The following is a 115,343-nucleotide window of genomic DNA, read 5'->3' on the forward strand; positions in this document are numbered from 1 at the left end:
TGAGATAGCTAAGTGGATCGAGATCAGGGGAAACCGGCAGAACTGGCCTTTTACCCTGTCCCGGCCGGAGAAAACCGGCAGCCGCCGTATTTCTTCCCCGGAGCAGGCGGTCCTGATTACCATGGATCAGGCTCCGCCGGTGGACACGGATATGGAAGTTACCGTCCGCAAGGGCGCGCGGTCCCGGGAAGGCTGGCTCGGTTCCCATGAACCGGCACGGTACAGTTTCCATACCCTCCGGCCTTTTGCCTATGAACGGATTTCCGCGCGTACCAGCGCTTCTCCCCGGACACTCCAGGGATCATCGATTCCTGTTCTGGTGGACTTCAACTACGCGGTGGATGAAAAAGATATCGAACGGTACTTTTCTATTGAAGGAATTCCCCCCATAAAACGGGAAAACGTAAAAGTATACGGAAGCCGGGTCGTGCTCAACGAACTCCCCCTGAATTATGAACGAAGTTACTGGGTAAATATTTCCGGGAACGTTACGGATATAATGGGCCGTTCACTGGGCCAGGACCGGCGCGTTCAAATCAATGTTGGAACCGCGAACAGCTATGTGCATATCCAGGACCGGGGATCCCGGATGCTGGAGGCAGCTTTTCCGCCGCGGTACGCGTGGGAAACCCAAAATCCTCTCTCGGTCAGCAGGACCATTCAGTCCGTATCCAGTCCCTATGTCCGCGCCCCCGCGTCCTCCCTCAGCGCGGTGGATCTTTCGGTAATTCCAAAAAACCAGAAGTATTATTTTGTGGATGACCTGGCTCCGTATCTCGGGCCGGGCGGACGGGGAACCGTGGCCATGCGCTGGATGTACCGGTATCCGTCAGCCTGGCAGCCGGGGAGGATCGAAAACGGCGATGTCTGGCTGACCCTGCAGGTTACCGATCTCGGAATTACCCTGCGGTACGCCTACAATAAAGTCCTGGTCTGGGTAACCCGTATTTCCACGGGGGAACCCGTCCCCGGCGCCGGGATCGAACTGCTTGAGGGTGATACCTCCCTGCGCAGGACAGCCGCCGATGCATCGGGCCTTGGGGTCTTTGAAATGGCGCCGGGTGAATTGGTATCGCTCTTTACCAATCCCAGCCCTTCGGCATCGGTTGGTGACCGGATGGGCATAGGGTTCCGGGTCAAGGTCACCGAAAACGGCGGAGCTATGGCCGGCGGTGATGAAGCGGAGTTTATTCCCAACAGCAGCCATAACCTGTGGCGGTTCAGGGTTGAGGGAACCGTAAGTCCCTTTGATGCCGAAAAAGGCCGGTCCCTGGTATTTCTTTTTACCGACCGCGGGCTGTACCGCCCCGGGGAAACCGTAACCTTCCGGGGTATTGACCGGGATATTGTCCTTGGTGAACACCAGGCTTATGTGGGGCCGTATTCTATAGAAGTGAGCACCGGAGCCTACCAGGCCCCGGTGATTGCCAGGGTTTCGGGGAGTACCACGAAAAACGGCGGGAGCTACGGTACTTTCGGTATTCCCAGGGATCTCGATCCCGGAACGTATACCATCCGCTATACCCGCGGATCGGTCAGCCGGAACGTGACCTTTGTGGTGGCCAATTTTGAACGGCTCCGTTTTGAATCATCCCTTTCTTTCCTGGGCCGGAGCTTTTCCGCCGGGGAACCCGTATCGGCACAGCTTAAAGCCTCCTATCTGGCGGGGGGCGCCATGTCCGGCGCTCCGTACACATACTTCTGGACCCGGGAACCCGTGGGGTTTAACCCCGGCGGCGTATGGACCTATTGGCGGTTCGGTCCGGAATTTTATGGATACCGTGAGACCCTGAGCCGCGGCGAAGGAACCCTGGGACCGGACGGCAGCGCTTCCATAATTCAGGCCAGTCCTTCGGGAGGTGTCGAGGGGGTTCCTCACCAGTTCCGGGTAGAAGCTTCGGTGCAGGACGCGGCAAGGCAGGAAATTTCCAGCCGCGCGTCGGTGCTGGTCCATCCGTCTTCCTTCTATATCGCTTCCCGGCTCGACTCGGGAAATACCGCGCCGGCTCCGGGCAGTATCAGCCGCCCGCCGGCGAGGATACTTAAGGCCGGCAGCAGCGCCACCCTTAGCTGGGCTCTGGTAACTCCTGAGGGAAATTACTTCAGCGCCCCCTCCGGATGGGACGGGGAAGTTTCTCTTCAGCTTATACGTTACGAATGGAAAACCACCCGCCAGGCAGGAGTCGGCGGCAGGGTCAACCTTGTCTGGGAACGGGTCGAGAAAGTGGTGGAAGAAAAAACCGCGGACCTTTCCAGTATTCGGGGCAATCTTTCCGGGACCCTGCGGTTTACCCCGGATCAAAGCGGCCAGTGGGAGATCCGTATCCGGAGCAAGGACCAGCAGGACCGGCCGGTATTTACCCGGTACGGATTTTACGTCAGCGGCGCCGGATGGGTGCGCTGGGGTTCGGATGATGCCGACAGCATCAGCCTCACAACGGATAAAACCGAATACGTTCCGGGAGAAACAGCCACGATTCTCATCAGATCGCCCCTGCCCAAGGGAAAGTATCTCCTGACCCTGGAACGGGAAGGTATCATTTCGGAAAAAATTATTGAACTGGATGGTTCCGCGGAAACCATAACGGTTCCTATTGAAGAATCCTTTGTTCCTATTGTATACGTGGCGCTGTCGTCCTACACCGTACGGTCGGGTCCGCCGGAGAATACCTATTACGAACCGGACCTGGATAAACCCAAAGGACTCTTCGGCCTGACCGCCCTGTATGTGGATCACACCAGCCGTCACTATACGGTGGATATTGAACCCCTCAAGGGCGCCTACGGACCCGGCGAGGAAGCGTCGGTCCGGCTTTCGGTAAACCTCAACGGCAGGCCTGTCCCCGGAGCTGAACTGAGTTTTATGGCCGTGGACCGGGGAGTGGTGGATCTGATCGATTACCATGTCCCGGATCCCCTGGCTTTCTTCTATAACCCCTCGAATTATCCTCTGGGTGTCCGGGGAGCCGACAGCCGTTCCCTTCTGATAGATCCCGTAACGTATAGTCTGTCGGATCTTCAGGGCGGCGATTCCGAGGATGAATCCAAACTGGAAGAACGGAAGGACTTCCGGCCCACCGCGGTTTTCGAGCCGTTCCTGGTGACCGGAGCGGACGGCACGGTTACGGTCCGATTCAGCCTGCCCGATTCCCTTACAACCTACCGGTGTACCGCCGTCGCGGTGGGTGCCGACCGGTACGGTATCCGGGAACAGGATCTCCGGGTAAGCGCGCCTCTGGTGGCTACCATGGCACTGCCCCGCAAACTCCGGTGGCGGGATACGGGAACCGTGTCCCTGATACTGACCAACCTTGATAAGGCGGCTGCGGAAGCAACGGTATCCCTCGATATCGGACCGGAGGAGAACTCCGCCGAGCTTACGGAGGCTTCCCTGGTTGTGGACGGCGAGGTATCAAAGACCGTTACCGTCGGTCCCGGTGAAAGCAGGGAAGTATCCTTCCGGGTCGCCGCGGTGGGATCCGGAACATCCCGGCTTACCTTTACCCTCCGTTCTCCCCTGGTGAATGAACGCATTACCAGGCCCCTTACGGTTGACCGGCCTGTGCTTTTCGAGACCGTTTCCACCATCGGCAGTCTCGGCATTGATGATACCGCTGCCGAGGAAGGGATCGTCCTGCCGTCGGCGATTCCCGAAGGCACGGGGAGTTTTTCCCTTGTCCTTGCCGCGTCCCGGCTCGCCCAGCTCCAGGAAGCGGTGCAGTACCTTCTCGAGTATCCCTATGGCTGCCTCGAACAGCGGACCGCCTGGCTTGTGCCTATCGTTGCGTTCGGGCCGCATCTTTCGGCCTTTGGTTTGGAAACTCCCATTACGGACGTCCGGAAGACCGTGGAGGACGAACTGGCGCTGATCGCGAAAAACCAGCTTCCCGACGGTTCCTATCCGTACTGGCCCGGCGGCCAGTACGGTTCATTCTACGTAACCCTCAGGGTCGCCCACATCGCCCATCTGGCAAAAGAAAAGGGCTACAGTGTACCCGCGGCGATGAACACCCGGCAGATGCTGAACTATCTGACCAATTCGGACTATGCCAAACGTTACGCCGGGAGAGATCCCTTCCTGGAAGGGTACCTGCTCTGGGTCCGGGCGATGTACCGGGAAAATGTGGGAAGCGAAATCGATAATTTCCTCAAAAGGGGAGATACCCTGGGAATATCCGGTTACGGATTCGCCGGCCTTGCGGCCCTGGAATTGAACATGAAGAGTACCGCGGTTTCCGCCCGGGATAAAATCAAACGTTTTATCCGGCCCGGAACGAGAACCCTGGATATTACCGATACCTATGAACGGGGCGAGAATTACTGGGGCTACGATACGGACCGCTACGCCCTGGCGCTTATGCTGTACCAAGCCCTCAGTCCCGAAGACGATATGACCAGCCGTCTCGCCACAGCCCTGATCGAGCGGCAGCGCCGCGGTACATGGGGCAACACCAGTTCCTGCTATTGGGCGATCCTTGCCTTCGGGCGGGTTGCCGATTCCGAAGCGCGGATTGGACAGGACTTTTCCGTCAAGAACACCCTGGGAGGGGTTCTCCTGATTGATGAGGGAACAGCCTCCTTCGGCTCTTATGCCGGTACGCCGGTTTCCCGCACCTTCGCGTTTACCGACAATCTCCTGGCATCCATGAAGCGGGATACCCTGCTGCCCCTGCGGCTGGAAAAGAACGGCTCCGGCCAGCTTTTCTATACGGCAAGCCTCCGGTACGGAATTCCCGCGGAACTGGCTAAAGCCCGGGACGAAGGAATCGGTGTCTTCGCCGAGACCATTGATGATGAGGGAAATCCGGTAACCGACGGAAAACTGACTGCGGGTAAGACTTATACCCGCCGGGTGGTGGTTTCCAGTTCCCGGACCAGGACCTTCCTGGCACTCAGGGTGCCGGTGCCGTCGGGAGCGGAAATCCTTGACGCCAATTTCGTGACCAGCGCGTCGGTTCCGCCGGACGCGGAAAACAATGAACGGGCCCGGGACCGCGGCGCTGAGTATAACCCATGGATGTGGGATGACTGGCGGCCGGTGCGGTTTATCATGGATGATGAAGCCCGGTTCCATTGGGATTACTTTGCCCAGGGCCGGCAGGTTGTTGAATTCCGGTTCCGCGCGGTAATGCCCGGGGTTTATCCTACTCCTCCGGCAAACGCCGAATGCATGTATGAAGGGGAAGTATTCGGAAGATCCGGCGGTGAATTAATCCGGATCATTTCCTCTGATGACGCGGAAGCCCGGCAGTAAGGCCCGGGATCGGCGGCGTGTTTCCGGCATGGCAGTGTTACTGAAACCTTGGCACCGGCGGCTGCTGCTGGCCGCCGCCGGTGCGGCGGGATTCCTGGTTCTGGTTCATCTCATTCTCTTTTTCATGCCATACCCGGAACTGGATCAGTACCGTTCCCGTTCCTACGGCCTGGCGGTCCGTGACCGGAACAGCCGGGTGCTCCGGGTTTTTCCCGCCGATGACGGAGTCAAGCGGGAATGGGCACCCCTGGATACCATTCCACCGGGGGCGGTCCGGGTATTTATCCGTTCCGAAGACCGGCGTTTTTATTTCCATCCCGGGGTCGATATTATTTCCATAGCGGGCAGCGCTTTGCGGAACCGGCGGGCCGGCAGGACCGTATCCGGAGCGTCGACCGTCACCATGCAGCTCGCCCGGCTCATACGGCCCCACGGCGGCGGGATGCGGGGCAAAGCCGGTGAGGCCTGGGACGCGCTCCGGCTGGAAGCAAAACTTTCAAAAAAAGAAATTCTGGAATTGTATCTCAACGGCATTCCCTTCGGAAGCAATATTGAAGGCCTTCCCGCCATGACCCGGGCCAGGTTCGGCCGGGATATAAACCGTCTGGATGACAGCCAGGCGCTGCTTCTGGCGGTGGTTCCCCGTCGTCCGGGGCTGTACGATCCCGCGAATAATCCGGAAACCGCCGTAACCGCCGCCGTGGCTCTGGCGGACCGCTGCGGTCTTTCCTTGTCCGAAGGTGATTTGCGCCGGGCCGCCCTGGAAGCTTCCAATTCCGGGGATCCTGAAAAAGCCCCATTCCGGGCTCCCCATTTTACCGAACGCCTGTTTCAAACTATACGCTCCAATACCGCTGTCTCCGCGGGAGAGAAGGGGACGCCGCCGGTTTCACTGGCCAGTACCCTGGATCTCGGTTTGCAGGGGTACGCCGAGGAACGGCTGGCCGCGGAACTGTCCGGACTCGAACAGAACCGGGTCGGCAGCGGAGCCATGCTGGCAATTGAAAACGATACCGGCGCGGTCCGGATATATGTTGGTTCAAAATCGTGGTTTGACGATGAATCATCCGGTAAAATTGACGGCGTCAGGGTTTTAAACCAACCCGGTTCGTGCCTCAAACCGTTTCTGTACGCCATGGCACTGGACAGGGGCTTTACTGCCGCCGAGATTCTTCCGGACCTGCCCACGATTTTCGGCGGCGGGGAAGCGTATATTCCGTCAAATTTCAACCGGCGGTTCAACGGGCCGGTGCGGCTCCGGCTTGCCTTGGCTTCGTCCCTCAATATTCCCGCAGTATACACCCTGGAACGTCTGGGAGTCGGGGCTTTTGAGGAATACCTTGTTTCCCTGGGATTTGATTCCATCCGCGGCCGGATGGGCAGCCACGGAACCGGGCTTGCCCTGGGAAACGCCGAAGTCAGTCTCGAAGAACTGGTCAGGGCTTTTTCCGCCTTTCCCCGGGGCGGTGAACCGGCGGAATTCCGGTGGACCGGGGATGACCGGTACAATTCCAATATTGAAGGCAATACCCGCAGCCTTATGTCGTCCCAAGCCGCCTGGCTCATTTCGGATATCCTTTCCGACCGGGCGAGCCGTTTTTCCGGCTTCGGTCCGGCACCGAGTCTCAATACGCCCTTTTCCGCCATGTTCAAAACCGGAACCGCAAACCAGTTCCAGCATATCTGGGCTTTGGGCGCTACCCGGCGTTTTACCGTGGGTGTGTGGATGGGCAATTTTTCCGGGGAAACCGTAGTGGGACGCACCGGCAGTTCCATCCCCGCCCGGATCGTGTCGGATATTTTATCCGCCATGGAAGGCTCCGGGGAAACCCGGTTCACTGCGGACCGGGACCATCCCGGCGGTCCGGTGCCGGCGGGGCTTTCGGAAGCCGCTGTCTGTTCGCTTTCGGGGATGGCCGCGGGCCCGTTCTGCGGCGGTGCCGTATCCGAATGGTTTGCCCCCGGCCAGGAACCCGGCCGGTGCTCCTGGCACCGGGCTGCAGGAACGCTGGTGTACCCGGCGGAATATCAGTCATGGCTCACGGAACGGTTCCGTATGGGCGGGACGGACCGCGAATCCGGCGGCGGAGCTATCCGCATGCCCCGTCCCGGTTCCCTGTTCTATCTTGATCCTTCCCTTCCTCCGGAAGCCCAGGGTGTGCGGATAGAAACCGCGGGATTCGCTTCCGGCGCAATGGTTTATCTGAATGGGGTTCTTCAGGGGGCGGTCAATCAGGCGGGGGTATTCATGCTGCCCCTGAGCCGCGGACAGCATGAGGTAATTGTTGAAGATCAATTCGGCAGCATGGCTTCGGTTTATTTTGATGTACGGTGAAGATCCTGACGAGGGAAGATTGAAACAGTGAAAAAAACTTGTTCCCGGTATCCGTTATTCCCGGCAATGCTTTCCATGTTGTTTGCCTGGGGATGCGGCAGCGGAATCTCAGCAGCTAATCCCGAACTGGCTGCCTGTTCCGGTGCTGTCGCGGAGAGGGCGCTGCAGTACGCCCATCAGTATGTTTCCGCTGAAACGGAGTATGAATACGGAGGCCAGGATCCGCTCCGGGCAATTAAAATTGATTGTTCCGGGCTTGTTGTAAACTGTTACGCCTATGCCGCGGCCGATGCCGGTTACCGTCTCCCTTTCGGAGACGCGGCGGTGATCGATTTTTTTACCCGGTGGTCGGTACCTGCGGATAAACCTAGGCCCGGGGATCTCATCTTTATGGGGGATGATCCGTCCCGCCCAAGTCATATAGCGCTGTTCGTTACGGAGGAATCCGGGGAAATATTTTTTATTGACGCAACGTATCAACCGGAAAACAGCATCAACGGGGTATCCCTGCGTTCCTATCCCGCCGGGGACAGCCGGGTTTTATCCTTTGGTATAATTCTGCTGCTTGGAGACTGACGTTATTTATGTAATCCCCGCATAATGTTTTTTTATTATCTTTTCATAGGCTTCCATAATTTCTGTAATCTCTATGGTTATTTTATTCTCGTACGGCCACGAGTCAGCCGCCCAGTAATTTATTTTTTTAATTGTATCTGAAATTTCCGCAGGATTATTTTCATTTATACCATTGTTATTCAGCAAATATTTTAAGAAGCCAATAACTTCATCCAGCTGTAAAGCCACAAATGGTGAATCCGGATTCTGCTTTTCTTTTTCCAGGTCTGTAATTACTTTTTCTGTTTTTTTATTCAGATTGTCCATAAAATATTTCTAACATTATTTCGGCTTTTTTTGAATATCATCTTTTCGCTGTTTCGTGTGGTCTTTGCTGGATTCAGTGAATCCGGTACGATATTTTATTATTCCAAAGTTAGTGTTTCAATCGTATTTTCACCCGGCATTTTTTAAACAGCATTGTATTGTTACCATTTCCAGTTTGTTTCATTTTTTACTGTCAAATTATTTTTATTTTTTATGGTATTCACTATTCTTGCGCTTTCATCATTTTTAGGCACGATTAATGAGGCGCTGTCATTGATGCTGATTATATAATTGTCTTTAAGCTCTACTAAATATTTTATTTGTGATATATCTACTTTTGATTCTGATAAAACATTCTTATTAATTAGTTTGTCATCAGCTATTTCTATCGTTTCATTCTTTCCAAAAAGTTCGCTTAGATTTTTATCAATAAAATTTTCATAATGCCTCTTATAGATATGTTTTAAATATCTAGGCAAAAATAAAAACCCTGCCAGTGCAATTACTGTATATATTAATAAAACAGTACTATTCCTGGTATTTATATAATTAAAAATTCCAATAAAAATAAAAACAATTGGAATTATATAATGATAAAGTATTTTTCTGATTTTAAACTGTTTTGATGCCGATGCTTTGTACAGATAATATTTCAAAACATCATTTCTATTGTGTAAAGTTTCCATTCCTTATTCCTTAATACAACGCAAGTCCGCCGTTCCTGAGGGTGTTCCACAGTTCCGGGAGAGCGGCGGCTCCTATGATTTCCCGGAGTTCCTGCATAAAACCCTGGGGGTCATCCGAAGGATTTCGGGAAACTTTTTCCAGGAGAAGCTTCAGCGCTGCGGCCCTGTCCGCAGTCACGGTGACTTCATGGTCGGCCAGGCGCCAGCGCCAGAAAAGGCGGGCACCGCCCCGGGACGGCCGCATCATCGGACTGGACCCGAGAAAAATCAGCCGCTGTCCGCCGTCCGCCGGGAATTCAGCGCGTTCCTGGTCGCGGTCCCGGGCGTATGCATCCAGCAGTTCCGTTACCGTATCTGCCGGCACAGAGGGGGCAGGGACCTTAAACGGAAAAGCCCTGTCCACAGGAGTCTCCGTGTCCCCGTTCATCCACGCTGAAAGGAGCGCGTCCAGGGGCGCGGTGAATTTATCGTATTGTTCCTCTCCTTCAAAACGGAGGTCGTTATTGGCGAACAGCTTCGGTTCTCCGGGGGCCGCGGAATCGCCGGTGACCGCAAGGTCTCCGTGGCGGCCCCGTTTCCATTCGGCGTAAATCCGGGAATGGCGGGTCAGGACAAATTTGTGCCAGAACGCCGAATCCAGGAGGCCCTGGCTAAAAAGCTGGCGCATGGTTTCCGCGGAGTCAATGATTTCCTCCTCCTGTTCATCCCAGTACCCGTAAATCAGGTACGCGTGGGTCAGGATTCCCGCTTCCTTGAAGGCCGCGCAGGCCCGGACCACCTCTCTGAGGGTTATGCCTTTGCCGATCCGTTTAAATCCCTGTTCCGACGCCACCTCAATTCCGGCGGAAACGCCGATGAGTCCGCCCGCGGCGAGCAGGGCCGCGGTGTCCGGAGTAAAAGCTTTTTCAAAACGGATATTGCCCCAGAACTCCAGGGGCAGCCCCGCCGCCCGGTTGAGTTCCGCCAGACGGACGAGGGACGCAGCGGGAGCGGCTTCATCAACGAGGTGTACCCCCCGGACTCCGGTTTTTTCAGCCTGGTCTTTCAGATGGGCGAACAGCGCCTCCGGGTCCGCGGGCGAATAGCCGCGGATATAATCCAGCTGCACATCGCAGAACGCGCAGGCGTGCCAGTAGCAGCCGTGGGCGAGGTAGGCCTTGAGCCAGTGACCATCCGACCAGAGCCGGTGCATGGGATTGGCGTCGTCCACCGGATAGATGTACCGGGAAAAATCAATTCCCGTATAATCGGGGAAAATGGTTTTCACCGAATCCCGGTCAGCCTCGGCATAGGATTCAGACGGTTCTTCCCGGGGTTTTTCGCAGGCGCTGTTTTCGATGGCCTGGTCCCGGACGATGCTCCGGTGCCCGTGGGGGCGGTACATGGTTTTGTACAGCGGCTTGTCCGTATCTCCGCCCGCCGCCCGCCGGTCCAGCACCGCCCTGAGAGAGCCGTATCCCCGGTCAAAGCACAGATAGTCGAAATAATCAAAGAACCGGTCCTCCTCCAGGGAACGCAGTTCCGTATTCACGTAGCCGCCTCCGGCGGCGGTGCATACCCGGTCTCCGAAATATTCCTTCGCCGATTCCGCGCAGACCAAAGCCCCGGCGAGGCAGCCGGGAAAGGGAATGGTCGCCCCCAGCAGAAACTGTCCCTCTCCGCCGGGGAGCTTTTTCTCCAGATTCCGCCATTCCTCCTGCAGAAAGGGCCGGTAAAAAGTATTCAGAATATAACTGTCCAGGCCGGCGGTGACCTGCGAAAAGTCCCGGACGCTGGCGCTCAGGTGCTCCGCGTAGCGGACCAGACTGAATGACGGATCCAGGGCGACGGTGATGAAATCCGCCAGATCAGCCAGGAGCCGGCTTGCCAAAACAGGCGCTGAATCCGGCCCGGGCTGGCCGTCCGCGGCTTCAAGGCAGCTGTCGTACCGGGGACCGCCGGGAATCACCCCGTTGGCCTGGGTCAGCAGGTGGGCAAATTCCCGGTCCTTCCCTCTGAGAAAATTTACCAGGCGGTCTATAACCGCGGTCCACTGTTCGGACTCCGACAGGAACCGTTCGATGTTGTATCGGGCATAGGGATTCTCCGCGGCGGCTCCGGGTGTTTTGCCGAACGCCCTCCGTGCGTCCGCGAACAGGGTTTCCGTTCCCTGCCGGCAGAAAATCCGCTCAAAAAGGGCGATGGAATGGTCGGAAACGATACAGGAATATCCGTTTTTTTCCAGGAATGACCTGAGGTAATAAATTGAAGGATAGGGCGCGTTAAGCTGGACCAGGGGCGGCTGGACGAGGTATATCATCGGAGCCCTTCCTTCTGCCGGAAGGACGGACAGTGGTGTCCCGTCGCCCGGAAAACCTCCACCGACGGCAGGTTCCGGCTCTTAATACCGAAAACCGTACACGATCTGGGGAAGGCCGGGTCCCATGAGACCTTGAAGTATACGCATTTCAGGCAGTCCGGGGCTCTCGGAGCTCCCTGGTCACCGCCGGATTGTGAAGTTTCCATGTAGGTTTGACAGTTTACCCGTCTTTGGAGTATCCTTCAATACAATGGAACGATTATCCGGTATTTCCGCATCTTCAGGGATCGTTATGGGAAAAGCCTTCCTGTATCTGGAGGGCGAATTTCCGGATATTCCCCGGTATTCAATTCAAAAAAGCGATACTGATCACGAATGGAAACGCCTTCTCTCGGCAATTGACGCCGCGAAAGCGGAAATTCAGGAACTGCTCGATACTTCTTCCCACGAAATGACGAAAGAACAGGCCCAGATATTCCAGGCCCAGCTCATGATGCTGGAAGATGAGGAATTCCATGGCCAGATGAAGGAACGCCTGGAAACGAGTCTCGAGAATATTGAATGGGTCGTCTGGGATATTTCCCATGAGCTTACCCAGAAACTTATCGCATCCGCGGATGCCTACCTCCGGGAGCGGGCGGTGGATATCTCCGATGTCGCGAGCCGGATTCTGTTTAAGCTTCTGTCCATAAAACGCTTTTCCCTGGCGGATCTCAAAGAGGATGTGATCCTCGTTGTCCATGATCTCCTGCCGTCGGACGCCCTGGCCATGAACAAGGAACGGGTAAAGGGTATTGTCATGGATATGGGAGGGCGGACGTCCCATACGGCTATCCTTGCCCGGGCCTTTGAAATTCCCGCGGTCCTGGGCCTTTCCCGGGTAACGAAACTTATCAATGACGGGGACACGGTCATTGTTGACGGCAATGCCGGCCGGGTGACGATCAAGCCCGATAAAAAAGCCCTGAGCCGGTTTAAGCGGGTAGCCGCCCAGATCAACCGGATCTCCGACGAACTCCACGCCATCCGGGATCTTCCCGCGGAAACCCTGGACGGCTACCGGGTCTGTCTTAAGGCGAATATTGAGCTTCCCGAAGAAGCCGACCATGTGCTTAAATACGGCGCCGAAGGGATCGGTCTGTACCGTTCGGAATTCCTTTTCCTTACCCCGGGATACCCGGCGGAGGAGGAAACCCAGTACCAGGCGTACCGCCGGGTTCTCGAGGCCATGGGCGACCGGCCGGTAACCATCAGGACCCTCGATCTCGGAGGTGATAAGCTCCTTCCCAATCTGCAGAGCTACGATGAAAAGAACCCCCTCCTTGGCTGGCGGGCTATACGGTTCTGCCTGTCCCTGCCGGAACTTTTCAAAACCCAGCTCAAAACTTTGCTGCGGTGCAGCACCGAGGGAAACCTTAAAATAATGTTTCCCATGATTTCAGGCATTGAGGAATTGGTAAACGCGATAACCGTGGTTGAGGAAGCAAAGGCCGAATGCCTGGAGAAGGGATTCCCTTTCAACGAAAATATTGAGATCGGCATCATGATCGAAATTCCTTCCGCCGCCATGACCGCGGACATACTGGCGAAAAAATCGGACTTCTTTTCAATCGGGACCAATGACCTGGTCCAGTATTCCATAGCCGTTGACCGGGGCAATGAAAAGGTCAATTACCTTGCCCAGCCCTTCCATCCCGGGGTGCTCCGGTTCATCAAAAGAACCATCGACGCGGCCCACGAAAACGGAATAAAAGCGGCTATGTGCGGAGAACTTGCGGGGGACCCCATGGCCACAGCGGTGCTCCTCGGCCTCGGTCTGGATGAATTCAGCATGACCGCGTCGTCAATTCCCCTGGTAAAAAAAATAATCCGGGGATCAACCATAGAAAGCTGCCGTATCCTGGCGGAAAAAATCATGGAGTGTTCGTCATACCAGCATGTTACTTTTCTTGTCGAAGCCTGGATGGCGGAGCATTTCCCCGATATCGGGGATTAGCACGGTGGCGGAACGATGAATTTTGAATACGGTATACAGTACCGCAACCTTCCGGTAGTTGCCCTGGTGGGGCGTCCCAATGTGGGAAAATCAACCCTCTTTAACCGCCTCCTCCACAAACGCAGGGTCATCACCGATCCGACTCCGGGGGTCACCCGGGATCCCGTGGGCGCCGATGCCTTTATCGCGAACCGCCCGGTCCGGCTTATCGATACCGGCGGATTCAAACTCGACCGCGAAGAACTCGATGGCCTGGTGGTAGAACGTACTCTGGAAACCCTGGAAACAGCGGACCTTATTGTCCTGATCCTTGAAGCCGGAGAGCTGACCCCGGAGGATGAGGAATTCATCAAATTTCTGAGACCCCATCAGGACCGCCTCATGGTGGCGGTGAACAAAACCGAAGGCGGCCGCCGGGAAGCGGACGCGTGGAATCTGCTGTCCTACGGCTTCGATTCGGTGTATATGATCTCCGCGGAGCACGGGGACAATATCGGTGATCTTGAAGACGCTATAGTAAAGCGCCTCGATTTTTCGAATGTTGAAGTTGACACCGCCGAAGAGCGGGGTATCCGGCTTGCCCTGGTGGGTAAACCGAATACGGGAAAGTCGACCCTCTCCAACCGGCTGACCGCGTCGGCGGCTTCTATCGTAAGCGATATCCCCGGTACGACCCGGGATGTGGTGGAAGGAAGTTTTTACTACAAGGACCGGCTGTTTACGGTTCTTGATACCGCGGGGATCCGGCGGAAAAGCCGGGTAAACGAAAATATCGAATACTATTCGGTCAACCGGGCAATCAAATCCCTGGATGACGCCGATGTGGTCCTGCTTATGATAGACGCCAATGAAGGCCTCAGCGACCAGGACAAGAAGATCACCGCCCTTGCCCATGAACGGGGCAGGGGAATTATCATGGTGCTCAACAAATGGGATACCATGCCCCAGATCAAAAATACCTTTACCGCGGCCTCAGACCGGATCCGGTTTCTCTTCGGCAAAATGGACTACGCGCCCATTGTCGCGGTCAGCGCCATAGATGGAACCGGTGTGGGTGAACTTCTGGATACGGCGCTTAAAATGTACCGCCAGCTTACCCGGAAGGTTGATACCGGACCTCTCAATCAGGCCCTTGAGCGCTGGCTGGAGGAATATCCCCCTCCCATTGGGCCCAAGACACGGTTCAAAATAAAATACGTTACCCAGGTTTCGGAAAATCCCGTTAAGTTTGTTTTTTTCGTTTCCCGGCCTCAGGCGGTAACCGAATCCTATGAATCGTACCTGAGAAATAAAATCCGGAAGGATCTTGGGTTTTCCATGATCCCGGTTCAGATTGAACTCCGGGCGTCCCGGACCGACCAGACCACCGCCCGGAAGGAACTCGAAACCCGGCGGGCGCTTAACAAAACACGTCCGGAAGGCAGTCCTGCCGCACCGAAGAAACGCGGCCCCGGGACTGAACCCGCCCGGCAGGGATCTTCCGGACCGAAGAGTCCCGGGCAGAGTGCTTCCGGCGGCGGAAAGGCAAAGGCGAAGCACAGCAGGGGAACATCCCGGAAACGGAGATAAGCCATGGCTTCCTACAGCATAGGAGACGTGGAACGCCTGGTGGGCGCCAAGGTCCACGTCATCCGGTATTGGGAAAAGGAAATTCCCCTGATTCAGCCGCGGAAGGATGGCTTCGGCCGGCGGACCTATTCGAGCCGGGATGTGCGTATCCTGCTCAGACTCAAGCACCTCCTCCACGTCCGCCGCTTTACCCTTGAGGGTGCCCGGGAACAGCTTCTGCGGGAAATGTCCGGTCAGGACCAGAATATACGGGCGGAGATTGAAGCCCTCCGGTCGAGCCTCATGGACCTCTTTTTCCTTATCCGTAAATCCGCCGAATCCCTGGAGGAACCGGCGGTGATGCAGAAAACCCGGACTTCCGATGACTGACCTTTTCCTTCCGCTGACAGGAGAAACCAGGAACAGCCTCAGCCGGCTGATGGTATGCATTGACGAAACGTTCCCCCTGCAGAAACGGTTCCGCGCGGATTTAGCGGGAAATATCGCGGAACTTTCCCGCCTTCTGACCAGTACCCGGGACCGCCGGGACGACGGGTATATGGGCCGGCCGGCACTGCTGTCGGCGTACCTCCGGTATTTTCTCCCCTGGAACGCCTACCGCCTGGCCCGGCTGCTGCCGGCTTTACCCATCAATCTCAAACCCGGGGATACCGTAACGGATCTCGGTTCCGGTCCCCTCACCGTTCCCATTGCCCTGTGGATCAGCCGCCCCGATCTCCGGAAAATTCCCCTGGAATTCCGCTGTCTCGACCGCACCGGCGGGGTCCTCGGCGCGGGGGTGAAACTTCTTCACGCCGTGGCCGGAGCTGATTCACCGTGGACCGTAAAAACTACCCGGGCATCCCTGGGCGCGCGGATCGATGGTCCTCCGGCGGCTCTGGTAACGGCGGCCAATGTATTCAACGAAGTATTCTGGGATGACCGGCGTATGCTTAAGGGCATCGCGGAAAAACAGGCCCGGTTCCTCTCGGCCATTGCCCGGGAAGACGGCGCCGTACTGGTGGTGGAACCGGGAATTCCCCGGTCCGGAGAATTTATTTCAGCCCTGAGAACAGCCCTGGCGGGCCACCGCAGGATGCCGGCGGCGCCCTGTCCCCACAGCGGGGTATGTCCGCTGCCGGGGGGCGGAAGGGGCGCAAAATGGTGCCATTTTGCCTTTGACACCGATGGCGCTCCCGGGGATCTGCTGCGGCTGTCCGCCGCCGCGGGGATTCCCAAGGAACGGGCGGTGCTCAGTTTTTTATATACCGGCTCTTCCGGCGGCGCCCTGTGTCCCGAAGATAAAGCCGGCGGCGCCCAGCGGCTTCCGGTACGCGTCATTACCGACCCGTTTCCGGTTGCGGGTTCCTCCGGTGTGAGCAATAACCCCGGGAAAAAATCCGCTCCCCATGGAAATCGTTTTGGAAGGTACGGCTGCTCCCGGAAAGGCCTGGTTCTCGTCACGGGGAGCCGGGGCAGAATCGAAGATCTCCCCTCGGGTTCCTGCGCCGATGTCGTGTGTACCGGCAGGGAACCGCGGGATTCAAAAAGCGGTGCTTTGGTTTTTCCGTTAGAGTAAATCCTCGATCCCGGTTATGGCGCTGCCGGATTTTTCCATCTGTTTGGCCAAGGCGGCCATATCCTTGGGAAGGGACGCGTGCAGGTTCAGCGGAGGGATTGTTTCTTCCGCCGCATCGGTTTTTATGGAAAGCGCAGGCAGGCCGATCCGCGCGGCGTGGAGACCCATCCGGGACAGCAGGGGCCGTTCATCGATAGGATCCCCCCGCCAGCCCCGTTTAAAGGATGAAAGATAAACCCCCTTGGAACTCGTTCCGTACAGGGGATCGCAGACAATGGGGTGCCCGAGGCTGGCCAGGTGAACCCTGATCTGATGGGTTCTGCCGGTTTCCGGCAGCGCCTCTATGATACTGTAATTTCCCGCGCCCCCCAGATACCTGAAATTTGTAATTGCTTTCTTTCCTTGGTATTTATCAATGATTGTCCGGTGTTTTTTGTCCCCATCCGCAACCAGGGGCAGGTCGCAGGCGGTTTCCTTCCATGAAGGCCTCCCATGGACAACGGCGATATAGCTTTTTTTAATCCGGTGCCCTTCAAATGCCTTGGACAGCTCCCGGTGGCTTTCCTGATCTTTCGTAAACAGAACAATCCCGGAGGTATCCCGGTCTATCCTGTGGACAATAAAGACCCGGTGGGGAAAGGGAAAGCGTTTTTGGCCGGCTTCCGGATCCTTCTCGATTTCCCGGGCTATAAAGCTGTTCAGCAGCTTGTCCAGCCGTTCCTTTGATTCATCCCACCGGTCCGCGGTGACCGCTATCCCGGAGCTCTTATCCACCGCCAGGAGAAATTTGTCTTCGTACAATAAAGTATAAGGGTCGCTGTGTTTCATCCGGTACCAGTGTAGCCCTTAAGCTTCATCAGCAGCAAGAGGCGGTGCCGGCTGCCGGAGTTGATGCTGTCCCGTGAACACGGTTCCTGCTGTTCAATATACGTTGGCTGTATGGGCGGAGTATGAAAAAAAACCTCGCAATTATTCGGAAAACAAACTATCATTAATACTGTTATGGTATCTATGACCGGCCGAGAATTGATTTTTGCCGCAGTAAACGGTGTGTCTGCAAATCGTCTTCCTTTCATGCCGCTTAATTCCGCCTATGCCCGCCGCTGTATAGGGGTTGATTTGGAAGAATACATTTCAGATTACAGGGTACTGGTTAAGGGGCAGCTCGCGTTCGCTGAGAAATTCCATTCCGATTACGTTTCGGTGGTTTCAAAACCTTCAATAGAAGCGGAGGATTACAGGGAGCTTTACCCATTGCTTCCCGAGGAATCTCTTAACGAAACCGGAGAGTTTGCGCTTTTCAACCGAAAGGAAGGCATATATACCGCCATGGAAGGCGATTATTATCAGGGTCGTCTCATGACCGAACGCCTTAAGGCAATCACGGAATTCCGCCGCACAGTCGGCGGATCACTGCTTGTGGAAGGATGGGTCGAAGGGGCTGCCCTGGGCGCTTCGATTACCTGGGGAACATCCCGGCTTCTGATGGATTTTTACGATGATCCCGCTTTTGTAAAACAGCTGCTTGAGTACGTCGCGGGCAATCAAATTGAATTTCTGCGGAGGCAGATCGAAGCCGGAGCCGAGAGTATCGGGGTGGGGGAGCCCGTTTCATCTCTTCTGGGGCCGGATCTTTTTACCGAATTCCTTGTGCCCCTTCACATGCGGTACGTGTCCGCAATCCATGACGCGGGAGCCCTGGCCAGGCTCCATATATGCGGGAATATCATGCCCCTTTTTCCGGTCCTTGAGGATATTCCCTATGATATTATTGACCTGGATTCCCCGTCGCAGATCGGCGCCGCCCGTTCGGTACTCGGTCCGGACCGGGTTCTCCTGGGCAACATTGATCCTGTTTCCATGGTTCGCGACGGCACCCCCGCTTCAATCAGCGCGGCTCTGGAAACCTGTTTTGAAGAAGCCGGCGGGCACCGCTATATTGTCGGCGCCGGCTGCGAAATACCTTATGATACTCCGGAAGAAAATATCCTCGCCATGTCGGAATTCGCCGGAAGCCACAAACCTTATTTCGCGGGACTTTTTGTGGCGGGAGAAATGTAACCGCCGTGGAGCGTTGAGACGTCATTGGTTATGATCATCGCCGTACCGTCGGTGCGGTGTATTTCTTTAATAATATCTTCTTTGCCTTTCCGCTTGGCGAAAATCATCAGTACGGTTTTGTCCGAATCCCGGCCTTTTGCCTCGACGGTGGTTACGGCGTACCCCTTGGCCCGCAGTTCCGACGCCATGATCCCGGAATTTTCCTTTGATACGATGGTCTGGATCAGGACATTCCCCAGGGCAATGTAATTTTCGATCCGGGAACCGAGGTTTACCCCCAGGGCAAACCCGATACTGTACACGATTCCCTTTATGGGAGCGTCGGCAATGCCGTTGATCACCCGGGACGCTACGAAAACCCAGAGGATGATCTCGAAAAAAGCGAGTATGGACCCCTGTCTTCGGTACCCCTTGTTGATCAGTATCCCCCGCAGGGTACCCATGGTTACTTCGATGACCTTTGAAACGAAAATCAGCAGGAGTTCCCCCACGGAAGCGGCGGTGAAAAAAGTAACAACCATTTCCAGCATACCATTGCCCTCTCTGATCTGAATATAATGATGATCCCGCAGGTAAACAAGTGAGGAAGGGTGAAAATTAAACAGTAATACAAAATTACATATAATGTCATTTTACTTGACGATACCGGTAAACATATTGGATACTATAGGTATCAAAACACAGGGCACCTCTAAAAACTCCGGTTGGTTTTTTAGAGGTGCCTCGGGGAAAATCGTTAACTTTTCTAAGCAAGAAATTATCCAATGACGATTTTCTCCAGGGGGTAAGAAAACATCTAAAAACTGATGTTTTTAGATGTTCCCTGCTATGATTTTCATTATTTTTCCGGAGGATTTCCATGAAAACCGTTATTGAATTGCTTCACGAAGGCGCCCGAAAATTCGAAAACCAGCCCTATCTGGGCGGGAAAGCAGGCGACGCGTGGAAGACCTTCAGTTATATCGAGTCCGACAGGATTTCTTCGGCCTTCGCCGCGTCCCTGGTAAAGCTCGGCTTCAATAAGGGTGACAATATTTCGATTCTTTCCGAAGGGCGCTGTTCCTGGGTGCTCGGGGAATTCGGGGTGCTCAAGGCGGGATGCACGTCGGTTCCGCTTTCCACGAAACTTATCGGGGAGGAAATAATTTTCCGTCTGGACCATTCCGAATCCCGGGCGATTCTGGTTTCGGAGAACAACTTTCAGAAGGTCGCGGAAATTCTGGACAAGGTGCAGCAGAAACCCGCGGTTATCTGCATCAGTGATAAAACGATCCATTTTGCGGAGCTCATCGCCAAAACTTCACTCACCGAAGGCAAGGATCTCTTTTTCTACGATGATCTCGTAGCGGAAGGGGAAAAACTTCTGGACCAGGCTGGCCCCGGCGGTTCTACCTACGCACAGAAACTGGAGGAACTCGAGAAGACCATCACCGAGGACGATACCGTAACCATCTGTTACACCTCCGGTACCACGGGCAATCCCAAGGGCATTATGCTGACCCATAAAAACTACCTCCACAATGCCATAAACGCCACCAATGTCGTCCATGTGGAACGGGGCTGGAAGAGCCTTATTATGCTGCCCCTGGACCATTCCTTCGCCCATACCGTGGGAATTTACATTTTCTGCTACAAGGGGCTGACCATGTACTTTGTTGACGCCCAGGGCGGACCCATGGCGGCCATGCGGAACCTGCCGAAAAACCTGGTGGAGATTAATTCTGACCTGCTCCTCACGGTGCCGGCCCTTTCCGGGAATTTCATGAAAAAAATGATCCAGGGAATCGGCGCGAAGGGACCCTTTATCCAGGGGATTTTTGAACGGGGACTCAAAGCCGGTATCGCCCGGGCGGGGAACGGTTACAACAAGGTCCCTCTGGGAACCAGGATTAAAAACTTCTTCCCCTGGGCTCTGGCCAACGCCCTCATTTTCCCCAAGCTCCGGAGTATCTTCGGGACGGATATCAAATTCTGTATCGGCGGCGGCGCGCTCCTGGAGATCAAACAGCAGGAATTTTTTAATGCCATCGGCGCTCCGGTGTACCAGGGCTACGGCCTCACGGAAAACGCGCCCATTATCTGTTCCAATTCCGCGGCCCGCCATAAATTCGGCACCTCCGGAAACATTATTACCGACCTGGATGTACGGATCATGAAGGACGAAACCACGGAATGCAGAACCGGCGAAATCGGCCAGATCGTGACCCGGGGCGGTTCGGTGATGAAGGGTTACTATAAAAATCCCGAAGCCACCGCCGAGACCCTCAGGGACGGATGGCTCTGGTCCGGCGACCTGGGCTTTAAGGATGCCGACAATTTCCTGGTTGTCACGGGCCGCGAAAAGGCCCTGCTCATTTCCGCGGACGGCGAGAAGTACAGCCCCGAGACAATCGAAGAGGCGGTGATCAACACATCAAGATTCGTGAACCAGATCATGGCGTTTAATGAACAGAATAAATTTACCACCGCGCTGATTACCCTCAACGCCGAGGAACTCAAAGCGGCTATGAAGGAAAAGGGCATCACCGCCGACGCCGACGCGGATAAGGTCATCGACCTGATCAGGGATGACCTTCTGGTGTTCAAGGATCATCCCGATTATTCGAGCATTCCCGTGCAGTGGCGGCCTTCTTCGTTCGCCATTATTCCGTCGGCTTTTGACGAGAGCAACGGGCTGATCAACTCCACCATGAAGCTGGTCCGGCACAAGGTCCGGGATTTCTACCGGCCCAGGATTGACGAACTCTACGCCGCCGGCGCCGCGGATCCGCACCTTCCGGGAAACCGGGAAGCCCTGCGGGAAGCGAAAATACTGGGGTAAACGGAACCTCGCATTATTCCGGGTATACGCAATGTTGGGTTCGGGCCGCAATGCTAGCGTTTTGCGGTCTGAACCCAATATGCCATAAAACTATCGGTATGCCTCTTTTTTATGAATATCGATATATTCTCTTCCGCCTTTTGTCCATGTCTGGATTTTATCAATTTTTACTTCGATTAAGACACTGCTTTTATATTTGACATACCGATTAACAGCGTTATCAGGTTTCTGCAGCAAAAAATCGAGAACAAGTTTATTCTCCTTCAAAGAAGGATGCCCTTGTATATGCGCGGTGCCTTGAATTTGTATGTTATTTATACACAGAGCCACATTTGGGTTTTTGGCAATCTGTTTGTATTTGGAATATGGTTTTGATGTTATAAAATAAATTGAGGAATTATACATGAAAAAAAATACGGTTCTCGCGGCAGCCTTATCTCCGTCCAAAGTAGCAAGCACAATAAATGGTTCTTTTTCAAGGTTTTCCATGACCTCTCTGTATTTTTCCTTAAAATCAAGCTGTTTCATAGGTTCGCTCCTCCAGAATATTCTATTAGTGTGAGGAATTTTACCGAACAGTTTTTTGCGCTGGGTCCGGGCCTGAACCGATTATTCCGTGTCCGGGCTTTTTAGTATATCCAGGATTTCCTCAATCCGTTCCACCGTATAATCCGCGTCTTTCTTTAGGGCGGGAATTCTTTCCGGCCAGGTATGCTGAATGTACTCGGTGGTCAGCACCGTGGTTATACCGGCTTTTTTCGCTCCCACTAGTTCCCGGTGGCCGCCGTCTCCCGCAAACAGCGCTTCGCCCGGAGCGGCGCCGAGCCGTTCCAGGGCAAGTTCGTATATCCGGGGATCCGGTTTCAGCAGGCCGGTGTCATACGAAAAAAGCGTTTCGTCGAAACATTCGCTCAGGGCGGAGCCTTTCCAATAGTATATATCCGCGATATCCGCGTTGCTGATCAGCGCTGTTTTATACCCGGTCTCTCTGAGGGTCCGCAGCAGGTCCAGGTTTTTTTTATCCACGTGGTAAATTGCCCTGCGGATTCTCGCCATCCTGGCTTCGGCCGCCTTTTGTATGGTTTCTTCGGGGTAATCATAATCCTTAAGGATATGGGCAATCATGGCAGCGGGTTCCCGGATCCTTCCGCAGGCCCGCTCCTCGTAGTTGACCGCGTTGAGACTTTCGAACTGTGAGAGTTCCATACCGAGGACAGTGTATTCATCCTCACCCTTTGGAGTATGGTGCCATGGAGAGATGAGGGTATAAAACAAATCAAAAAGAACCGCGGTCTTTTTCATCGGAACCTGCTATACCGCGGGCAGGGGATCCCTGGTTGTTTCCGCGTCCCCGAAAAAGAAGAACGCGTCCTGCAGTTCCGTTTCCATCATAGCGTCGCGCCGGCGGAAGTCCCTGGCAATCAAAAGTGCCGGTTTCCGGTTGTAGGCTGTTTTTCTGAGATGGATGGTTCCGTCCTGGATGACCGCGTAATGGGCGGTCTTGTCCGGGTCGTCCGGGCGGCGGTAGGAAGTGCTGCCGGGGTTGAGCCACAGCTTTTCGTCGGCCAGATAAAAAACACACCGCCGGTGGCTGTGGCCGAAGATCATCCTCTGCTGCGCGGCGCCGCCGGCTGCTATGGTACTGTGAGTATCCCAGAATCTATCGTACTGGTCCAGACTCTGGATGGTTCCGTAGCCTTCATCGTACTGGTGCTGCAGAAGATAGGGGATGCCGTCTATTTCCATTGAAATATGGAGGGGAAGGGAGTCGAGGTAGCCAATGGCCTCCGCGTCTAATTGGCCGCAGGCGTAGTGGACCCATTTATACTGGCCCGGCGGAACCGCACTGAAATTTCCTTCCCGGTACACAGCCACGGTATGGGCATCGTGGTTTCCTTTTACCTGAATGGCTTTCTTGTCCCTGAGCCACTGGACCGCTTCCTTCGGATGGGTTCCGTAATCTACCGCGTCCCCGGCACAGAGCAGGAGATCCCAGGAAGGTTCCTGTTTATGAATCGCTTCAAGGGATTGTATGTTCGCGTGGATATCCGATATGACGAGTACTTTCACTGGGGTGCGCTCCTTAGCTGTTTTCCGTATATTACACCCCGAACCGCGTATTATTGCAACCCACCGGGTTTTCCCGGCGGGGGCGTCAGACCATTATAAAGAGAATTGGTTTTCGGGCGGATTAAAACTTCCGGGAGCCGGGTTTAACCAGGGGAAGTTCCTGCCGGCACAGTTCGCAGTCGCCGGCGTCCCAGCTCCCCACCGTGACCTGACAGGCGGAGTACAGCGGCCAGGAAACCGGGGCACCCTCGGCCCGGCGGTCCACCACACAGGCCAGACCGATTACCTCGGCGCCCATCTCCTCCAGAACCCGGGCGCTTTCCATGGAGGATTTTCCCGTGGTCACCACATCTTCGGCGATAAGAATACGCTGGCCTTTTCCGACCCAGAATCCCCGGCGGAGGGTCATGGCGCCGGTATCATCCCGTTCGGTAAAAAACGCCGGCACTCCGAGCTGGCGGCCCAGTTCATAGGCGACAATGATGCCGCCCATGGCCGGCCCGACCACGGCGTCAACTACCAGTTCTCCCGAATCCATGCGGGCTTTGATTCGCTTCGCCACCGGGGCCAGGGCTTCCGCCGCCCGGCCGGGGTACTGCAGGAGCCGGGCACACTGGAAGTACCGGTCCGAATGGCGTCCCGATGAGAGCAGGAAATGGCCTTCCAGCATGGCTTCGGATTCTTTTAACAGTTCAATGGCGTCTTTCATGGCTGCTGTTCCCCTGTTTCCCGTTATGCCTCTGAAAGGCATACCGCCTTTTTCGGCTGATTCTGAACGGCCTGCTTCGCCGGACCGGCGCGGTGCGCCGCCGCGGTCCGGATGGCGTCCCGCATCTCCGCCGCCGCTTCCCTGGCGCAGCCCGCGGCTGTTTCATTGGTGGCGTCCTCCGGGGAAATTCCCGCGGCGTTCCAGGCCTTGAGGATTGACCGGGAGGCGTTTACCACGCCGCCGTTGCCGTTGCTCAATAGGAGCGCCGCGTCATCCGCCGCGCCGCCCTGGGCTCCGTATCCGGGAATGAGGAAAAACAGATTTTCCCGTTTTCTGCGGATTACCGAGGCTTCTTCCCGTTCGGTGCAGCCCACCACCGCGCCGAAAGCGCCGTAGCCGTATTTACCCGCTGATTCACGGGCCAGTTCCGCGAGTTTGTCTCCCACCGCGTCGTACAGCCGTCCGCCCGCCGCAAGCTCCCGGTATTCAAAATCCCGCATGCCGGGATTGGATGTCCGCATCAGAACAAAGGCGCCCTTGCCCCTGCGTTCCGCGTAGGCTAACCAGGGGGTGATGGAATCCATTCCCATATAGGGAGCGAGGGTAACGAAATCCGCTTCGAACTCTCCCTCAAAGTGGGCCCGGGCGTACCGGGACGCGGTGTCGGCGATATCCCCCCGCTTGATATCCGCGATGGCCAGGAGATCCCGCTCCCGGAGGTATGCCAGGGTTCTGGCGTATACTTCCAGGCCGGCAATGCCCAATTCCTCGTAATACGCGATCTGGAGTTTAAAGCACGCGGCAATATCGGACGTGGCGTCAATAATAGCCCGGTTGTATTTCAGCACCGCTTCAGCGGGAGATTCTGCCTTCCGCAGTTCCGAGGGCGGAATGTAATCCGGGGCCGTATCCAGCCCTACACAGACGTGGCCTTTGTCCGCCACCCGTTCATACAGCCTGTCCATATTGTACCGCATGAAAATTCCTCCTTAATATTCCTGATTATTCACACATGGTTTTAATACCCCATCTTTCAAGGCGGGGCCGCCGATTTTGATACGGCTCATCTGAAATCCCCGGCAAAGCGGATCTCGTCACAGTACTCACAGCGGTAGCTTCCCCGTTCAGCGTCTTCCAGCAGGAAGATATGGGGAATGTATTTTTCCGTATAGGTGACGCACCGCGGGTTTTTGCAGGTGAGTATGTTCTCTACCCGTTCGGGGAGCCGGAGCTGTATTTTTTCCGTAATTACTTCGTTCTCGATAATGTTTACCGTGATGCTGGGATCTATGAGTCCGAGGATGGGAAAGTCAATGGTAATGGTATCGTCTATTTTTATGATGTCCTTCCGCCCCATCCGGTCCGATGACGCGTTGACCACGAAGGCCACCGTATAGGGAGCCTTGTCGAGTTTGAGCCAGTTGAATATTTTGATCCCCTGGCCGGCTTTGATATGGTCAATGACAATACCGTTTTTTATTTTCGCAATATTCAGCATGGGACTGCTCCTAGTACGGACGCGATGAGGGCCATTCTGACGTACATGCCGTACTTGGCCTGTTTAAAATACGCCGCCCGGGGGTCGCTGTCCACTTCCACCGCGATTTCGTTTACCCGGGGCAGGGGATGCAGCACGATCATATCCTTCCGGGCGAGGGCCATTTTCCCTTCGTCCAGGATGTAGCTGTCCTTGAGGCGGATGTAATCCTCTTCGTTGAAAAACCGCTCCCGCTGGACCCGGGTCATGTACAGCACATCGAGGTCCCCGATGGTTTTTTCCAGGCTGTCCGGCTCGGTATACTCAACCCCGTCGGTGCGGTTGATTTCCCGGGTTATGTAATCGGGAATGGAAAGTTCCGGAGGTGAAATGAATACCAGCCGCACCCCGGGATACCGGACCAGTGCTTTCGCCAGGGAATGGACCGTCCTCCCGAACTTGAGATCCCCGCAGAAACCCACGGTGAGCCCTGAGAAATCCCCCCGGAGCCGCCGTATGGTAAGCAGGTCCGTAAGGGTCTGGGTGGGGTGGTGGTGGCCGCCGTCGCCGGCGTTGATAACCGGAATGTCGGCGTAGCGGGAAGCCAGAAGGGCGGCGCCTTCCTTGGGGTTCCGCATGACGATGGCGTCGGCGTAGCACGCGACGGTTCTGATGGTGTCGGCCAGGCTTTCGCCCTTTGAGGCCGAGGATGAACCGGGTTCCGCGAAACCGAGGCAGCTGCCCCCGAGGCGCAGCATGGCGGCCTCAAAGCTGAGCCGCGTTCTGGTGCTGGGCTCGAAGAAAAGGGTCGCCAGAATTTTCCCCCGGCAGGAGTCCCGCAGGTAGTCCGGTTCCTTTTCGATCCGTTCCGCCTGGGAAAACAGGCATTCCAGTTCTTCAATGGAGAAATTGCCCGGCTCAATAAGATGGCGTCCTTTGATCATATATTCCTGTCCTGTTGTTCTGGGGTTCCGGGGAGAAAAACTATTTCCGATAAAGCGGCGTTTTTTGCTGAATCAGATTGAAGCCCGCTGAAGTTCAGAAAGCGGTGATTTGGCCAAAAAAAAACCGCCGAAAAGGCGGTTATAAATTCAAAATAGAAAAATTTGAGGGACAGTCCGGCCGGAGCCGAACCGCTGTTCCCGGGTAATACAAAAAACTGTGGTTTAAACCGTTCAATTTTCATATTACAAAGTATACTAGCATAGGTTGCTGTTTTAACGCAAGGGGGGAACAGGGAAACCGCAGTTTATCTTTAGTAATATTTTGCGAAGAAATATGGGATAATTGGACCGGTATGAAGGAGGAAAATGATTATGAAAAGAGCGGTGTTGTTTTGTCTGGTTTTGACGGTTTTAATTCTGGCCGCTGCCTGTGACAGCGGCGGCAGCGGCGGCAGCGGCGGCAGCGGCGGCAGCGGCGGCCTTTCCGCGGCTCATTTGGGGGAAAGTTTTACCCTCAGCGGCAAAATCTATACGGATTATTCCGACAGCAGTCCCAATACGTCATTGAATGGTACCGTTACAGCATATTTAGATGAGGGTGTTATTCTTACCAGCGGAACTGTTGAGAATGGTTCGTTTGTTCTTACCATCGGAGCCCCGGCTGCGGCAATGCTGGAGCTTATGGACAGTATCATACATGAGGGATTATCGGTTAGTTCGGCGGATACAAGAGGGGCTATGATTAATGAAATCCTGGTAAGTCCTGGAGATGGAGATTTATTCAATTGTAAGGCCAATATAAGTAAGGGCGAAACTAAAGTGGTAAGATACATTTATGTCGACCGGGATACTACCATTACAGGTTCTTATGATGAGTTTGGTTTTACAATTAAATTTGCCTGCGATCTTAAGCAGGGATGGAATAGCATCATCCAGACTGGTATTGGCGACGTTGAACGTTTTGAATCCGGTTTCCCGGGATCTGATTTTAAATGGCTGCTTGATATTTAATTCTGAATGGTATTTCTGGGCTGTCAGCTTCTGTTATTGCTGAACAGCCCCGGTCAATCTCAATTATACAGCATCCAGCGTTTCCAGCGCGGCTTTTACCAGGCTGCGCTGGGCCGGTTCGTAATCCACCAGCCAATGGTCGGTGGCGCGGTTGCCGTGGACCGCCAGGATGTTCGCGGTTTTCACCTTGAGCAGATAGCCGATGGTAAAGAGGGTTTCGGTTTCCATGTCGATGCTTAGCACCCCGGATTCGGTGAGCCGGGCAATCTGCTCTTCCCCCCAGCGGGGCCGCCGGCCGGGAGCCGAAACCCGGCCCTGGCCTTCGTAGTAGCTGTTGATGGTAGCGCCGATACCCACGCTGTATTTCAGCCCCAGTTTCTCGCAGCTTTGGGCAAGGCTCACCGCCAGGAAGGGATCCGCCACGGCGGGGAATTCCGGGGGAACGTAAAAGTTCGAGCTGCCGCCCCAGCGGACCGCCCCTGAGTTGATAATAAAACTTCCGCTCTCAATTTCAGGCTGCAATGCGCCGCAGCCTCCGGTGCGGATCATGGTTGTCACCCCGAGGCGGGCAAGTTCCACGATACAGATTTCCGCGGAACCGCCCCCCATACCGGTAGAACAGACCCCGAAGGATTTCCCCCGGAAACTTCCTTTTGCCAGGGCGTACTCCCGGTTGTCCCCGATCCGTTCAAAGCTGTCCGCCTCTTCCTCAAAGAGCCGGAGCCGGGACGCGTCCCCGGGGAGAAAAAATACCTCCGGCAGTTTTTCGGTTAAGGGCAGCTTTAAATGCGGGACCTTGCCGCCTGCCACGGGATCGCTGGCCCGGACCGGCTGATTTTCCGCGCCGTCCCGGCCTTCGGGGAACTCTCGGTTCATTACAGGGCTCCTTCCTTTACGATATTCTGGGACTCGTGCCAGAACAGTACCTTTGCTTCAATAAAATCGATAACCATGTAAAATACAACCCCCAGGACTGTGGTCGCGAGGATTGACGCGATAAGCATCCGTGAGTTGTACAGGGTGCTTCCGTATACCAGGAGGTATCCCAGGCCGTCCTTACCGGAAACCCATTCCGCCACAATGGCGCCGATGACCGCCTGGACCATGGCGATCTTAAGCCCCGCCATGATAATCGGCAGGGACAGCGGTACTTTTACTTTGTAGAGGGTCTGCCGCGAAGAGGCTCCCAGGATGGTCATGAGATCGTAATAATCCCGGGGGGTTGAACGGAATCCCGTAATGGTATTCGCCATGACCGGGAAAAACACCGAGAGTACGATCAGGAGCAGCTTCGGTCCCATCCCCAGGCCGAACCAGATGACGAACAGCGGAATGAGGGAAACCTTGGGGGTCGCCTGGATGACCATGATATAGGGGTACAAAGCGTTTTCCATGGCCCGTGATTTGGACAGCAGGTATCCGCAGAAAAAACCCAGCACCGATCCGATGGCGAAACCCGCGGCGATCCCCGCGGAGGTTACCCCGGCGTGGTAGAGCAGGGTTCCGTCCTTTACCATGGCGACAAACTGTTCCGCCACGCCGATGGGACCCGGCAGAAGATATTCAGGAACATTCCATATAGTGACATAGAGATGCCAGATCAGGAGAATGCCCACCAGCACGAGAAAGGACATGGCATATATCGAAAGCTTTTTGCCGAGCCCCTTCATTTCAGAAGCTCCCGGAGTTCACCGACGTATTCGTAGAATTTCGGGGCAATCTTGGTGTCGTCGTTCCGCGGCCGGGGAAGTTCGATCCGCACGTCCTTAACGATGCGGCCCGGCCGGGCACCCATGACGATTATCCGGTCGGAAAGGTAAATCGCCTCGGAGATACTGTGGGTCACAAACAGGATAGTTTTTTTCGTTTCCTGCCAGATATCCAGGAGGATGTTGTTGAGACTGTCCCGGGTTATGGCGTCGATGGCCCCGAAGGGTTCGTCCATGAGCAGGATCGGGGGATTGTACGACAGGGACCTGAGTATGGAAACCCGCTGCCGCATGCCGCCGGAGAGCTGCTTGGGATAATGGTTTTCGAAACCCGAAAGTCCCGCCAGCTTAAAGAGCCGCTGGACTTCATCCAGCCTGTCCGTACCAGGCTTTTTCATGATCTCAAAAGGAAACATGACATTCTGCATGGCGGTTTTCCAGGGCAGCAGCACCGCGTCCTGGAACACAAACCCGATCTTGGGGGTTCCCAGGTTCCGGTGTTCTTCCGTATCCTCAATGAGGACTTCTCCGCCGGACGCGTCGATAAGTCCCGCCACAATTTTGAGAAGCGTCGACTTGCCGCAGCCCGACGGGCCTATTATCGAAATAAATTCCCCTTCGGAAACATCGAAGGATATATTTTCCAGGGCCGTGACGGTTTCCGGTTTCTTTTTCGTTCCGCTTTGGAAGCGTTTGCTTACCGATTTTACTTCCAGAATCATTATTCGCCTCCGTTAGGTTGAGGATTCGTGCCAGACCAGCAGTCTGTTCTGCAGCGCCTTCATGCCCGCGTCGAGGCCCCAGCTGAGGAGGCTGATAACCAGAATCGTGGCAAGAACCAGGGGAATATCGTACATCTCGTTCCCCGTCATAAGCAGGAACCCGAGGCCGCTTTTCGCGCCCATCATTTCGCCGATAATGGCGGCGGTCACCGAAAGGACCAGGGCGACCCTGAGGCCGGTCATGATGTAGGGCAGGGCGCTCATGAGTTCCACCTTGAAAATACGCTGCATTGGTTTCGCGTGGAGTATCCGCAGCAGGCTGATATAATCCGGCGGCACCGAACGGATCCCCACCATGATGTTGAGCATCAGGGGGAAAAACGTTACCAGGGCTATGAGCACCACCTTGGATGTCAGTCCCAGGCCGAACCACAGGACAAACAGAGGCGCCAGGGATATCTTCGGGGCGGTCTGGAAAACCAGAATAAACGGCGAAAGAACTTTTTCCACCGTGGGCGCCTTGGCAAGGGCGTATCCGGCGATAAGCCCCAGAATAACACCGGACCCGAATCCTATGAGGATTTCAGTCATGGTTGTCGCCAGGTGGCCCCAGATAATCGGGGAAAAGACAATCTGTCCCAGCCTGGCCGCGACAACCTCGGGGGCAGGAAGTACGTGGGGCGGCAGTTTGAAGAGAACCACCGCCCCTTTCCATACCAGAAGCACCGCTGCCAGCACGGCCAGTGCCGGCAGGTTTTTCTTGATATTCATATAAAAGTTAATATGCCTTACTTATTTGAGTACATCAGGAACTACCATGTCCTGAGCCGATACCGTGGACGTGATAATTTCGAACTGCTTCATGATATCCGCTGTTTCCTGCCACCGGGTGACATTGCCGTATCCGAATCCATTTTTCTTTGTGTCATCGCTGGTCCACAGGTACCCGGCGTACACTTCGGAGATGATGTCGGTCATGTAGTCTTCCCGGCCTGCGTAGGTGGGGGTGTGGTTCTTAATGGTGGCGGTAACCGCTTCCCGGGTGTTGTCCTTGCTGGCGGCGATGAATTCCATGCTCTTGTTCAGGGCCCGGACAAACTTCTGTACGGTTTCCCGGTTCTTCTCGAGGTAATCCTTTCCGGTGACCAGAACGTTGCCGAAGGAGGGAAGGAATTCGTCGGAGCGGAATTCCGCCACATCGATACCCTGGTACTGCAGCTCGAAGGTACGGAGCATGGAGAAGCAGATGGCGTCCACCCGTTTGTTTACCAGCGCGGGAACGATAGCTTCGGTTCCGACGATTTCAACGGTAACATCCTTGAGGCTCATGCCGTTCTTTTCCAGAAGAACCTGGAGCTGGACGTAGTTGGAGCTGCCGAAGCTGGTGACGGCGATTTTCTTGCCCTTAAGATCGGCGGGAGTCCTTATGCCGCTGTCCTTGAGGAAGATAGTTGAACCCAGGCCGTGCTGCAGGGTTGAATGGACTACCATCACGGGAATCCCCTGGCTCTTGGCGGTGATGATCGGTTCTCCATTGGGAAAGCCGAATTCAACGTTGCCCACGGAAACGTTCTTCGCGATGTCCGCGGCGTTCCCGAAGAGGTACTCCACTTCAAGGCCTTCTTCCGCAAAGTAGCCCCGGTCAATGGCAGTGAAAATCGGGGTATAATAGGGAACCGCCGAACCTTCAATCTGGATGGTAACCTTTTTCGTTCCCCCGGCACCGGAGTCGGAAGACCCCTTTGCAAAGAGCAGGGTTCCTGCGCACGCGAAAATGAGCAAAGCCGTTAACAGTCTTTTCATGTTCTCCTCCAATGGGACAGTAATATGCATTCCTTAGCGGGCTAGGGAATGTTTCGGAGTATTTGCCGTACTCCGTTTTATTTATACGGGGCGTGCCCCATACAATCACACAATACCCCGGACTTCGCCGATGCTGCCGAGCCCCTGGGATGCGGCCCAGGATTCAAGTCCGTCTGCGATGGCCGGTGCAGCCTTGGGATCCATAAAACTTCCGGTTCCGACCTGGATTACCGCGGCGCCTGCCATGATGAATTCCAGGGCATCCTGCCAGCTGGTTATTCCGCCCATTCCCATGACCGGAATGGTTACGGCCTTCGCGACCTGGTTGACCATGCGCAGGGCAATGGGTCTGATAGCCGGCCCCGAGAGGCCCGCGTAGGTGTTCTCGAAAACCGGCTTCCGTTTGTTAATATCGATGGCCATGGCCAGGAATGTATTGATCAGGGAAATACCGTCGGCCCCTTCTTCTTCGCAGGCCCGCGCTAAGGCTACAATATCCTCGGCGTTGGGGGACAGTTTTACCACCAGGGTATGCCGGCAGACTGAGCGGATTTTCCGAACCACCTCCCGGGCGAATTCGGTTTTGACACCGAAGTTCATGCCCCCTGCTTTTACGTTGGGGCAGGAAATATTTAATTCCAGAATGTCGAACCGTACTTCGTTGAGCAGTTCCGTTCCTTCAATATAATCCTCAATTGAATGGCCGCCGAGGTTGACGATGTTGACGAGGTCCAGGCTGTTAATCCAGTCCAGTTCGTTTTGAATGAAGCCCCTGACCCCGGGGTTTTCCAGCCCCACGCTGTTCATGATGCCGCTGGCGGTTTCCCAGATACGGATTCCCTCGTTGCCTGCCCGGGCGCGCAGGGTCAGGCCTTTTGAACTGATGCCGCCCAGTTTTTCCAGATTGAAAATCTCATTGTATTCCCGGCCGAAACCGCAGGTTCCCGAGGCAAGCACCACGGGATTTTTGAAGGGGATTCCGGCAAAATCCGTTTTCAGCAGATCGCTCATAGGCCGAATACCTCCGCCGCGCGGAACACGGGCCCGTCCTTGCAGGCCTTCCGGTTTCCGTGGACCGTTCTGCAGCTGCACACCAGGCAGGCACCGATGCCGCAGGCCATACGGTTTTCCATGGAAACGTAGAGTTTGTCCCCGCATCCGGAAGCACGGCATTTTTCGAAAAGAACCTTCATCATGATCTCCGGTCCGCAGGTGAATACGTAATCGTACCTCGAGGGATCGATCTCATCGGTGATGAAGCCGCCCACATTGACGGTCACCGTATCGGCGGCGGCGGAGAACTGGTCCACCAATACCGCCTCATCGCTGAACCCGAGGTACAGATCAATCCTTGATTCCGGGGAAGCGGCTTTTATCCGCCGGGCAGCCAGATTAAACGGCGCGATACCGACGCCGCCGCCGACCATGGCTATGCTGCCGGAAACTTCCGGAAACGTATTGCCCAGGGGACCCTGGAGGGTAATCTCATCCCCGGGCCTGAGCCGGGAGAAAATTTCCGTTCCCGTTCCCACTGTTTTGTACAGGAACGAAACCTTATCCGGCCCCGCGTCAAAGGCGCTTATGGGGCGGGACAGTATTGGATATTCTTTCCAGGCGCGGAGCATATAGAACTGCCCCATTCCGGTGGTATTGGGGAAGGCTGTTTCCATCAGATAGAAATCCCGGGACAGCCGCTGATTGGACAGTATTTCAGCCATGGGGCCGCTCCTCCGTATCTTTGTACACAATGTTTCCGCCGCAGATCGTGTATTTTACTTTTCCCGACAGGGACTGACCGATAAAGGGTGAATTGGCGGACCGGGAAGAAAAATCCGAGACCGTCCAGCATTCCTTGTCGTCGAAAATCGTAATATCCGCCGGGGCTCCCTCCGCGAGGTATCCCGCGTCAAAGCCGTACAGCCGTGCCGGTGCCAGGGTCATTTTTTCGATTAAATCCGGAAGGCTCAGGTGGCCTTTCCGTACAAGATTGGTGATACCCAGGGCCAATGCCGTTTCCAGACCGGTCATGCCGCTGGGAGCTTCCGCTATGGGTTTCGCTTTTTCTTCGCTGCTGTGGGGTGCGTGGTCCGTGGCAATCATGTCGATGGTTCCGTCCTTGAGCCCGGATATGAGGGCGTACCGGTCCCGTTCTGTCCGGAGCGGCGGGTTGAGCTTGGCCAGGCTCCCCTGGCTGATGACCGCTTCTTCGGTAAGGGAAAAATGCTGGGGAGTTACCTCCGCGGTGATCTGCGCTCCAAGCTGTTTCGCCAGCCTGACCGCGGCCACTGATTCGGCGCAGCTCAGGTGCTGGAAATGGGCCTTGGCCCCGGTATCCAGGGCCAGCATACAGTCCCGGGCGACCATGCTGCTTTCGGATACCGCCGGGGCTCCCGCAAATCCGAAGGAAGCCGAAACCTCCCCGTCGTTTATGCCGGCGGTGCCGATGAGCGCCGGATCTTCCTCATGGAGGCTGATGGGCACGTCCAGGGCCTTAACCGCGGCCATGGCCCGGCGTACAAAGGCGCTGTCCCGCAGGGGAATCCCGTCGTCGCTGAATCCCACGGCGCCCAGCTTTTTCAGTTCCGTCATGTCCGAGAGGGTCTCCCCTTTGAACCCGAGGCTTACCGCGGCCACCGTACGGACATGGATTTTTGCGGCCGCGGCTTTTTCCAGGATATACCGCAGAGTTTCGGCGTTGTCGGCAATGGGGTTTGTGTTTGCCATGCAGACCACCGTGGTGAATCCGCCCCGGGCCGCCGCCGCCGCCCCGCTTTCAATATCTTCTTTATAGGTAAATCCGGGATCCCGGAAATGGACGTGCACATCCACCAGTCCGGGAACGATAATTTTACCCCGGGCGTCGATAACGGTTTCGTATTCGTCGCTGACGCGGAATTTGCCAATGTATTTGATGCGGCCGTCCTCCAGAACCAGATCCCGGATTTCATCGGTGCCTGTTTTGGGGTCGATCATTCTGCCGCCTGCGATCAGAATCATGTATTCTTAAACTCCTCGGCAAGGTACGTGTACAGGACCATGGCACCTTCGCAGATGCTGTCCATGTTGGTGAATTCATTTTTATTATGGCTGACCCCGTCTCTGCAAGGGATAAACAGGAGCGCGGTGTCACAAATTTCGGCGAACTGCATGGCATCGTGCCCGGCGCCGCTCACCATCCGCCGGTGGCTTATCCCAAGGCCGTGGACTACCTTTGCCAGTTTATCCTGAATACCCTGGTCCATGGCAACCGGTTTGGTGTCGGAAATCCGTTCCTTGATAAAACTCGTACCCCGGCGGCGGCTGATGGATTTTCCCGCCTGTTTGATCCGGTTCTCGATCTCGTCGAGGCTGGCGGTCTCTATGCCCCGGGTATCTACCTGGAGCCGGACTTCTCCGGGAATAACATTAAGGACGTTGGGTATGTTGTTTACCACCGCCACGGTGGCAACGGAATTCCGGACCGATTCGGCGAGGCCGATTTTCTCGATCTCCAGGATCAGTTCCGCCGCCGCGCAGAGCGCGTCCCGCCGCATAACCATGGGGGTCGCTCCGGAATGTTCCGCCAGTCCCTGGATGTACAGGTTGAACCGCCGGGGGCCGGCTATGGTGGAGACGATGCCGATCCGCTGGCTGTATTCCTGCAGAACCCGTCCCTGTTCAATATGAAGCTCCAGGTATTGTTTTACCCCGGTGATTTTATCCGGCATGGGGCTGTAACCCCGTTCCGCAAAAATTTCCCCCAGGGTCCGGCCGTCCCTGCCGGTCAGGCTGAACAATTCCTTTCCCGCCCGCCCGCCGGTTACGAGGCTGCTTCCGATGGTGCTGACCCCGAAGTTGCTGGATTCTTCGCACCGGAACGCCGCGGTCCGGATAGGAATATTCATACCCTTCTGTTTCGCCCAGCGCATCACCAGGAGCCCCGCGAGAATCCCCGCTACACCGTCGTAACGCCCGCCTTCCACCACCGAATCGAGGTGGGAACCGATAAGGTAATATTCCTCGGACTCCCGGCAGTTTGAGAGAAAGGTGTTTCCTGCCTGGTCGGTAGAGACATCCAACCCCATTTCCTGTCCCAGGGCGGAAAAAACCCCGTGCATGGCGTCTTCCGCTTCGGTATACCCCAGCCTCGTTACGCCGCCCGCGTCGGCGGTGCCGATATCATAGAAACGGTTAAACGCCGATTCAATGTACCGGATATCTTCAACTGAATATACCATGCCGCCGCTCCAGAATAATTTATAGGAAGCGATCAGTATTGCATGGGTTTAGGTTTCAGTCTTCGTTAAAAAAAACAAAATTTAAGGGTGTTTTTTGTCTGAAATGACAAAAAAGCCTAATTTCTGCCTGATGATATACTGCTTCGGGTGTAGTATACTGTAGGTTCAATGATTACGGTAGACAGGATTCTGAAAATACCAAAACTCAGAAGTATTGAAGTGGTGGCGGGGAAAAGCGGCCTCAGCCGGGAGGTCGGCCACGTCACGGTGATGGAAGTGCCGGATATCGTCCGCTGGCTCAAGGGGCATGATTTTCTCATTACCAGCCTCTATGCGGTAAAGGATGATATCGGAGCCCAGTGCTCGCTGCTTAAGGATATGGCCTACGCGTCCTGCGCCTGCATGGCGGTCAAGACCGGACAGTACGTAAAGGAACTCTCCCCCGAATTGATGGCCGTCGCCGATGAGCACAGCATTCCGCTGCTCCATATCCCCTACGATCTGTCGTATATCGATATTATCGTAACCACCATGCATTATATCGTGGGAGAACAAAACCCCCGGCTCCTCCTGGAACGGTATATCAAGGATATTATTTTTGAAGCGTATACTGAACCGGAGCTCATGATAGAGCGGGGCAGCCTTCTCGGCCTGGGGGTCGGCAAAAACCAGTACCTGGCCATGACGCTCCAGTTTTCCGAGACCGACACGCCCAGTGAGCAGCATCTGCAGCTGCTGTGGCGCACCGGTACCGCGGTGGCCCAGTTCGCTTCCACCCAGCCGGGACTCAGCCAGTGCATCGCGGTAAATACCGGGAATTTCAGCTCGGTAATCCTGGAAGCCGCGGACAGTACGGCTATTATGGATTCCCTTCCGGCGGTGGAGAAGGAAGCGTCCGCCCTGCTGCGGTATTCCTTTCCCAAGCGTCCGGTCTATATCGGCTACGGAAACGCCGAAAGCGGTTTAGCCGGAATCAGGAATACCTATTATAACGCCCTGTACGCGTCCCGGGCGGGCCAGATATTTTTCCCCGAAAGAACCGTACACCATTTCCGGGATATTGAATTTCACTATGTGATGGCGGAGATTATCGCCGAGAGCAAAACCAGTCTTTTCGATAAAATACTGGACGGTATCGACAGCAGGGAAATCCTCGATACTTTAATTGTGTATTTTGAATGCAATAAAAATATTGATGAAACCGCCGCCCGACTTTACGCCCATAAAAACACGATTAAGTACCGCCTCCAGCGGGTTCATGAGCTGACGGGGCTGGATGTCAAGGACTTCAACGACAGCATAAAGCTGTACATGGCGGTTATCGCCTACAAGATCCGCCGGCACGCGAAAAAAAGCGGCACCCCGCCGCTTTAAGCACCCCTGTAATGACAGGATATCCGCAGTACACAAAACATCGGCGCGAAGCATGGGCCATATCGGTAACGCGGGGTGTCAGATGAAAGAAACACCACTGTGTGGTATTTCTTTCATCTGACAGGACCCCACGAAACGTATTTCCGTGCTTCTGTGCCGGATAATGCGAATGCTGCGGATATCCTGTATCCCTACACTGCCTTTACCAGGGTTTTTTCCTTTTTTGAGGGAATTTCAGGTTCATCCTTCACGAATTCACCGTTACCGTATTCTTCATAGGCCTTCCGCAGTTCCCACTGTTTGTTCATTACCACCGGCCCGTACCAGGCAACCGGTTCGCCGATGGGCTTGCCGCTGATAAGCAGGAACTGGACCCATTCATCATTGGAAGTAATGAGAATATCATTCCCGGAATTGTCGTACATGACCAGTTTTCCGTCATCGATGAGGCAGTCCTTGTCTTCAAAATCCATGTACCCCCTGCCGATTTCACTGAAGGCGAAAGGGTCCGTATGCTTATCGAAATAGGCACTCCCTTTTACCACAAAGGCAATTACCGTGTGGTCCGTGGCGGCGGGATAAATAAAAGGCGTGTGGGGCGGAATTATTATGTCAAGGAATTTCAGGTCAATATGGTCGTTCTGGACCGGTCCGAGAAGGCCATTGTAATTGCCGGAAATCATGCGGGCGGTGATCTTGCTATCGATCGCCACTTCCGGAATGGTGCTGGCCTTGAAATTCTGGTAAACAGGTTTTTCCCATTTACTGCCCGCGGGTGTATTGATCCAGAGCTGGAACCCGCTGACCTGCCCCTTGGAATCTCCCAGAGGGGTTTCCTGGTGGATGATTCCGCTTCCGGCATTGACCTGCTGGACGCCCCCGGCTTTTACCACCATCCGGTTTCCCAGGGAATCCTGGGATTCAAAGGCACCGGCGTGCATGTAGGTAATACATTCAAATCCGCGGTGGGGATGCCATGGGAATCCCTGTTCATACCAATCCGGATCATTTAAATGGAAATAGTCAAGCATGAGGAAGGGATCGGTATCCTTTGGGTTCTGAAAACCGAAGGCCCGTTTCAAGTATACCCGCCCTCCCTCAATCGTGGGTATACTAGACAGAACTTTTTTTACGCGACGATACTTCATATGATGCTCCTGTTTTTAAATACGCAGGGACAAATCATATATAGTAGAAAATTAATTATGCAGAATGTCCCTTCTTTATTGTACGGTCATAATACCATCTTGTTAATATTTTTTAATAATTGGAGTTATTCTCTATTACTTTTGTCAGAAAATACCCCTCAAAAATGGTGATAATTGTGATATTTGTGTTTTTTAAGGATGCTGAAGTTTGGTCCGGCCCGTGGTGGGATCTTACTCCCTTCCGATGTCTTTCCGGTAGGCCATACCGTCAAAACTGACCGCTTCCAGGGCCTCATAGGCTTTGCGCCGCGCGTCATCACCGCCGGTTCCTATAGCGGAAACCGCGAGTACCCTGCCGCCGGATGTGTACAGGCCTGTACCGCCTTTCGGATCATCAGCCAGGGACGCCCCGGCAATAAAAATCTTTGCACCGGTCCCGCGGACCTTTGCTTCATCAACGGAAATACGGTCGCCCCGCCGGTATGCACCGGGATACCCGCCGGCGACCGCCACGGGGGCGCATACGGCGCCGGGCTTCCAAACCAGGGGAAAATCCGAAAGAGAACCGTCGAGTATTGCCCGGCACAGCCCAAAAAAATCGGCATCCATCAGGGGCAGAACCGCCTGGGTTTCGGGATCCCCCAGACGCACATTGTATTCCAGCAGCGAACAGCGGTCTTCCTTCACCATGAGTCCGAAAAAAATGAATCCCCGGTAATCCATGCCTTCCGCTTCCATTCCCCGCAGGGTAGGCTCAAGGACAGCTGTCCGGAAATCCCGCAGTGCCGATTCGGTAAAGTCCGGTACCGGCGCGATGGATCCCATGCCTCCCGTATTGGGGCCCTGGGCTCCGTCGAAACGGCGTTTGTGGTCCCGGGCGGAAACAAAGGGCAGGATAACCCCGCTTTTTCCGGGGCTAACACTGACCGCCGCCAGGATAGAAACTTCCCTGCCTTCCAGGAATTCCTCCAGCACCACCGCTGCTCCGGCGTCGCCGAGGGTTTTTTCCCGCATAAACGCGGTCAGGGCTTCCTCTGTTTCCTCCAGCGTAACGGCTATGACCACGCCTTTTCCCGCGGCCAGGCCGTCGGCCTTTACCACCAGCGGCGCGGCGCCGCTTCGGGAAAAATGTTCCCGGGCCAGGCTGAGGGCTTTCCCCAAATCGCCGGTGGTTTCGCTTTTTGCGGCCCGTACACCGTGGGTTTCCATAAATGATTTTGAAAACGCCTTGCTCGCCTCAAGTTCCGCGGCTTTTTTATCCGGCCCCACTATGGAAAGACCCGCCGCCCTGAAGGCGTCAACGATTCCCTCCGCCAGGGGCGCTTCCGGTCCCACAACGGTAAAGGCGATCCCCCGGTCCCGGGCTAACTTGAGAAGAAAGGTCAAACCTTCTCCCGCGGCGGGGTCACCTCCGGGGATCGGGATATTTTCGCATTTTGCTTCCGCGGCGGTTCCGCCGTTGCCCGGGGCAGCATATACGGTGTCCACATCCGGCGACTGGGCCAGTTTCCAGCAGATTGCGTGTTCCCGTCCCCCGGAACCTATAACCAGGACCTTCATGGTAATCTCCTTTCAGCGTCTTACCGGATTAATGTTTAAAATGCCTGGTGCCGGTAAAGACCATGGCAATGCCCAGCCGGTCGCAGGCTTCGATGGAGAGCTTGTCATTCATTGAGCCGCCGGGCTGGATGATGGCTTTGATACCCGCGGCAGCGGCGGCTTCCACCACATCGGGGAACGGAAAGAAGGCGTCAGAGGCCAGTACCCGCGGGGGGCTTCCGTCGCCGCTGCCGTTTTCTTTTGCCGCCGCAATGACCCCGGCGCTCCGGCCAAGGGCCTGTTCGGCCGCCCAGATCCGGTTCGTCTGGCCGCCGCCGATGCCCACCGCGGCGCTTTCCTTAACCACCACAATGGCGTTTGATTTTACGAATCCCACGGTACGTATGCCGAAGACCATGTCCGGAATATCCCTTTCTTCCGGGGCCGTCCTGGTAACGACTTCCCATTTTTCCAGAAGTGTTCTGTCGGCGGACTGGACCAGCAGCCCTCCGTCCACGGCGATGCATTCAAAGGAATCCTTCGGCGCGGCGGCGGCTTTCATGAGCCGGATGTTTTTCTTTTTTTTGAGTATTTCCAGGGCTCCGGGGGTAAAATCCGGGGCGGCAATTATTTCCAGGAATATTTCCGCCATTTTTTCCGCTGCCGCCTCATCTACCGGGGTATTGCACGCTACGATACCGCCGTAGATGGAAACAGGGTCGCAGATATATGTTTTATCGTAGGCTTCGGAGAGGTTTTTGCCCAGGGCAATGCCGCAGGGAGTATTGTGTTTTACCGCAACGCAGCACACCGGTACGTCCCGCGGAGTTTCCATTCCCGGAACCAGCGCAAGCTCTCCGGTGCCCATGGGAAGGGTGCCGTCCGCGGGCAGCCCATTGGCGCAGACCGCCTTCCACGCGAGATCCAGATCCCTGATATTGTTGTAGCTCAATTCCTTGCCGTGGAGCTGTTCCATGGCAGGCAGCGCCCCGGGTTTATCGGTACTGAAGTACAGCGCCGCTTCCTGGTGGCTGTTTTCACCGTACCGCAGAGTCTGGGATTTTTTCAGGGACATGGGCCAGTACTCGGGGAAGGATTCGTCCAGAAGATACCGGGCAATGGCCGCGTCGTAGGCCGATGTGAGGTCAAAGACCTTTCCCGCCAGTCGTTTTTTGAATTCCGGAGGAACGGTCCCGGTTTTGACAGCAACCAGGGCATCGGCGTAATCCCCGGGGTCCGTGAGGACAATCACATCCCGATAGTTTTTAGCCGCGGACCGGAGCATGGTCGGTCCGCCGATGTCGATAAATTCCACGGTTTCTTCTATTGAAAGACCCGCCTGCACCTTTTCAAAAAATGGGTATAAATTCACGCATACCAGGTCGATGGCTGAAAGGTTCAGGCCTTCCAGGGTTTCCATGTGCTTCGCGTCGTCCCTCCGGGCGAGCAGGCCCGCGTGGATCGCCGGATGCAGGGTTTTTACCCGGCCGTCGAGGCATTCCGGAAAACCAGTGACCGAAGACACATCGGTTACGGCAATGCCGTTTTCCTGGAGGTACCGGGCTGTTCCGCCGGTGGAAAGAATTTCCCATCCCGATCCGGCAAGGCCGGATGCCAGATCAAGGATTCCGTCTTTGTAAAAAACACTGATAAGGGCCCTTCGTTTCATAACCGTTCCTGGTAATAATATTGTGTGCCGGTTCCCGCAGGTTCCGGTGTGGGGTTTCAATTTTCGAAAACTTTTTCCGTCCCGGAGGCCAGGCGTTCCGCCATAAGCGCCGCGGCTTCTACGATGGCGGTATGTTCTTCCCGGTGGATTCTCTCCGCCAGGCTGTCCGGGGTATCCCCGGGCAAAACCGGGACCCGCCGCCGGAGCAGCGCCGGGCCGGTGTCGGTTCCTTCATCAACAATATGCACGGTACAGCCCGATTCGGTTTCCCCGGAATCGAGTACCGCCCTGTGGACCCGGTCCCCGTACATTCCCGGTCCGCCGAATTTCGGGAGCAGGGAAGGGTGAATATTGATTATCCGGCCCGCGTAGGCATGGATCAGTTCCCCTTCAAGAATGGAAAGAAAGCCCGCGAGGATAATCAATACCGCGTCCGTTTCCCGGGCTCTTTTCAGAATACGGTCCGAGAGATCCCGCCGCCGCTGTTCCCGGGGTAATGACGTATCGGGAAGCTCGGTAAAACAGGGAATGTTTTCCGCGGCGGCCCTGGTCAGGGCAAAGGCTCCGGCCCGGTCCGATACGACCCCCCGGATAACCCCGCCGCCGAGGCGGTTTTCTTTTTCCGCGTCCAGCAGCGCCTGGAGATTGGTTCCGTTTCCGGAAACAAGTACCAGGATAGGGATCGCGGAACCGCCGCTCTTATTCAAAGCGTACGCCCCCTGTTTTTCCGGCGGCTTCCGCAACCCTGCCGATCTCCCAGGCGGGATATCCCTGGGAATCGAGGATCTCAATGGCCCCGGGAATATCCCCGGGAGCGATGGCGAGGACAAAACCAATTCCCATATTAAACGTATTGAACATACGCTGCCTGAGGCCGCCGTCGTTTTTCAGCATTTCCGCGCCTCTGCGCTGGGCTTCGTCTCCCCGCAGCCGCGCGGCGGCGCTGCCCTGTTCCGCGTCCCCGGCGCCATAGGCGATCCGCGCGAAAATAGGCGGGATGGTCCAGCTGCCGTTCCGGATCATCGCGTCCATGGGTGAGGCAAACATCCGGGGAATGTTCTCGTAAAATCCGCCGCCGGTAATATGGGCCATGCCGCGGATATTCACCGTTTCCATAAGCCTGAGCACCGGTTTTACGTACAGCCGGGTCGGTTCCAGGAGGGCCATCCCTATGGGCATCCCCCCGAAGTCTTCATCGAGGTCGGGCAGCACCTTCCGTATCAGGCTGAACCCGTTGGAGTGGGGGCCCGAGGACGCGATCCCCAGGAGGGCATCCCCCGGCCGGATGCCGCTGCCGTCGATTATATCCTTGCGGTCAACGATACCCACGGCAAAGCCGGCGATATCGTATTTACCTTCATCGTAAAACCCGGGCATCTCGGCGGTTTCACCGCCCAAAAGTGCCGTGCCTGTTTCCGCGCAGCCCCGGGCCACACCCTTCACGAGGTCCGCGGCAATTCCCGCGTCGAGTTTTCCGCAGGCCAGGTAGTCAAGGAAAAAAAGCGGCTTCGCCCCGTGACAGAGAATGTCGTTTACGCACATGGCGACACAGTCTATGCCGACGGTATCGTATTTTTTCATTCTGAACGCGACGTCCAGCTTGGTGCCGACGCCGTCGGTTCCCGATACGAGGACGGGATCCTCCATGGGGGCGCCGCCGGAACCAATTCCGGAATCGATCAGTTCCTTAAGGGAATACATCCCCGCGAAGCTGCCGAGCCCTCCCAGGACCGCCCGGTTCCGGGTGGCCGCGGCCAGATCCCGGTATTTTTCAACGGCCCGGTACCCTTCCTCTATATTGACTCCGGCGTCTTTATAATCCATCGCTCATTCCTTCCCGGTCCTCCCCGGGAACCGGCATGGGGTATTCCCCGGTGAAGCAGCCTAAGCAGTAACCGCCCATACCGTCCAGGGCTTCCAGGAGCCCCTCCACACTGATAAACGCCAGGCTGTCCGCTCCGATGGCTTCACACAGTTCACTGACGCTGTTGCCGTTGCTGATGAGATCCTTCCGGTGGGGAGTATCAATGCCGAAGTAGCAGGGGCAGCGGACCGGGGGGGAGCAGACCCGGATATGTACTTCCCGGGCGCCGGCTTTGCGGAGAATCGCCACCAGCCGGCGGCTGGTGGTTCCCCGGACGATGGAATCGTCGATGACCACAACCCGTTTGCCCTTGATCTCGCTGTGTATGACATTGTGTTTCACCGATACTGCCCGCTCCCGCAGGCTCTGGTCCGGGGCGATAAAGGTCCTTCCCACGTATTTGCTTTTCACAATACCGAGCCCGTAGGGTGTTCCCGTGGCCCTGCCGTAGCCGATGGCGGCGGGGACTCCGGAATCCGGAACCCCTATGACGAGATCGGCGGCAACCGCCGATTCCCGGCCAAGGATTTCTCCCGCCCGTATTCTCGATTCATACACATCGACCCCGTCGATAACACTGTCCGGACGGGCAAAATACACATACTCAAAGGAACATACCGCCCGCCGGGTTTTTTCGCTGAAGGAAAACGACAGGACCTGTTCCTTGGTGATGATCACCACTTCCCCGGGTTCCACATCCCGGACAAATTCCCCGCCCACCGCGTCGATGGCGCAGGATTCGGAAGCCAGGATCCAGCCGTCTTCGGTTTTGCCGAGGCACAGCGGCCTGATCCCGTTGGGATCCCGGGCGCCGACCAGGGCGTTGTCGGTAAGCACCACCAGGGCGTAGGAGCCTTTGATAAACTGAATGGTATCCGTCAGGGCCTTTTCCAGGCCCTTCCGGTAATTTTTCGCGATGAGATTGACGATGACTTCACTGTCGCTGGATGAGATAAACCCCACGCCGGCGTCTTCCAGGAGCTCCCGGACCACGTCGGCATTGGTGAGGGTTCCGTTGTGGGCCACCGCGATGGAACCCAGCTTGAACCGGCTCACAAAGGGCTGGGCGTTTTCTATAGAGCTCGATCCTGCGGTGGAATACCGGACGTGGCCCACCGCCCCGTAGCCCTTTAACTGGCCGAGAACATCGGGGGTAAAAAACTCACCCACCAGGCCCATGCCCTTGCGGGAATCCATGGCTTCACCGTTTATGGCCGCGATTCCGGCGCTTTCCTGGCCCCGGTGCTGGAGTGAAAAAAGTCCGTAGTATACCAGGGGAACCACATCCCGCTGTGTATTCTGGCTGAAAATACCGAACACCCCGCATTCTTCGTAGAGCTTGTCGTCTCCGTCACCGGGGATGGGGCCCATATTGTTTCCGTTTACCAACTTCACACACTCCATTCATGCCGGGAATCCCCGGCCGCTGGCTCAGCTGTCGATCCGGTTAAGGATTTCGACGTACGCTTCCCTGACATTTCCCAAGTCCCGGCGGAACCGGTCCTTGTCGAGTTTTTCATTTGTCTCCGCGTCCCAGAACCGGCAGGTATCCGGGGATATCTCATCCGCCAGCACCAGTTCCCCGGCGCCGGTTCTGCCGAATTCAAGTTTGAAATCGATAAGCCTGATTCCCCGCTTGAGGAAAAAGGCGCTCAGCACTTCGTTGACCTTTGCGGCGTACCCGAAGATCTGGTCCACTTCCTCAAAGGTCGACGCCCCGATGGCCACCGCGTGGTGGGTGTTGATCAGGGGATCTCCCAGGGAATCATCCTTGTAGGACAGCTCAAAAACCGTGGTCTTCAGTTCGCTGCCCTCCGCGAGGCCGAGGCGTTTTGCCATGGACCCGGCGGCGACATTGCGGACGATCACTTCCAGCGGGATGATCCGCACCTTCCGGCATACCATATCCCGGTCCGAAATCCGGCTGATAAAATGGGTGGGCACGCCGTTTTCTTCCAAGAGTTTGAATATTTCAGCGGCGATCTTGTTGTTCAGAATCCCCTTGTCCTCAATGGCGCCTTTTTTCTCACCGTTGAACGCCGTGGCGTCGTCCTTGTAGTGGATAATGACGAGATCATTGTCATTGGTGGAAAAAACCTTTTTGGCCTTGCCTTCGTACAGTTCATCCCCCCGGACGAGATCCGGAGAACCTTTCGCGTCGGTCATAACTCAACTCCTTGGCCTTGTTCCCGGGCAAAATCGGCTTTCATCCGGTCCCGGAAGGCAATTATCTTCTCCCGCAGGGGTTCATATTTGAGGGCAAGCATCTGGCAGGCTAAATACGCCGCGTTTGCCGCGTTATCCACCCCAACCGTGGCAACGGGGATGGGTTTGGGCATCTGCACTATGGAAAGCAGGGCATCCATACCGCCCAGTCCGCCGCTGCTCACGGGCACGCCGATTACCGGGAGGATGGTCATGCTGGCGATAACCCCCGGAAGGTGGGCCGCCAGGCCCGCGCCGGCGATTATCACTTCGGTTCCGTCCTTTTCGAGGGTTTCGATGGTTTCCCTGAGCAGTTCCGGCACCCGGTGGGCGGACAGAATATGGGCAGAATAGGATACGCCGAATTCCCTGAACACATCGGCGGCTTTTTTCATGACTGGTGAATCTGATTTTGAACCGAAGATAATTGCGGCTTTCACGGACTGGGGCCTCCAGAATATAGATAGCATGGCCGCTGCAGGCCATACCGAAGACATCTGCCCCGGCCCCTAAAGCAAAGTGCGAACGATTTCTGTTAGCCCATAGTCGGGATGTTTTGGAAGGTTTTCCATGATTCCTGGAACAATGCCTTCCCTGGCTACCCGGTAGAAACGCCCCGACCGTATTACGGGACATATATGGACCGATGGCGTAATTGTCACCCCTAAAATACCATGGAACCGGTATGAGTACAAGGGGGAGCACCGGACTGTTTATACAGCAAGCACACAGGTATAACCGTGTCTGCGGGTCCTGTCGTACAGCAAAGGGGCTGGCTCCTCGTCGGCCTTCGGCCTCGGAAGTCGCTCAGCCCCTTTGCTGTACGACACCCGGCGTCACCATTGCGGCCGTGTACTTGCTGCCTTTACCTGCGCGGAATAGCCGGTTCAGGAGGGCTGCTCCCCCTCACTCCAGCCTTGCCGCACTGTCTCTGGAGTTTTGCTCCGCAAAACTCCTAAAAGACTTGCCGCCGCTAGCGGCAAGTCTTACGCTGCCCCCACTTCTGGTTCCTGGGTGCGGAGACGCTTGTTCCGTATGGGTAATTTCAAGGCTGTCTTTTTATCTTGGCCGCGGATGATTCACCGTGTCTTTTGGCTGGATAATCAAACCCGCAACGGCTATATTTCTTCCATAAGAATATGCCGCATTTATTCGGCGCAAGTTGTCCGTGTAGTCGGCATATAGAGTATTATATCTTTTCGTGTATATAGTAGGTTATAAGACGATGAATGGAAAAAATATTAAAATAATAAGTAATTCTATTTATTGCAATGCGCCAAATTGGTTAAACATTTCTAATAACAAAGAATATATTATATTGAGCAAATCAACAACAAAACAGGAAATAGATTTATTTTTATTCAGTTTATTTGTTTATAATAACATTTCATTTACTGATAACCCAAAAAAAAGTTTTCAGAACCTAATAAATGGATTTGACAAAGAAGAAGTTGTTTTAGGCGGCGGTTTAATGTTTTGTAATAATGACGTGGAAATTTTACCAAGTTGCTGTTGCGGATTGGAGCAATGGCAAGAAGTAATAGCTGATATTTCTCATAGGAAAACGGTATGGTTGGGGCATGATCCTTTTCCAACCATTGAATATAAAGATAATTCTATTATTGTCTGGTCTGATGATTGCTTAGGGATATTTGGCTCAGCGAAATCAAAAAGTGATTTACAAAGTATTGAGTTTACAAATGGTGAAGTAATTAGTTCTCTTGCTCAGCTAGAAATCGATGTGAGTGAGTTTATTACAATACCGTTGTACGGCAGGGTAAAAGAAATAGGCAGTCATGTCTCTGAGGCATTGATGGCCGCTTTAATGAAATGGTTTGGTACCAGCGAATAAGTATGAAAGAATACCAACCCGCCGTTTATGCTGAGTGCTTCGCAGGGGGTTTTACTTCGCCTGACAAACGCTATGTGAAATGCTGTACTCGAATGTTAAGAGAAGAAACATGAAAAAATTAAAATGTATAATAGAAACTGTTCTTGATAAGATTTCCGATATTCTTTTGCCTCTGTTTGTTATTGGAATGTTTGTTCTTGTGTTTTATGAGATGCTGCCGAAAGAAGAAACACTTGGTCAAACAGTAATTTTGCTATTACATAATATTAAAAAGAATATCATACTATTAATCAGCAGTATTATTTTAGGAACTTTTTTTGCTTTATTACTCATAAAAATTAAAAGAAATAAAAATAATATATTTTTTCCCAAAATGGATGTGCTATATATTTTTCTTGCTTTCACTATATTAATGATACTGATACTTATTCGTTCAAACCATCCGGCTACCCTTTTGATTCCATTTGTTTTTCTGCTACTAATAATACAGGGGATGGCTGAATATTATAAAATTGATGGTGAAATGTTATATGTGAAAAGAGGAATAGGAAACAAGCCGGAAGTAATAAATATTAAAGATATTTCATCAATAGGACTTTTGACTGATAAGTCCGGTGAAGGAAGTGAAACGTTTATCGTCATTTATCTATATAATAATCAAAATAATAATCAAATGCTAAAACTTCGTGAAAATATTGAGAATCGAAATCTTTTTATTAGAAAATTATTAGAAATAAACAAAAATATTTCCATACCTGTTTATGATACAGTAAATTTTAAAAAAAATGGCGTTACTTTAGGAAAATATATTTATGATGATCTGCTTAATGGTAGAGGGAAGAAAATTCTTGAAAAAATATTACTTGCATCAGTTTTAATAGCGATTTTCTCAATTGATTTCTATATCTTACTAAGAATGATAACAAATAAGTAGCATTTCGCAAAACAACGTGTATCAGCTGCGGGCCTCCCGTTGGTCGGCTCCTCGGGGTTCGCTGCACCTAACAGATGTTATGTGAAATACTAGCAAAACCGGGTAAAAAATTATAAGAATAATATATAGACAACTTTCTGAAAAATAAGGAGTATGATTTATGAATGTATTTTTATATGTATTGGATACCCTGGCGGATTGGGAAATATCTTTTCTTATTGCAGAAATTAATAGCGGAAGATATTTAAAAAAGAATATTGAAAAACCTAAAATAATAAAAGTTGGAAATAATTTAAACCCAATAAAAACAATGGGCGGAATTGAAATTATTCCGGATATTGATGTGGATAATGCAGATATAAAAAAAGGTGATTTAGTTGTATTGCCTGGCGCGGAAACCTGGCAAAACGGGAATAATCAGAAAATTATCGATAAAATAAAAGGGAATACGGAAATTATTGTTGGGGCAATCTGCGGGGCAACAGCGGCATTGGCTGAAAATGGAGTATTGGATATTAAAAAACATACAAGTAATGATAAAGAATATTTAAAAATGGTTTGTAAGAATTATAGCGGAGAAAATTTGTATGAATATAAACCTGCTGTTGTTGATGGAAATTTAATAACCGCAACTGGAATAGCTCCTTTAGAATTTACATACGAAATTATAAAGAAAATAAATGTAATGGAAGATACTACGTTACACGCATGGTATTATTTATTCAAAACAAATGAAGCAAAATATTTTTTTGAATTAATGAAATCACTGGAATAAAAATAACGGTGTACGCCCGTACTTCACATAGCAACGTGAATCCACGGTTGCTCGCTGGCATGTGTTCAGCTGGGCTGCGTTTGTTCCGCGTCTTACTCCGGGTTTTCGTTTGCCTGTATATTCTTCGGTTTTAATAATGGTATACTTATAGTACAATTGTTTCCGAACACCAGTTTTACCGGAGGATTACGGCTATGGCATATTATATCGGCGTTGACTGCGGAACCCAGGGCACAAAGGCTGCAATTTATGATCCCGATTGTATGGAATTTCTCGGTGAAGGCTACGCGCCCCATGAGATAGCCGCCAACGAGCGCGGCGGCCGGGAGCAGGATCCCCAGTGGTGGATCGATGCCCTGAATACGGCCATGGAAACGGCCCTGGCGTCCCTGGACAGCGGGAAACGGAAAATGATCCGCGGGATCGGGGTTTCCGGGCAGCAGCATGGGCTCGTTATCCTGGACAGCGGGAAAAAAGTCCTCCGCCGGGCGAAACTCTGGAATGATACGGAAACCTCCGGCGCCAACCAGCGGCTCATTGATGCCGCCGGCGGTCCCCGGGGAGTCATCGAAAAAATCGGGACGGCCATTCCCGTGGGCTACACCGCTTCGAAGCTCGTCTGGCTTAAGGAACACGAACCGGAGGTTTTCGGCAGAATCGCCTATGTGTTCAACCCCAAGGATTACATAAACTTCTATTTAACCGGTATTATCGCCACCGACGCGGGAAGCGCTTCCGGTACCGGGTACTACGATACCATCAATAAGGAATGGAACGATACCATGGTATCCCTGATAGATCCCGCGTTAAAGAAGGCCCTTCCGCCGGTTCTCGGGGATACCGAAGCCGTGGGGCCTATTGCCGCGGCTGTCGCGGAACGGTTCGGGCTGGACCGGAACTGTATCGTCGCCCCCGGCAGCGGCGACAACATGATGGCCGCGGTGGGCACCGGCAACGTCGAGCCCGGTATCGCCACCATGAACCTGGGAACCTCCGGGGTGCTGAGTATTTTCACCGACCAGAAGCCGGTGGGGTACCCTGAAATAATCCAGATCCAGAATTCGATTCCCGGCGGATGGATCCCCACGATCTGCACCATGAACGCCACATCGGCCAGCACCGCGGTGCAGGAGCTGTTCACCCTGGATCTCGCGGCCTTTGACAACGACATGGCCGCCGCTCCCATCGGCTGCGGGGGAGTGACCATGCTCCCGTTTTTCAACGGGGAACGCACCCCCAGCCTTCCTTCCGCAAAGGGGAGCATTACCGGACTGACCATGACCAACTTTACCCGGCCCAACCTTATCCGCTCCGCCGCCGAGTCCGTGGTGTTCGGGCTCCGCTGGGGATGCGACCTGCTCCGGGAAAAGGGAATCGCCTTCCGCCAGCTCCGGCTCGTGGGGGGCGGCAGCAACAGCGCGCCCTGGCGGCAGATAACCGCGGATATCTTCGGAGCGGACATCATCGGGGTCCGCGGGAAGGAAGCGGGCGCCTTCGGCGGGATCATCCAGGCCATGGCCGTCTGCGGCGAAGGATCGGTCCCGGATCTCTGCGCCAGACACATTCAGCTTGATGAACGAAAACAGGCGCATCCGGACCGCGGCAATACCGAAAAATACGAAGCCGTATACCGCGGGTATCTGGACGCCCGCAAGCAGCTGTACGGTATTTAGTTATACCGAACTTTCCCGCAGTATCAGCTCCGGCTCCAGTACCGCGGATGTCACTTTCTCACCGTGAGCCATGCGGTACAGATATTCCGCGGCCAGTATCCCGACCTGTTCCTTGGGCTGGCTTACGGTGGTTAGGGTGCGGTACCCCTGGAGCTCGGTAAATTCCATGTTATCGTATCCGACAATCGAAATATCCTCGGGAATCCGCTTTCCCATCTCCACGCAGGCCCGCATGGCGCCCATGGCGGCGTAATCAGTAGCCGCCACTATGGCGCTCAGGCCGGGATTTCTGGCGAGGATCTTTTTCGCCGCCCCGTATCCGCCTTTGAAGGTAAGATCACAGGAGATGACGAACCGCTTAAAATCCGTCCATCTGCCGCCTTCCGTATACGCCCGGACGTACCCCTTATACCGGTCGGCGACTTCCTCGAAATGAGGATCCCGGTAGGTAAGAAATCCGATGCGTTCGTGGCCCCGGTCCAGAAGGTATTGTACCGCCCGGTACATTCCCTGTTCGTTGTTTACGGTTATTGAAGGAATCGCCAGTTCCGGGATGGTCCTGAGTATCTGAATAATGGGAATCCCCTGGCGGATAACTTCCTTGTACGATTTTATAGCCCGACGGTCGGGAAGGCATACAATGCCGTCGACCTGCCGGTACATAAGGCGTTCCAGGCTTTTTTCAATAGTCGGTATGTCGCTGTCCAGAAATGAAATATCGCTGAATTTCGTACTGGCCAGAAGAACCGCGTAATTCAGTTCGATGCATTTGCGCTCCATCCCGGCGATAATCGTATGCACGAAACTCAAATCAAGATAGGGAAGGTTCACCCCGAAGAGGTAACTCTGGTCGCTGACAAGACCCCGGGCCATAAGGTTCGGCCGGTAATCCAGTTTGCGCGCAATGGATAAGACCTTTTTTCTGGTGGCGTCGCTTATGCTGCCGGAATCGTTCAGCACCAGTGAAACCGTCCGGAGGGATACCTCGGCCTGGGCGGCGATGTCTTTTATGGTAACCCGTTTCTTTTTTTTTATTTTGCCCGACGGGCGGCTTCCTGATTCATCCATAAACAGTTCCTTGCGGAAAAAATTTGACAACCGGTAAATTCTGCCGTACACTCATTTTTAATGTTTAGGTATAACGTTATACTACTAGTATAACGTTATACCAGAGGATAACGCAAAATGCAAGAATTTTTGAACCAATACAAGGATGAACTGCTCCGCAAGGTTATTCCCTTCTGGATGGCACACTCCAGGGATGATGAATACGGCGGATACCTGACCAGCCTTGACCGGGACGGAACGGTGTTCGATACGGATAAATGGATGTGGCTCCAGGGCCGGGAAATCTGGACCTTCGCGACTCTGTATACCAAGGTGGAGCGGCGCCCGGAATGGCTCGCCATGGCGCTCCACGGCGCCGATTTTATCCGCCGCTTCGGGACGGACGGGAACGGAGACTTTTATTTCGGACTCACCCGGGACGGGAAGCCCCTGGTGCAGCCCTACAATATTTTCTCCGACTGTTTCTGCTGCATGGGCCTCGTTGCCCTGGACGCCGCCCAGCCCGGTTCGGGCTACGGCGCGGAAGCCAAGAAAATATTCCAGCGCATCCTTGACCGGAGAGACAATCCCAAAGGGAAATATAATAAACTCTACCCCGGCACCAGGCCGCTCAAAAGCTTCTCCCTGCCCATGATACTCTGCAACCTTGCGCTGGAAATGGAACCCGTCCTGGGAAGCGAGTACGTCAACCGGCTCGTCCGGGATCTGGCGGCTGAAATTATGCGGGATTATTACAAAGAAGAATTCGGCTGCGTCCTCGAGAACGTCGCTCCCGACGGTTCCTTTGTGGATTCCTTTGAGGGCCGGACCCTTTCGCCTGGTCACGGAATCGAAGCCATGTGGTTCCTCATGGACATCGGCGAACGCCTGGGCGATACGGGCCTTATCCGGCGGGCCGCGGATATTACTCTGCAAACTCTGGAAAAAGGATGGGACCGGGAGTTCGGGGGAATTTTCTATTTCCTTGATGTAAAGGGAAAGTACCCGCTTCAGCTTGAATGGGACCAGAAACTCTGGTGGGTCCATCTGGAAAGTCTGGTGGCATGCTGCAAAGGCTTTCTGCACACCGGCGACGGCCGTCTTGAGGAATGGTTCAGGCAGATCCACGGGTACACATGGGATCATTTTGCGGACCCCGAATACCCAGAATGGTACGGGTATCTGTCACGCCATGGAAACACGCTTTTCCCGTTTAAAGGCGGAAAATGGAAGGGCTGTTTCCATCTTCCCCGGGCATTGCTGCAGATATGGAGGACCCTGGAAAAAATGTAATAGCGCAGCCGGTTCTGCCGGACTGCCTAAAAAAGAAAAGGAGAAGGTTGTATGAAAAGGATAAGAAGCAAAGTTCTGGTTTTGGTATCCGTTTTCATTATCGGGATTACCGGGTTTGCCGCGGCCGGCGGCGGCGGCGAGAAGGGTGAAAAAAAAGTCACCATCGGTGTTTCGCTTCCGACCCAGCGTGAGGATATTTGGGTAAAGGGCAAGGAAGCCATGGAAGCCGAAGCAAAACGGCTTGGCGTGGATGTTAAGATTATGCTCGCCGACGCCAACGTGGCCGAGCAGGCAAGCCAGGTTGAAAACCTCCTGTCTCAGGGCATCGACGTACTCATCCTTGCCCCGGTAGACTCCGACGCGGTTTCAACCCTGGTGGACAAAGCCAAGGACGACAATGTCCCGGTGATCAACTTCGCCCGGCTGGCCAACAACTGCGATGTGGATTACTACATCACCTTCGACAACGTCATGGTCGGTGAGCTCCAGGGTGAGTATCTTCTGAACAACATTCCCGACGGCAGTAACATCATCGTCATGTCCGGGGCTCCCACGGACAACCTGGCGGGGCTCTTCAAACGAGGCGCCATGAACAAGATCACCCCCGCGGCGAACGCCGGAAAGGTTAAGATCGTCGCGGAACAGGCGGTCGAGAACTGGCTTCCCGAAAACGCGATGAAGATCGTCGAAAACGCCCTGACCCAGAACCGCAACAATATCCAGGGAATCCTCGCGCCCAACGACGGAACCGCCGGCGGCGCGATCCAGGCGCTGGATGCCCAGGGACTCAAAGGCAAAGTAGTTGTTACCGGACAGGATTCCGAAGCCGCCGCGGTACGGCGCATCCTCGCCGGCGAACAGTCCATGACTATCTTCAAGGACATCCGGGAACTGGCCATCGCCTCCATCCAGGCGGCCAACAAATACGCCCTCAAGGATACCCAGGGGCTGGAAGTTTCCGGAACGACCAACAACGGCAGGATGGATGTTCCCACCCTGTTTATTCCCCCCACCATTATCACAAAAGACAACGCCGTTGATGTGCTGGTTAGGAGTTCAGGATATCTGAAGGAATCCGATATCAGGTAAAACTTTGTACAGTATGCGCGGGACAACCCGTGCATACTGTTTTATTTCCACGCGCAGGATTTAAACATGGCTGAACATATTTTGGAATTCCGGGATGTGGGAAAACAATTCGCCGGAGTCCGTGCCCTGGATAAGGTCAGTTTCTCGGTTGACGCGGGGGAGATACACGCCATTGTCGGCGAGAACGGCGCGGGGAAATCGACCCTCATGAAAATCGTGAGCGGATTCTATCCCGCCGGAACCTACGAAGGCAGCGTTTTTATAAACGGGCAGGAAATTCAGTTTAAGGATATCGCCGACGCGGAATCCGCCGGAGTCGCTATCATATACCAGGAACTGGCCCTGGTCCCCAAACTCAATGTAATCGATAATATTTTTCTCGGGCATGAACTAAAAACAGCCCGGGGTTCCATCGATATGATGGCCCAGAGCAAACGTACCCAGGAACTTCTGGAATTGCTTGGGCTGGATGTCAATCCCTTCCTTCCGGTCCAGGAACTCGGGGTCGGACAGCAGCAGCTCATAGAAATTGCCAAGGCCATAAACAGGAACGCGCGGATCATTATTTTCGATGAGCCCACCGCGGCATTAAATGAAAAAGAAAGTTACCAGCTCCTGGATCTGATCCGGGACTTTAAAGCAAAGGGCATTACTTCAATTTACGTTTCCCACAAACTTGAGGAAGTCCTCGCCGTTGCGGACCGGCTCACGATTCTCCGGGACGGCAGTACGGTTGAGACCGCCCCGGTAAAGGGCAATGCCGCCATGAATGAAGGGCTGATTATTTCCTACATGGTGGGCCGGACCATAGAGAACCGGTTCCCCTGGGCGGAAAAACATCCCGGAGATGTGGTGCTCGAAGTCAGAAACTGGACCGTGCCGCATCCTGTGCTGGAACACAAGAATGCCCTGGAAAATATAAACCTCTCCGTGCGGAAAGGTGAAATTGTCGGCCTCGGCGGCCTTATGGGTGCGGGCCGTACCGAGTTTGCCCTCAGCCTTATCGGGCTTTACCAGAAGCCGGTTACGGGTACTCTCGCCATCGACGGCCGGGAAGAGCGGATAAACAATCCCAACGACGCCATCCGGCGGGGCCTGTGTTACCTCACGGAGGACCGGAAAGGCAAAGGCCTCATTCTGTTTAATTCAATAAAAACAAACATGACCTTGGCAAGTCTTAAGCAGTTTACCCATTTTTCGCGGATCAATCCCATGCAGGAGGACGCCGCCGCCCAGGGTATGGTTTCGGGGCTTTCCATCAAGTCGAGTTCCCTGGAACAGCTGGCGGGCAACCTTTCCGGGGGCAACCAGCAAAAGGTTGTTCTGGCCAAATGGCTGCTGGCGCAGCCCAAGGTACTTATCCTCGATGAGCCCACCCGCGGGATTGATGTAGGGGCCAAGTATGAAATTTACGAACTCATGAACCGGCTCACCGCCGACCAGGGGGTGGGTATACTGATGATCTCCTCGGAACTGCCGGAACTGCTGGGAGTCTGCGACCGGATTATCGTTATGCATGAAGGAGAACTGGCCGGCGAGCTGGACAGGAAAAACGCGACCCCGGAATTATTCATGAAATACGCTACAGGAGTACAGTAATGCCATCAATACAAAGCAGCGGTATCCGATCGGTGATACGGAAATATTCCATGTATTTTGCCCTGGTGATCATCATGATCGTTTTTTCCGTGACCACCGGCGGTACCTTCCTAACCCCGAGGAACCTGACGAACCTCATGTTCCAGACTTCCTATATAGCGGTTCTGGCCATTGGTGTGGTTCTCGTAATCATCGCGGGCCATACGGACCTGTCCCTGGGATCCCTCACCGGGCTTCTGGGCGGAATCATGGCGGTTCTGCAGGTCAAGTTCGGCTGGAGTACCCCCATGGTGATTCTGGCGGGCGTGCTCATCGGCATGACCTTCGGCGCGTGGCACGGATTCTGGATTGCCTTCCAGCGGATTCCCGCCTTTATTGTCACCCTGGCGGGCATGCTTTCCTACCGCGGCGTTCTTATCATGCTCACCGGCGGCGAAACCATTGCCCCTATGCGGGACAGCTTTAAAATGATCGGCCAGGGGTATCTTCCGCGGATCAGCCAGGATCTTCCGTTCCACGATACCACCATGATCCTCGGCGTTCTGGCGGTGGCTGTTTTTATCGGATTCCAGATACACAACCGGAGGCTCCGGATAAAACACGGATTCCCCGTGGGAAAGGCTCCGGCATTCGCCGCGGGAATCGGTCTGGCTTCGGCGGCTATTCTCGGCGCTTTTTTAATGATTGCCCTGTACCGGGGAATTCCCTATTCGGCGCTGCTGCTTATTTTTCTGACCCTTATCCTCCATTATGTCTCCACCCGCACACCCTTTGGGCGGTATGTATTCGCCATCGGGGGCAATGTCGAGGCGGCCCGGCTTTCGGGGATCAATATCAGGAAGGTTAATTTCAGCCTGTACGTTCTTATGGGCTCCCTGGCGGCGGTATCGGGCATGCTTTTTACCGCCCGGCTCAATTCCGCCACCGCCAGCGCCGGAACGATGTTTGAATTCGACGCCATAACCGCGGCGATTATCGGCGGCGCCAGTGTCATGGGCGGCGAGGGCAGTGTCATCGGGGCCGTGATCGGAGCCCTGGTTACGGGGTCCCTCAACAACGGCATGGGGCTTATGAATATTCCCACCGACCGCCAACAGATCATCAAAGGCCTTATCCTGCTGCTGGTGGTGTGGTTTGATATCGGCATGCGGAAGAAACGCCGGTAATTCATACTTCTATTTCATGTAATATATATATTATATGCAAAACACCTAAAATTACGTTCTTTTAAAAGACGGATTTTAGGTGTTTTTTTATCTTTAGTGTAATTTAATACTAAAAACAATAAAATAAACTGGAAATAAAATTCCCCCTCCGCCATAATAAATAGATGGATTATACAGTTGCCGAAGCCTGCTGACTGGATTCCCGTTAAAGGATTATACCATCGCCGCAGGCCGCTGCTGTTAATACTATTTAAGGAGAAGTACATGAGAAAACTAGTAGCCGTCAGCTTGCTGCTGCTCACCGCGCTTTCCGGTGTTTTTGCCGGAGGCGGAAGTGATTCCGGATCGGGCGGGGAAAAGAAACCTGTGGTCATCAATATGTGGACCCATGAGGATCCGAACCGCCAGAAAATGGAGGAACAGTTCGCCAAAGAATACATGGCGGCCAATCCCCACGTAACGATCAATTATTCGGTTTATCCTTCCACCAATATCCAGGATCTCATTCCCACCGCGTACGCGGCCCGGAACGCGCCGAGCATCTGGAACCTGGAACTCCAGAAAGCCTATCCGATTTTTATGCAGGGCCTCTGCGCCCCCATTCCGGTAAAGGAACTGGGATATAGGAACGAACAGGAACTGATCAATTCCTACCTGCCCGGCATGCTTGATCCCGTAATGGACAAGGACGGCAAACTCTTCGGCCAGAAGGGTGCGATCTACGGCCTTCCCCTGGAAATGGTCAACTTCTGCATCTACCTGAACAAGAAGATCTTCCGCGACGCCGGCCTCAATCCCGAACGGGATTATCCCAAGACCTGGGAAGAAATGATGACGGTTTCGGAGAAGATCGTCCGCCGGAACGGCAACATCATCACCCGCCGGGGATTTGATTTCCGCTATGGCGACTATCTTATTTCCTGGGTTCCCATGGTGGAACAGCTCGGCGGCAAAGTGATCAGCGACGACGGGAAAGAAGCGATCATCAACGAAGCGGCCTGGACCAAGGTGCTGACCTATATGCAGCAGTGGGGCCCCAACGGCAAGAACCTCGGTTCCCCCACCTATACCGCCGCCCGCCGCCAGTTTGACAACGACCAGAACGAAATCGCCATGCACCTTTCGGGCATTTACCAGGAAGCCCGGATGCGGACCGCGAACCCCGCGTTCTACAACAGCGACGACTGGATGGTTATTCCCTATCCGGTGTTCCAGGGCGGAAAGCATATTTCCAACACCTATTACTTCCAGTACTACATGGTTAACTCCCAGATCCCCCTCAACGAACAGATTGAGTCCTGGAAATTTGTGGCCTACATGCTGAGCCACGGTGATATGTATCTGGAAACCGTCGCCCTGACCCAGCCCACCAAGGCGGTCATGGAAGGTGAACTGTTCCGGAGCATGCCCTACAGCGACGTGTTCAAGGATGACCTGAATTACGCCGGTGTGGTGTACCACTCGGGATTCAGCTGGAGAATCAATGAACTCATCAAAGCCGCCATTGAGGAGGTTATGATGAGCAACAGTGATCCCGCCGCGGCGGTGGCAAAACTCAAGAGAGACGCCCAGGCTGTGGTAAACGAAAACCTGTAATCGCTTAAAGAAGGGGCGGTGTTTTCCAGAGGGAAAGTGCCGCCCCGTTTTTTTTATGAGGGGGCCTTTATAATGTCTGCAGAAATTAAAAAGCCGAGAAAAAGCGGCCTTGAATGGAAGCTGGCCCGCTGGGGCTGGTATTTCGTTATTCCGGGATTGGTATTTTTCGCTATCTTTTCATTTTATCCGATTATTAACGCCTTTTATCTGAGTTTTCATAGAAAGAACATGATCTCTCCCTTGCCCCCTGTGTTTGTGGGGTTTGATAATTATATATCAATTCTGAAGCTGCCAAGCTTCTGGAATTCTATCCAGGCGACGCTGATCTTTACCCTGGGAACTTTTATTCCCCTGGTTATCGTCAGTTTGATTCTGGCAACGTTTATCACGCGGCAGAAACGGTTCGCCCGGGGATGGCAGCTCATCTATTATTCCCCCGCGGTGCTGTCCTCCGCCGTCGCCGCGTTGATCTGGATGATCATTTTCCAGCCCACAGGTATTGCCAACCAGTTCGTTAACGCTATCCTGTTTACCAGCGGCGTCGACCGGCAGTGGCTGTCCAACGGAAACATGGTCCGGATTTCAACAATGATTGTCTATTTCTGGAAGTACGTCGGGTATTTTACGATCCTTTTTATGACGGGACTTACCAAGATTCCCCAGGTCATATATGAAGGGGCCACCATTGACGGCGCCGGGCGGTTCCAGACTTTCTTCAAGATAACCCTGCCGCTGCTTAAACCCACCACGGTAATGGTTTCGGTCATGGCCATGCTCCAGTGCCTCAAGACGTTCTCCACCCAATACCTCTTTACCCAGAGCGGCGCGCCGAGGGCGCCCATCGATGTTATCACCCTTAACATCTATACCACCGCCATGCGGGAGTACAATGTGGGCCGGTCATCGGTTATGAGTATTCTGCTGTTTTTAACCATGCTCATTCTCACCATCATTCAGCTCCGCGCGTCACGCAGTGATGACGTGAGCTATTAAGGAGGCTTTCCATGTCAGATACCCACGCCGGTTACAAGCCTTCAAAGATACCGAATATTATCGTTAAGATTTTTCTTATTGTAATAGCGGCCTTTATTCTGCTGCCCATGCTGTTTATGCTCACCGCCGCGTTTATGCCGGCCAATGAAATCACGAAGATGCCCTACCGGTGGATTGCTTCCCGGATCGAATGGTCGAATTTCTACAAGGCCGTCGCGGGCAATGACGGGAGCTTTGTTTTCATCAGAAATGTGATGAACTCCCTGATCGTCTCGGTCACTGTTTCCGTATCGACCGTCCTTCTGTCCTCCCTGACCGGGTACGGCCTCGCCAAATTCCGGTTCCGGGGACGGAACATTGTTTTTATGGCAATCATGATGACCATGATGATTCCCTTTGAGACCATCATGGTGCCCCTGTACATGGTGGTCCTCAATCTGGGACTGCAGAACACCTACCGGGGCCTGATTGTGCCCTTCCTGATGAACGCCTTCGGGGTGTTTATGATGCGCCAGTATCTCCAGACCTTTCCCAAGGATATGCTCGACGCCGCCCGGATCGACGGCTGCACCGAGCCGGGGATTTTCGTCAAAATCGTTATGGTGAATTCCGGGCCCGCCCTGGCGAGCCTGGCGATCCTGACCTTCCGGCAGCAGTGGGACAACCTCATGTGGCCCCTGATGGTGGCCCAGGAAAAACGGCTTAAAACGATTCCGACCTATATCGTCAGCTTCGCGGAGGAAAAATTCGCCGATGAGGGCGCCATGATGGCGGTGGCTCTGCTGGCCAGTATTCCCGTTATTATCCTGTTCCTCACCCTGTCCAAGTATTTCGTGGGCGGTTCCAGCGTGTATTCCGCCGGAAAGGAATAAGGGTTCTCGGAACCACGGAGAATGTAATTTCGTTGTATACAAAGAAATTACATTCTCCAGTATGCATTCAGGGAAGCCCTCTGAAAACTTCAGTTTTCAGAGGGCTTTTTTCATCCCGCCTCAAAGACAGCCGCGGTTTTTTTATTTTACTGACGCCAGATATACCCGGGCTTCGTAGGGCCTGAGGGCTTCGCCGGAATCACTGGAATCGCCGTAGTTCCCGATGAGCAGTTCCCCGGCGCCGGCCGTCAGCGCGGAAATATCCGGGCCGTCCGCGGGCTGGCCGGTGAAGTTGCAGAGTACCAGGAGAACCGCATCCCCGCGGCGGCGGCGGTAGGCGTAGACAGCTGTATCCTCCGGAAGGACCAGCTCGTAGGAGCCGTAGACAATCACCGGATAGCTTTTCCTGAGGCGGATCAGCTCCCGGTAAAAACTGAAGATTGAATTGGGATCGTCCGTCTGCCCGGCGGCATTGATTTCCCGGTAATTCGGATTGACCGTGATCCAGGGTGTTCCGGCGGTAAAGCCGGCGTTGGGGCCGCCATCCCACTGCATGGGAGTCCGGGCGTTGTCCCTGCCGGATTTCCGGATGTATTCCATCATTTCGTCGTGGGTGAATGCCCCCTGTTCGGTTACCTTTTCCCGGTAGGCGTTGAAGATTTCCACATCCCGGTAGTGTTCCAGGGATTCCATGGGCGCGTTGGTCATCCCCAGTTCCTCTCCCTGATAGATATAGGGGGTGCCCTGCATCATATGGAGGCAGACCGCCAGCATCTTGGCGCTTTTTTCCCGCAGCAGTTCGGTACTGGTGTCGCCGAACCGGGAGACCGCCCGGGGCTGGTCGTGGTTGTTCCAGTACAGGCTGTTCCATGCCACACCATCCAGGCCGTACTGCCATTTGGACATGATTTCCCTGATTGTTTTCAAAGGGATGCGGTGGGGATTCCATTTGTAATGTTCGTTGTAATCCGCTTCCATCAATTCAAACTGGAACACCATATTGAGTTCTTCCCGGTTGAAACCGGCGTATTTTTTCGCGTCCTCCACGGTGACCTTCGAGGTTTCCCCCACGGTCATAATGTCGTACCGGGACAAAACCTTCCGGTTCATCTCCTGCAGGTATTCGTGGACCCGGGGGCCGTTGGCGCAGCTGACCCCCGGCCCGCCGTCGGCGGCCAGGGCCGCGTCAGGTTTGGAAATCATGTTGATCACGTCCATCCGGAATCCGTCGATGCCCTTATCGAGCCACCACTCCATCGTTTCGTATACCGATTCCCTGACTGCCGTGTTATCCCAGTTGAGGTCCGGCTGTTCTTTGACAAAGAGGTGCAGGTAGTACTGGCCCGTGGTTTCATCGAGCTGCCAGCCGGATCCGGAGAAGATACTCCGCAGCCCGTTCGGTTCGGCCCCGTTGTGGCCGTCCCGCCAGAGGTACCAGTCCCGTTTCGGATTGTCCCGGCTTGACCGGGATTCTATAAACCAGGGGTGCTGGTCCGAAGTATGGTTGGCCACCAGATCCATGACGATCTTAATTCCCCGGCGGTGGGCTTCCTCCAGGAGCCGGTCAAAGTCGGCCATGGTCCCGAAGTCTTTGTGAATTTCCCTGTAATCGCTGATGTCGTAGCCGTTGTCCTTGTCCGGCGACGCGTACACCGGGCTCAGCCAAATCACATCGGCTCCAAGTTCTTTGATATAATCGAGCCTGCTGATGATTCCCGGAATATCCCCGATTCCGTCGCCGTCGGAATCCTGAAAACTGCGGGGATAAATCTGGTACACCACCGCTTCTTTCCACCACTGCCGTTCCATAGTACCGTCCTTTTTTTCAAGTATAAGGGGGAGCACCGGGACTGACAATCCGGAAAACATCCGTGTTTAATGGGACCGCGGATCCCGGCGTCGCCGTTACGGCCCGGATGTTTTCCGGCTTAACCGGCTCGGTGCTGCCCTTGCAAGGCGGGCTGCTCCCCCTGCGCTCCAGCCTTGCCGTTTTGTATGTGGAGTTTTGCAAAGCAAAACTCCTGAAAGACTTGACGCCGCAGGCGGCAAGTCTTACGCTACCCCCACTTCTGGTTCCTGAGCGCCGCCGGTTCCCGGCCCCGCACCGTCCTGGAACCGTTCTCCTTACGCAACACCCCTCCCAAGGCCAGGCTTCTGCATTATTTACACCGGAAAAGGCAAAGAAGCATGATGTGAAAAGGTACTATGGGGTGCCGGGGGCAAAGGGGCTCTGAGCGACTTTCGAGGCCGCAGGCCGCTGAGGAGCCAGAGCCCCTTTGCCCCCGGCAGGACCCCCGGACCTGTTCCTCCATGCTTCTTTGTTTTTTCATGTAATGCAGATGCCCATACCAGCTAGCAAGGAAGCGGAAAATCCGGCACAATGGATCTATGAAACTTTTCATTTTTGACATGGGCGGCGTGGTGGTCCACAATGTGATGATCATCCCCCAAATCGCCGCCGAACTTGGAATTACCGCGGATGATTTTTTCCGCGGCGCCGGGTCCGATCCGTCGGTAACTCATACGTCGCCGTACCATCTCGGTGATATTGCGGCCTTCATGAAGGGTGAAATTACCACCGAGCAGTTCTGGGCCAATTTCACCGGCCGGACCGGTATCGCCGTACAGGGCGATCCCTGGTACAAACATTTCAGCCCCGTCATTGATGAGGGAACCGTGGCTGTGATTAAGGATCTGAAGAACGCCGGTTACCGGGTGGTCTGCGGCACGAATTCCTTGGATGCCCACTACCGGCGCCATCAGGAACTTGGGGACTACGGCTGTTTCGACAAAGTGTATGCTTCCCAGCTCATGGGCATCATCAAGCCGGATCCGGAATTCTGGAACCGCATCCTCCGGGAGGAGAATATTGAACCCAAGGATGCCTTTTTTACCGATGACTTTGAAGAAAACACCGAGGCAGCGAAAAAACTCGGCATAACGGCCCATCTATTTACCGACGCGGCGGAACTCCGGAAGGCGGCAGCACCGTATCTGCGGTAACTTTCCGATAAGAAATATTCAGTCTGTGCAAAACCCCCGGCTCCGGGGGTTTTTTTGTCAAAATCTTCTATTTACTGTAATATTTGGAAAAATTTGAAAATAATTAAATATTTGAGAAATTAGTTGACATATTCTGGAGGCATGGTATGATGTGTACTGACAATAATTGAAAGGATTTGGAAATATATGAAATTTGCTGGCAGAATGAATTCCTTTATGTTTAAAGGAAACTACGATCTATTTCAGACAATAGAAGAGTACAAAAAAATTGACGGAATCACCCATCTCGAATTCAATTATCCGGAACATGTGGCGCCGTATTCCGTGGATGAGCTGAAAGCCCGCATGGGACATCTTAAGGTAAACGGAGTGGCAACACGTTTCCGGGACAGCTACACCGCGGGGGAATTCACCAACCCCGACCCGGAGAAAAGCCGCGCGGCGGTCCAGCTCTGCAGGGACGCTGTGGACGCGTGCAAAGCCCTGGGCGGCAGCGTCCTGACGGTTTGGCTGGGATTTGACGGATTTGATTACGCGTTCCAGGTTGACTACGAGAAAAACTGGAACACGATAATCGCGTCCTTCCGGGAAGTCGCCGCCTATGGCGAGGAACGGGGTATCAGGATAAGTATTGAGTACAAACCCTTTGAGCCCCGGGCCTTTTCAATGATCGACGGTATCGGGCTGACCCTTCTGGCTATAGACGAAATCGGCTCGAAGAACGTGGGGGTGACCCTCGATTTCTGCCACATGATGATGAAGAACGAAAGCCCCGCTTTTTCCCTGGCGCTCGCTGCCCGGCGGAACCGGCTTTTCGGCCTCCACCTGAATGACGGCTACCGTATCATGGACAGCGGTATGATATTCGGATCGGTTAACTATATTCAATGTGTTGAATTTATTTATTATCTAAAAAAATACAATTATGAAGGGGTGGTATTTTTTGACTCCTTCCCGGTCAGGGAAACCGCGGCGGAAGAAATCGCCATGAACATTAAAATGGTCAATCTGATGTCGAAAACCATCGACGAAATCGGAATGGACCGGATTCAGCGGATCTGTGAAAAGCAGGATGGGGTAAGTTCCCAGGACCTTGCCTATGCAATGCTATCACATAAACTCAAGGATTCTTAAGGAGAGAAGAATTATGAAGAAAGCAAGTATTTTACTGTTGGCCCTGCTGCTTGCCGTATCGTTCTCGGTGTTCGCCAAAGGCGGAACCGATGGCTCCGGTTCCCAGGACGGGGAATTCAATCCCGATAACGAGGCGGGGATTATGATTGAGGATATCCGCGCGCAGTTCGGCGATGTCCCGAAACCCTCGGGAAGTGTGACCGTGGGCGCCGTGGCAAAGCAGTTCCAGAATGAATACTGGAGGACCCTCCGGGAAGGATACATGGAAGGTGCCAAACAGGCTCAGGCCGCCGGAGTTTCCGTCACCATGGATGTCCAGGCCGCTCTGGATGAAAACGACGAACAGGGCCAGCTTGCCATTGTCAACAATATGGTCAACAAGAAGTATTCAATCCTTCTCCTTTCCCCGATCTCCGACGGAAACCTCGTCCCCGGGGTTGAGAATGCTCTGAGCAAAAATGTTCCGGTGATCAACGTAAACGACGGTCTGATTAAGAACGCCCCCAACTTTGTCGGACCCAAGGCCGACCAGAACGGCGAGCTCGCCGCGGACTGGATCGGCAAAAAGCTGAACGGACAGGGTGAGGTCGCCATCGTTATCGGAATGCCCAAGGCCTTCGCCGCGCGGCAGCGGACCCAGGGTTTTGAAAACTGGATGACGGACCACTATCCCGGCATCAAGGTCGTGGCCAAGCAGAACGCGGACTGGGACCGGAACCGGGCCCGGGAACTGGCTTCAACCTGGATCAAGAATTTCCCCAACCTTAAAGCCATCTTCTGCAACAACGACGGCATGGCCCTGGGTGTTGTCGAAGCGGTGCGGGAGTCCGGCAAGGATATTCTCGTGGTCGGCGTCGACGGAATCGGGGAAGCCTACGATTCCATCCGGAAAGGTCACCTGGATGCCACCATCGATTCCTTCCCGTACTACAAGGCGCAGATCGCCCTGGAATGCGGCCTCAGGATTCTCGGCGGCCAGACTCTTCCCCGGGTTATCTGGACCCCCCAGGCGCTGATCGATTCCACCAACGTCAACACCCCCGCCGCGGAAATCATCGGCTGGCAGCCCACTAAATTTACGAATTAACGCCCCTCGGTTCGCGGAACCATCCGGGCAGCCGCGGTTACCTGACAGCAGGGAACCGCGGCTGCCCGGTTCCGCAGGGTACGCAGAGAAAGGATACAGTATGGGGAAGGCAATCGAATTCAGCCATGTTTCCAAACAGTTTCCCGGTGTAAAGGCGCTGAAGGACGTAAGTTTTTCCGTTGCCCAGGGAGAAGTCCACGCGCTCCTCGGCGAAAACGGCGCGGGGAAAAGCACACTTCTCAATATACTGCACGGGGTACAGACCGATTATGAAGGGGATATTTTTCTCTCCGGTGAGCCGGTGAATTTCCGGAATCCCCACGACGCGATTATCCGGGGAAGGATTTCCAAGGTCCACCAGGAAATCAATGTTGTCCGGGACCTTACGGTCGGGCAGAACGTAACTCTGGGTTACGAGATGGTCCGGGCTGGATTGTTCGTGGATTACCGGAAGGTAAATAAGACCGTAAATGAAATTCTCGGTAAGCTTAACTGTGATTTCCGGGCGGAGGAAATGGTTTCGTCCCTGACCGCCGGCCAGATGCAGATGCTGGAAATCGCCAAGGCTCTGTTCCACAACTCAAGGATTATTTCCATGGACGAGCCTACTTCATCCCTCACCGAAAAGGAAACGTCCTCTTTATTCAATATCATCGGCGAACTGAAAAAATCCGGCATCACTGTTATTTACGTAAGCCACCGGCTGGATGAAATTTTTCAAATCTGCGACCGCGCAACGATCCTCCGGGACGGCGAATACATCGCCACCCTGGATGTGGCTTCCACCAGCAAGGATGAGCTGATAAAAATGATGGTTGGCCGGAACGTCAGCTCTATCGCGGCCAGGACCATTGACTGTGTGCAGGATGAGGTGGTTCTTAAAGTCGAGGGGCTGAGCCGGAGCCAGCATTACGAAGACATAAGTTTCGAGCTGAAGAAAGGCGAGATTCTGGGTTTCTTCGGTTTGGTCGGAGCCGGACGGACCGAGGTGATGCGTACCATTTTCGGGGCGGACAAAAAAACAGCTGGTTCAGTTTTTATAAAAGGGAAACCGGCAAATATCCGCAACACCAGGGACGCCCTCAAACTGGGTCTCGGTCTCCTGCCCGAGGAACGCAAAAGCCAGGGGTTCATCAGCTTTACATCCAACGCGGACAATACGGCGCTTTCCAGCCTCCAGAAATATCTTACCTACGGGTTTGTGGATACCAGAAAGAAATATGAAAACTACAGCCGTATTGCGGATGAAATAAAAATCAACCCGCGGCAGCCGGATTTCCTTACCCAGAACATGTCCGGGGGCAACCAGCAGAAGGTTATCCTGGCCCGGTGGCTTTCGACGGACGCGGATATTCTTATTTTTGACGAGCCCACGAAAGGTATCGATGTCGCCGCAAAAATGGAAATCTACCGCCTTATGGAAAGCCTTTTAAAAGAGGGAAAATCTATTATTGTGGTTTCTTCGGAATTGCCGGAAATTACCGGCATCAGCGACCGGATAATCGTTTTTCACGAAGGCAGAAAAATGGTGGAGCTGTCCAAACCGCAGTTCGATGAACAGACCATACTTAACTATGCCATGGGAGAGTTGAATACATGAAACCGCTGAAAATGAAAAACATCGGACGGGAATTGGGGGTGCTCATCGCCCTGCTGGTGATGATTCTGATTTTTACCCTTATTGACCGGGCTTATTTTACCGCCGGCAACATGGTGGATATTGTCAAACAGGCGACCATAAACGGTATCCTGGCCATCGGTATCACCTTTGCCATTATTTCCGGCGGGATCGATCTGTCTATCGGCTGTACCTTTGCGATAGTTATTGTCGCGGTGGGTCAGTTTACCGTCATGGGCTTTGTTCCTGCCGCGGCCATTCTTTTCGGGGCCGTGGTTGGTGCCGTACTGGGATCCATCAACGGAATCCTGATCACGAAGATGCACCTCCAGCCGTTTATCGCCACCCTGGGTACCATGAGTATTTACCGCGGTTTCGCCTACGTCGTCACCGGCGGCTGGCCGGTACTGGGCATCCCCGACAGTTACCGCAGGGCGCTGGGCGCCAAGATAATCGGGGATATCCCCGTTTCAATTCTCGTCCTCGCGGCCATTGCCCTCATAACCCATATCCTGCTCCAGAAGACCCGGTTCGGAAACTATCTTTTCGCGGTAGGCGGGAACGAGGAAGCGGCAAAGCTCTCGGGGGTCAATGTGGATCTTACCAAAATCATCGCCTACCTGATCTGCGGTGTCTGCGCCGCCTTCGCGGGAATGATCATGCTGGCGAACCTCGGTACCGGTGAGCCGGCCTCGGGGCAGGGCTATGAACTGGACGCCATCGCGGCGTCAGCCATCGGCGGGACCCGGATGGCCGGCGGCCGGGGAAGCATTGTCGGCACCTTGCTCGGAGCGCTGCTTCTGGCGGCGCTTAAAATAGGACTCATCATTACCGGGGTCAGCACATTCTGGCAGTTCATCGTCACCGGTATCATCATCATCATTGCCGCCTACTTTGAGATTATCCAGGCGAAGATTTCTGTGATGATGAGCAGGAAAGCGTAACGTGGCCAGCCGCTATCCGGGGATGCTTCCGGAGAACGGCGGTATTTATCGAGAGGAGTCAAAGCCTGCCATGGAAAGCGGGACAGTGCTGGTTATCGGAAGCCTTAACTATGACTATATTCTCAGAACCGACCATCTTCCCCAGAGGGGCGAGACCCTGACGGCACTGTCGTATCAGACCTGCTCCGGGGGGAAAGGCGCCAACCAGGCGGTGCAGTGCGCAAAACTCGGACTCCAAACATTTATGGCCGGGGCCGTGGGCAATGATGCCATGGGCGACTTCCTCCTCGAAAACCTTGCGGAATACGGTGTCGATACCGGTTCAATAAAAACCGAACCGGTGACCAGCGGTTTCGCCATGGCCAACGCGGCGGGGAAGGGCAACGTTTTTGCCACAATAGTTGAAGGTGCCAACGGTACCGTTCTGCCCCGGGATATTGACCGACTGGATCCGCTCTTTGCCCGGAAACCCCTGGTTATTCTCCAGCTGGAGATTCCCGCTGAAACCGTGGAATACGCCGTAACCAGGGCAAAGCGCTGTTCATGTCCGGTTCTGCTCAACACCGCCCCGGCGGCCGCGCTGCGGAAGGAAACCCTGGCGGCCTGTGATTTCCTGGTGATGAATGAAGTTGAAGCCCAATTTTACTGCGGGGTGTCTTCCATAACCCCGGAAAACGCGGGACAGCATATCCGGAATATTTCCGCGGAATACGGCAATACCTGTGTTTTTACCCTGGGAGCCGGCGGGGCGGTTTTATGCTCAGAGGGCGGCGAGCCCGCTTTCTTCCCGGCCTTTGAAACCGAGGCCGTGGAGACCACCGGGGCGGGGGATTCTTTTATCGGCGGCATGGCCTATGGGCTGCTCAGCGGTCTTTCCGGGGAGGAAATGATGTCCCTGGCTTCCTGCTGCAGCGGGCTCACAATCCGCAAAACCGGCGGGCAGCCGGCTATGCCGGAACTTACGGATGTGCTTCCGCTGCTGGAAGTATACCGCCGCCAGAGAAGCGGAAAAAAAACGGAAGGAGGCTGATACTGTCAGGACCGTATTTTTATGGTACTATAACGGTAGTTTAAACTAACAGTAAGAGAGTTAAGCCTATGATCCCGTATGAACGAAGAAAGCGGATGCTTGCGGAACTGGAAAAACAGGAATTGGTCAACCTTGAGGATTTCGGTTCCGTTCTGGGGAACGTTTCCCTTTCAACAATACGGAGAGACCTCCGGACCCTCGAGGCGGAAGGGCAGATAGTTATTCTCCGCGGCGGGGCCGCAAAGATGAAAAGCGGCTCCTACGATACCCCGGTCAGTTCCCGGCAGATTCTCCATGTGCGGGAAAAGGAGCTTGTCGCCAGGACCGCCGCGGACCTTATCAAGGACGGTGAGGTTGTGTACATCGACGCGGGAAGTTCGGCTCTCAGGATGATAAAACATTTGAAGAGCAAGCGCATTTCCATTGTCACCACCAACGCCAGTATCATGTCCGAAGTCGCCGAAACCGATTTCAAGTGCCTTTTGGTGGGCGGCGAACTGCTTAAGTCAACTGCCTCCCTGGTGGGCCCCCTGACGGATAATATTCTCAAGGACATGTATTTTGACAAGGCCTTTATCGGCGCCACAGGGTACGATCTGCAGGCCGGAATAAATACCCCCGATGAGCGGGAGGCCAATAAAAAGGCTATTGTTAAAAACAATTCAAAAGAAACCTATGTGCTTGCGGACAGTTCAAAGGAAGGCATCCAGACCCTCTGCAAAGCCTTTGAGCTGAATGAATGTATTATCATAACCGACCGGGAAACGGCCCTTCTCAAGGAGCACGCCCGGTACATAATCGCCCGGTAAACAGAGTAAGGAATTTTTATCAGCTATGGAAGAAAAAGAATATATCCTCGGAATGGACATCGGAGGGACAAATCTCCGGATGGGGCTCGTGGACCGGCAGTACCGCGTCAGGGACGTTGAGGTAATCCCCACAAAAAGTGTGTATGAATCCGGCAGTACCCCCGAAGCCATTGCCGGAGTCATCAGGGACTACTGCGGCAGAACCATGGACAGCAAGATGCCCCTCATGATCGCCGCGGGGTTTCCCTCCGTGGTGGACAGAGCGCGGCGGCGGCTGTACTCATCTACCAACCTGCCCGGACTCGACGGCATCGATATCGTCGAAGTTCTGGAAGCCGCGCTGGGGATTCCCGTAATCATCCAGCATGACGCTTATTACCTGCTCGCTTATGACATGTACGATTACAAAATCCCAAGCCAGGGAACGATGCTGGGTTTTTATTTCGGGACCGGCATAGGCAACGCTATCTTTATGAACGGTGAACCCTATATCGGGAAAAACGGAACCGCCAGTGAAGTCGGCCATATCGTGTATCCCATGCGGGACGAAGTGTGCAGCTGCGGCAATTCAGGATGTATAGAAATATTCAGCTGCGGGAAAAGTCTTGAACGGATTATGGAACGGCATTTTCCGGAGACACCGATCAGGGAAGCCTTCGTAAAACACGGAGACTCCCGGATCCTGGATGACCTGGTGCGGTACATGGCTGTTCCCATTGTGGCGGAAGTCAACATTCTGGACCCGGAGGCTGTCTTTATCGGCGGCGGCCTCGTGCAGATGGAAGCTTTTCCCAGGGATAAACTCATTCAGTATGTTCTGGAAAATACCAGAAAACCCTATCCCGCGGAGAACCTGGTGACGCATTTTTCCCGTCCCGGCGCCGGGAACGGCATCATCGGGGCGGCCATAGAAGGCTACCGGACACTGGAAGGCAAAAAATAATCCCCGGTCCATGTTATGGAGCCGGGGATATTTCTCTGGGCCTGTCTTTGACGGGACCGGAGAACGGGACCGCCTATGCGAGAACCGTGATATCCTTCTTAGTTACCATCGTCACAATATCGACAATCCAGCCAATTCCGAAGATACCTGCGGTGATAATCCAGATGATCCCAATCAGCAGTTTTCCCCGGAGAATCCGGTTGATACCCTGCCACAGGGGATCAAAAAAAATTGTGAGGATAAGATTTATTCCCCATCCCATTGAATCGATTGCTGTTTTTGCCATTATTACTTCCTCCATATGTGATTTTTTTTTACGGCCGCAGATAATTGCGGCCATCTTTTTTTATGATACCCCAGAAAGGAATTAATAAAAAGATAGATGCGGTGGTATAAAATAGTTTATAGTATTGGTTCCATTTCCTCTGTTCTATATCTGGGATTATGTTGGGGATAAAAATAAAAAGGAGAAAGCGTGGTGAGAAAAACATTATTTCCTTTGGTAATTCTATTTTTATTTTTGCTATATACAGGATGTGAAAACCCTACTGCCGAAACAAAAGAAAAAATATCCGTAGATAAAACTCTGGACGATCCAAGATTCAATGGACAATTTGAATATTCAAATTATTGGATGAGTCCCAACGGGATAGAAGAATCGTACCAATTCAGAATATTAGCATTTAATGTAACAAATAAAGTTTATTATTATACCGTATATTGGAGTTACTACTATTCCAGTGGTTGGAACTGGTCCGGGAATTATAAAGGAGACAGCAGTACCTATTATTATGAATTTGAAATCGAGAATGGTAAATACCGAAAGCGATTATGGGACAATAGATATTCATCATGGTCTTCGTGGAATGCCTATGATTTTAGTGATGACGGGAATACCCTTACATTGCATAATTTTTCCTTTGACGGGGCAAAGCCTTCGGTTTTTGAGAAAAAATAGCAGGACTATTTACCAGCATTATTTCATTTATCCCCGACTCGGTTAGCATAGGCTAGCGTTTAGTATGTGCTGCCTATTCTCAGAAAATTACCGGGATGTTATCAGTACGAGGTGGCGCTCTTCATTAAGATAGGGAACCGGGGTCTCCCGGATTTCCCAGGACAGCACCAAATCCGATACCGCCGCCATTTCCGTGTCAATGGAATCCCGTTTCCCTTTGTATGCCGCGAGAACACCGCCGGGCGCAAGGAGACGGAAAAGGCCTTTGAGTATCTGGGGGCTCAGCGGGCGGAACGCCCGGAATGTGATGAGATCGAACCGGCCCGGTTTTGCCTTTTCCATATCAGTTTCTTCCACCGCGATCCCGGAGAGCTCCAGAACCGCCAGGGTATTCCGGAGGAACCCCGCCCGGCGTCCCATACGTTCCACCAGGGTCACCGCCGTTTCGGGGAGCAGGATCGACAGGGGAATGCCGGGGAGTCCGGCGCCGGATCCGATATCGGCAATGGACGCGCGGGTCTCACCGGGGGAGCCTTCCGCGCCGAAAGAAAATCCCGCCGATTCAAGCTGCCGTACAATAACCCCCGCCGGGGCCAGGGAATCCAGGATATGCCTGGTAATGATTTCCTCACGGTCCTTGGCGCCGACCAGTCCGTAGGCGGGGTTAAAGAGTTCGATTTCTTCAATGTAACGGAGGAGCAGGGCGGCGGCTGTATCCAAACCCCTCCGGCTGATGAGCCGGTTGAGGGTTTCATCGCCGTCCCGCAGCTGAACCAAACCTGCGCGGAGTAAGGGGTCCATTTATTTGCCGTTTTTCTCCTGCATTTTGCGGAGCGCATCGGCAAAGGGATTGTACATTGTTCCGTCATCGTCGCGTCCTGAGCCCTGGGAATAACGGTTCTGGTCGCGGCGGTTTGCCTGATCCGGGCCGGGTTTCTGCGGCCGGCTGCGGACGTCCGGTGTCCCGCGGGAACTGTCCCCGGCTTTTTTTACCACCGCCACCCGTTTTTTTCCGCCGTCCCGGGAATGGCCGGACCCGTCCCGGGCGCCGCTTTCGGCGGCCCCTTTTCCGCGGACCGATCCCTGGCTTGGGGTCTGGCTCTTTCTGGACAGACCGATCCGCCGCCGGTCGAGATCGAGGCTTATGATGCGGAATTCCATGACATCACCGACCTTCACCACGTCCATGGGATCCTTGATGTAATGGTCGCTCAGTTCCGAAATATGCACCAGGGCGGTTTCCTTGATCCCGAGATCCACAAAGGCTCCGAAGTCAACTACGTTCTTTATCTTTCCGGTGACCGCCATTCCTTCCTTGAGGTCTTCAAAGGTGATGACCCCTTTCTGCATGACCGGCTTCGGGTATCCGTCCCGGGGATCCCGGTTGGGTTTCTTCAGTTCATCCACAATATCGTTGATGGTGGTTTCCCCGACACCGTGTTTTTCCTTAAGCTCCGCCGTTATCTCCGGGGAAAGGTTTCCCGTGGCGGTTATAGTTTCCCGGATCTCCCGGGCAACGGAATAGTTTTCCGGATGGACCCAGGTATTGTCCAGGGGATCGGTGCTTTCCGGGATTTTGAGGAAACCCGCGCACTGTTCAAAACTTTTCGGTCCCATCCCCGGAACGGTGGTCAGCTCTTCCCGGGACGCGATCTTTCCTTTTTCATCCCGGTATTTGACGATCTTCTTGGCCAGGGAACCGTTGATTCCCGATACGTACTTGAGCAGGGACGCGCTGGCGGTATTGAGGTTGACCCCTACGTTGTTCACCACCGAGGAAACAACTTCATCCAGGGATTCGGAGAGCTTTTTCTGGTTGAGGTCGTGCTGGTACAGCCCGACCCCGATGGATTTGGGATCTATTTTCACCAGCTCCGCCAGGGGGTCCTGGAGGCGCCGGCCGATGGATATGGCTCCCCGGATGGTCAGATCCAGCTCGGGAAATTCCTCCCGGGCAATGTCGCTGGCGGAATACACCGACGCGCCGTCCTCATCCACCACAGTGTAGAGGATGTCCAGGTTGTTCTCTGAAATCACCTGGCTGACAATGTCCTGTACATCCTTGGTTCCGGTACCGTTGCCCACCGCGATGAGCTGAACGTTGTAATTTTTGACGCCCTCCAGGATGAGGCGTTTAGCTTCTTCGGTCTTGTGGTTGTAAATCACGAAGTTGCCGAGGTATTTGCCCGTATCATCCAGGAACGCGCATTTCGTTCCCGTCCTGATCCCCGGGTCGATGCCGAGAACCCGGGTTCCCTTGATGGGCTGCTGCATGAGCAGGTTTTTCAAATTCTGGCTGAACACGGAAATCCCGTGATCGTCCGCTGTGTCACTCTGGTCTCCCCGGAGTTCCCGGATAACCGCCGGCGACAGCAGCCGCTTGAGTCCGTCTTCAATGGCGGTTTTGTGGTAATCATTGTGGATTACGTATTTCCGCTGGAGCAGTTCCGCCGCGGTGTTTTCGTCGACATCAATGGTAACATCCAGGACCTTTTCCCGTTCGCCCCGGTTGACCGCCAGAACCCGGTGGGGTTTTATCTGGGACAGCGGTTCGGTATAGTCCCAGTACATCTGGTAGGTGGAAGTCTTTTTGGCTTCTTCGTCGCCGACACCCTTAACGATAACCCTGCCGTCGGAGAGGTAGAACTTCTTCACGTCCGCCCGGTTATCCGTATCCTGAGAAATCCGTTCCGCGATAATATCCATGGCACCCTGAAGGGCATCGTCGGCACTGGCCACGGAAAGTTCGGGATTCTCTGTGTTTTCGGTAATGAATTCCATAGCCTTGGCCCGCAGGGCACCGCCGTCCAGCTCCAGCATGGCTTCCGCCAGCGGCTCGAGACCTTTTTCCTGGGCGGCCATACCCCGGGTTTTCTTTTTCCGTTTATAAGGGGCGTAAATATCCTCAAGCTCCGTCAGGGTCGCCGCTTTGGTGATATTTTCGTACAGCAGCTCCGTAAGCTTTCCCTGATCGAAAATTCCCCGGATAATTTCAATTCTCCGGGTTTCGAGGTTCTTGCCGCTGGTAAAGAGATGGTCCGCGTCCCGGACCTGGACCTCGTCGAGGCTCCCGGTCTGTTCTTTCCGGTACCGGGCAATAAAAGGAACGGTGCTGCCTTCCTGGATGAGGCCGATGACCGCTGAAACCTGGCTCATATTTACGCTGAGCTGTTCGGCGATACGCTTCATGAGCGCAACTTCGTTGATAGTGAGACCGTCAATAAATTCCTGTGTCAGTTCCATAGCATCCCTAAATAAAATGGCGTATTTCTTTTTCTTCCTGGAAACCGCTCATCCTGGCAATGGCGTAGCCTGCGATGGTGTTGAGCATAATATCGAGGAAGGTGCCGATGGCAATCAAATAAAAGGCAATAGGTCTGAGAATAAGATATCCCGCTTCGAAGCCGCGGCCAAAGCTGGTGCAGAGGACCGCCAGGGCGGCGTGGGCTCCGTTGCCGGACTGCCGGGGCAGCAGCATGGATATGATGATGCACCGGAGGGCAATGGCCATTACATCCGCCATGGTCACCCCAAGGCTGGAGTACGATTTAATGATCACGATAAATGCCATAGCCGCGACCATGGCGCTGCCCGCCCGCCCGAAATTCGCGAAAATCACCGTGGTCACGGTATTGGACCGCCGCTGGATCCCGAGGTTTTCCTTGCTGTGCCTGAACAGCACGGGCAGGGTAAAATTGATGTCCCCGGAAAAGAACCCCGCCAGAGCCGGACCGATGGAACCGTAGAGTATTTTCCAGGGGTTCGTTTTCGGTTTTAAGAGATAGAGGAAAAGCGGCATGATTCCGAACCCCAGGACCGCCCCAAAAACACCCAGGAGCAGGATCAGGTCCCGGAAAACATCCGCCCGCAGGGCGTCGCGGAACCTGACCGCCCAATAGGCGCCGAGGATGATAATAATGAGCCCCAGTATTTCGGAGAAAAACGCCGCAATATGGAAGAAAATCCGTGAAAGGGAATCGATCAGGGAAATAACCTGTTTCGTATAGTTCCGGTCATAGGAAAGTCCCATGCCCAGGAAAAAGGCGAATACGCAGACCGGCAGCAGGTACACACCCTGGGAGACCAGGGCCGAGAACATGTTGGAGGGGAAAATTTCCATAATCCCATCCGCCAGATCGAGGGATACGATCCCCCGCTGTTCTTCAATAAGAATGGGGATTCTGGCCGGAGGAAACAGAAGGGTAACGATAATACCCAGGGCTACCATAAGAACCGTGCTGATTACCATTACCACCAGGGTACGCAGAATAAGGCGCCACAGACGGTTATCCTGGCGCAGTTCGTAGATGGATATGGTTAAGGCAAAAAACAATATGGGTATTGTCGCGTACCGCCCAATCTGAATGGCAAAACGTTCCAGCCAGGCAAGGGCGGATTGAATTGTCTGATTGTCATGGGGTAACAGAAAGCCGATAAGCAGTCCAAGGACCGAGCCGATCAGTAATTTTAGCCAAACTTTCATAGGTCTCCAGCATACTTTATGGCTCAGCCCGCGTCAATTAGAGGGGGAGCGCAGAGTCTGACAAGCCGGAAAGCACCCGATAAATAATGGGGCCGCGGGTCCTGTCACATAAAATTAAGGATGGCTCCTCAGCGGCTTCGCCTCGAAAGTCGCTCATCCCTAATTTTATGTGACACCCGGCGTTGCCGTTACGGCCCAGGTGCTTTCCGGCTTAACCGGCTCTGTGCTGCCCGGTCAGGGCGGGCTGCTCCCCCTCGCTCCGAAGGTTTGTTCCGCTTTGCGGCACAAACGCTTCTTCGCTGCCCCCACTTCTGATTCCTGGGCGGTGAAAATCTATCCTGGGTAAATATTGGTACTTAACAAAACCGTCCCGCAGAGGGGCTGGTCAGCCTTATTCAAGCCTCCGCGAAGGCGTTTAAGCGGTAGTGGTACGTTTCGGGTACGGTTAGGGTACGGAGCGGATGTGACGGCCGGCCAGGCTGTTGGTTCGTAATTTTACTTAAAAGGGATAAAAAAAGAGGCGTGTCCCGGCACACCGGGGACACGCCTCCCTAGGAGGATTAGGTCGCTTTACCAACGGCCGTTGTGCATACCGCGGGTATTATTGTGGTGCTGCATTCCCATTCCCGGGTTGTGGTGCATACCGGGACCGGGGCCGTTTGCTCCGGGACCGTACATGGCGGCCATATCATAGGTTTTTCCGTTAAAGGTAAACGATGTCAAACGCAGATGCTGGTACTCGGGAGCACCCTGGATGGGGAAGGCATACCCTTCGAGATTGACCGTGGCGCCTTCTTTGAGGCCGTCAATAAATCCGACCAGGCGGCCGAGTCCGTTTACGTAATAGGTGGTGCCGCCGTCCTGGACGGCTATCATGCCGTTAACCAGCGCCAGCTTTCCGCTGACCTTGGTGGTTTCCGCGGGCTGGACCTGCGGAGCCGGACCCGGTGGGGTTCCGCGGGGCCCCCATGCCTGAGCCGATACCGCTCCGGCGGCGATCAATCCCATTCCGACAATAATTGCTATGCGTTTCATAAAAACTCCTTCTCGCGTAATGCGACAATTGGTTACTACAATACGGGCTTTACAACCCTGATTATTCAGCGGTCAACGACCACTACATATATTAAGCAATAACCGTGCCAACTCTGGTAAATTTTTAATCGCACAGCGTTTTCGCTTATAACTATTTGTTATATAATGAAATAGCGGTTATCTTCGGGTGCAGGACGGCCGGCTCCGGGAAGACTGGCAGCTGTGTAAAAATGTTTCCATCCGTAACGGGAAGTCACACCAAGCCGGAAATTCACTTTTGAAAAACCCGGCAATTAATACTACAATTATGAAATTATGAAGAACATCAAGGATGCATTGGTTGTGATTACCGGCGGAGCCAGCGGCATAGGACGTCTGGTGGGATTTTCCCTGGCGGAGCGGGGGGCCCGTGTAATTGCCTGGGATATCAATCCCCAGTCCCTCAAGGCGCTTGAGGATGAAGCCCGGAGCCGCGGTTTGGCCATTACCGGAATGGCCTGTGACGTTTCCGACCGGAAATCCGTGTACGCCGCCGCCGACACGGTGCTCCGGGAGTCCGGTCCCGTGGATATTCTCATCAACAACGCGGGGGTCGTTTCGGGTTCTACCTTCCTGGAAACCCCGGATGAGAAAATCATCAAAACCATGGAAGTAAATGTGTCTCCCCTGTTCTGGACATGCAAGGCCTTTCTTCCCGGCATGATTGAACGAAACCGGGGCCATATAGTCACCATTTCATCCGCCGCGGGGATCATCGGTGTCAGGGGGCTCGCCGATTACTCCGCCAGTAAATTCGCCGCCTTCGGGTTTCACGAATCGGTGCGTATGGAACTCCGCAGGATGAAGAAAAAAATCTCCTCCACCGTGGTATGTCCTTTTTATATCGATACGGGTATGTTCAAAGGGGTAAAATCCAAGGTTCCGCTGCTGCTGCCGATTCTCAAAAGCGAATACGCGGCCCGGCGTATCGTCTCCGCGATTCTGAAAAATAAAAAGCGGCTCATTATGCCCCGGTTTGTGTATGGCGTATACGTGCTGCGCCTGCTCCCCGCGGGGGCCTTCGATGTTATGGCTGATTTCTTCGGAATCAATAATTCTATGGATGACTTTACCGGGCGGGACGGAAAAACAAACGGAGAAAACAATGAGCAATAACACTGAAAAAGAAATGGCTCCTCCCGCGGTGTCCTCCGCCGATGTGGCCGCGCGGATCAGCGCCGGCCGGGAAGCCCAGCGGGAATGGGGTCGGCTCAGCGTATCCCGGCGGGCCAAGATTCTCAAGCCGGTGGCCGCGTATCTGGCCGATCACGGGGAGGAGCTTTCCGATCTGATCAGCCGGGAAAACGGAAAAGTAAAACTCGATGCCCTGGCCACGGAACTGCTTCCTGCCGCCATGGCTATGGCGTATTACATCAAACAGGCACCCCGGGTGTTCCGTTCCCGGACAATCCGGGGCGGCAGTATTTTCATGTTCAACAAAAAAAGCCGTATGGAGTACCGGCCGTATGGGGTGGTCGGGATCATCTCCCCCTGGAACTATCCCTTTTCCATTCCCTTTTCGGAGATAGTCATGGCCCTTCTGGCCGGGAACGGAGTGGTTCTCAAGGTCGCGTCGGATACCCTGGGCATCGGACGCGCTCTGGATAAAATCTTTTCTTCCCTGGGACTCCCGGCGGGGCTTTTTTCCTATGTTGAAATTCCGGGAAAGGAAGCGGGGCCGGCGTTTATCAGCGGCGGTGTGGATAAGCTGTTTTTTACCGGTTCCACCGCCGTGGGACGGGAGCTCATGGCCCTGGCCGCGCCCCGGCTGCTTCCCCTGGTGCTGGAACTGGGCGGCGCCGACGCCGCCGTAATCCGGGAGGACGCGGACCTCGGCCGGGCGGCGGCGGGTATCCTCTGGGCGGGTTTTTCCAACGCGGGTCAGTCCTGCGGCGGGGTGCAGCGGGTTCTGGTGCACCGGGCTGTATACGAACCGTTTCTGGCAAAACTATCCGTTTTGGTCGGGGCGCTCAGGATCGGTTCATCTATGGATTCCGACATGGGCCCCATGACCACCCTCCGCCAGAAGGAAGCTGTCCGGGGGCAGATTAAAACCTGCCTCGATATGGGCGCCCGGATAGCGGCGCAAAGCCCCGGGGCCGACCTTGGCGATGACAGTCTCTTTGCCCCTGCCATGATCCTGACCAATGTGACCGACGAAATGCCTATTATGATGGATGAAATCTTCGGTCCGGTGGTGGGGGTTATCCCCGTGGAGGACGACCGGGAGGCTCTCCGAATCGCCAACGCCTCGAGCTACGGTCTGACCGGTTCGGTATGGTCCCGGGACAGGCGGCGGGCAAAGGAAATCGCCCGGGAAATGAACGCCGGGGCAATCATGGTGAACGACCACCTCATGTCTCACGGACTGGCGGAAACCCCCTGGGGCGGATTCGGCGATTCGGGGCTGGGCCGCACCCACGGCGCCATGGGCCTTATGGAAATGGTCAAACCCAAGGTGGTGGTGGATGAAATTCTTCCGGGGATCAAAAAGAATATCTGGTGGCAGCCGTACTCGGAAAAAGTCTACCGCGGCCTTGGGGCAATCCTCACCGCGGTGGCCGGAAGCAGCATCGGCCGGAGGATCGGTGCGCTGCCCGGAGTCATGAAGATATTTTTCCGGTATTGGGAAAAGTAACGGCAGCCGTTTTAAAAAAAATCCGCACCCCCCGCGAAGGGCAGCACCGAGCCGGTTAAGCCGGAACGCACCCGGCCGTGATGGTAACGCCGGGTGTCATAGGGGAATGGGTTTGAGCGACTTTCGAGGCCGCAGGCCGACGAGGAGCCAAACCCATTCCCCTATGACAGGCCCCGCGGCACCAGTACTCTCCGGGTGCGTTCCGGCCTGAAAGACACTGTACTCCCCTAGGTTTAACAGCCTTCTTCTGATATTCTTTCTAATCATGAATGTCGCCGGCCATGTGGCAGTACTGTTTATTTTGATAGTCATCGGATACCTTGCCGCGAAGCTCAAGGCGGTGGACGCCGCGGCGTCGGGCCATTTTTCTTCCTTTATAATCAAGGTCAGCCTTCCCTGCGTAATTTTTATTTCCTTCCAGAAACCCTTCAGCATGGAACTGCTTGGGGAAGCCGGGCTTGCCCTGGGGGTTTCCCTGGTGATCTACGGAATCTCCTTTGCCTTAGCGGCGTTTTATCCGAACCTGCTGAGGCTTAAGGGCGGGGAACGGGGCGTGCACCGGTATGCCGTTGTTTTCTCAAATGTCGGCTTTATGGGCTATCCTGTGGTGGAAGTAATCCTGGGGCCGGCGTACCTGTTCCACCTCTCCATGTACAATGTGCCCTTTAACCTGTTTGCCTATTCCATCGGCGCGTGGCTCATTGCCCGTGAAAGCGAACGGCCTCTGCAGCTGTCCTGGCGGACTTTTATAAATCCCTGTGTCATCGCTACGATACTGGGCTTTGCCTGTTTTCTGCTGTCGGTTTCCATGCCCGGGCCGCTGTACCGGAGTCTGTCAATGATCGGGGACATCACATCGCCTCTGTCAATGGTGGTAATCGGTATTACCCTGGCCCAGGCGGATATACGGAAAGTTCTCGGGCGCTGGCAGAATTACGTCACCGTCCTGGTCCGCCTCATACTGCTGCCGGCGGCGATCGGCGGTATCTTGTATGCGCTGGGAATCCGGGGCCACCTTCTGATGCTTTCGGTTATTATTACCGCCATGCCCGTGGCGGCGAACACATCCATATTTGCCTCGTTCTACGGCACCAATGCCGAAGACGCCAGTTCCCTGGTTTTTCTTTCAACCTTGCTTTGTATCGGAACAATCCCGCTTACGGTATTTGTCCTCAATGCTCTGGGGTGAACTGTTTTTCCAGGGTGACCTGGTTTCCCCTGCCGGAATACGTAACCCGGTCAAAGGCTGAAAGGGTAATCAGTATTCCCCTGCCGTGTTCCAGCAGATCCGGGGCGGATTCACGCCCGCTGGTATACCGGGTATAGTCAAAGCCTTTGCCCTCATCGGTCACGGAAAAAACCGCCCGCCGTGAGTTTATGGAATATTCGACCAAAACCCGGCGGTCCCTGAACCGGGGATCCTCCATGCGTTCTTCCAGAAAATCAAAATAGGTTCCGTTTTTCTGGTGTTCGCTTTTTTCATCATAGCTCACTTCGAGATTGCCGTGTTCGATAGCGTTAAGGACCATTTCCCTGAGGCAGATGGCCGCGAAATCCGCTTCCTCCGCGGGAAGGTACCGCGATAGACGGCTCCGGGCATGCCGGCTTACCTCGTCCGCCGCGCCCAGGGTATTTTCAATTTTGAAACACGCGTTTCCTTCGACATACGCCTCGGTCATGGTTTCCTTATGGCTGACCCGTGCCCTGACCAGTATTTCATTGCCCCCCAGGGAGGGGATGTATTCCATCCTGAGAATACAGTTTTTGAATTCGCCGATGGGGTTTTTTACCGAAGCCGGAACTTCGACCGGATCCCCGGAGGTTTTCAGTTCCCTGATATACTGCCGAAACCGTTCCGCGGTGGAATCCCGTTCGCGGCTGTCCTTGTACAGCCGGTCCGGAAGTGTCGGGCTTTTGTCCGGGGAACCATCAAAATCGAAATCCGAAAGACCGTAGAAACCCGCCGCTGCTGTATTCCAGTCTTTGATGTGCATGGTTTCATCCAGAAGCAGCATGGGATCACTGGTTCCTTCAAAGAGGCTCCGGTATTTATGCTCATTGTTTCTGATACGGTCATTGGCCTCGGTAAGATCCCTCACCCGTTCCTCGAGGTTGCTGTTGGCCAGGTTGAGCTGGCCGTACACAAAGCCGTAACGGCGGGCCAGGATAAGGGTGGTCCCGATGGTGAATACAAAAAAACCGAACTGCGTCAGGACGATACCGTAATGGAAAAACATTGAATCCAGAATATCGAAAACCGCCGTGGCCAACAGGATGATTGTGCCGATAATCAGATTCCCCACGGGATGGTTAATCAGTAAGTCTCTGTATATCCGCAGCAAATGCGCAAACCGCTCCCCGGTTCCGCTCTGTTTCCAGAGCCGGTATCCGGCGGAAAAAAAGGTATATCCGATGTCGTAGCAGAAAATATATACAATGACCACCGCCAGGGCGAGTATCTGCCAGATCCGCAGCACATCATCGGCGAAACTGGGCGGCCCCAGCATCTGCAAAACCGCCAGAAGCCCGAAAAAAGCAGCGTATCCCATGGTGAACTTCCGGACCCGCTGGATGCAGAGGCTTTCTATAAACGCCCCGATAAAAGGCACCACCATAAAAAGACTGGCCAGTTCAATATGGGACAGTATCAGGGTATCGGCGATGATGCCATAGGCGGCCCTGGTTCTGGCAAACAGGTATGTTCCCAGGGTTACTGAGAAAAGGCTGTAATATAAATTGTGAAGGTCCCGCCGGCGGTTCAGAAACACGAAGAAGTGGTATATTCCCACAAATACATAGATACCGCACAGGGTCGCGGTCATAAGTTCGTCATGGTTTTTTTCAATAGTAGTATATTCATCAATATAGTACGGCGATGTGTAATAAAAGCCTACGTTTTTGTAATTGGGATCCCCCACAATACGGAATGCCAGGATATTCGTTCCCTGGGTAAATATAGAACTGTCCAGGGGGAAAGAGACTTTGCGCTGCGCCCGGTGGGATTTGATGCGTCCCGCATCGTCGAGGTGTATTTCGGAGAGGACCAGTGATCCATTAAGGTAGATTTCCCAGTTGTCTCCCAGGGACGCCAGAAAAACTCCCAGTACCGGAGGGGTATCTCCCGGAATAGCCTGGCGGGCATTTAAAGAAAACGGGATGAGCAGGGTGAATTCCCGTTCGGGCAGACGCTTCGGGGACAGGAAATGGGGATTCCGGATATCCGGAAAATCGAGGTTTTTTATTTGCAGCGGGCCGGGATTTTCGGGGTCATTCCTATAGCAGATCCACGGGCCGAGGTCTCCGGCGGGAACCTTGGTGGTAAATTCCCGGTCAAAACCTTCCCGGATATATACCGGAAACTGCTGCAGATTGGTATAATACGGTCCTGACCGGTCCTGGCGCGGACCGGCGGTGAGTGTATGAAAAGGTATAATAAAGAGCAGGTATATACTAAAAATACATACTTTTCTCTTATAAACCATGGTAGTATCATACAGGAGATACGAAATTCATGCAATTTAATTAACGGATGTATCCATGCCGTTGATGTGATATACTTAGTATCAGGATACAGCGGCCTCGGAATTCGGATTCCGGAGCGGACCGGAGGATGGAATTGGGAAAGGTTCATACATCCCATATATTCGACACATCGCCTATAGAGAAGACGGAGCTGTTCTCATCTCTGCTTGAAAAGGACCTCGCGTATATCAATTCCCGCTCCGGAATACTTCAGCTCCGCCGGGGGGCGCGGCTCTTTTCCGCCGGGGACAAGGCCGAACGGTTTTTTGTGCTCCGGGAGGGTTCTGTCCGGATTTTCAAAACCAGGCCCGACGGAGGCGAGGATGATCTGGCTGAGTTTGATCCGGGGGATACCATCGGTGATTTCGACTTTGCCCGGGGCGCCAGCTACGACGCCTGCGCGGAGGCGTCGGCGGACACTGTCCTGATCGTTTTTCCGGGGCCGGGTCTGACCATGGACATGCTCGCCCGGGAAGCTCCCCACACCGTTTCGCGGATTCTTCTCAGTTCCATTGTGATGCTTACATCCCGTATAAAAACGACCCAGAAAACTATTGTGGAGAATATTTCCTGGATTCATGAACTCCAGCGGCGCGCCTATGAGGATCCCGGTACCGGCCTTTGGAAGCAGTCCTTTTTAATTGATGAAATAAACAGAATTCTGGAGGAGCCCACCGCCCTCATAATGCTGAAACCGGACCGCTTCAAGGCTCTGGTGGATGCCCGGGGACACGGCGCCGGCGATGAAGCCATGGTTCGTATTGCCATGGTACTCAAGAATATCACCCGGAAGCTCGGCAGAGGCTGGGCTCTGCGCTTTAAAAGCAATGAAGTCGGTTTGCTGATAACCAAATGCGGCGCCGCCCTGGCGGAACGTATTGTCCGGGAACTCCATAAGGCGATCGCCGGCCTGGATCCGGTCCCGGAGGAGCCGGGACTTCCGGAATTCCGTTTTACCGGTACCGTGGTCTACGGAATCTGGCCGGAGGATGAGCCCAAATGGGACGCCCTGTTTCTGGGGACGTATTCGCTGCTCCTTGACACATGGAAGTCAGGAGGGAATACTATCGTTCATCTGGAAAGGACCAGTGTGCCGTGAGTAAGCTGAACCGTATTCTTTCGCCGATCAACGATCCCTCACTCCTGAAATCGCCGCTTTTTGCCAATATGAGCGAGCTGGAGTTTTTCGCTGTCACCGCGTTTCTCGAACGGAAACATATCGCCAAGGATGAAGCCGTTTTTAATGAAGGCGACACGGGAAAGGAAATGTTTATCCTCCTGTCCGGTAAGCTCGCGGCCTTTGTTTCCCAGTCCGACGGAACGAAGCGCTGGATGTTCAATATTTCCCCGGGGGACTTTTTTGGTGAAATGTCGGTCATCGCCAACGAGCCCCGGTCGGCTACCATCGTAGCCAGGGAAGAATCGGATCTTATGGTGCTCCAGGGGATTGATTTCTACCGTATCGTATTTGAACACCCCATGATCGGGGTAAAGCTCCTCAAAGCCATAGGCGCGGTTCAGAATATATGGCTCGACCAGACATCCAAACACCTCAACGACCTTATGCGCTGGGGTGAAACCGCCCGCCGCAGGGCAATCACCGATGAACTTACGGGACTCTACAACCGGAGATTTCTGGAGGAATCTCTCAAGGACCGGTTCGACCATGGATCGGTGGGGCTCCGGAAAATGGCTCTGGTCATGATGGACCTCGACCGGGTTCATGAAATAAACGACCGGTACGGAGTGCAGGGCGGGGATACGGTTATCGTTTCCGTGGCGGAAACCATCCGGGGGCTTATGCGTCCCGGGGATATCGCGGCCCGGCTGTCGGGGGATGAATTCGCTATTCTGCTTCCGGACACGGACGGCAGGGACGCAAAGTCGATTGCCGAGGAAATACGGAAATCCGTTTCGGACAGGGTGGTGCCTGTCCCGAGAAAACCCGGCGCCGCGGAAAAGGTCGGGCTCCAGGTGCGGACCAGTATCGGTATCGCCGTTGCCCCCACCCATGCCAAAAACCGGGAAGGGCTGGTGGTGGTTGCCGATGACGCCCTGCGCCGGGCAAAAAACCTCGGCCGCGACCGGGTGGAACTGGCGGGATAACCGGCCGTCCGCGTTTTCCGTGCCTCCACCTAGTCCCATTCAAATGGATAAACACTATGAGACTGCAATGAGCAAAAGAAATATTATTCCAGGAATGTTTTGTTGCTTGCTGGTCTCGTTGTTAACGGGCTGTTTTTCTTCGCCGGCATATTATACAAGTAGCGGTTTTCAGGTTAATGACCGCAAAACAGTTTTGCTCGAAATAGAATCGGGAAATGTTATCCTCAAAATAGACGGTATTATGACTGAAGATTTATATAGAATAAAAGATGAAGACAAGTATAAAATCGGGGGCGAGAAAACATTAGCTATTAAAAAAGGGACAATTCTTATAGATAAAGAACTTGCGTTATCCGCAGGGGATAAATACAGATATTCACTCCGCGGGGCAGGGGCTATAACAATACAATGCACCGGTATTTCGGAAAACGGAACAACAATTATTTCAAAATATGATGGAAAAACAGAGGAACACAAAATAAACAAGTATGACATCTTGGATATCATGCTGTTTTTTCAGAATTAACAAGTTCACAAAGTTATTGCCGCCTGGCAAATGTTTTTGCACCATTGGGCATAACACTATATAAAGTTCCGGAGAGACAAAAATGAAAAAGGTTATTTGTACTTTTATTTTGATGGCCGTAACCTTTATCGTCTTAGCTGATTCTCTTGACGAAAAAATTGACTCATTTTGGAGATACATCTCGCAGAATGAGAATAAGATTTTATCTGCAAAACAAACTGATCAAGAACTCTATACTGATTTGTATGATGAAATACAGAAAATAAATAATAATCTTTCTGTTTTTCTGGAGAATAATATTGTAAACGGAAGAAAGAATATCATCATATCCGCAAACAGCAATCCGGATTATTTTAAATTATGTGATGAAATAGTAACACGGGCCCCGAAATTTGAGGTCATAAATCCTGTTTCACTGATTCCGCCATTGGAAGTTATCGAACCATTTATTTATGGGGATATTAAATTCAGTGCAGACGATGTAAGAGTCCATTTTGATAAAGATGACAAGAAAGTTGATTTGTTTTTTTTCTTAACGAATGAACATACCAATAGAATAAAAATAGATAAAAGCGGACAGATGTATGATATCTATATGCAAATGCTTTATATTATGACACAGCAAATACTGGGGGAAAGAAAGACAGGAGAGAGAATCGGTTCCGGAGAAATAATTTTAATGTCATTGCTGATGCCCACGGTGCCATTTATAGATATTGGTAATATAATTGAAGATAATTATGGGGAATAAATCAGTTTGTTTGAATTGTCAAATATCATATAATACTGGCATAAATTATTATAAAACCGAAGATATTTATGTAAGAACCTGCCCCCAATGTCATGGAGAAATGAAAGATTTAACCTATAGATTTAAACCACCCAAAAAAGAAGACACGAAGAAATGGGAAACAATAAAATATTTATTAGGACATGGTTTTTATTTTCAGCATATATATGATTATGAAAATGGTAAGATGGCAGAATATCCGCAGAATATAAAGGATGCCGAAGTTTTTGCAGAAAAGAACAATGCAGAAAGAATATTGCTGTTCAGAATATTTGATGAAATCAATAGTTATCCGGAAAAAATGACTATAGAACAGGAAATTAAAATCATGCAAGGCTTAGAAAACGTACAATTATGGCAAATATTAAATGAGAAAGAAAAATTTATGGCGATTTTGAAAAAAATAATACGATCCCATAAAAACATTCAAAATAAAAAAGACGATGATAGAATCATTACGGAACGCGGAATTTTCAAAAAATGGCTGAATGCAAATATTCATTTTTTTAAAGAAAACGATAAGGAGGATATATTCCAAATAATAAAAATCCTCTCTGCGGATTGTATGTGATGACGGTTGTGAGTTTAGCGGCAGTGGCGCTGTTTATATTTTTTGATCTTTGATATAAGAGCATAATAGATTTTTTCAAAAACCATGGGCGAAAGGATTTTTTTTAAAAACAGCTTCCGGAAAATATGAGGCGAAACCGGAAATGCGTATTATATATAGCGGTAATTGATTCCGTGAAAATCTTATCAGTGTGGTTAAAATGCGTAACGAAAAAGCAGTAATACTTTTAAAGTGTCTGTTGATTGTGTTTATTATGGTTGTTCCAAACCTGTTCTCATCAGCCTATGCCCTTCAGAATAATTATCAGGATTTGTTAGCCTTTGAGTTAAATGGTTACTCGGCTTTGTCATGGTTGATTATGGCTGTTCAGGTTAGTTTTCCTGTTTTACTGCTGATATTTATCAGCGGCGAATCATTTGCTTTTTACGGCTTTACCAAAATAAAACTAAAAGAATTTATTTTTTCTTTATTACGGTTGGTGGCTTTGTTTCTGGTTTTTTTATTCATAATCGGGTTGATATCAAATGTCATCGAGAGCATAAGCGGAAAAGAAGCGGACGCTGATGTTATGGAAAACCAATTTAAAATTGGAGGCAGCAATGTAGTAATGATTTTACTGAATATTGTTCCAATAATTCTGATGGCATTTACGGAAGAATTATGTTTCAGAAGTTATTTATTTTTGAATCTTAGAAAGATAATAAAAAACGAATGGGTTTGCATCATTATCTGTAATGTGCTGTTTTCGATTTATCACATATACCAAGGTATCGCGAGTACAATATTGGTATTTTTTATCGGATTAGTATTCAGCATGGAATTTAGGAAACATAAAAATATATATACTATCACAACAATTCATGCGTTTTGGAATATAATAATGTTTTCTTTGTATTAAAAGATTTTGTAGCACCCGGCGGCGCCCGGCAAATGCTCTGCGCAGTTTGCCGGATATTCTGGAGGTGCGAAAAACATGAAGTATTTGATCGGAGATTAGCCATGGGTAATCAATATCGTATTTCCGAACAGTTTATAAGAAATAAGAAGTCATTGATTCTTTCTGTAAGAATTATTTTGCCTGTTTTCTTGGTTTTGGTTTTTATATTACCTATGCTGACTTTATATGATCTGCATCCGGAAGGCGGAATAATATATATTGTCAGCTTGGCCGCGGCGATGCTGTTTATTCAGCTGCTCTTCATCATCATACCGAAAATGGTATTCAAAATGTATGATGATATGGGGCTGGCAATACACGAAAATGTAATTGAGAAACGAAATAAAAATAATACTGAAAAAATAGTTCTCAATGAATCTGCGAAATTAGAAATCTCTCGGAATAAATCAAATGATATTCTGCAATTGGTTGTATCTGCCGGGAATGAGAAGATGTTTATCTTTGGATTTGAAAAAATGGATGATATTTATACGAATATTTTGTCGTATGTTCAAATAAGCAATATAACGGAGAAAAACATAAAGATTGATGAAAGCACGAAAAGGGGACGGCTGAATAGTATTTTTCTGGGACTGTTTTTGTATATAGGCTTAATGGTATTCGGTGTGTTCCTTTCATTAATATTCGCTAAGTATCTGAATATTAGTATTATTGAAAAAACAGATAATATAGTTCCTTTATTCGCGGGATTGTTTTTTCTCATTTTTACCCCAATATCAAAACGGATAAATAAGAAATATAAAAGAATGGAAATTATTGGCGGTATACTATTGATTTTACTTTCGGTCGTTAATTTTCTCTTATGAAAGAGGCCGCTATGTGGGATGAAATCCGCCATACAACCAATGGAATGACCCCTGTATGCAAAAACAATAAATGGGGAGCCGTTGACCAAAACGGAGAGGTCGTTATTTCTCCTGCCTGGGATTTTATTTCATGGGTCACAGCGCAGGGTCAAGCTATTGTATGGCTTGAAGATAAATCCGGTGTTGTTGGTTCAGGCGGCGGATTGGTTATCCCGTTGGTATGGGATGATATACAATTTGTGACCCGTGGTTTTACTCTTCCCGGCAATGATGTCTTATACAAAGTAAAAAAAATAAAAGGTGACCATAGGGTAAGGCCGTCCGATGGGAGAAGAAGAATAGAAATTTGGGGATATGACTGCCTGCAGGGAATAGCCGATACCAAGGGTAATTATTTAATTGACCCTGTGTGGGATGAGATAGACAGCATCGAAGAAAATATCGCTGTTGTCTGCAGGAGAAATGATTCCGGCCATCATGCCGCGGATGGAACAGATACAAGAACATACGGAGCTATTGAACTTGGCAGCGGGCTTATCATAGAACCTATCTATGAATGTATGCTGCCCTTCCATAAAGGATATGCCTGGGTAAAAGAAGGCTATAAATGGGGGCTAATAAATTCTTCAGGCGGGGTTGTTCAGAAACCCCAGTGGCCTGGAGTATCAAGGCTTTCCTGCAGCGGTTATTATAAGGCCAACCGCTATGGAGGCTGGGGAGTTCTCAGGTATGACGGTGTAATGGCGGCGGATTTTCTGTGGGACGATATACGGTGTATCAATGGCCGGATCGAGGGAAAGAAACATAAAAAATGGACAGCCATTATCCCCGATTTAACCCAGGCCGGCGGATCCTGAAAACCGGCGCAGGCATGATTTCGGACTTGTCCCTTCATTTTTCACTGAATAATACCCATATTATGCAGGTTTGTATGTTTTAGGTATATTTATTCAGGTATTGACAGATTTTCTGCATATAGTTAGTATAAAGATATGAAACGGATATTTGTGTCTTTCCATCACCACCATCATCATACAAACTCAGCTGGGAAAGGCATAGGGTCCGCGGACTTTTGGTCCGGCGCCGAATAGGCGCATCCTGCGGTAAATCAAACCGTGGAACCCTGTGGGTCCCACGGTTTTTTTTTGCCGCGTTCAGTAAACCAAAACAAGGAGCATACCATGGGAAAGCTTCAGATTCTGATTCCCAAAGGGCGGATCTTCGACAATGTTTCCCGGCTGTTTTCCGACGCGGGGATCCCCGTGAGCCTCGCCGACCGGACGTACAGGCCGAAAATCGGGGCGGAATGGCTGGATGCCAAGATTATGAAACCCCAGAATGTGGGGGAACTCCTGGAACTCGGGAGCCACGACGCGGGATTTACCGGTATCGACTGGATCAGGGAGAGCAGTGCCGATGTGGAGGAGATCATGGATCTCGGCTTTGACCGGGTCCGCATTGTCGCCGCGGTTCCTTCGGATCTCGATGATTCCGCCCTGAAAAGCCGGAAACTGGTGGTGGCTACGGAGTACGTTTCCATCGCCGATGCGTGGCTCAGAAATTCGGGGTACGATTACCGTATTGTCCGTACCTACGGCGCTACGGAGGTTTTCCCGCCGGACGATGCCGATATGATCATCGACAATACCTCCACCGGCCAGACCTTAAAGGACAACGGCCTCCGGATCGTCGCCACCATTTTGGAATCTTCCACCCGTTTTGTGGCTTCCAGAAAAGCCATGGATGATCCGGACAAACGGAGCCGGATTGAAGAACTGGCCATGCTGTTCAGGGCGGTCCTGGACGGCCGGGATAAGGTTATGCTTGAGATGAATGTTCCCAAGTCACTGTTCCCCGGATTGGTGGCGGGCCTGCCTTCCATGCGGAGTCCCACGGTGGCCCCCCTGTACGGCGATGAAGGGTACGCCGTAAAAATCGCCGTCAGAAAAAATGAAGTCCCGGTTCTGATTCCCCGCTTGAAGAAGCTCGGGGCAGCGGATATCGTGGAATATGAACTGCGCAAAGTGGTGCCCTGAAAGGAAGCGCCTTGGAAAGGAGATTCGCCATGGAAACAGCTGCTCCGGCACGGACAGCCGAAATCAGCCGGAAAACAAATGAAACCGATATTTACGTAAAACTCACCATCGACGGTACCGGGGAGTCACGCCTGGACATACCCGTTGGGTTTATGGTTCATATGCTCACCACCTTCGCGAAGCACGGCCTTTTTGACCTGGAAATCAGGGCCGCCGGAGATCTCGAGGTTGACCAGCACCATCTGGTGGAGGACCTCGGGATTGTTCTGGGCCAGTGTTTTGCAAAAGCCCTGGGAGAAAAACGGGGAATCCGAAGAATAGGAAGCTGTCTTTTTCCCATGGACGAAACCCTGGCCCGGGCGGCGGTGGATCTTTCGGGCCGGCCTTTTCTCGTATTCGAAGGAGCTCTTTCGGGGATGCCCCTGGTTTCAGGAACCGCGTCTTTCCAGACCGATACGGCGGAGGATTTCTGGCAGGGGTTCGCGGTAAACGCCGGCTGCGCGCTGCATCTGGACGTGCTCCGGGGACGCAGTGACCATCACAGGCTTGAAGCCCTTTTCAAAGCCGCCGCCCGTTCGCTCCGGGACGCCTGTGAGATTGACCCCCGGGCGGCTTCGGTTATCCCTTCCACAAAGGGCGTTCTGGCATGATCGGCGTTGTGGACTACGGCGCGGGAAATCTCGGATCCGTTATGAACGCCCTCGCGCGTCTCGGGATCGGCGCGCGGTTCGCGGCCGGGCCCGAGGAGCTTAATCCCGGATCGTCTCCCTTTGACGGGATCATTTTCCCCGGGGACGGCCATTTCGCCACCGCCATGAATTCCCTGGAACAATCGGGGTATGGCCGGGCGCTTACCGAGTGGATCGGCGCGGATAAACCTTTCCTGGGTATCTGCATTGGACTGCAGCTTCTTTTTGAGCGGTCCGAGGAAGCGCCCCCATCGGACGGCCGGGAAGTCCGGGGCCTTTCGGTGATTCCCGGCAGTGTGCGCCGGTTCCCCGGCCGCAAGGTTCCCCAGATAGGATGGAACCAGACGAAAGCCCGGAAGGGTTCCCGCCTTTTCGCGGGTATTCCGGAGGATGCTTTTTTTTACTATATACATTCCTACTACGCCGATCCCGTTTCTCCGGATGATACGGCGGCGGAAGCGGATTATTACGTGACCTACTGTTCCGCGGTGGAGCGGGGCGCCCTGGCGGCGGTCCAGTTCCACCCGGAAAAATCAGGAACCGCGGGCCTCATGCTCCTGGAAAATTGGGCCGGGGGCTTATGACCGCGGCGTCGTCTGAAAACGGAGAAAAGAATGCTGGCTAAACGGATTATTCCCTGTCTCGATGTCGACGACGGCCGGGTTGTTAAGGGCGTGCAGTTTAAGGGAATCCAGGACGCCGGTGATCCCGTGGACCTTGCCCGGCGGTACAATGACCAGGGCGCGGATGAACTTACCTTTCTTGATATCGGAGCGTCCTACAAGAGCAGGGCCACCCTTCTGGATGTGGTCGGACGGGTCGCCCGGGAAGTGTTTATTCCCCTGTGCGTGGGCGGCGGGATCAGGACCGTGGAGGACATGCGGGACGCCATGAACGCCGGGGCGGACAAGGTTTCGGTCTGTACCTCGGCTCTGCGCAATCCCGGCCTCATCGCCGAGATGGCCCGGGCGTACGGCAGCCAATGCGTGGTGCTTTCGGTGGATGCGAAACGGTGCGGTGCCGATGCCGCCGGCCGGCCGGTATGGCACGCCTTTGCCAAGGGCGGCAGGGAAGACACCGGGATCGACGCCGTCAAATGGGCGGTGCAGGCGGTTGAACTCGGGGCCGGGGAAATTCTGCTCAATTCAATTGACGCCGACGGCACCGGAGCGGGGTACGATCTGGAGCTTACCCGGACGGTTATCGAAGCGGTGCCCGTTCCGGTAATTGCCTCCGGCGGAGCCGGTTCTCTGGAACAGATCGCCCGTGCCCTGATGCCTCCGGGGCCGGAGGGGAATTCCGGCGGGGATGCCGACGCCGCCCTGGTGGCGTCCATGCTGCACTTCGGCCGGACCACAATTGCCGAGATAAAAACATACGCTGAATCAAAAGGAGTGACCGTACGATGGTAATAGCATCCATAGATATCCAGGACGGAAAAGTTGTCCAGCTTAAGCAGGGCGAGGAACTCGTACTCCGGCGGGACAACGCTTTGGAACTGGCGGAGGAATTCAACAGATACGGCGAAATCGCGGTGATTGACCTCGACGCGGCCATGGGAAAAGGAAGCAACAGCGAACTGGTCAAATCCCTTCTCCGGAAAGGACAGTGCCGGGTCGGAGGCGGCATCAAAACCGCGGAACAGGCGAAGGAGCTTGTGAGCCTCGGGGCGGAAAAAATCATCATCGGTTCCGTGGCCTTCCGGGTTCCGGGGAAAAAAGGCGCCGGAATCGCCGCCGGGGAATTCGCCGTTCAGACGGAATTCCTTAAGGCTCTGGCCGGCAAAATCGGCCGTGAACGGGTAATTGTGGCGGTGGACGCCCGGAACAACGAAATAACCGTGGACGGATGGAAAACCCCCACCGGACTGTCCCTGATTGAGGCGGCGAAAGCCGTGGAACCCTATGTGTCGGAACTGCTTTATACCTGTGTTGAGCGGGAAGGAACCATGAACGGCATCGACCTGGATTCGGTAAAAGCCCTGCGGGATTCCGTATCCTGCGGCGTAACCGTCGCCGGCGGTGTTTCCACCTTGGAAGAAATCGAAGAAATTTCCCGGCTCGGCTGCGACGTCCAGCTGGGAATGGCCCTGTACACCGGGAAAATTTCCCTGGCGGAAGCCTTTACCGCGTCCCTTAACTGGGGCAAGGCTGAACTGCTGCCGGTGATTGCCCAGGACAGCGGCGGCCAGGTTCTCATGACCGGATTCGCCGACCGGGAGGCGGTGGCGGAAAGTTTCAAGCGGGGGAACCTCTGTTTCCGCAGCCGTTCCCGGAATACCCTATGGATGAAAGGTGAAAGTTCCGGCAACACCCTGCGGCTTCTGCGGCTCAGGACCGACTGTGACCGGGACGCGCTCCTCGCCGAGGTTGAGCCGGCGGGCCCGGTCTGCCATACCGGCGCCTGGAGCTGTTTCGAAACCGGACGCCAATACACCTGGGAATTCCTTCAATCTATCATAACGGAACGTTTCCGGAATCCGGCCCCGGGCTCCTACACGGCAACCCTGGACGATGAGCTGGTCCGGGAAAAGGTAATGGAAGAAGCCGATGAGGTCTGCACCGCAGCAACCCATGATGAGGTCGTCTGGGAAGCGGCGGATCTTCTGTATTTTCTCACGGTGCTGATGGTCCGGGAGGGCGTTTCGGTCCGGGAGGTGCTGGATGAACTCGACCGGCGCCACAAAAAATAGGGGGCTGAAATGAGCCGTTTTTGGAACCGCCGCGTCCGGAATCTCGAGCCTTACGTTCCCGGGGAACAGCCCAGGGACCGGCAGTATATCAAACTCAATACCAATGAGAATCCTTATCCTCCGTCCCCGGCGGTGTTTGAGGCAATACACCGGGCGGCTTCGGACAGCCTCCGGCTGTATCCCGATCCGGAGTGCACGGAATTCAGGGAAGCCGCTGCCCGCGCCTGCAGGGTAAAGCCGGAATGGGTTTTTGCGGGAAACGGTTCCGATGAGATTCTCGCCTTTGTTTTCGCGGCTTTTTTTGAGTCATCCGCGGATGCGCCCGGAGAGCCGCTTCCAATTCTGTTCCCGGATATTACTTACAGCTTCTACCCGGTGTACGCCGGCCTCTGGGATATTCCCGCCGGGACCATTCCCCTGACCGGAGATTTTTCGGTGAATGTTGGGGATTATCTGGTTCCCTCCGGGGGCGTGATTCTCCCGAACCCGAACGCTCCCACCGGAAAAGCCCTGGCCCCCGGGGATCTGGTTCCCTTAGCGGAGTATCTTCTGAAACAGGGGAAAGCCCTGGTTATCGACGAAGCCTATGTTGGCTTCGGGGCGGAATCCGCGGTCGCTTTAACCGCTGAATACCCGAATCTCCTGACGGTGCACACCCTTTCGAAATCCCATTCCCTGGCGGGACTCAGGACCGGGTTTGCCATAGGCCATCCCGATTTGGTTGAAGGCCTCCGGCGGGTCCGGGATTCCTTTAATTCCTACACCCTGGACCGGCTTGCCCTCGCCGGGGCCGCGGCTGCCCTGGGGGACAACGCCTATTACGATGAAGTGAACCGCAAAGTAGCGGCCACCCGGGACCGGGTCAGCCGGGAACTCCGGGATATGGGGTTCTCCGCAGTTCCGTCGTCGGCGAATTTTATTTTCATAAAAGCTCCCGGCTTGCCGGGGAAACAACTGCATGAAGCCCTGCGTTCCCGGGGTATCCTGGTGCGGCATTTCAATAAACCCAGGACCGCGGACTACCTCAGGGTGAGCATCGGCACGGATGATGAGATGGATATATTCCTTTCGGAATGCCGGAAATTAATCCGGTCATAGGAGGACGGAATCGTGGAAATTATTCAGTCTGAAGAATTCGATGCGTATTGGCGCCGTTCGGGCGCCGCGCCGGACTGTGACGATGTATCCGCGGCGGTTGCTGAAATTATCAGCGCCGTCAGATCAGGCGGCGACCGGGCGGTCCGTGATTTTGCTGCCCGGTTCGACCGGTCTTCCCCGGAGACCCTCGAAGTACCTTCCGGCGCAGCCGCCGCGGCATACGATACATTGAAGCGGGAAGATCCGGACCTCATCGCGGCTCTGGAGTATGCCGGCGGCAATATCCGCCGGTTCGCCGAAGCTCAGCGTGAGCAGTTCTCCGATTTTGAGTGTGAAATATCCCCGGGAATTATTACGGGTCAGCGGATCATCCCGGTGGAACGGGCCGCCGTATACGTGCCGGCGGGCCGGTTCCCCCTGGTTTCCTCGGTACTGATGGGGGTAATTCCCGCGCTGGCCGCCGGAGCGGGGGAAGTGGTCCTCGCGTCCCCGCCCCTGGACGACGGCCTCCCGGACCGGCGTATCCTCGCCGCGGCCCACCTTGCCGGGGCCCGGAGGATCTTCGCGGCAGGCGGCGCCCAGGCCATAGCGGCCCTTGCCCTGGGAACGGAATCAATTCCCCGGGCGGACCTTATTGTGGGGCCGGGAAACAAGTATGTGGCCGCCGCGAAACGTATCCTCTTCGGCGAAGTGGGTATTGATTTTATCGCCGGCCCCACGGATGTGCTCATCATAGCCGACGGGATTTATCCCGACGGGACCGGTGCCGCCGGCGGGAGAGACCCCGCGGACCTTATCGCCGCGGACCTGATCGCCCAGGCGGAGCATGACCCGGATGCCCGGGCCCGGGCCCTGGTCCCGGACCGCGGCCTGGCGGACCGTATCGCCGCCGCTGCGGCCCGGCAGCTCGATTCGCTTCCCACCCGGGATACGGCACGGCAGTCTCTGGACGCGGGCGGACTGATTACCGTATACCCTTCAATGGATGAAGCGGTCAGAATCGCCAACATCACGGCGCCGGAACATCTGGAACTTCAGGTGCGGAATCCCGAACCCTGGATTCCTCTGCTCAGGAACTACGGTTCCCTGTTTATCGGCGCCGGAGCCGCGGAGGTGCTGGGGGATTATTCTGCGGGGATCAACCATACCCTCCCGACATCGGGGAGCGCCCGTTTTACCGGAGGTCTGTCGGTACGGCATTTCCTCAAGACCGTTACAACCCTCCGGTGTACCGGCGGCAGCGGTTATGCGGAAGCCCTGGATGCCGCTGAGGTAATCGCCCGGGCGGAATCCCTGGCGGGCCATGCCGCCAGCGCGGCCATCAGAAAAGAACCGTAAGGAGACGGACTATGCCTTCCATAGAGGATGAACTGACCATCGGATCCATTGAAAACCACCGGAGCGACCGCGAAGAAGGCGCCCTGGTATACCCGGTATACTCCCGCCGTTCCGGCGGGCTTTCCCTGGGGGTCAATCTTTTCCCCGACGCAAAGGTCTGTACCTTTGACTGTCCTTACTGCGAAGTCTTTCCCTTTGAGACGGATATTAGGTTTTCTATGGATACCGCGGAACGGGCCCTTCGGTCCGCTATCGCCCGGGCCCGGGCTCAGAATATTCCCGTAAAGGATATTTGTTTTTCCGGCAACGGGGAGCCCACGGTTTCGCCCTTTTTTATTGAAGCTTTGAACATGGCGTCCGCGGTCAGGGATGAACTGGTTCCCGAAAGCGCCCTGATTGTGATAACCAACGGGACGGGACTGCTGGATGACAGGACCTTTGCCTTTCTTGTGCGGGCCGCCGCCGGTCCGACGCGGCTCAAGGTCTGGCTTAAGCTTGACGCGGGGACCGAGGAATGGTACCAGGCTGTAGACCGTTCCGCCGTAGCGTACGGCGGACTCATAGAAAAGATCGAATCCTTTGTAAAGCAGGCCCCGGTGGTGATCCAGACCATGGTATGTTCCGTCGGCGGAAACCCTCCTTCTCCGGAGGAGGCCGCCGCCTGGGAGCGGCTGGTGGTCCGCCTGGCCCGGGCCGCTCCGGATTCCGCCGGCGGCAAAGCCGGTATTCAGAATGTTCAGATCTACGGAAAAGCCCGGCCGGCGCCGGAGGATCCCCTTGCCGCGGCTCTGCCGGAACAGTTCCTGGAATCCCGGGCCGCTTCGCTGAGAGCGGCCCTGGCATCCGCGGGATTTTCCGGTCAGGCTGTCCCGGTGGAAGTCTTTCCGTAGCTGGCGAGAAAAGGTTCCACCAGGTCGTTTTTATAGGCGCCGGTGCCGTCATAGGTAATGGACAGCACCGGGACGCCGGTCACCGATTCGATTACCGGCGCCAGGGCTTCCGTGACCAGGGAAGGGCAGCAGAACGCGGGCGATGCCTGGACAAACAGGGAAAGGTCAGGATGCTCATCCAGGATTTTCAGAATCTTCAGGGAATTGTCGAAGTTCTCCCCGGACATTTCCGGACGGATGCCGAAATGGTTGTAGGCGATCCGCCGCCGCCGGTTCCGCCAGGACCCGTCGCTTAAGGAAACCCCGGTCCGTTTTTTCAGATGTTTTTCCATCGCCGCTACCGCCGCCAGCACGGCGTTGTACGCAGCCAGTGTGGCGAAACGGCCCTCCGATACGAGACGTTCAAAAAACGAATCCACCGTTGCCTTGAGATATTCCACATAGGAAGTGGTGATTACTTCACCGCCGGCGCGCTCAATAGCCCGGATCAGGTCCTGGTTGAAAACATCGTTGTCCCGGACGTAAAAATCCCCGAATATCGCCGCCTTGGGTCTGGGCTTTCCCTCCACAGCCAAAGCCGCCATGCCCGCGCCGATATCCCGGATCAGGGGCACCACGGGTTTCCGCTTTTCCAGGACCGAAACGCATTCCTCCAGGGCTGACGCCGCAAAGGCGTCGGCGGAACCAGGAACCGTCTCATAGGGCCGGATACGGCAGACCAGTTTCCGCAGTAAACCCGCCAGGGAAAAGGCGTAATACGCGTCCATTGTCATCCGGGGGGATACATCCAGGAAGATCATATCCCCGCTGTAAACCCGCAGTTCCTCCATGCCGCTGGTCCGGCTGAAGATTCCTTCCATCTGCAGAGGGAAGAGGGGAATATTGCACGGCCAGAGGGCCCGGGCCATCCACACCGTTGTACGGCCCGGATCCAGACGGTATTTTTCAACGTAATGGAGCGCTTCCCGGGCGATGATACTTACGGGAATACACTGTCCGGTATTGTAGGTCATGGCTTCCCTGATGAGTTCCGGCTCCTCCTCCAGGGCCCGTCCGTCGATGCCGTTGCTCCTGAGGGCCGCCGACAGCAGGGCTGAGACCATGGGGTCCCAGTTGGGGAGCAGCACCGTATCCGTCCGGGGGAATTTCTGTACCCGCCGCCGCTCATCCGGGGAGGCGGCTTGCCGTGACTGTTCTCCAAAGGCCGCTGTGCCGGTCTCCCGGGAACCGAAGTGGTTCCGGAATGACCGGATGGCCGCCTCGATCCGGGTTTCATATCCCACGGCGGAATCGTGTTCGTCAAGCTGAAGGATCAGGTAGGGTTTCTTCACCTGGCCGAGAATTTTCTTGAAGCTGTCCATGGCGAACGAGTCGGGGCCGCACTTAAATGAAGTAACCAGAACGGGATAGAAATTCGGGGTGTCCCTGCAGAAATAGGCTGTCTCCACCACCTGCGCGGCGTAGTACCAGTGGTACGCCTGGAGTTCGTGTTCATGGTAATAGGCTTTTTCCAGGCTGATCATATCGTGGAAGAAGACCTTCAGCCCGTACTGGGCAAACATATCCGGTATGCCTTTGTTCATCCCCTCGCTCAGGGCGGTGTAGGGCCGCCCGGTGAGCATCACCGCGAACTCGCCGCTCTCCGGACGGACCCGCCGGAAGAGTTCCCTGAGCCGGCGGCTGTATTGATCCCGCAGCCCGGTCATGGCTTTGTACGCCGCGGCGATTTCCGAAGGCAAGGGCGCGGGACCGCCGGTTCCTTCACGGATAGCCGCGAACATTTCCCGCAGTTCATGGACCGCCTTGGAATCGTCTCCGAAGGATGAATAGATGAATGGCTTCAGTATATGGTCTCCCCGGCCGGTGGCCGCGGCAGCCAGGGTCGGTATGTACTGTGAATAATTGCAGAACAGATTCCGGTCCGCTTTTTCATAGGGAATTTCGGAAGCCGGCCGCTGTGAGGGCGCTTCGAGATATACCGGAAGAAACACGTAATCCGCGGCATCCAAAAGCCGCAGCACCTGGCCGTGGATCATGGAAACCGGTACGCAGAAATCAGCCCCGGCAACGCGCTTTCCCTCAGAGAGCAGTTTTCCCGTGTCTTTCCCCAGGACAACGGAAAATCCCAGTCTTTCAAAGAAGAATTTCCACAGATACCCGTCTTCCTGGAGGTACAGCGCCCGGGGAATCCCTATTTTTAACCGCTGGTCCGGTTTGTCCGGGGCACCGGGCTGTTTCCGGTACCGGTTTATGGCTGAATCGCTGACATGGTAGGCCGCGTTGATCAGCAGGTTTCGGGCGGACGCCGAAAAGGCGACCGCCGCGCTGCCGATCACACCGGGGAACCGCGGCTTGCCGGCTTCGGGCTTACTCCTGCCGCCGGTGTGCTGTATTGCTTCGTCCAGGCATTGTTTCCGCTCCCGCAGAAGGTCAAACCCCGAGGTATTCCTTGAAACGAATGTTTTATCCCCCTGGCCCCGGCCGCAGAGGTATCCGTATACGATTTCTTCTTCCCGGAGGGTTATGATATGGAGTTTGCACTGGTTCGCGCATCCCCGGCACTGGTCAAAACGCTGGTCTATCTGTTCCTTCCATATCCCAAGCCCTCTGAAGCCGGTGGTTTTTTCCGGTTCTTTCCGGCTGCCCAGGTGTTCAAGGACGGCCCCGATGGCGCCGGTCAGGTGGCAGTAGGGAGAAACGGAAATGTTTTTTCCAAGCCGGGTCTCAAAAGCCGCGACCAGGGTGCTGTTTTTCGCGGTGGCCCCCTGGAAGACGATCCGCCTGCCGATGGATCCCTCGGAAGCGACCTTGGTAAGGTAATTGTCGCACACCGAAAAGAGGGCCGCTGTGAGGAGTTCCTCCGTGGTATATCCGTCGTTCTGGTAGTTATTAAGATCCCGTTCCATAAACACGGTACACCGGTCGCTGGTGGCGGGCGCGGGGCAGCCCGTGGCCCTGCGGGCGTATTCATTGATGGGGACCCCCAGCTTCTGGGCCTGTTCCTCGATAAAACTCCCCGTACCGGCGGCGCAGACCGTATTCATGTGGCTGAAAACCACGGTCCCGCCGGACAGAACCGTGAATTTCGAATCCTGGCCGCCGATTTCGATGATAGTATCCGCCTCCGGGTCCAGGGCCGCCGCCGCCCGGGCATGGGCGGTTATTTCGTCGATAACCGCGTCCGCCCCGACCAGGGCCCCGATAAGTTTCCGGCCCGAACCGGTGGTCGCGCAGGAGCGCACGGATCCGGTCCAGTGTTCTTTTTTCTGAATTTCCTCCAGGGTTTCCAAAAGTCCCCGGACGGCCCGTATGGGATCACCCGCGGTGCGTGTGTACAGCCCGGCCAGGACGTTCCTGTTTCCGTCCAGAACCGCCGCTTTCGTGCTTGTGGAGCCGATATCGATACCCAGGTGGAGTTCCCGGGGGGCCGGTGTCCCCGGTATCGCGTAGCTGTCCACCTCCACCGGGTTTGCCTCACCCAGGACCGACGCTGTATGGAGGTACGATACATGGTCCGAAAAATCCGGATACGGTCCCTTGGGAGACGCCAGGGGAGGGTGGACGTAGTTCCGGGCTGTCCCGGCGCTGCCAAGAATGTCCACAGCCCGCCGGGGCCGGCCGCCGTTTTCCATAGAACTGTTTTTTGCCCGGAGCACCGCGCCGATGGCTCCGTAATAGGGGGCCAGATCGTCCTGTTCAATAGATACGCCGGCGATTTCCGACAGATATTGAATGACCCGTGGGTTCAGCGCCACGCCGCCGGCCATAAATACCGGGCCTTCCAGGATTTCCCCGGGAAAAAGGGTATCGGCGATATTGCGGGCCAGCCCCTGGCACAGTCCGTCGCATATTTCCGCTATTCCCCAGCCTTCCTGCTGGGCGTGGATAAGGTCCGTCTTGGCGAAGACCGAACACCGGCTGGCGATCCGGGGCGTCTGTCCGGAGCTTTTCTCCGCCATCCGGGCAAGTTCCGCGCTGGAACCGAGGCCGAGGCGCAGCGCCTGCTGGTCGAGAAAACTGCCCGTTCCCGCGGCGCAGGCGGAATTTGCCTTCATTTTGCGGTATGCGCCGTCTTCATTAAAAATAATCCGGGCGAATTTCTCGGAACCCACCAGCAGGATGTTCCGCACACCGGGGCGGCGGTGTTTTATTCCCTCTATAAAACAGATTGTACCTTCCGGACGGTGGCCGCAGCGGATGAAAGAGGGTGTCCCCGACGCGGCCGCTGCAAAACGGAATTCTTTATAACGGGATTTCTCCAGGAAATCCCGGATAACCGAGAGGGGATCCCCCTGGTGGTAGGCGTAATGCCGCTCCAGGATGGCGTCATCCTGATCCATGACAACGATTTTTACCGCCGCGGAGCCCGCGTCGATCCCGAGAAGGGGGTAATTTTTTTTCATAAATAATCTCCGGTAACAGATATACCCCGTCCGCGGATTTCTGTGAAGACAGCAGCGAATTTTTGTAACCTTTGGAGGGAATGGAAAAACCGTTTTGACACTTTTTGTGTGTGGTGTCAGCTAAATCTCCAATATATTTTTTCGCCGCAAACCGAAGCGTTTTAGTAATTATTTGAATAATAAACAGTTAGATTTTCTTTTTCTGCTGTAATTATGTTTAAATTTATATAAAAAAACTTGACACTTTTTATCGAGCAAAGCTATACTGGAGTCAAAAGATAAAGAGGATAAGGGTAATCGTAGATTGCTTCCCTCTTGTCATTCCTAGGAGGATTCTTAAATGAAGAAAGCTCTGGTTGTTCTTTTGATCCTTGCGGTAGCGGGGGGGGTATTTGCCCAGGAACTGAAGTTTACCGGTTACGTAAATACCGGTCTTGGCCTTGTGATTCCTGGCGAAGACGATGCAGATCCCTACCTGACCGCCTACGGCCAGGATGCCGAGCAGTTTAACTATCGGTTCCAGCTGAATGGTTTCTTCACCAATTCAGCGGGTAACGCTGGTCTCAGCTTCCGCCTGCGCGCGCAGGGTAACCGCACACCCTTTATGCATTGGGCGTACGGCTGGTACACAGGTTTTGACGGTATGATCACCGTGAAAGCCGGTAGTGTCGACGACGGCACCTATAACACCATGGGTTACGTAATCGACGGTGACGTTGACGAAGGCATTGGTGCTTTGGTTAACGTTTCCCCCATCGACGGACTCAGCCTCGGCGTTGGTGCTTACGTTGGTAAAAATGATGCCAGCGGTTCCCTGCAGCGGGAACTTGATGATGCCAAATATACCTTTGGTATCGCGTACGATATGCCCGACCTCTTCAAAGTGGCCGTAGGCTACCGGACCAAGAGCGCCTTTGATACCGCCCGCCTCCGCGCTGGTGTGAATATCAAGGTTCTTCCGGAACTGACCGCTGTTATCGAAGTTGAAGCCGATAACCTCGACGGTGACTTCGGCGATTTCGGTACTTTCACCATCGCTCAGACCCTCGCCTACAAAATCGGCGACATCACGGTCGGTGTTAACCTCGGTGAATACCTCTCCATGGAAGAAGACACTGATTTCTCCTTTATGGCGAATCCCTGGGTGTCCTACGCCATCGGCAGCATCGTTCCCCGGCTCGACTTTGTGTACTTCCTGAACGGCTATGCTGACCTGGTTACCGATTCTTCTGATCCCGAATATGGTAACTGGACCGGTAAATTCCACCGGAAAGCCTATATGCCCACTTACACCGAAGATTATGCCTTCATGAGCATCCGGCCTTCAGTAGCCTTCATGCTGAACAACACCACCATTGAAGTTGGTTACATGTTCAACATGCTCACCGAACCCGATGGTATCGATTACGACAACAATCAGAATATCATCTATGTTGACTTCAAATGGAGCTTCTAATCTGAGGATTTCATGATGAAGCAAACCGGTCCCTTTGGGGACCGGTTTTTTTTTATGATGTCCTAACCGGTGTCCCTACTGGGCCAGCCCGCTCCGGCGGATGATTTATGTTCCCCGCGGGGCCGGACATACGGACAAAAAAAGCCCGGGCAGCCCCGGGCATACAATCACTGCTGCTGTTTTATTATTTCGCTACATCCACGGATACATTCTCTTCCTTCGGCGGCATCGGGATCAGCATGCTCACATTTTTCTGGTATTCCGCGTATTCCGGGCGTTTGCCCAGCATGTGTTTTTCCATCATGGGAATGCTGATAAAGTAGAAAAGGAAGACGATGAGCGCCAGGCCGAGGATCCCCCAGATATTGAAATTCTGGAGCCCCGCGGCGGCCAGGCCGACCCAGATCAGGATTTCCCCGAAATAGTTCGGATGGCGGGAGTATTTCCAGAGGCCGCGGTTGATATACGGCGCCGGATTGGCCTCCTTTTTGTACGCCTTCATCTGGATATCCCCGAGGGCCTCAAAAAAGGTGCCGATCAGGATAATGATCCCGCCTATGGCCGGGAACAGAGGGGCGGGATTCAGTATATTCATCAGATTCCAGTAGGGAAGGGTCCCGAAGAATACGAGACAGGTGGGCATGTACATGACCCCGAGGAACATAACCAGCTGGGCGGTTTTGGGGTTGTCCCGTTTTAAATCCGTATAACGCCAGTCCTGCCAGTCGAGGTTTTCGAAGCCGACCGCCCAGTTGACGGTCAGCCGCACGGCCCATATCAGCAGGGGCAAAAGCACCAGCAGGTGCGCCGGCCGGAGGGTAATCCCGTATACCAGGTAAAAACCCAGGATAATAAAGGGCGGCTGAACGCTCCAGTAGGGATCGTATACACTGGCGTTCCCGAAGGGAAGGCTGAAGAGGAATACGATCACCGTCGCGATGGTTGTCGCGACGAACATATTGAGGATCGGGTTTAAATAACCCGAAAAAAAGTACAGAGCCGCGCCGCCCGCTCCGTAGGATACCGCGTACACCAGCAGGATGAGCAGCAGCGAAACCCATTTGTTTTTCATTTTTTACTCCTTCATTATAGTGATTCTTTGGATTATACCTGGGAGAGTCGTATGGTCAAGTAAATTTACCGCATTATTGTTGCAGGTTTCTGAAAAAGAGCGCGGAAAATCCCGGAAGAAATCTATTGACAATCCTGATTCAACCGGCTATATTCTACCGTACATTCCCCTGTAGCTCAGCTGGCAGAGCAAGTGGCTGTTAACCACTGGGTCTGGTGTTCAAATCACCACGGGGGAGCGAAATGATCCGCTTTACGGCGGATCATTTTTTTGCACTGCCAAAACGATTGTAATTGTTTTCCGGCTCAATTAACCGTAAATTTTCAATATGACTCCGGCCTGCTCCTGTCTTATTGATGAGCTTTCTTATATAGTATTAAACAGTTTAGCCGGGTATTTTATTTACGGGTCCGGTTTATTGCCCGCGGCTTGCAGCGGGATTGCTGATTCCCCGGAAGCCGGAACAGGAGAACCAGAGATAATGAGTTACGTTGAATTCCGCGATGTACGGAAATCCTATAAAATGGGAGAAAATACCATTGTCGCGGCGGATAATATCAGTTTTTCCATAGATAAAAGCGAATTCTGTGTAATCGTCGGACCCAGCGGCGCCGGCAAGACCACGGTTCTCAATATGCTCGGCGGCATGGATTCCTGTGACAGCGGGATAATCCGGCTGGATACCCGGGAGATCAGCAGCCTTTCGGAGAAACAGCTCACCGAATACCGGCGCCATGACGTGGGTTTTGTCTTTCAGTTTTATAATCTCATTCCCAATTTAACCGCCCTGGAAAATGTTGAGCTGGCGTCGGAAATCTGCGTGGATCCCTATGATCCCCGGGAGACCCTGATTTCCGTGGGCCTCGCGGAACGGATGGGCAATTTTCCCGCCCAGCTTTCCGGCGGGGAGCAGCAGCGGGTTTCCATTGCCCGGGCCCTGGCAAAAAACCCCAAGATTCTGCTCTGTGATGAGCCCACGGGCGCCCTGGACTACGCCACCGGCAAACATATCCTTACCCTGCTTCAGGACAGCTGCCGGCGGACCGGTAAAACCGTGATTGTCATAACCCACAATCTCGCCATTGCCGGTATGGCCGACCGGGTGATTCATGTAAAAAACGGACAGGTTGTTAAAATGGAACAGAACAGCGATCCTCTCCCCGTGGAAAGGATCGAATGGTAAGATGAAGCGCCCCCATTCTTTCGGAAAAACCTACATTAAAACCATACTCCGGGAGATAAAAGGAAGTTTCGGCCGTTTTGTCGCTATTTTTGCCATTGTCGCCCTTGGTGTCGGATTCCTGGCGGGGCTTCTTGCAACTACTCCCGATATGAAACTGTCCGTGGGCCGCTATTACAGTGAAACGAATATGATGGATATATTCGTTAAGGCTACCATGGGCCTGACCGGAGCGGATACCGCCGCCGTGGAGGCGCTGGATGAGGTCGCCGCGGTGATGCCTGCCTACGTTACCGACGCTCTGGTCAGGACGAGCCACGAAGAAGTCCTGGTGACCCGGATTTACGGACTGCCCCTGGAAAAGCTCGAAAGCGGGGCTTTCGTCGGCCGGGTGGAACTCATCGAAGGCCGGATGCCCCGGTCCCCGGACGAGTGTCTGGTTCAGCAGAACGGTACATACCTTGCAAAGATTGATCCGGGATCGCGTTTGGTGATTCTGCCGGAAAACGCCGGCAATCTCGGCGCCGGGGATATCGGCGATGTTTACGGTTTTACCGAATTTACCGTCACCGGTATTGTCAAAAATCCCCTGTATTTTTCGAATGAACGGGAACCGAGCGGCCTTGGCAACGGCCGTCTCGGCGCGGTCATGTATATTGATGAGAATTCATACGCCCTTTCGGCCTACACCGATTTTTATATTACCCTCGCGGACAGCGCGGATTATCCGGCGTTTTCCCCGGAGTATGAGGAATTCGCCGAAGCGGCGGCGGATACGATTTCCCTTCTGGGGAAAGAACGGTCCCTTCTGCGGCGGGAAGAGATCGTCGATGCGGGTAAAACCCTTGATGAAGCCCGGGAGGAATACCTGACCGCAAAACAGGATGCCGAGCGGGAACTCGCGGATGCCCGGAAAAAACTCGATGACGGCAGAAGTGATATAGCCGGCGGGGAAGCGGAACTGGCGGATGCGGAAGCCAAAGTCGCCGAGGGAGAGGAAACCCTGGCCGGGGAGCGCAGCTCCTTCGAACGGCAGATCCGGGAAAACGAAGAGGCCCTCCGGAAGGGTGAGGCCGAAATCGCCGCGGCCAAACGCCAGCTCGCGGAGGCAAAAGCCGCCATTGACGCGGCCGCGCCGGATATCGCCCGCGCCAGAGCCGCCCGGTGGCTGCCGGCAAAGGCCCGCGCCCAGCTTGAAGAATACGACAAAGGCGTGGCCGAGTACGAGCAGGGCATGGCCACGGTTGCCGAAAAGGACGCGGAAATCCGTGACGGCTGGCGGCAGCTGGCGGAGGGCCGGAGAACCGCCGCCGCAGAATTCGCAAAAGCCGAATCGGAACTCGAAACGGCCCGGGCGGATATTGCCGCCGGCCGGCTGGATATTGAACAGGCGAAACTTGACCTGGCGGACGGCGAATCCCAATACCGCAGTGCCGCCGCCGATGCCGCCGAAAAACTCGCCGATGCGGAGGCCCAGCTCGCGGACGCGGAAAATGAAATCGCCGGCATCGATACCCCCGAATGGTACGTCCTCGACCGGAATGCCAATGTAAGCTACGTAACTTACAAAGCCAATGCCGAGAAAATCGCCGACGTGGCGACGGTTTTCCCGCTGTTTTTTCTTCTGGTGGCGGGCCTCGTGGCGCTGACCACCATGACCCGGATGGTGGAGGAAGAACGCCTGCAAATCGGAACCCTCAAGGCAATCGGATACCGGAAGCGGATAATTTCGATTAAATACCTCGTTTACTGCGGCCTGACCAGTGTTTTAGGGTGCATTGCCGGAATGGTATCGGGATTTCAGGTGATTCCGCTTATCATATACAACGCCTTTTCGACCATGTATTTTCTTCCGCCCCTGGTGACGGCTTTTAACTGGACCTTCGGTCTTATTGCCTGCGGGATTATTCTGGTCTGTACCATGGGCGCGACGGTTTCCGCTTCCTACAGATCTCTCCGGGAAAAACCTGCCGCCCTTATGCTTCCCCGGACTCCCAAGGCGGGAAAGCGGATTTTCCTCGAATACCTGCCTTTCATATGGAACCATATGAAGTTTACCTATAAATCCACCGCTCGGAATCTCATCCGGTATAAGAAACATTTTTTTATGACCGTTATCGGAATCGGCGGCTGCACCGCCCTCATGGTAACCGGTTTCGGGCTCCGGGATTCGATGACCGATATTGCCAGGACCCAGTTCGAGCGTATTCTCATATACGATCTCAGGATTGAATTGGGGGAAGACGAAGCCTTTGATCCGGTGCTGGTCAATTTTCTGGCGTCAGTGTCCGGTGACGGAGCCGGCGGCACGGCCCGGCATTACACGGAACTGCACAGTGAAGCCGGGTACGCCCTGAGCGGCGGCAGGGGCCGGGAGAGCGCCACTATTCTCATCCCGGAACATCCCGATGAGCTCAATGGCTATATCAGCCTCCGGGAGCGGAAAAGCGGCAGCCCTATAGTGTTCACCGGATCTTCCGTGGTGGTTACCGAGAAAATGGCCGAATCCCTGGGGCTTAAGGTCGGTGATTCCTTTGCCGTCGAAAATTCCGACGGCAGAACGGCCCGGTTCGTGCTTTCGGGAATCACCGAAAATTACGTGGGGAGCTATATTTACCTCAATCCCGCGGCGTATTCCGATGCCTTCAGAAAGGAAATTTCCTACCAGACCCTCTTTGTGCGCACCGGTATCACCGGCGCCGCCGCGCAGGACGAGGCTCTCGCCGATGTTCTGTCCAGTTCGTCGGTGGCAAGCGCGGAATTTACCTCCCAGCTGCAGCAGACATACAATAACCTGCTCGGCAGTATCGGTTTTGTGGTGCTTATCCTTATTTTTGCCGCCGGCGGTTTGGCGATAATCGTTCTCTACAACCTTACCAATATCAATATCAATGAACGCCGCAGGGAGCTGGCCACCCTCCGGGTTCTGGGGTACCACCACGGCGAAGTGGCCGGCTATATATTCCGGGAAATTACTATCCTCAGCATGGTCGGCGCCGCCGTGGGACTGCTCCTCGGTATTCCGCTGCACCGGTTCGTCATTGGTGTCGCCGAAAACGTCGACCTCATGTTCGGCAGAACCATAACGCCCTTGAGTTTTTTCCTCTCCGCCGCGGCTACCATGGTTTTCTCCGTCGGAGTGGATCTGCTGATGCTGAAAAAACTCAGGTCCATAGAAATGGTCGATTCCATGAAAGCCGCCGAGTAGGATCCGCCGCAGTTTTCCGAATTACTTGTATATCCATAACCTTTCTTTTTCCTCCCGTAGAAATGATAAATTTATCAAAAATAATAAATTTGACTTATTAGATTCACGGGAATACGATAAATCTACCATAACTGGGATATTTACCATTCAGGTGGTGGAAATGGGAAGGATTATTCCTGACAAGCAGACGTTATTTAAAGTAGCTGACCTGTACTACAACGCAGGTCTGACCCTCAGCGGAATTGCGAAACGTCTCGGCATTGGAACCATGACCGTTTCCCGGCTTTTGACAAAAGCCCGGGAAGTCGGGATCGTGCAGATTATTGTCAACAAACCAATCGAAAGCTGTCCCGAACAGGAACTGGCCCTTAAAAAAAAGTACGGATTGAAGCATGCCCTGGTGATCAGGCTTTCCGGCGAACTGGACGCGGTCATACAGATTGCCCAGGCGGCGGCATTCCACCTTGACCAGATCCTCAAGGAGGACCTCGTTGTTGGTATCGGTATCGGAGGGACGACCGCGGCGCTGGTGGAGCAGCTTCCTGTCCGGACCATACCGGGTCTCCAGATTATCCAGCTTCTTGGCGGATTTGAAACCACCGGTTTTTTCAACTCCTACGATATTCTTCAGAACATAAGCAGCAAGCTGGGCGCCACCGGTACCTATTTCCACGCTCCGGTATACGCCAAGGATGGTATTACCAGGGATATTCTGTACAAGGAGTTTTTCGCCCATTCAAAACTCCACAACCTGCTGGCGCGGTGCAATGTTGCCGTACTGGGGATTGGTGTCGCCGACCGCAACTCCATTTACGTAAAAAGCGGCTTTATCCGGCCGGATGAGATGGATGAGATCACCGCGGCAGGCGGGGTCGGGGATGTTCTGGGGCAGTTCTTTGATGCCCGGGGAAACCTGGTAAATCACCCCATCAACCAGCGGTCTCTGGCGGTCCCCGCAGGGGAACTCAGCAAAATCGATGATGTAATTCTGCTGAGTGCGGGCCCGGCTAAGATTCCGGTCCTTACCGCGGCGCTGAAAATGAATTTCATTTCAACCATTATTACCGATTCAAATTCCGCGGCCGCCCTGCTGGAGGAACCCGCGCACCGGGGAGGTGCTGCCGCGAAAATACGATAATACCCGATTATTCGGATAATTTGTTTGTGACCAAAGGAGGTGACTATGATGAAGAAACGGTTTTTTTTATTCGTAGCTTTGGTGGTGTTGTTCTGTAATTCCTATGCTGCATTTGGCCAAGCTGCCGGGAGGGAAACTGTTATCAGGCTCCTGGTAAGTGCCGGGGGAAGCGGCAGGGCGTTCCAGGGGGGCGTTAATCAGTTCAATGAACAGTTCAAAGGCCGGTACCGCGTGGAAGTCGATACCATCGCTTTTGAATCGCTGCTGGACAAGGCGATGACCCAGTTTATCGCGAGGAACGCGTCCTACGATGTTATCGGGATCAACAGTTCCTGGCAGAACCGGGTGGCGCGGTTTTTGGAACCCCTTGATTCGTATATCCGTCAGGGGAATGTCGATGTAAATACCCTTTACGGATCGGCTTTGATGGAATCCTTCAAGTATGAAAGCAAGGTAATCGGACTGCCCATACGGATAGGAACGGATGTTCTGTTCTACCGCAAGGATCTGCTGCAGGAAGCCGGTCTGGAAGTTCCCCAAACCCTGGATCAGCTGCGGGATGCCGCGCGCAAACTGACCATTGGCCCGGAACGGAACCGGGAACGGTACGGCCTTTCCTTTACGGCCCAGTCGCCCTACTGGACCACAACGAATCTGGCTGATTTCCTTTTTATGTTCGGTGTGTACTTCCTTGATGAAAATGGAACCCAGGCTAATCCCGCTCTTCGGGGCCCGGTAACCGTAAAAATCCTAAACTTTATCAAATCCCTGCATGACGAACGGCTTATTCCCAATCCCCTGGAATGGACCTACGACGATAATATCGTCGCGCTCCAGCAGGGCAAGCTTGCCATGGCCTACGATGACTATATGCGGGGACCGCTGCTGGAGAATCCCGATGTATCCACCGTAGCCGGCAGAATGGCGTATTCCATGATGCCCAATGCCAAGGAAGGCCCCAATGAACCCCGGGCCCGGGGCGGATGGTGGATTCTGGGGGTTGATAAAAACTCCCGGAACAAACAGGCGGCGTTTGAGCTCGTTAAATTCCTGACCAGCTATGAAACGCAGCGGTATATGGCGGTCAATTGGGCGAATGGGCCGACCGTCCTAAGCATGCTCACCCTGCCCGAATTCGTAAAAGCCAATCCCGCCGCCGGCGCGGCCCACCAGAACCTCTCGACCCTGGGACTCCGGGATCCTATTCCGGTGGCGCAGCGGCCCAATATCGAAAAGGTCGTCCATGATGAATTCCACCTTTTCATTCTGGGCAGAAAATCGGCTCAGGATGCGGCTAATGCCATGTACAACGGGATAAATCAGCTGCTGCGGTAATTGTATTGAATCTTCCGGCCGGAAAATATCCGGCCGGATTATACGTAACATAGGATGGTATTATGGTACAAACACGGAAACTGTCCTCCGGTATATACAAGCGTATATACCCGTATTTTTGGTTCACCCCTCTGATTCTGATCCTGGGATTTACGATTCTGTATCCTTGGATATGGAGCCTCGGCCTCAGTTTTACCAAGTGGAATTTGTCGGAAGGGGATACTCCTGTTTTTATCGGTCTGAGAAATTATATCAATGTATTAACGGAACCGCTCTTTCTGCTTTCCCTGCGTCAGACCGCCTTGTTTATGGTAATAACCGTACCGGCCCAACTGCTGATCGGATTCGGTACGGCGCTGCTGCTCAATCAGAACGTCAAAGGCCGCGGCCTGTTCCTGTCGTGCATAATGCTTCCTTTTATGCTGACCCCCTCAATCGTCGGCCTGATCTGGAAGATCTTACTCTCCGGGCAGTGGGGTGTCTTCAATTATTTTCTCAGCCTAGTCGGAATATACAATGTGGGCTGGCTTTCAAATCCCGACCTTTCAATGCTGACTATATCAATCATCGATGTCTGGCAGCACGCGCCCTGGGTTATGCTTGTCCTGTTCGCCGGTCTCCAGGCAATACCCAAGGAAATGTATGAAGCGGCGGAAATTGACGGAGCCGGATACTGGCAATCCTTCCGGTACGTTACCATTCCGTTTTTAAGCAATCTCATCGGTATTGTCGTTTTGTTCCGGCTGATGTTTGCTCTCCGGAGCTTTGATGTGATTTATACCCTGTTCCGTTCCGGCGGGCCCGCCAATGCGGCGATGGTGCTCGGTGTCTATCTGTACGAGCAGTTCAGGCTAACCTGGGAAATCGGAAAATCCTCGGCAACGTCCTACATTATCCTTATCCTTACCCTTCTGTTCAGTGTGCCGCTTATAATCCGCATGTACCGGGAAAAAAAGGAAAAAATATGAAAGCTCCGAGTCTGATTCCCCGTTTTGTGAAACGGTCAATCTTATACTGTACGTTAATTCTCGTTTTAACCGCGGCGATATTCCCGATAGTCTGGGTTGTACTCACGTCAATTAAACCGCCGGCGTATACCTTCGCGATTCCTCCGAAATGGGTCTTTACTCCAACGTTTGAAAGCTACCGGCAGCTGTTTCTCGATGGCTTCGCCGCTCTTGGTGTTGATATCTGGCTCAATATGTCCAACAGCATCATTATTGGAGTTACCAGTACTGCAGCGACAGTTGTTATTTCCTGCTATGCCGCGTACGGTTTGTCCCGTTTCCGGTTTCCCGGCCGCAATGCCATGGGGCTGCTCATCATAGCGACCCGGATGCTGCCGCCGGTAGGAACCATGATTCCTTTTTTTCTGCTTATCAATTCTCTCGGCCTGCTTGATACACGGACCGCGCTGATTCTGGCGTATACGGGACTCAATATCCCCTTTGCCACCTGGATGCTCCGCGGTTTCTTTGATGAAGTTCCGAAGGAACTCGATGAGGCAGCGATGGTGGATGGCTGCAACCGGAACAGAATGCTCTGGCAGATCATCCTTCCTTTGATCGCGCCGGGACTGGCCGCGACAGCGGTATTTTCATTCCTGCTTTCTTGGAATGATTTTGCCCTAGCCCTGGTACTTACCAGCAGGAACGCGAAGACCCTGCCGCTGATCGTAACATCCTTTATTACGGATGAGGGAATTTCCTGGGGGCCCATGAGCGCGGCGGCCACGGTGGTCTTGATTCCCCCGATAATACTCATGCTCCTCACCCAGAAACACATCGCCAAAGGGCTGACCATGGGTGCGGTAAAGGGCTGAGAATCCATTAACCGGTACCATCGTTTACCGGATTCCAATAGCGCCAGAAGGAGGCAGTGCAATGCTTAGAAGAAAGATTGACTTGTCAATCAGAGTAACCGCGAAGAATTATTATCAGCGGACGTTTCCGCCCCGGTTTCCCGATTTTGAGATAACCGGCCCGGAACGGGGCCGAGTGGTAATGCAGAATACCTGCCGGCTTGAACCGTACCATCTCGACGGCCATCCCGACGAAGTCTATATGGACATTATTATGGGTCACAGTACGCCCCATACCCATGTGGATGTGTTTATGCACGATTGGTACACAATGTTTGAGGATATCCCGCGGGAATCAAGATGGGTACAGCGGGATGTTTCCCAGCTTCCGACCCAGGAAATTATCGGAGAGGCCTCAATCATTGACATTTCCGACGTGCCCGCGGGGTCGCCCATTTCCCTGGGATTTTTTAAATCCCGGGCACAGCACATCCAGCGGGGGGATATGGTTTTCGTTAAGACCGGCCATGCCCAGCGGTATGAAGAAGCCAAAAAGACGGGAAAAACCCATCTCGATCTTTCAGTTATTACCCCGGAAATCGTGGAATGGCTGGCGGATGAGAAAAAAATGCGGGTATACGGCCACGACGCGGTGATCAACGGCAATTTCAAATACTGGATGAAAAGCGAACAGGTATGTTACCGCAAAGGGGTCCTTATGATCGACCGGATGGCCCATCTGGACCGGGTAGAAGGGGGGACCCGGGTATTCGCCAATGTCGGTATCTGCCTTAAAATGGCCGATGTCGACGACAGTCCCGCCCGGGTTACCGTGCTCCTGGGCTTGGATAATCTCGCGGAACAGAAGGCCGTTGACCTCTACGATCCGGTATTGATATCCGCCAGCGAAGTTGAATCGGGGTATCCCTTTGAACGTTCCGAACCCTTTGAGCTCAAAGGCGACGTTATGAAACGCCTGCGGATCAAAAACTTCCATGTTCCCATGGCAGAATACGATATGGAAGAAGACGGCTGGTGCGGATTCAAAGCTTTTTCCAATCATGTGGGTACCCATATTGTTATCCCCAGCCTTCCCATGGCGGGCCGTGAAATCCCGGCGGATAAACGATGGAACCTCTCCTGCGCGGATTCGAATAAACTTTTCGGGAGTACCTGTGTGGTCAATGCCTGGGCGG

Annotated in this window: 97 protein-coding genes, 1 tRNA gene and 1 riboswitch (2 of these 99 only partly in view); of the genes, 59 read left to right on the top strand and 39 right to left on the bottom strand. The window is 54.0% G+C overall.

All coding sequences use genetic code 11. The features are described from left to right. The 3 genes in view from JFL75_RS16855 to JFL75_RS16865 are tightly spaced (at most 28 nt apart) and all read left to right on the top strand, a layout consistent with a single transcriptional unit that may run on beyond the window. Positions 1-5,254, top strand: the 3' portion of a protein-coding gene (locus JFL75_RS16855; protein ID WP_215627838.1) for an alpha-2-macroglobulin family protein. It extends 674 nt beyond the left edge of the window; 5,254 of the gene's 5,928 nt are visible here — the last part of the coding sequence; its start codon lies beyond the left edge, outside the window; it ends in the stop codon at positions 5,252-5,254. A 28-nt stretch (positions 5,255-5,282) separates the two neighbouring features. After that, positions 5,283-7,589, top strand: a complete 2,307-nt coding sequence (pbpC, locus tag JFL75_RS16860; protein ID WP_215627839.1) for a penicillin-binding protein 1C — start codon at positions 5,283-5,285, stop codon at positions 7,587-7,589. Positions 7,590-7,616: 27 nt separating this feature from the next. Continuing rightward, the gene (locus JFL75_RS16865; RefSeq protein ID WP_215627840.1) at positions 7,617-8,165 is read left to right on the top strand and encodes an NlpC/P60 family protein; all 549 of its coding nucleotides are present in this window, start codon (positions 7,617-7,619) and stop codon (positions 8,163-8,165) included. A gap of 6 nt (positions 8,166-8,171) precedes the next feature. Here JFL75_RS16865 and JFL75_RS16870 read toward each other — a convergent pair whose 3' ends face one another. The 3 genes from JFL75_RS16870 to JFL75_RS16880 form a co-directional block, all read right to left on the bottom strand. Further along, positions 8,172-8,471, bottom strand: coding sequence for a hypothetical protein (locus tag JFL75_RS16870; RefSeq protein WP_215627841.1), 300 nt, complete (start codon positions 8,469-8,471; stop codon positions 8,172-8,174). A gap of 161 nt (positions 8,472-8,632) precedes the next feature. Then, positions 8,633-9,157 (bottom strand): hypothetical protein, encoded by a 525-nt coding sequence (locus tag JFL75_RS16875; protein WP_215627842.1) that lies wholly within the window; start codon positions 9,155-9,157, stop codon positions 8,633-8,635. A gap of 10 nt (positions 9,158-9,167) precedes the next feature. After that, on the bottom strand, positions 9,168-11,456 hold the full coding sequence (locus JFL75_RS16880; RefSeq protein ID WP_215627843.1) for a B12-binding domain-containing radical SAM protein: 2,289 nt from the start codon (positions 11,454-11,456) through the stop codon (positions 9,168-9,170). 250 nt (positions 11,457-11,706) lie between these two features. On the opposite strand from JFL75_RS16880, the gene ptsP reads away from it, so the two are divergent. Genes ptsP through JFL75_RS16900 form a run of 4 tightly spaced genes read left to right on the top strand, consistent with a single transcriptional unit; the run spans position 11,707 to position 16,579 of the window. After that, positions 11,707-13,452, top strand: coding sequence for a phosphoenolpyruvate--protein phosphotransferase (ptsP, locus tag JFL75_RS16885; protein ID WP_215627844.1), 1,746 nt, complete (start codon positions 11,707-11,709; stop codon positions 13,450-13,452). Positions 13,453-13,467: 15 nt separating this feature from the next. Continuing rightward, complete coding sequence (gene der, locus JFL75_RS16890) at positions 13,468-15,021, top strand: ribosome biogenesis GTPase Der (protein ID WP_215627845.1); 1,554 nt, start codon at positions 13,468-13,470, stop codon at positions 15,019-15,021. Positions 15,022-15,024: 3 nt separating this feature from the next. Beyond that, positions 15,025-15,390: a MerR family transcriptional regulator gene (locus JFL75_RS16895; RefSeq protein ID WP_215627846.1), complete on the top strand. Its 366-nt coding sequence runs from the start codon at positions 15,025-15,027 to the stop codon at positions 15,388-15,390. Next, positions 15,383-16,579, top strand: a complete 1,197-nt coding sequence (locus JFL75_RS16900; RefSeq protein ID WP_215627847.1) for a small ribosomal subunit Rsm22 family protein — start codon at positions 15,383-15,385, stop codon at positions 16,577-16,579. The genes JFL75_RS16895 and JFL75_RS16900 overlap by 8 nt, the downstream gene beginning before the upstream one ends. Here the strand turns inward: JFL75_RS16900 and JFL75_RS16905 are convergent. Then, positions 16,571-17,407: an RluA family pseudouridine synthase gene (locus tag JFL75_RS16905; protein ID WP_215627848.1), complete on the bottom strand. Its 837-nt coding sequence runs from the start codon at positions 17,405-17,407 to the stop codon at positions 16,571-16,573. The genes JFL75_RS16900 and JFL75_RS16905 overlap by 9 nt on opposite strands. A gap of 183 nt (positions 17,408-17,590) precedes the next feature. Between JFL75_RS16905 and JFL75_RS16910 the strand changes: the two genes are divergently transcribed. Beyond that, positions 17,591-18,640, top strand: a complete 1,050-nt coding sequence (locus JFL75_RS16910) for a uroporphyrinogen decarboxylase family protein (protein ID WP_223292691.1) — start codon at positions 17,591-17,593, stop codon at positions 18,638-18,640. Here JFL75_RS16910 and JFL75_RS16915 read toward each other — a convergent pair. Next, the gene (locus JFL75_RS16915; RefSeq protein WP_215627850.1) at positions 18,604-19,170 is read right to left on the bottom strand and encodes a DUF2179 domain-containing protein; all 567 of its coding nucleotides are present in this window, start codon (positions 19,168-19,170) and stop codon (positions 18,604-18,606) included. The two genes, JFL75_RS16910 and JFL75_RS16915, sit on opposite strands and share 37 nt — an antisense overlap. A 329-nt stretch (positions 19,171-19,499) precedes the next feature. Between JFL75_RS16915 and JFL75_RS16920 the strand changes: the two genes are divergently transcribed. Beyond that, positions 19,500-21,461, top strand: coding sequence for an AMP-dependent synthetase/ligase (locus tag JFL75_RS16920; RefSeq protein ID WP_215627851.1), 1,962 nt, complete (start codon positions 19,500-19,502; stop codon positions 21,459-21,461). Between the two features lie 90 nt (positions 21,462-21,551). Here JFL75_RS16920 and JFL75_RS16925 read toward each other — a convergent pair whose 3' ends face one another. The 7 genes from JFL75_RS16925 to pyrB all read right to left on the bottom strand — a co-directional run bounded on the left by JFL75_RS16925 (position 21,552) and on the right by pyrB (position 26,661). Next, positions 21,552-21,989 (bottom strand): pyridoxamine 5'-phosphate oxidase family protein, encoded by a 438-nt coding sequence (locus tag JFL75_RS16925; protein WP_215627852.1) that lies wholly within the window; start codon positions 21,987-21,989, stop codon positions 21,552-21,554. Positions 21,990-22,070: 81 nt separating this feature from the next. After that, a complete protein-coding gene (locus tag JFL75_RS16930) occupies positions 22,071-22,763 on the bottom strand; it encodes an HAD family hydrolase (protein WP_215627853.1) in 693 nt (230 codons plus the stop codon). A gap of 9 nt (positions 22,764-22,772) precedes the next feature. Next, positions 22,773-23,531 (bottom strand): metallophosphoesterase family protein, encoded by a 759-nt coding sequence (locus JFL75_RS16935; RefSeq protein WP_215627854.1) that lies wholly within the window; start codon positions 23,529-23,531, stop codon positions 22,773-22,775. Positions 23,532-23,652: 121 nt separating this feature from the next. Then, positions 23,653-24,240 (bottom strand): orotate phosphoribosyltransferase, encoded by a 588-nt coding sequence (gene pyrE / locus JFL75_RS16940; protein WP_215627855.1) that lies wholly within the window; start codon positions 24,238-24,240, stop codon positions 23,653-23,655. Between the two features lie 23 nt (positions 24,241-24,263). Continuing rightward, complete coding sequence (gene pyrF, locus JFL75_RS16945; RefSeq protein WP_215627856.1) at positions 24,264-25,217, bottom strand: orotidine-5'-phosphate decarboxylase; 954 nt, start codon at positions 25,215-25,217, stop codon at positions 24,264-24,266. Between the two features lie 86 nt (positions 25,218-25,303). Beyond that, a complete protein-coding gene (locus tag JFL75_RS16950) occupies positions 25,304-25,738 on the bottom strand; it encodes an aspartate carbamoyltransferase regulatory subunit (protein ID WP_215627857.1) in 435 nt (144 codons plus the stop codon). Beyond that, positions 25,732-26,661, bottom strand: coding sequence for an aspartate carbamoyltransferase (pyrB, locus tag JFL75_RS16955; RefSeq protein ID WP_215627858.1), 930 nt, complete (start codon positions 26,659-26,661; stop codon positions 25,732-25,734). Before pyrB ends, JFL75_RS16950 begins: the two co-directional genes overlap by 7 nt. A gap of 372 nt (positions 26,662-27,033) precedes the next feature. Between pyrB and JFL75_RS16960 the strand changes: the two genes are divergently transcribed. Next, the gene (locus JFL75_RS16960; RefSeq protein WP_215627859.1) at positions 27,034-27,672 is read left to right on the top strand and encodes a hypothetical protein; all 639 of its coding nucleotides are present in this window, start codon (positions 27,034-27,036) and stop codon (positions 27,670-27,672) included. 63 nt (positions 27,673-27,735) lie between these two features. On the opposite strand, the gene JFL75_RS16965 is transcribed toward JFL75_RS16960, so the two are convergent. From JFL75_RS16965 to JFL75_RS17005, 9 genes are all read right to left on the bottom strand, one after another. Then, on the bottom strand, positions 27,736-28,548 hold the full coding sequence (locus JFL75_RS16965; protein WP_215627860.1) for a nucleoside phosphorylase: 813 nt from the start codon (positions 28,546-28,548) through the stop codon (positions 27,736-27,738). Continuing rightward, on the bottom strand, positions 28,548-29,342 hold the full coding sequence (locus tag JFL75_RS16970) for an ABC transporter permease (RefSeq protein WP_215627861.1): 795 nt from the start codon (positions 29,340-29,342) through the stop codon (positions 28,548-28,550). The genes JFL75_RS16965 and JFL75_RS16970 overlap by 1 nt, the downstream gene beginning before the upstream one ends. After that, positions 29,339-30,103: an ABC transporter ATP-binding protein gene (locus JFL75_RS16975; RefSeq protein ID WP_215627862.1), complete on the bottom strand. Its 765-nt coding sequence runs from the start codon at positions 30,101-30,103 to the stop codon at positions 29,339-29,341. Before JFL75_RS16975 ends, JFL75_RS16970 begins: the two co-directional genes overlap by 4 nt. Before the next feature lie 12 nt (positions 30,104-30,115). After that, entirely contained in the window at positions 30,116-30,874 is a 759-nt protein-coding gene (locus JFL75_RS16980) for an ABC transporter permease (protein WP_215627863.1), read from the bottom strand. A 21-nt stretch (positions 30,875-30,895) separates the two neighbouring features. After that, on the bottom strand, positions 30,896-31,906 hold the full coding sequence (locus tag JFL75_RS16985; RefSeq protein ID WP_215627864.1) for an ABC transporter substrate-binding protein: 1,011 nt from the start codon (positions 31,904-31,906) through the stop codon (positions 30,896-30,898). Between the two features lie 105 nt (positions 31,907-32,011). Beyond that, entirely contained in the window at positions 32,012-32,917 is a 906-nt protein-coding gene (locus JFL75_RS16990) for a dihydroorotate dehydrogenase (protein ID WP_215627865.1), read from the bottom strand. Then, on the bottom strand, positions 32,914-33,624 hold the full coding sequence (locus JFL75_RS16995) for a dihydroorotate dehydrogenase electron transfer subunit (protein ID WP_215627866.1): 711 nt from the start codon (positions 33,622-33,624) through the stop codon (positions 32,914-32,916). Before JFL75_RS16995 ends, JFL75_RS16990 begins: the two co-directional genes overlap by 4 nt. Next, positions 33,617-34,903, bottom strand: a complete 1,287-nt coding sequence (locus JFL75_RS17000; protein WP_215627867.1) for a dihydroorotase — start codon at positions 34,901-34,903, stop codon at positions 33,617-33,619. Before JFL75_RS17000 ends, JFL75_RS16995 begins: the two co-directional genes overlap by 8 nt. Further along, positions 34,900-36,123 (bottom strand): hydantoinase/carbamoylase family amidase, encoded by a 1,224-nt coding sequence (locus JFL75_RS17005; protein WP_215627868.1) that lies wholly within the window; start codon positions 36,121-36,123, stop codon positions 34,900-34,902. Before JFL75_RS17005 ends, JFL75_RS17000 begins: the two co-directional genes overlap by 4 nt. 168 nt (positions 36,124-36,291) lie before the next feature. Between JFL75_RS17005 and JFL75_RS17010 the strand changes: the two genes are divergently transcribed. Next, positions 36,292-37,497: a PucR family transcriptional regulator gene (locus JFL75_RS17010; protein ID WP_215627869.1), complete on the top strand. Its 1,206-nt coding sequence runs from the start codon at positions 36,292-36,294 to the stop codon at positions 37,495-37,497. A 191-nt stretch (positions 37,498-37,688) separates the two neighbouring features. Here the strand turns inward: JFL75_RS17010 and JFL75_RS17015 are convergent, their stop codons facing one another. The 8 genes from JFL75_RS17015 to purE all read right to left on the bottom strand — a co-directional run bounded on the left by JFL75_RS17015 (position 37,689) and on the right by purE (position 46,362). After that, positions 37,689-38,645 (bottom strand): pirin family protein, encoded by a 957-nt coding sequence (locus tag JFL75_RS17015; protein WP_215627870.1) that lies wholly within the window; start codon positions 38,643-38,645, stop codon positions 37,689-37,691. A 231-nt stretch (positions 38,646-38,876) separates the two neighbouring features. Then, entirely contained in the window at positions 38,877-40,205 is a 1,329-nt protein-coding gene (gene purD / locus JFL75_RS17020; RefSeq protein WP_215627871.1) for a phosphoribosylamine--glycine ligase, read from the bottom strand. A gap of 28 nt (positions 40,206-40,233) precedes the next feature. Beyond that, positions 40,234-41,853: a bifunctional phosphoribosylaminoimidazolecarboxamide formyltransferase/IMP cyclohydrolase gene (gene purH / locus JFL75_RS17025; protein ID WP_215627872.1), complete on the bottom strand. Its 1,620-nt coding sequence runs from the start codon at positions 41,851-41,853 to the stop codon at positions 40,234-40,236. A 56-nt stretch (positions 41,854-41,909) separates the two neighbouring features. Further along, positions 41,910-42,560, bottom strand: coding sequence for a phosphoribosylglycinamide formyltransferase (gene purN / locus JFL75_RS17030; RefSeq protein WP_223292692.1), 651 nt, complete (start codon positions 42,558-42,560; stop codon positions 41,910-41,912). Beyond that, positions 42,553-43,677, bottom strand: coding sequence for a phosphoribosylformylglycinamidine cyclo-ligase (purM, locus tag JFL75_RS17035; protein ID WP_215627873.1), 1,125 nt, complete (start codon positions 43,675-43,677; stop codon positions 42,553-42,555). Before purM ends, purN begins: the two co-directional genes overlap by 8 nt. Next, positions 43,667-45,088: an amidophosphoribosyltransferase gene (purF, locus tag JFL75_RS17040; protein WP_215628644.1), complete on the bottom strand. Its 1,422-nt coding sequence runs from the start codon at positions 45,086-45,088 to the stop codon at positions 43,667-43,669. The genes purM and purF overlap by 11 nt, the downstream gene beginning before the upstream one ends. 60 nt (positions 45,089-45,148) lie before the next feature. After that, positions 45,149-45,883 (bottom strand): phosphoribosylaminoimidazolesuccinocarboxamide synthase, encoded by a 735-nt coding sequence (purC, locus tag JFL75_RS17045; RefSeq protein ID WP_215627874.1) that lies wholly within the window; start codon positions 45,881-45,883, stop codon positions 45,149-45,151. Further along, positions 45,880-46,362: a 5-(carboxyamino)imidazole ribonucleotide mutase gene (gene purE / locus JFL75_RS17050; protein ID WP_215627875.1), complete on the bottom strand. Its 483-nt coding sequence runs from the start codon at positions 46,360-46,362 to the stop codon at positions 45,880-45,882. The genes purC and purE overlap by 4 nt, the downstream gene beginning before the upstream one ends. Before the next feature lie 83 nt (positions 46,363-46,445). After that, a riboswitch (purine riboswitch) is annotated at positions 46,446-46,584 on the bottom strand. Positions 46,585-47,147: 563 nt separating this feature from the next. On the opposite strand from purE, the gene JFL75_RS17055 reads away from it, so the two are divergent. The 4 genes from JFL75_RS17055 (at position 47,148) to xylB (ending at position 51,156) form a co-directional block, all read left to right on the top strand. Beyond that, positions 47,148-47,774, top strand: coding sequence for a hypothetical protein (locus JFL75_RS17055; protein ID WP_215627876.1), 627 nt, complete (start codon positions 47,148-47,150; stop codon positions 47,772-47,774). Between the two features lie 109 nt (positions 47,775-47,883). Further along, positions 47,884-48,708 carry a hypothetical protein gene (locus tag JFL75_RS17060; RefSeq protein ID WP_215627877.1) on the top strand — a complete coding sequence of 275 codons (825 nt, stop codon included), beginning with the start codon at positions 47,884-47,886 and terminating at the stop codon, positions 48,706-48,708. A 160-nt stretch (positions 48,709-48,868) separates the two neighbouring features. After that, entirely contained in the window at positions 48,869-49,483 is a 615-nt protein-coding gene (locus JFL75_RS17065) for a DJ-1/PfpI family protein (protein WP_215627878.1), read from the top strand. A gap of 194 nt (positions 49,484-49,677) precedes the next feature. Beyond that, positions 49,678-51,156, top strand: coding sequence for a xylulokinase (xylB, locus tag JFL75_RS17070; protein ID WP_215627879.1), 1,479 nt, complete (start codon positions 49,678-49,680; stop codon positions 51,154-51,156). Here the strand turns inward: xylB and JFL75_RS17075 are convergent, their stop codons facing one another. After that, entirely contained in the window at positions 51,157-52,224 is a 1,068-nt protein-coding gene (locus JFL75_RS17075; protein ID WP_215627880.1) for a LacI family DNA-binding transcriptional regulator, read from the bottom strand. It lies immediately after the preceding gene. Between the two features lie 117 nt (positions 52,225-52,341). Between JFL75_RS17075 and JFL75_RS17080 the strand changes: the two genes are divergently transcribed. From JFL75_RS17080 to JFL75_RS17110, 7 genes are all read left to right on the top strand, one after another. Further along, entirely contained in the window at positions 52,342-53,496 is a 1,155-nt protein-coding gene (locus JFL75_RS17080; protein ID WP_215627881.1) for a n-acyl-d-glucosamine 2-epimerase, read from the top strand. Positions 53,497-53,547: 51 nt separating this feature from the next. Continuing rightward, on the top strand, positions 53,548-54,585 hold the full coding sequence (locus JFL75_RS17085) for a sugar ABC transporter substrate-binding protein (RefSeq protein WP_215627882.1): 1,038 nt from the start codon (positions 53,548-53,550) through the stop codon (positions 54,583-54,585). A 66-nt stretch (positions 54,586-54,651) separates the two neighbouring features. After that, positions 54,652-56,184, top strand: a complete 1,533-nt coding sequence (locus tag JFL75_RS17090; RefSeq protein WP_215627883.1) for a sugar ABC transporter ATP-binding protein — start codon at positions 54,652-54,654, stop codon at positions 56,182-56,184. Next, positions 56,184-57,350: a sugar ABC transporter permease gene (locus JFL75_RS17095; RefSeq protein WP_215627884.1), complete on the top strand. Its 1,167-nt coding sequence runs from the start codon at positions 56,184-56,186 to the stop codon at positions 57,348-57,350. Before JFL75_RS17090 ends, JFL75_RS17095 begins: the two co-directional genes overlap by 1 nt. 264 nt (positions 57,351-57,614) lie before the next feature. Next, positions 57,615-58,946: an ABC transporter substrate-binding protein gene (locus tag JFL75_RS17100; protein WP_215627885.1), complete on the top strand. Its 1,332-nt coding sequence runs from the start codon at positions 57,615-57,617 to the stop codon at positions 58,944-58,946. Positions 58,947-59,018: 72 nt separating this feature from the next. Next, positions 59,019-59,939, top strand: coding sequence for a carbohydrate ABC transporter permease (locus JFL75_RS17105; protein ID WP_215627886.1), 921 nt, complete (start codon positions 59,019-59,021; stop codon positions 59,937-59,939). A gap of 11 nt (positions 59,940-59,950) precedes the next feature. After that, on the top strand, positions 59,951-60,811 hold the full coding sequence (locus JFL75_RS17110) for a carbohydrate ABC transporter permease (protein ID WP_215627887.1): 861 nt from the start codon (positions 59,951-59,953) through the stop codon (positions 60,809-60,811). Between the two features lie 141 nt (positions 60,812-60,952). Here the strand turns inward: JFL75_RS17110 and JFL75_RS17115 are convergent, their stop codons facing one another. After that, a complete protein-coding gene (locus JFL75_RS17115) occupies positions 60,953-62,620 on the bottom strand; it encodes an alpha-glucosidase (protein ID WP_215627888.1) in 1,668 nt (555 codons plus the stop codon). A gap of 579 nt (positions 62,621-63,199) precedes the next feature. Here JFL75_RS17115 and JFL75_RS17120 point away from each other — a divergent pair. The 8 genes from JFL75_RS17120 to alsK all read left to right on the top strand — a co-directional run bounded on the left by JFL75_RS17120 (position 63,200) and on the right by alsK (position 71,379). Beyond that, positions 63,200-63,814 carry an HAD family hydrolase gene (locus JFL75_RS17120; RefSeq protein WP_215627889.1) on the top strand — a complete coding sequence of 205 codons (615 nt, stop codon included), beginning with the start codon at positions 63,200-63,202 and terminating at the stop codon, positions 63,812-63,814. A gap of 186 nt (positions 63,815-64,000) precedes the next feature. Beyond that, positions 64,001-64,948, top strand: a complete 948-nt coding sequence (locus tag JFL75_RS17125) for a sugar phosphate isomerase/epimerase family protein (protein WP_215627890.1) — start codon at positions 64,001-64,003, stop codon at positions 64,946-64,948. A 13-nt stretch (positions 64,949-64,961) separates the two neighbouring features. Further along, positions 64,962-66,035, top strand: a complete 1,074-nt coding sequence (locus JFL75_RS17130; RefSeq protein WP_215627891.1) for a sugar ABC transporter substrate-binding protein — start codon at positions 64,962-64,964, stop codon at positions 66,033-66,035. A 100-nt stretch (positions 66,036-66,135) separates the two neighbouring features. Beyond that, a complete protein-coding gene (locus JFL75_RS17135; protein ID WP_215627892.1) occupies positions 66,136-67,635 on the top strand; it encodes a sugar ABC transporter ATP-binding protein in 1,500 nt (499 codons plus the stop codon). After that, on the top strand, positions 67,632-68,597 hold the full coding sequence (locus JFL75_RS17140) for an ABC transporter permease (protein WP_215627893.1): 966 nt from the start codon (positions 67,632-67,634) through the stop codon (positions 68,595-68,597). The genes JFL75_RS17135 and JFL75_RS17140 overlap by 4 nt, the downstream gene beginning before the upstream one ends. A gap of 70 nt (positions 68,598-68,667) precedes the next feature. After that, positions 68,668-69,627, top strand: coding sequence for a ribokinase (locus tag JFL75_RS17145; protein ID WP_215627894.1), 960 nt, complete (start codon positions 68,668-68,670; stop codon positions 69,625-69,627). Positions 69,628-69,695: 68 nt separating this feature from the next. Continuing rightward, entirely contained in the window at positions 69,696-70,436 is a 741-nt protein-coding gene (locus JFL75_RS17150; RefSeq protein ID WP_215627895.1) for a DeoR/GlpR family DNA-binding transcription regulator, read from the top strand. A gap of 25 nt (positions 70,437-70,461) precedes the next feature. Continuing rightward, on the top strand, positions 70,462-71,379 hold the full coding sequence (alsK, locus tag JFL75_RS17155) for an allose kinase (RefSeq protein ID WP_215627896.1): 918 nt from the start codon (positions 70,462-70,464) through the stop codon (positions 71,377-71,379). A 73-nt stretch (positions 71,380-71,452) separates the two neighbouring features. Here the strand turns inward: alsK and JFL75_RS17160 are convergent, their stop codons facing one another. Beyond that, complete coding sequence (locus tag JFL75_RS17160) at positions 71,453-71,665, bottom strand: TM2 domain-containing protein (RefSeq protein ID WP_215627897.1); 213 nt, start codon at positions 71,663-71,665, stop codon at positions 71,453-71,455. Between the two features lie 192 nt (positions 71,666-71,857). Here JFL75_RS17160 and JFL75_RS17165 point away from each other — a divergent pair, with 192 nt between their 5' ends. After that, positions 71,858-72,337: a hypothetical protein gene (locus tag JFL75_RS17165; protein ID WP_215627898.1), complete on the top strand. Its 480-nt coding sequence runs from the start codon at positions 71,858-71,860 to the stop codon at positions 72,335-72,337. A gap of 87 nt (positions 72,338-72,424) precedes the next feature. On the opposite strand, the gene rsmG is transcribed toward JFL75_RS17165, so the two are convergent. From rsmG to JFL75_RS17185, 4 genes are all read right to left on the bottom strand, one after another. After that, positions 72,425-73,138: a 16S rRNA (guanine(527)-N(7))-methyltransferase RsmG gene (gene rsmG, locus JFL75_RS17170; RefSeq protein ID WP_215627899.1), complete on the bottom strand. Its 714-nt coding sequence runs from the start codon at positions 73,136-73,138 to the stop codon at positions 72,425-72,427. Continuing rightward, on the bottom strand, positions 73,139-75,580 hold the full coding sequence (locus JFL75_RS17175; RefSeq protein WP_215627900.1) for a helix-hairpin-helix domain-containing protein: 2,442 nt from the start codon (positions 75,578-75,580) through the stop codon (positions 73,139-73,141). 7 nt (positions 75,581-75,587) lie between these two features. After that, entirely contained in the window at positions 75,588-76,820 is a 1,233-nt protein-coding gene (locus JFL75_RS17180) for a dicarboxylate/amino acid:cation symporter (RefSeq protein ID WP_215627901.1), read from the bottom strand. A gap of 570 nt (positions 76,821-77,390) precedes the next feature. Next, complete coding sequence (locus tag JFL75_RS17185; RefSeq protein WP_215627902.1) at positions 77,391-77,855, bottom strand: hypothetical protein; 465 nt, start codon at positions 77,853-77,855, stop codon at positions 77,391-77,393. 315 nt (positions 77,856-78,170) lie between these two features. On the opposite strand from JFL75_RS17185, the gene JFL75_RS17190 reads away from it, so the two are divergent. The 3 genes from JFL75_RS17190 (at position 78,171) to JFL75_RS17200 (ending at position 81,721) form a co-directional block, all read left to right on the top strand. Continuing rightward, complete coding sequence (locus JFL75_RS17190) at positions 78,171-79,010, top strand: SDR family oxidoreductase (protein WP_215627903.1); 840 nt, start codon at positions 78,171-78,173, stop codon at positions 79,008-79,010. Next, on the top strand, positions 79,000-80,532 hold the full coding sequence (locus JFL75_RS17195; protein WP_215627904.1) for an aldehyde dehydrogenase family protein: 1,533 nt from the start codon (positions 79,000-79,002) through the stop codon (positions 80,530-80,532). The genes JFL75_RS17190 and JFL75_RS17195 overlap by 11 nt, the downstream gene beginning before the upstream one ends. A 265-nt stretch (positions 80,533-80,797) precedes the next feature. Further along, on the top strand, positions 80,798-81,721 hold the full coding sequence (locus tag JFL75_RS17200; protein WP_215627905.1) for an AEC family transporter: 924 nt from the start codon (positions 80,798-80,800) through the stop codon (positions 81,719-81,721). Here the strand turns inward: JFL75_RS17200 and JFL75_RS17205 are convergent. Beyond that, positions 81,705-84,014 (bottom strand): ATP-binding protein, encoded by a 2,310-nt coding sequence (locus JFL75_RS17205; protein WP_215627906.1) that lies wholly within the window; start codon positions 84,012-84,014, stop codon positions 81,705-81,707. The two genes, JFL75_RS17200 and JFL75_RS17205, sit on opposite strands and share 17 nt — an antisense overlap. A 134-nt stretch (positions 84,015-84,148) precedes the next feature. On the opposite strand from JFL75_RS17205, the gene JFL75_RS17210 reads away from it, so the two are divergent. The 16 genes from JFL75_RS17210 (at position 84,149) to JFL75_RS17285 (ending at position 98,554) form a co-directional block, all read left to right on the top strand. Next, positions 84,149-85,153 (top strand): cyclic nucleotide-binding domain-containing protein, encoded by a 1,005-nt coding sequence (locus JFL75_RS17210; RefSeq protein ID WP_223292693.1) that lies wholly within the window; start codon positions 84,149-84,151, stop codon positions 85,151-85,153. Then, positions 85,150-86,160, top strand: a complete 1,011-nt coding sequence (locus JFL75_RS17215) for a GGDEF domain-containing protein (protein WP_223292694.1) — start codon at positions 85,150-85,152, stop codon at positions 86,158-86,160. Before JFL75_RS17210 ends, JFL75_RS17215 begins: the two co-directional genes overlap by 4 nt. A gap of 67 nt (positions 86,161-86,227) precedes the next feature. Beyond that, complete coding sequence (locus tag JFL75_RS17220; protein WP_215627909.1) at positions 86,228-86,686, top strand: hypothetical protein; 459 nt, start codon at positions 86,228-86,230, stop codon at positions 86,684-86,686. Positions 86,687-86,768: 82 nt separating this feature from the next. Then, positions 86,769-87,437 (top strand): hypothetical protein, encoded by a 669-nt coding sequence (locus JFL75_RS17225; protein ID WP_215627910.1) that lies wholly within the window; start codon positions 86,769-86,771, stop codon positions 87,435-87,437. A 100-nt stretch (positions 87,438-87,537) separates the two neighbouring features. Next, positions 87,538-88,047 carry a hypothetical protein gene (locus tag JFL75_RS17230; RefSeq protein WP_215627911.1) on the top strand — a complete coding sequence of 170 codons (510 nt, stop codon included), beginning with the start codon at positions 87,538-87,540 and terminating at the stop codon, positions 88,045-88,047. 199 nt (positions 88,048-88,246) lie between these two features. Beyond that, positions 88,247-88,945 carry a CPBP family intramembrane glutamic endopeptidase gene (locus JFL75_RS17235; protein WP_215627912.1) on the top strand — a complete coding sequence of 233 codons (699 nt, stop codon included), beginning with the start codon at positions 88,247-88,249 and terminating at the stop codon, positions 88,943-88,945. Between the two features lie 101 nt (positions 88,946-89,046). Then, positions 89,047-89,811, top strand: a complete 765-nt coding sequence (locus tag JFL75_RS17240; RefSeq protein ID WP_215627913.1) for a hypothetical protein — start codon at positions 89,047-89,049, stop codon at positions 89,809-89,811. Between the two features lie 11 nt (positions 89,812-89,822). Then, positions 89,823-90,668 carry a WG repeat-containing protein gene (locus JFL75_RS17245; protein ID WP_215627914.1) on the top strand — a complete coding sequence of 282 codons (846 nt, stop codon included), beginning with the start codon at positions 89,823-89,825 and terminating at the stop codon, positions 90,666-90,668. A gap of 324 nt (positions 90,669-90,992) precedes the next feature. Continuing rightward, positions 90,993-91,847, top strand: a complete 855-nt coding sequence (gene hisG / locus JFL75_RS17250) for an ATP phosphoribosyltransferase (protein WP_215627915.1) — start codon at positions 90,993-90,995, stop codon at positions 91,845-91,847. A gap of 29 nt (positions 91,848-91,876) precedes the next feature. After that, positions 91,877-92,497 carry an imidazoleglycerol-phosphate dehydratase HisB gene (gene hisB, locus JFL75_RS17255; protein ID WP_215627916.1) on the top strand — a complete coding sequence of 207 codons (621 nt, stop codon included), beginning with the start codon at positions 91,877-91,879 and terminating at the stop codon, positions 92,495-92,497. After that, positions 92,494-93,120: an imidazole glycerol phosphate synthase subunit HisH gene (gene hisH / locus JFL75_RS17260; protein ID WP_215627917.1), complete on the top strand. Its 627-nt coding sequence runs from the start codon at positions 92,494-92,496 to the stop codon at positions 93,118-93,120. Before hisB ends, hisH begins: the two co-directional genes overlap by 4 nt. Positions 93,121-93,150: 30 nt before the next feature. Then, a complete protein-coding gene (gene hisF / locus JFL75_RS17265) occupies positions 93,151-93,948 on the top strand; it encodes an imidazole glycerol phosphate synthase subunit HisF (RefSeq protein WP_215627918.1) in 798 nt (265 codons plus the stop codon). Then, entirely contained in the window at positions 93,942-95,228 is a 1,287-nt protein-coding gene (hisE, locus tag JFL75_RS17270) for a phosphoribosyl-ATP diphosphatase (RefSeq protein WP_215627919.1), read from the top strand. Before hisF ends, hisE begins: the two co-directional genes overlap by 7 nt. Positions 95,229-95,237: 9 nt before the next feature. Beyond that, complete coding sequence (locus JFL75_RS17275; protein WP_215627920.1) at positions 95,238-96,326, top strand: pyridoxal phosphate-dependent aminotransferase; 1,089 nt, start codon at positions 95,238-95,240, stop codon at positions 96,324-96,326. Positions 96,327-96,338: 12 nt separating this feature from the next. Continuing rightward, the gene (gene hisD / locus JFL75_RS17280; RefSeq protein WP_215627921.1) at positions 96,339-97,664 is read left to right on the top strand and encodes a histidinol dehydrogenase; all 1,326 of its coding nucleotides are present in this window, start codon (positions 96,339-96,341) and stop codon (positions 97,662-97,664) included. Between the two features lie 11 nt (positions 97,665-97,675). Beyond that, on the top strand, positions 97,676-98,554 hold the full coding sequence (locus JFL75_RS17285) for a radical SAM protein (RefSeq protein ID WP_215627922.1): 879 nt from the start codon (positions 97,676-97,678) through the stop codon (positions 98,552-98,554). Here the strand turns inward: JFL75_RS17285 and JFL75_RS17290 are convergent. Further along, the gene (locus tag JFL75_RS17290) at positions 98,524-102,957 is read right to left on the bottom strand and encodes a BadF/BadG/BcrA/BcrD ATPase family protein (RefSeq protein ID WP_215627923.1); all 4,434 of its coding nucleotides are present in this window, start codon (positions 102,955-102,957) and stop codon (positions 98,524-98,526) included. The two genes, JFL75_RS17285 and JFL75_RS17290, sit on opposite strands and share 31 nt — an antisense overlap. 340 nt (positions 102,958-103,297) lie before the next feature. On the opposite strand from JFL75_RS17290, the gene JFL75_RS17295 reads away from it, so the two are divergent. After that, a complete protein-coding gene (locus JFL75_RS17295) occupies positions 103,298-104,413 on the top strand; it encodes a hypothetical protein (protein WP_215627924.1) in 1,116 nt (371 codons plus the stop codon). Between the two features lie 184 nt (positions 104,414-104,597). On the opposite strand, the gene JFL75_RS17300 is transcribed toward JFL75_RS17295, so the two are convergent. Continuing rightward, positions 104,598-105,485 carry a DUF1295 domain-containing protein gene (locus JFL75_RS17300; protein ID WP_215627925.1) on the bottom strand — a complete coding sequence of 296 codons (888 nt, stop codon included), beginning with the start codon at positions 105,483-105,485 and terminating at the stop codon, positions 104,598-104,600. A 165-nt stretch (positions 105,486-105,650) separates the two neighbouring features. On the opposite strand from JFL75_RS17300, the gene JFL75_RS17305 reads away from it, so the two are divergent. The 8 genes from JFL75_RS17305 to JFL75_RS17340 all read left to right on the top strand — a co-directional run. Next, a tRNA-Asn gene (locus JFL75_RS17305) sits at positions 105,651-105,723 on the top strand. Between the two features lie 243 nt (positions 105,724-105,966). Beyond that, entirely contained in the window at positions 105,967-106,668 is a 702-nt protein-coding gene (locus tag JFL75_RS17310; protein WP_215627926.1) for an ABC transporter ATP-binding protein, read from the top strand. Between the two features lies 1 nt (position 106,669). After that, complete coding sequence (locus JFL75_RS17315; RefSeq protein WP_215627927.1) at positions 106,670-109,873, top strand: ABC transporter permease; 3,204 nt, start codon at positions 106,670-106,672, stop codon at positions 109,871-109,873. Between the two features lie 160 nt (positions 109,874-110,033). Then, the gene (locus JFL75_RS17320; protein ID WP_215627928.1) at positions 110,034-111,011 is read left to right on the top strand and encodes a sugar-binding transcriptional regulator; all 978 of its coding nucleotides are present in this window, start codon (positions 110,034-110,036) and stop codon (positions 111,009-111,011) included. Between the two features lie 45 nt (positions 111,012-111,056). Continuing rightward, positions 111,057-112,346 carry an ABC transporter substrate-binding protein gene (locus JFL75_RS17325; protein WP_215627929.1) on the top strand — a complete coding sequence of 430 codons (1,290 nt, stop codon included), beginning with the start codon at positions 111,057-111,059 and terminating at the stop codon, positions 112,344-112,346. Positions 112,347-112,408: 62 nt separating this feature from the next. Further along, complete coding sequence (locus tag JFL75_RS17330) at positions 112,409-113,314, top strand: carbohydrate ABC transporter permease (RefSeq protein ID WP_215627930.1); 906 nt, start codon at positions 112,409-112,411, stop codon at positions 113,312-113,314. Then, positions 113,311-114,168, top strand: coding sequence for a carbohydrate ABC transporter permease (locus JFL75_RS17335; RefSeq protein WP_215627931.1), 858 nt, complete (start codon positions 113,311-113,313; stop codon positions 114,166-114,168). Before JFL75_RS17330 ends, JFL75_RS17335 begins: the two co-directional genes overlap by 4 nt. A 61-nt stretch (positions 114,169-114,229) precedes the next feature. Beyond that, positions 114,230-115,343: the 5' portion of a cyclase family protein gene (locus tag JFL75_RS17340; protein WP_215627932.1), read on the top strand. It continues 413 nt past the right edge of the window; the window shows 1,114 of its 1,527 coding nt (coding positions 1-1,114); it begins with the start codon at positions 114,230-114,232; its stop codon lies off the right edge, out of view.

The organism is Breznakiella homolactica (assembly GCF_016616095.2).
In the GTDB taxonomy this organism is placed as follows: Bacteria; Spirochaetota; Spirochaetia; order Treponematales; family Breznakiellaceae; genus Breznakiella; species Breznakiella homolactica.

What these genes read in the sequence shown, in the direction of transcription:
- JFL75_RS17285 (WP_215627922.1), top strand. Translation starts at nt 97,676, where the DNA reads ATGCCTTCCATAGAGGATGAACTGACCATCGGATCCATTGAAAACCAC.
- JFL75_RS16905 (WP_215627848.1), bottom strand. Translation starts at nt 17,407, where the DNA reads ATGAAACACAGCGACCCTTATACTTTATTGTACGAAGACAAATTTCTC.
- JFL75_RS16915 (WP_215627850.1), bottom strand. Translation starts at nt 19,170, where the DNA reads ATGCTGGAAATGGTTGTTACTTTTTTCACCGCCGCTTCCGTGGGGGAA.
- JFL75_RS17330 (WP_215627930.1), top strand. Translation starts at nt 112,409, where the DNA reads ATGGTACAAACACGGAAACTGTCCTCCGGTATATACAAGCGTATATAC.
- JFL75_RS17135 (WP_215627892.1), top strand. Translation starts at nt 66,136, where the DNA reads ATGGGGAAGGCAATCGAATTCAGCCATGTTTCCAAACAGTTTCCCGGT.
- purM (WP_215627873.1), bottom strand. Translation starts at nt 43,677, where the DNA reads ATGGATTATAAAGACGCCGGAGTCAATATAGAGGAAGGGTACCGGGCC.
- purC (WP_215627874.1), bottom strand. Translation starts at nt 45,883, where the DNA reads ATGACCGACGCGAAAGGTTCTCCGGATCTCGTCCGGGGGGATGAACTG.
- purF (WP_215628644.1), bottom strand. Translation starts at nt 45,088, where the DNA reads ATGGGCCCCATCCCCGGTGACGGAGACGACAAGCTCTACGAAGAATGC.
- JFL75_RS17090 (WP_215627883.1), top strand. Translation starts at nt 54,652, where the DNA reads ATGGCTGAACATATTTTGGAATTCCGGGATGTGGGAAAACAATTCGCC.
- JFL75_RS17200 (WP_215627905.1), top strand. Translation starts at nt 80,798, where the DNA reads ATGAATGTCGCCGGCCATGTGGCAGTACTGTTTATTTTGATAGTCATC.
- hisB (WP_215627916.1), top strand. Translation starts at nt 91,877, where the DNA reads ATGGAAACAGCTGCTCCGGCACGGACAGCCGAAATCAGCCGGAAAACA.
- JFL75_RS17175 (WP_215627900.1), bottom strand. Translation starts at nt 75,580, where the DNA reads ATGGAACTGACACAGGAATTTATTGACGGTCTCACTATCAACGAAGTT.
- pyrF (WP_215627856.1), bottom strand. Translation starts at nt 25,217, where the DNA reads ATGCGGTACAATATGGACAGGCTGTATGAACGGGTGGCGGACAAAGGC.
- JFL75_RS17335 (WP_215627931.1), top strand. Translation starts at nt 113,311, where the DNA reads ATGAAAGCTCCGAGTCTGATTCCCCGTTTTGTGAAACGGTCAATCTTA.
- JFL75_RS16870 (WP_215627841.1), bottom strand. Translation starts at nt 8,471, where the DNA reads ATGGACAATCTGAATAAAAAAACAGAAAAAGTAATTACAGACCTGGAA.
- JFL75_RS17095 (WP_215627884.1), top strand. Translation starts at nt 56,184, where the DNA reads ATGCCATCAATACAAAGCAGCGGTATCCGATCGGTGATACGGAAATAT.
- pbpC (WP_215627839.1), top strand. Translation starts at nt 5,283, where the DNA reads ATGGCAGTGTTACTGAAACCTTGGCACCGGCGGCTGCTGCTGGCCGCC.
- JFL75_RS17010 (WP_215627869.1), top strand. Translation starts at nt 36,292, where the DNA reads ATGATTACGGTAGACAGGATTCTGAAAATACCAAAACTCAGAAGTATT.
- JFL75_RS16970 (WP_215627861.1), bottom strand. Translation starts at nt 29,342, where the DNA reads ATGAAGGGGCTCGGCAAAAAGCTTTCGATATATGCCATGTCCTTTCTC.
- JFL75_RS17015 (WP_215627870.1), bottom strand. Translation starts at nt 38,645, where the DNA reads ATGAAGTATCGTCGCGTAAAAAAAGTTCTGTCTAGTATACCCACGATT.
- JFL75_RS16985 (WP_215627864.1), bottom strand. Translation starts at nt 31,906, where the DNA reads ATGAAAAGACTGTTAACGGCTTTGCTCATTTTCGCGTGCGCAGGAACC.
- JFL75_RS17275 (WP_215627920.1), top strand. Translation starts at nt 95,238, where the DNA reads ATGAGCCGTTTTTGGAACCGCCGCGTCCGGAATCTCGAGCCTTACGTT.
- JFL75_RS17065 (WP_215627878.1), top strand. Translation starts at nt 48,869, where the DNA reads ATGAATGTATTTTTATATGTATTGGATACCCTGGCGGATTGGGAAATA.
- JFL75_RS17195 (WP_215627904.1), top strand. Translation starts at nt 79,000, where the DNA reads ATGAGCAATAACACTGAAAAAGAAATGGCTCCTCCCGCGGTGTCCTCC.
- hisH (WP_215627917.1), top strand. Translation starts at nt 92,494, where the DNA reads ATGATCGGCGTTGTGGACTACGGCGCGGGAAATCTCGGATCCGTTATG.
- JFL75_RS16975 (WP_215627862.1), bottom strand. Translation starts at nt 30,103, where the DNA reads ATGATTCTGGAAGTAAAATCGGTAAGCAAACGCTTCCAAAGCGGAACG.
- JFL75_RS16910 (WP_223292691.1), top strand. Translation starts at nt 17,591, where the DNA reads ATGACCGGCCGAGAATTGATTTTTGCCGCAGTAAACGGTGTGTCTGCA.
- JFL75_RS16925 (WP_215627852.1), bottom strand. Translation starts at nt 21,989, where the DNA reads ATGAAACAGCTTGATTTTAAGGAAAAATACAGAGAGGTCATGGAAAAC.
- xylB (WP_215627879.1), top strand. Translation starts at nt 49,678, where the DNA reads ATGGCATATTATATCGGCGTTGACTGCGGAACCCAGGGCACAAAGGCT.
- alsK (WP_215627896.1), top strand. Translation starts at nt 70,462, where the DNA reads ATGGAAGAAAAAGAATATATCCTCGGAATGGACATCGGAGGGACAAAT.
- purH (WP_215627872.1), bottom strand. Translation starts at nt 41,853, where the DNA reads ATGAAACGAAGGGCCCTTATCAGTGTTTTTTACAAAGACGGAATCCTT.
- rsmG (WP_215627899.1), bottom strand. Translation starts at nt 73,138, where the DNA reads ATGGACCCCTTACTCCGCGCAGGTTTGGTTCAGCTGCGGGACGGCGAT.
- JFL75_RS17115 (WP_215627888.1), bottom strand. Translation starts at nt 62,620, where the DNA reads ATGGAACGGCAGTGGTGGAAAGAAGCGGTGGTGTACCAGATTTATCCC.
- JFL75_RS16980 (WP_215627863.1), bottom strand. Translation starts at nt 30,874, where the DNA reads ATGAATATCAAGAAAAACCTGCCGGCACTGGCCGTGCTGGCAGCGGTG.
- JFL75_RS17055 (WP_215627876.1), top strand. Translation starts at nt 47,148, where the DNA reads ATGAATGGAAAAAATATTAAAATAATAAGTAATTCTATTTATTGCAAT.
- JFL75_RS17085 (WP_215627882.1), top strand. Translation starts at nt 53,548, where the DNA reads ATGAAAAGGATAAGAAGCAAAGTTCTGGTTTTGGTATCCGTTTTCATT.
- JFL75_RS16930 (WP_215627853.1), bottom strand. Translation starts at nt 22,763, where the DNA reads ATGAAAAAGACCGCGGTTCTTTTTGATTTGTTTTATACCCTCATCTCT.
- pyrB (WP_215627858.1), bottom strand. Translation starts at nt 26,661, where the DNA reads ATGATCAAAGGACGCCATCTTATTGAGCCGGGCAATTTCTCCATTGAA.
- hisG (WP_215627915.1), top strand. Translation starts at nt 90,993, where the DNA reads ATGGGAAAGCTTCAGATTCTGATTCCCAAAGGGCGGATCTTCGACAAT.
- JFL75_RS16995 (WP_215627866.1), bottom strand. Translation starts at nt 33,624, where the DNA reads ATGGCTGAAATACTGTCCAATCAGCGGCTGTCCCGGGATTTCTATCTG.
- JFL75_RS17075 (WP_215627880.1), bottom strand. Translation starts at nt 52,224, where the DNA reads ATGGATGAATCAGGAAGCCGCCCGTCGGGCAAAATAAAAAAAAAGAAA.
- JFL75_RS17130 (WP_215627891.1), top strand. Translation starts at nt 64,962, where the DNA reads ATGAAGAAAGCAAGTATTTTACTGTTGGCCCTGCTGCTTGCCGTATCG.
- JFL75_RS17205 (WP_215627906.1), bottom strand. Translation starts at nt 84,014, where the DNA reads ATGGTTTATAAGAGAAAAGTATGTATTTTTAGTATATACCTGCTCTTT.
- JFL75_RS17190 (WP_215627903.1), top strand. Translation starts at nt 78,171, where the DNA reads ATGAAGAACATCAAGGATGCATTGGTTGTGATTACCGGCGGAGCCAGC.
- JFL75_RS17105 (WP_215627886.1), top strand. Translation starts at nt 59,019, where the DNA reads ATGTCTGCAGAAATTAAAAAGCCGAGAAAAAGCGGCCTTGAATGGAAG.
- purD (WP_215627871.1), bottom strand. Translation starts at nt 40,205, where the DNA reads ATGAAGGTCCTGGTTATAGGTTCCGGGGGACGGGAACACGCAATCTGC.
- JFL75_RS17315 (WP_215627927.1), top strand. Translation starts at nt 106,670, where the DNA reads ATGAAGCGCCCCCATTCTTTCGGAAAAACCTACATTAAAACCATACTC.
- JFL75_RS17100 (WP_215627885.1), top strand. Translation starts at nt 57,615, where the DNA reads ATGAGAAAACTAGTAGCCGTCAGCTTGCTGCTGCTCACCGCGCTTTCC.
- JFL75_RS17185 (WP_215627902.1), bottom strand. Translation starts at nt 77,855, where the DNA reads ATGAAACGCATAGCAATTATTGTCGGAATGGGATTGATCGCCGCCGGA.
- JFL75_RS17290 (WP_215627923.1), bottom strand. Translation starts at nt 102,957, where the DNA reads ATGAAAAAAAATTACCCCCTTCTCGGGATCGACGCGGGCTCCGCGGCG.
- pyrE (WP_215627855.1), bottom strand. Translation starts at nt 24,240, where the DNA reads ATGAAAGACGCCATTGAACTGTTAAAAGAATCCGAAGCCATGCTGGAA.
- JFL75_RS17225 (WP_215627910.1), top strand. Translation starts at nt 86,769, where the DNA reads ATGAAAAAGGTTATTTGTACTTTTATTTTGATGGCCGTAACCTTTATC.
- JFL75_RS17125 (WP_215627890.1), top strand. Translation starts at nt 64,001, where the DNA reads ATGAAATTTGCTGGCAGAATGAATTCCTTTATGTTTAAAGGAAACTAC.
- JFL75_RS16900 (WP_215627847.1), top strand. Translation starts at nt 15,383, where the DNA reads ATGACTGACCTTTTCCTTCCGCTGACAGGAGAAACCAGGAACAGCCTC.
- JFL75_RS17000 (WP_215627867.1), bottom strand. Translation starts at nt 34,903, where the DNA reads ATGATTCTGATCGCAGGCGGCAGAATGATCGACCCCAAAACAGGCACC.
- JFL75_RS17140 (WP_215627893.1), top strand. Translation starts at nt 67,632, where the DNA reads ATGAAACCGCTGAAAATGAAAAACATCGGACGGGAATTGGGGGTGCTC.
- JFL75_RS17220 (WP_215627909.1), top strand. Translation starts at nt 86,228, where the DNA reads ATGAGCAAAAGAAATATTATTCCAGGAATGTTTTGTTGCTTGCTGGTC.
- JFL75_RS16895 (WP_215627846.1), top strand. Translation starts at nt 15,025, where the DNA reads ATGGCTTCCTACAGCATAGGAGACGTGGAACGCCTGGTGGGCGCCAAG.
- JFL75_RS17150 (WP_215627895.1), top strand. Translation starts at nt 69,696, where the DNA reads ATGATCCCGTATGAACGAAGAAAGCGGATGCTTGCGGAACTGGAAAAA.
- JFL75_RS16950 (WP_215627857.1), bottom strand. Translation starts at nt 25,738, where the DNA reads ATGCTGAATATTGCGAAAATAAAAAACGGTATTGTCATTGACCATATC.
- JFL75_RS17005 (WP_215627868.1), bottom strand. Translation starts at nt 36,123, where the DNA reads ATGGTATATTCAGTTGAAGATATCCGGTACATTGAATCGGCGTTTAAC.
- hisF (WP_215627918.1), top strand. Translation starts at nt 93,151, where the DNA reads ATGCTGGCTAAACGGATTATTCCCTGTCTCGATGTCGACGACGGCCGG.
- JFL75_RS17060 (WP_215627877.1), top strand. Translation starts at nt 47,884, where the DNA reads ATGAAAAAATTAAAATGTATAATAGAAACTGTTCTTGATAAGATTTCC.
- ptsP (WP_215627844.1), top strand. Translation starts at nt 11,707, where the DNA reads ATGGAACGATTATCCGGTATTTCCGCATCTTCAGGGATCGTTATGGGA.
- JFL75_RS16875 (WP_215627842.1), bottom strand. Translation starts at nt 9,157, where the DNA reads ATGGAAACTTTACACAATAGAAATGATGTTTTGAAATATTATCTGTAC.
- JFL75_RS17230 (WP_215627911.1), top strand. Translation starts at nt 87,538, where the DNA reads ATGAAAGATTTAACCTATAGATTTAAACCACCCAAAAAAGAAGACACG.
- JFL75_RS16960 (WP_215627859.1), top strand. Translation starts at nt 27,034, where the DNA reads ATGAAAAGAGCGGTGTTGTTTTGTCTGGTTTTGACGGTTTTAATTCTG.
- hisE (WP_215627919.1), top strand. Translation starts at nt 93,942, where the DNA reads ATGGTAATAGCATCCATAGATATCCAGGACGGAAAAGTTGTCCAGCTT.
- JFL75_RS17325 (WP_215627929.1), top strand. Translation starts at nt 111,057, where the DNA reads ATGATGAAGAAACGGTTTTTTTTATTCGTAGCTTTGGTGGTGTTGTTC.
- JFL75_RS17160 (WP_215627897.1), bottom strand. Translation starts at nt 71,665, where the DNA reads ATGGCAAAAACAGCAATCGATTCAATGGGATGGGGAATAAATCTTATC.
- JFL75_RS17235 (WP_215627912.1), top strand. Translation starts at nt 88,247, where the DNA reads ATGCGTAACGAAAAAGCAGTAATACTTTTAAAGTGTCTGTTGATTGTG.
- JFL75_RS17240 (WP_215627913.1), top strand. Translation starts at nt 89,047, where the DNA reads ATGGGTAATCAATATCGTATTTCCGAACAGTTTATAAGAAATAAGAAG.
- JFL75_RS16990 (WP_215627865.1), bottom strand. Translation starts at nt 32,917, where the DNA reads ATGAGCGATCTGCTGAAAACGGATTTTGCCGGAATCCCCTTCAAAAAT.
- JFL75_RS17300 (WP_215627925.1), bottom strand. Translation starts at nt 105,485, where the DNA reads ATGAAAAACAAATGGGTTTCGCTGCTGCTCATCCTGCTGGTGTACGCG.
- JFL75_RS16965 (WP_215627860.1), bottom strand. Translation starts at nt 28,548, where the DNA reads ATGAACCGAGAGTTCCCCGAAGGCCGGGACGGCGCGGAAAATCAGCCG.
- JFL75_RS17110 (WP_215627887.1), top strand. Translation starts at nt 59,951, where the DNA reads ATGTCAGATACCCACGCCGGTTACAAGCCTTCAAAGATACCGAATATT.
- JFL75_RS17320 (WP_215627928.1), top strand. Translation starts at nt 110,034, where the DNA reads ATGGGAAGGATTATTCCTGACAAGCAGACGTTATTTAAAGTAGCTGAC.
- JFL75_RS16920 (WP_215627851.1), top strand. Translation starts at nt 19,500, where the DNA reads ATGAAAACCGTTATTGAATTGCTTCACGAAGGCGCCCGAAAATTCGAA.
- JFL75_RS17310 (WP_215627926.1), top strand. Translation starts at nt 105,967, where the DNA reads ATGAGTTACGTTGAATTCCGCGATGTACGGAAATCCTATAAAATGGGA.
- der (WP_215627845.1), top strand. Translation starts at nt 13,468, where the DNA reads ATGAATTTTGAATACGGTATACAGTACCGCAACCTTCCGGTAGTTGCC.
- JFL75_RS17245 (WP_215627914.1), top strand. Translation starts at nt 89,823, where the DNA reads ATGTGGGATGAAATCCGCCATACAACCAATGGAATGACCCCTGTATGC.
- JFL75_RS17145 (WP_215627894.1), top strand. Translation starts at nt 68,668, where the DNA reads ATGGAAAGCGGGACAGTGCTGGTTATCGGAAGCCTTAACTATGACTAT.
- JFL75_RS17295 (WP_215627924.1), top strand. Translation starts at nt 103,298, where the DNA reads ATGAAGAAAGCTCTGGTTGTTCTTTTGATCCTTGCGGTAGCGGGGGGG.
- JFL75_RS17120 (WP_215627889.1), top strand. Translation starts at nt 63,200, where the DNA reads ATGAAACTTTTCATTTTTGACATGGGCGGCGTGGTGGTCCACAATGTG.
- JFL75_RS16880 (WP_215627843.1), bottom strand. Translation starts at nt 11,456, where the DNA reads ATGATATACCTCGTCCAGCCGCCCCTGGTCCAGCTTAACGCGCCCTAT.
- JFL75_RS17180 (WP_215627901.1), bottom strand. Translation starts at nt 76,820, where the DNA reads ATGAAAGTTTGGCTAAAATTACTGATCGGCTCGGTCCTTGGACTGCTT.
- JFL75_RS17080 (WP_215627881.1), top strand. Translation starts at nt 52,342, where the DNA reads ATGCAAGAATTTTTGAACCAATACAAGGATGAACTGCTCCGCAAGGTT.